The 113579-nt window shown below is 58.2% G+C and carries 105 protein-coding genes and 3 pseudogenes (1 of these 108 running past the window's edge); 57 read left to right on the forward strand and 51 right to left on the reverse strand.

Features of this window, described 5'->3' with window-relative positions; all coding sequences use genetic code 11:
* Positions 1-41 precede the first annotated feature (41 nt).
* The 5 genes from ABJ99_RS08090 to ABJ99_RS08115 form a co-directional block, all read right to left on the reverse strand.
* Positions 42-1189 (reverse strand): IS3 family transposase gene (locus ABJ99_RS08090; RefSeq protein WP_122235173.1). Its coding sequence is split into 2 segments (ribosomal slippage): positions 42-934 and positions 934-1189, totalling 1149 coding nucleotides; the frame shifts between segments, so codons are not numbered across the junction.
* A gap of 177 nt (positions 1190-1366) precedes the next feature.
* Complete coding sequence (locus ABJ99_RS08100; RefSeq protein WP_054085379.1) at positions 1367-2230, reverse strand: DUF6279 family lipoprotein; 864 nt, start codon at positions 2228-2230, stop codon at positions 1367-1369.
* A 69-nt stretch (positions 2231-2299) separates the two neighbouring features.
* The gene (locus tag ABJ99_RS08105; RefSeq protein WP_054085380.1) at positions 2300-3028 is read right to left on the reverse strand and encodes a TorF family putative porin; all 729 of its coding nucleotides are present in this window, start codon (positions 3026-3028) and stop codon (positions 2300-2302) included.
* Positions 3029-3171: 143 nt separating this feature from the next.
* Positions 3172-3687, reverse strand: coding sequence for a hypothetical protein (locus ABJ99_RS08110; protein WP_054085381.1), 516 nt, complete (start codon positions 3685-3687; stop codon positions 3172-3174).
* 165 nt (positions 3688-3852) lie between these two features.
* Positions 3853-4041 carry a hypothetical protein gene (locus ABJ99_RS08115; RefSeq protein ID WP_002554403.1) on the reverse strand — a complete coding sequence of 63 codons (189 nt, stop codon included), beginning with the start codon at positions 4039-4041 and terminating at the stop codon, positions 3853-3855.
* 305 nt (positions 4042-4346) lie between these two features.
* On the opposite strand from ABJ99_RS08115, the gene ABJ99_RS08120 reads away from it, so the two are divergent.
* Entirely contained in the window at positions 4347-5183 is an 837-nt protein-coding gene (locus tag ABJ99_RS08120) for a CvfB family protein (protein ID WP_054085382.1), read from the forward strand.
* 46 nt (positions 5184-5229) lie between these two features.
* Here ABJ99_RS08120 and ABJ99_RS08125 read toward each other — a convergent pair whose 3' ends face one another.
* Positions 5230-5862, reverse strand: a complete 633-nt coding sequence (locus ABJ99_RS08125) for a DsbA family oxidoreductase (protein WP_054085383.1) — start codon at positions 5860-5862, stop codon at positions 5230-5232.
* 134 nt (positions 5863-5996) lie between these two features.
* On the opposite strand from ABJ99_RS08125, the gene ABJ99_RS08130 reads away from it, so the two are divergent.
* A complete protein-coding gene (locus tag ABJ99_RS08130; protein WP_054085384.1) occupies positions 5997-6398 on the forward strand; it encodes a DUF2177 family protein in 402 nt (133 codons plus the stop codon).
* Between the two features lie 93 nt (positions 6399-6491).
* Here ABJ99_RS08130 and ABJ99_RS08135 read toward each other — a convergent pair whose 3' ends face one another.
* Positions 6492-6872 (reverse strand): hypothetical protein, encoded by a 381-nt coding sequence (locus tag ABJ99_RS08135; protein ID WP_007248623.1) that lies wholly within the window; start codon positions 6870-6872, stop codon positions 6492-6494.
* A 246-nt stretch (positions 6873-7118) separates the two neighbouring features.
* Here ABJ99_RS08135 and ABJ99_RS08140 point away from each other — a divergent pair, with 246 nt between their 5' ends.
* From ABJ99_RS08140 to def, 3 genes are all read left to right on the forward strand, one after another.
* Positions 7119-7310, forward strand: coding sequence for a CsbD family protein (locus ABJ99_RS08140; RefSeq protein WP_054085385.1), 192 nt, complete (start codon positions 7119-7121; stop codon positions 7308-7310).
* Positions 7311-7536: 226 nt separating this feature from the next.
* On the forward strand, positions 7537-8508 hold the full coding sequence (locus ABJ99_RS08145; protein WP_054085386.1) for a YihY/virulence factor BrkB family protein: 972 nt from the start codon (positions 7537-7539) through the stop codon (positions 8506-8508).
* A gap of 46 nt (positions 8509-8554) precedes the next feature.
* Positions 8555-9094 (forward strand): peptide deformylase, encoded by a 540-nt coding sequence (def, locus tag ABJ99_RS08150; protein WP_054085387.1) that lies wholly within the window; start codon positions 8555-8557, stop codon positions 9092-9094.
* A 30-nt stretch (positions 9095-9124) separates the two neighbouring features.
* Here def and ABJ99_RS08155 read toward each other — a convergent pair whose 3' ends face one another.
* Positions 9125-9529 carry a GNAT family N-acetyltransferase gene (locus tag ABJ99_RS08155; RefSeq protein WP_054085388.1) on the reverse strand — a complete coding sequence of 135 codons (405 nt, stop codon included), beginning with the start codon at positions 9527-9529 and terminating at the stop codon, positions 9125-9127.
* A 128-nt stretch (positions 9530-9657) separates the two neighbouring features.
* Here ABJ99_RS08155 and ABJ99_RS08160 point away from each other — a divergent pair, with 128 nt between their 5' ends.
* Both ABJ99_RS08160 and ABJ99_RS08165 read left to right on the forward strand, forming a co-directional pair.
* Positions 9658-10671: an ABC transporter substrate-binding protein gene (locus ABJ99_RS08160; RefSeq protein ID WP_054085778.1), complete on the forward strand. Its 1014-nt coding sequence runs from the start codon at positions 9658-9660 to the stop codon at positions 10669-10671.
* Between the two features lie 124 nt (positions 10672-10795).
* Entirely contained in the window at positions 10796-11233 is a 438-nt protein-coding gene (locus ABJ99_RS08165) for a nucleoside deaminase (protein WP_054085389.1), read from the forward strand.
* Between the two features lie 118 nt (positions 11234-11351).
* On the opposite strand, the gene ABJ99_RS08170 is transcribed toward ABJ99_RS08165, so the two are convergent.
* Both ABJ99_RS08170 and ABJ99_RS29760 read right to left on the reverse strand, forming a co-directional pair.
* Positions 11352-12641: an MFS transporter gene (locus ABJ99_RS08170; RefSeq protein WP_054085390.1), complete on the reverse strand. Its 1290-nt coding sequence runs from the start codon at positions 12639-12641 to the stop codon at positions 11352-11354.
* A 70-nt stretch (positions 12642-12711) separates the two neighbouring features.
* Positions 12712-12900, reverse strand: coding sequence for a hypothetical protein (locus ABJ99_RS29760; RefSeq protein ID WP_054085391.1), 189 nt, complete (start codon positions 12898-12900; stop codon positions 12712-12714).
* 248 nt (positions 12901-13148) lie between these two features.
* Between ABJ99_RS29760 and ABJ99_RS08180 the strand changes: the two genes are divergently transcribed.
* The 5 genes from ABJ99_RS08180 (at position 13149) to ABJ99_RS08200 (ending at position 18295) form a co-directional block, all read left to right on the forward strand.
* Entirely contained in the window at positions 13149-13970 is an 822-nt protein-coding gene (locus tag ABJ99_RS08180) for an alpha/beta fold hydrolase (protein WP_054085392.1), read from the forward strand.
* Positions 13960-15135, forward strand: coding sequence for a PAS domain-containing sensor histidine kinase (locus ABJ99_RS08185; RefSeq protein WP_054085393.1), 1176 nt, complete (start codon positions 13960-13962; stop codon positions 15133-15135). Before ABJ99_RS08180 ends, ABJ99_RS08185 begins: the two co-directional genes overlap by 11 nt.
* Before the next feature lie 186 nt (positions 15136-15321).
* Positions 15322-16518 carry a GAF domain-containing sensor histidine kinase gene (locus ABJ99_RS08190; RefSeq protein WP_054085394.1) on the forward strand — a complete coding sequence of 399 codons (1197 nt, stop codon included), beginning with the start codon at positions 15322-15324 and terminating at the stop codon, positions 16516-16518.
* 218 nt (positions 16519-16736) lie between these two features.
* Positions 16737-17069, forward strand: a complete 333-nt coding sequence (locus ABJ99_RS08195; protein WP_054085395.1) for a hypothetical protein — start codon at positions 16737-16739, stop codon at positions 17067-17069.
* 62 nt (positions 17070-17131) lie between these two features.
* Positions 17132-18295 (forward strand): PQQ-dependent sugar dehydrogenase, encoded by a 1164-nt coding sequence (locus ABJ99_RS08200; protein ID WP_054085396.1) that lies wholly within the window; start codon positions 17132-17134, stop codon positions 18293-18295.
* A gap of 84 nt (positions 18296-18379) precedes the next feature.
* Here ABJ99_RS08200 and ABJ99_RS08205 read toward each other — a convergent pair whose 3' ends face one another.
* Positions 18380-18691 (reverse strand): PepSY domain-containing protein, encoded by a 312-nt coding sequence (locus ABJ99_RS08205; RefSeq protein WP_054085397.1) that lies wholly within the window; start codon positions 18689-18691, stop codon positions 18380-18382.
* A 294-nt stretch (positions 18692-18985) separates the two neighbouring features.
* Here ABJ99_RS08205 and ABJ99_RS08210 point away from each other — a divergent pair, with 294 nt between their 5' ends.
* The 5 genes from ABJ99_RS08210 to ABJ99_RS08230 all read left to right on the forward strand — a co-directional run bounded on the left by ABJ99_RS08210 (position 18986) and on the right by ABJ99_RS08230 (position 25790).
* Entirely contained in the window at positions 18986-21160 is a 2175-nt protein-coding gene (locus ABJ99_RS08210; protein ID WP_054085398.1) for a TonB-dependent siderophore receptor, read from the forward strand.
* 177 nt (positions 21161-21337) lie between these two features.
* Entirely contained in the window at positions 21338-22630 is a 1293-nt protein-coding gene (locus ABJ99_RS08215; protein WP_054085399.1) for an MFS transporter, read from the forward strand.
* Positions 22631-23028: 398 nt separating this feature from the next.
* On the forward strand, positions 23029-23298 hold the full coding sequence (locus ABJ99_RS08220) for a helix-turn-helix domain-containing protein (RefSeq protein WP_054085400.1): 270 nt from the start codon (positions 23029-23031) through the stop codon (positions 23296-23298).
* Positions 23299-23460: 162 nt separating this feature from the next.
* On the forward strand, positions 23461-24195 hold the full coding sequence (locus ABJ99_RS08225) for a hypothetical protein (RefSeq protein ID WP_054085401.1): 735 nt from the start codon (positions 23461-23463) through the stop codon (positions 24193-24195).
* 725 nt (positions 24196-24920) lie between these two features.
* Positions 24921-25790 carry a hypothetical protein gene (locus tag ABJ99_RS08230; protein WP_054085402.1) on the forward strand — a complete coding sequence of 290 codons (870 nt, stop codon included), beginning with the start codon at positions 24921-24923 and terminating at the stop codon, positions 25788-25790.
* Between the two features lie 4 nt (positions 25791-25794).
* Here ABJ99_RS08230 and ABJ99_RS08235 read toward each other — a convergent pair whose 3' ends face one another.
* Positions 25795-26871, reverse strand: coding sequence for a diguanylate cyclase (locus ABJ99_RS08235; RefSeq protein WP_054085403.1), 1077 nt, complete (start codon positions 26869-26871; stop codon positions 25795-25797).
* A gap of 295 nt (positions 26872-27166) precedes the next feature.
* A complete protein-coding gene (locus ABJ99_RS08240; protein ID WP_054085404.1) occupies positions 27167-28369 on the reverse strand; it encodes an MFS transporter in 1203 nt (400 codons plus the stop codon).
* Between the two features lie 109 nt (positions 28370-28478).
* Here ABJ99_RS08240 and ABJ99_RS08245 point away from each other — a divergent pair, with 109 nt between their 5' ends.
* Positions 28479-29387 (forward strand): LysR family transcriptional regulator, encoded by a 909-nt coding sequence (locus ABJ99_RS08245; RefSeq protein WP_054085405.1) that lies wholly within the window; start codon positions 28479-28481, stop codon positions 29385-29387.
* A gap of 31 nt (positions 29388-29418) precedes the next feature.
* Here ABJ99_RS08245 and ABJ99_RS08250 read toward each other — a convergent pair whose 3' ends face one another.
* From ABJ99_RS08250 to ABJ99_RS08260, 3 genes are all read right to left on the reverse strand, one after another.
* Positions 29419-30006, reverse strand: a complete 588-nt coding sequence (locus ABJ99_RS08250; protein ID WP_054085406.1) for a DcrB/PsbP domain-containing protein — start codon at positions 30004-30006, stop codon at positions 29419-29421.
* A 163-nt stretch (positions 30007-30169) separates the two neighbouring features.
* Positions 30170-30982, reverse strand: a complete 813-nt coding sequence (locus tag ABJ99_RS08255; protein WP_054085407.1) for an MlaA family lipoprotein — start codon at positions 30980-30982, stop codon at positions 30170-30172.
* Positions 30975-32285: a serine/threonine protein kinase gene (locus ABJ99_RS08260; protein WP_054085408.1), complete on the reverse strand. Its 1311-nt coding sequence runs from the start codon at positions 32283-32285 to the stop codon at positions 30975-30977. Before ABJ99_RS08260 ends, ABJ99_RS08255 begins: the two co-directional genes overlap by 8 nt.
* A gap of 1265 nt (positions 32286-33550) precedes the next feature.
* Here ABJ99_RS08260 and ABJ99_RS08265 point away from each other — a divergent pair.
* The 3 genes from ABJ99_RS08265 to ABJ99_RS08275 all read left to right on the forward strand — a co-directional run bounded on the left by ABJ99_RS08265 (position 33551) and on the right by ABJ99_RS08275 (position 36607).
* Positions 33551-34405: a glycine betaine ABC transporter substrate-binding protein gene (locus tag ABJ99_RS08265; protein WP_054085409.1), complete on the forward strand. Its 855-nt coding sequence runs from the start codon at positions 33551-33553 to the stop codon at positions 34403-34405.
* Positions 34406-34640: 235 nt separating this feature from the next.
* Entirely contained in the window at positions 34641-34952 is a 312-nt protein-coding gene (locus tag ABJ99_RS08270; RefSeq protein WP_002552552.1) for a DUF485 domain-containing protein, read from the forward strand.
* Entirely contained in the window at positions 34949-36607 is a 1659-nt protein-coding gene (locus ABJ99_RS08275) for a cation acetate symporter (protein WP_010202721.1), read from the forward strand. Before ABJ99_RS08270 ends, ABJ99_RS08275 begins: the two co-directional genes overlap by 4 nt.
* Before the next feature lie 140 nt (positions 36608-36747).
* Here ABJ99_RS08275 and ABJ99_RS08280 read toward each other — a convergent pair whose 3' ends face one another.
* On the reverse strand, positions 36748-36906 hold the full coding sequence (locus ABJ99_RS08280; protein ID WP_002552554.1) for a DUF3309 family protein: 159 nt from the start codon (positions 36904-36906) through the stop codon (positions 36748-36750).
* 318 nt (positions 36907-37224) lie between these two features.
* Here ABJ99_RS08280 and ABJ99_RS08285 point away from each other — a divergent pair, with 318 nt between their 5' ends.
* The 4 genes from ABJ99_RS08285 (at position 37225) to csrA (ending at position 39432) form a co-directional block, all read left to right on the forward strand.
* Positions 37225-37602: a DUF2784 domain-containing protein gene (locus ABJ99_RS08285; RefSeq protein ID WP_054085410.1), complete on the forward strand. Its 378-nt coding sequence runs from the start codon at positions 37225-37227 to the stop codon at positions 37600-37602.
* A gap of 104 nt (positions 37603-37706) precedes the next feature.
* On the forward strand, positions 37707-38522 hold the full coding sequence (locus tag ABJ99_RS08290; RefSeq protein WP_054085411.1) for an SDR family oxidoreductase: 816 nt from the start codon (positions 37707-37709) through the stop codon (positions 38520-38522).
* A gap of 212 nt (positions 38523-38734) precedes the next feature.
* Positions 38735-39067, forward strand: coding sequence for a YnfA family protein (locus ABJ99_RS08295; protein ID WP_054085412.1), 333 nt, complete (start codon positions 38735-38737; stop codon positions 39065-39067).
* 170 nt (positions 39068-39237) lie between these two features.
* The gene (gene csrA / locus ABJ99_RS08300; protein WP_054085413.1) at positions 39238-39432 is read left to right on the forward strand and encodes a carbon storage regulator CsrA; all 195 of its coding nucleotides are present in this window, start codon (positions 39238-39240) and stop codon (positions 39430-39432) included.
* A gap of 25 nt (positions 39433-39457) precedes the next feature.
* Here the strand turns inward: csrA and ABJ99_RS08305 are convergent, their stop codons facing one another.
* The 4 genes from ABJ99_RS08305 to ABJ99_RS08320 form a co-directional block, all read right to left on the reverse strand.
* Positions 39458-39685, reverse strand: coding sequence for a YheU family protein (locus tag ABJ99_RS08305; protein WP_003314533.1), 228 nt, complete (start codon positions 39683-39685; stop codon positions 39458-39460).
* 94 nt (positions 39686-39779) lie between these two features.
* Positions 39780-40976, reverse strand: a complete 1197-nt coding sequence (locus tag ABJ99_RS08310) for an osmoprotectant NAGGN system M42 family peptidase (protein ID WP_054085414.1) — start codon at positions 40974-40976, stop codon at positions 39780-39782.
* Positions 40977-41058: 82 nt separating this feature from the next.
* Positions 41059-42807 (reverse strand): N-acetylglutaminylglutamine synthetase, encoded by a 1749-nt coding sequence (gene ngg, locus ABJ99_RS08315; RefSeq protein WP_054085415.1) that lies wholly within the window; start codon positions 42805-42807, stop codon positions 41059-41061.
* A gap of 3 nt (positions 42808-42810) precedes the next feature.
* Entirely contained in the window at positions 42811-44583 is a 1773-nt protein-coding gene (locus tag ABJ99_RS08320; RefSeq protein ID WP_054085416.1) for an N-acetylglutaminylglutamine amidotransferase, read from the reverse strand.
* A gap of 284 nt (positions 44584-44867) precedes the next feature.
* On the opposite strand from ABJ99_RS08320, the gene ABJ99_RS08325 reads away from it, so the two are divergent.
* Positions 44868-45050, forward strand: coding sequence for a type II toxin-antitoxin system HicA family toxin (locus ABJ99_RS08325; protein WP_054085779.1), 183 nt, complete (start codon positions 44868-44870; stop codon positions 45048-45050).
* Between the two features lie 35 nt (positions 45051-45085).
* Positions 45086-45490: a type II toxin-antitoxin system HicB family antitoxin gene (locus tag ABJ99_RS08330; protein ID WP_005767619.1), complete on the forward strand. Its 405-nt coding sequence runs from the start codon at positions 45086-45088 to the stop codon at positions 45488-45490.
* A gap of 15 nt (positions 45491-45505) precedes the next feature.
* On the opposite strand, the gene ABJ99_RS08335 is transcribed toward ABJ99_RS08330, so the two are convergent.
* The 4 genes from ABJ99_RS08335 to mnmC form a co-directional block, all read right to left on the reverse strand.
* Entirely contained in the window at positions 45506-46585 is a 1080-nt protein-coding gene (locus ABJ99_RS08335) for a lipocalin-like domain-containing protein (protein WP_054085417.1), read from the reverse strand.
* A complete protein-coding gene (locus ABJ99_RS08340) occupies positions 46575-49055 on the reverse strand; it encodes an ABC transporter permease (RefSeq protein WP_054085418.1) in 2481 nt (826 codons plus the stop codon). The genes ABJ99_RS08335 and ABJ99_RS08340 overlap by 11 nt, the downstream gene beginning before the upstream one ends.
* Before the next feature lies 1 nt (position 49056).
* Entirely contained in the window at positions 49057-49725 is a 669-nt protein-coding gene (locus ABJ99_RS08345; protein ID WP_054085419.1) for an ABC transporter ATP-binding protein, read from the reverse strand.
* Positions 49726-50203: 478 nt separating this feature from the next.
* The gene (gene mnmC, locus ABJ99_RS08350; protein ID WP_054085420.1) at positions 50204-52186 is read right to left on the reverse strand and encodes a bifunctional tRNA (5-methylaminomethyl-2-thiouridine)(34)-methyltransferase MnmD/FAD-dependent 5-carboxymethylaminomethyl-2-thiouridine(34) oxidoreductase MnmC; all 1983 of its coding nucleotides are present in this window, start codon (positions 52184-52186) and stop codon (positions 50204-50206) included.
* A gap of 148 nt (positions 52187-52334) precedes the next feature.
* Here mnmC and pap point away from each other — a divergent pair, with 148 nt between their 5' ends.
* Entirely contained in the window at positions 52335-53828 is a 1494-nt protein-coding gene (gene pap / locus ABJ99_RS08355; RefSeq protein WP_054085421.1) for a polyphosphate:AMP phosphotransferase, read from the forward strand.
* A 49-nt stretch (positions 53829-53877) separates the two neighbouring features.
* Here the strand turns inward: pap and ABJ99_RS08360 are convergent, their stop codons facing one another.
* From ABJ99_RS08360 to ABJ99_RS08370, 3 genes are all read right to left on the reverse strand, one after another.
* On the reverse strand, positions 53878-54111 hold the full coding sequence (locus tag ABJ99_RS08360; RefSeq protein WP_054085422.1) for a hypothetical protein: 234 nt from the start codon (positions 54109-54111) through the stop codon (positions 53878-53880).
* A gap of 175 nt (positions 54112-54286) precedes the next feature.
* Positions 54287-54688: a YbaN family protein gene (locus ABJ99_RS08365; protein ID WP_054085423.1), complete on the reverse strand. Its 402-nt coding sequence runs from the start codon at positions 54686-54688 to the stop codon at positions 54287-54289.
* Positions 54689-54698: 10 nt separating this feature from the next.
* Entirely contained in the window at positions 54699-55286 is a 588-nt protein-coding gene (locus tag ABJ99_RS08370; RefSeq protein ID WP_054085424.1) for a UPF0149 family protein, read from the reverse strand.
* Between the two features lie 176 nt (positions 55287-55462).
* Between ABJ99_RS08370 and recQ the strand changes: the two genes are divergently transcribed.
* The 6 genes and pseudogenes from recQ (at position 55463) to eprS (ending at position 65548) form a co-directional block, all read left to right on the forward strand.
* Positions 55463-57592 carry a DNA helicase RecQ gene (gene recQ / locus ABJ99_RS08375; RefSeq protein ID WP_054085425.1) on the forward strand — a complete coding sequence of 710 codons (2130 nt, stop codon included), beginning with the start codon at positions 55463-55465 and terminating at the stop codon, positions 57590-57592.
* Between the two features lie 93 nt (positions 57593-57685).
* A complete protein-coding gene (locus ABJ99_RS08380; protein WP_007251539.1) occupies positions 57686-58123 on the forward strand; it encodes a MarR family transcriptional regulator in 438 nt (145 codons plus the stop codon).
* A 95-nt stretch (positions 58124-58218) separates the two neighbouring features.
* Entirely contained in the window at positions 58219-60402 is a 2184-nt protein-coding gene (locus ABJ99_RS08385; protein WP_054085426.1) for a FimV/HubP family polar landmark protein, read from the forward strand.
* 104 nt (positions 60403-60506) lie between these two features.
* A pseudogene (locus tag ABJ99_RS29765) lies at positions 60507-60776 on the forward strand (PAS domain-containing protein); the annotation flags it as partial.
* A gap of 249 nt (positions 60777-61025) precedes the next feature.
* A complete protein-coding gene (locus ABJ99_RS08390; protein WP_375232735.1) occupies positions 61026-62060 on the forward strand; it encodes a methyl-accepting chemotaxis protein in 1035 nt (344 codons plus the stop codon).
* Between the two features lie 476 nt (positions 62061-62536).
* Complete coding sequence (gene eprS / locus ABJ99_RS08395; RefSeq protein WP_054085428.1) at positions 62537-65548, forward strand: autotransporter serine peptidase EprS; 3012 nt, start codon at positions 62537-62539, stop codon at positions 65546-65548.
* A gap of 374 nt (positions 65549-65922) precedes the next feature.
* Here the strand turns inward: eprS and ABJ99_RS28135 are convergent, their stop codons facing one another.
* The 4 genes and pseudogenes from ABJ99_RS28135 to ABJ99_RS08405 all read right to left on the reverse strand — a co-directional run bounded on the left by ABJ99_RS28135 (position 65923) and on the right by ABJ99_RS08405 (position 67909).
* A complete protein-coding gene (locus ABJ99_RS28135; protein ID WP_147461933.1) occupies positions 65923-66219 on the reverse strand; it encodes a hypothetical protein in 297 nt (98 codons plus the stop codon).
* A gap of 159 nt (positions 66220-66378) precedes the next feature.
* Entirely contained in the window at positions 66379-66711 is a 333-nt protein-coding gene (locus ABJ99_RS28140) for a hypothetical protein (protein ID WP_147461934.1), read from the reverse strand.
* Entirely contained in the window at positions 66704-67426 is a 723-nt protein-coding gene (locus ABJ99_RS08400) for a DUF4225 domain-containing protein (protein ID WP_054085429.1), read from the reverse strand. Before ABJ99_RS08400 ends, ABJ99_RS28140 begins: the two co-directional genes overlap by 8 nt.
* Positions 67423-67909 (reverse strand): annotated as a pseudogene (locus tag ABJ99_RS08405) (Hcp family type VI secretion system effector). The gene ABJ99_RS08400 and the pseudogene ABJ99_RS08405 overlap by 4 nt, the downstream one beginning before the upstream one ends.
* A 128-nt stretch (positions 67910-68037) precedes the next feature.
* Between ABJ99_RS08405 and ABJ99_RS08410 the strand changes: the two are divergent.
* From ABJ99_RS08410 to ABJ99_RS08435, 6 genes are all read left to right on the forward strand, one after another.
* A complete protein-coding gene (locus tag ABJ99_RS08410; protein WP_230080997.1) occupies positions 68038-68901 on the forward strand; it encodes a hypothetical protein in 864 nt (287 codons plus the stop codon).
* A 185-nt stretch (positions 68902-69086) separates the two neighbouring features.
* A complete protein-coding gene (locus ABJ99_RS08415) occupies positions 69087-69377 on the forward strand; it encodes a DUF2059 domain-containing protein (protein ID WP_054085431.1) in 291 nt (96 codons plus the stop codon).
* A gap of 107 nt (positions 69378-69484) precedes the next feature.
* Positions 69485-71038: an McrB family protein gene (locus ABJ99_RS08420; RefSeq protein WP_054085432.1), complete on the forward strand. Its 1554-nt coding sequence runs from the start codon at positions 69485-69487 to the stop codon at positions 71036-71038.
* Positions 71035-72303, forward strand: coding sequence for an McrC family protein (locus ABJ99_RS08425; RefSeq protein ID WP_054085433.1), 1269 nt, complete (start codon positions 71035-71037; stop codon positions 72301-72303). The genes ABJ99_RS08420 and ABJ99_RS08425 overlap by 4 nt, the downstream gene beginning before the upstream one ends.
* Before the next feature lie 80 nt (positions 72304-72383).
* A complete protein-coding gene (gene dgt / locus ABJ99_RS08430) occupies positions 72384-73787 on the forward strand; it encodes a dGTP triphosphohydrolase (RefSeq protein WP_054085434.1) in 1404 nt (467 codons plus the stop codon).
* Positions 73788-73998: 211 nt separating this feature from the next.
* Positions 73999-74547, forward strand: coding sequence for a hypothetical protein (locus tag ABJ99_RS08435; RefSeq protein WP_230080998.1), 549 nt, complete (start codon positions 73999-74001; stop codon positions 74545-74547).
* Between the two features lie 131 nt (positions 74548-74678).
* Here ABJ99_RS08435 and ABJ99_RS08440 read toward each other — a convergent pair whose 3' ends face one another.
* The 5 genes from ABJ99_RS08440 to ABJ99_RS08460 form a co-directional block, all read right to left on the reverse strand.
* Positions 74679-75926, reverse strand: coding sequence for a ribonucleotide-diphosphate reductase subunit beta (locus ABJ99_RS08440; protein ID WP_005766612.1), 1248 nt, complete (start codon positions 75924-75926; stop codon positions 74679-74681).
* 665 nt (positions 75927-76591) lie between these two features.
* Positions 76592-77161 (reverse strand): GNAT family N-acetyltransferase, encoded by a 570-nt coding sequence (locus ABJ99_RS08445; RefSeq protein WP_054085436.1) that lies wholly within the window; start codon positions 77159-77161, stop codon positions 76592-76594.
* Positions 77162-77266: 105 nt separating this feature from the next.
* Complete coding sequence (locus tag ABJ99_RS08450; RefSeq protein WP_054085437.1) at positions 77267-77914, reverse strand: BON domain-containing protein; 648 nt, start codon at positions 77912-77914, stop codon at positions 77267-77269.
* A 96-nt stretch (positions 77915-78010) separates the two neighbouring features.
* Positions 78011-78484 carry a potassium channel family protein gene (locus ABJ99_RS08455; protein WP_054085438.1) on the reverse strand — a complete coding sequence of 158 codons (474 nt, stop codon included), beginning with the start codon at positions 78482-78484 and terminating at the stop codon, positions 78011-78013.
* A 25-nt stretch (positions 78485-78509) separates the two neighbouring features.
* A complete protein-coding gene (locus tag ABJ99_RS08460) occupies positions 78510-79262 on the reverse strand; it encodes a helix-turn-helix domain-containing protein (protein ID WP_054085439.1) in 753 nt (250 codons plus the stop codon).
* A gap of 253 nt (positions 79263-79515) precedes the next feature.
* On the opposite strand from ABJ99_RS08460, the gene ABJ99_RS08465 reads away from it, so the two are divergent.
* Positions 79516-80406, forward strand: coding sequence for a universal stress protein (locus ABJ99_RS08465; RefSeq protein ID WP_054085440.1), 891 nt, complete (start codon positions 79516-79518; stop codon positions 80404-80406).
* A 35-nt stretch (positions 80407-80441) separates the two neighbouring features.
* Here the strand turns inward: ABJ99_RS08465 and ABJ99_RS08470 are convergent, their stop codons facing one another.
* Positions 80442-81029, reverse strand: a complete 588-nt coding sequence (locus ABJ99_RS08470; RefSeq protein WP_054085441.1) for a GNAT family N-acetyltransferase — start codon at positions 81027-81029, stop codon at positions 80442-80444.
* Positions 81030-81218: 189 nt separating this feature from the next.
* Here ABJ99_RS08470 and ABJ99_RS08475 point away from each other — a divergent pair, with 189 nt between their 5' ends.
* A complete protein-coding gene (locus tag ABJ99_RS08475) occupies positions 81219-82451 on the forward strand; it encodes an acetate/propionate family kinase (RefSeq protein ID WP_054085442.1) in 1233 nt (410 codons plus the stop codon).
* Positions 82452-82523: 72 nt separating this feature from the next.
* Positions 82524-85031, forward strand: a pseudogene (locus ABJ99_RS08480) (phosphoketolase family protein).
* 119 nt (positions 85032-85150) lie between these two features.
* On the opposite strand, the gene ABJ99_RS08485 reads toward ABJ99_RS08480, so the two are convergent.
* Positions 85151-88063 (reverse strand): ribonucleoside-diphosphate reductase subunit alpha, encoded by a 2913-nt coding sequence (locus ABJ99_RS08485; RefSeq protein WP_054085443.1) that lies wholly within the window; start codon positions 88061-88063, stop codon positions 85151-85153.
* A gap of 702 nt (positions 88064-88765) precedes the next feature.
* Here ABJ99_RS08485 and ABJ99_RS08490 point away from each other — a divergent pair.
* From ABJ99_RS08490 to fhuF, 3 genes are read left to right on the forward strand one after another with little or no spacing between them, the layout of a single operon-like run.
* Positions 88766-89503 carry a response regulator gene (locus tag ABJ99_RS08490; protein WP_054085444.1) on the forward strand — a complete coding sequence of 246 codons (738 nt, stop codon included), beginning with the start codon at positions 88766-88768 and terminating at the stop codon, positions 89501-89503.
* Positions 89504-89507: 4 nt separating this feature from the next.
* A complete protein-coding gene (locus ABJ99_RS08495; RefSeq protein WP_054085445.1) occupies positions 89508-91112 on the forward strand; it encodes an ATP-binding protein in 1605 nt (534 codons plus the stop codon).
* On the forward strand, positions 91070-91816 hold the full coding sequence (gene fhuF / locus ABJ99_RS08500; protein WP_054085446.1) for a siderophore-iron reductase FhuF: 747 nt from the start codon (positions 91070-91072) through the stop codon (positions 91814-91816). Before ABJ99_RS08495 ends, fhuF begins: the two co-directional genes overlap by 43 nt.
* On the opposite strand, the gene ABJ99_RS08505 is transcribed toward fhuF, so the two are convergent.
* A complete protein-coding gene (locus ABJ99_RS08505) occupies positions 91817-92542 on the reverse strand; it encodes a 4'-phosphopantetheinyl transferase family protein (protein WP_217997737.1) in 726 nt (241 codons plus the stop codon).
* 165 nt (positions 92543-92707) lie between these two features.
* A complete protein-coding gene (locus ABJ99_RS08510; protein WP_054085448.1) occupies positions 92708-93496 on the reverse strand; it encodes a dienelactone hydrolase family protein in 789 nt (262 codons plus the stop codon).
* Positions 93497-93673: 177 nt separating this feature from the next.
* Between ABJ99_RS08510 and ABJ99_RS08515 the strand changes: the two genes are divergently transcribed.
* The 4 genes from ABJ99_RS08515 (at position 93674) to ABJ99_RS08530 (ending at position 97860) form a co-directional block, all read left to right on the forward strand.
* A complete protein-coding gene (locus ABJ99_RS08515) occupies positions 93674-94024 on the forward strand; it encodes a hypothetical protein (RefSeq protein WP_054085449.1) in 351 nt (116 codons plus the stop codon).
* 27 nt (positions 94025-94051) lie between these two features.
* A complete protein-coding gene (locus tag ABJ99_RS08520) occupies positions 94052-94729 on the forward strand; it encodes a response regulator (RefSeq protein ID WP_003407750.1) in 678 nt (225 codons plus the stop codon).
* Complete coding sequence (locus tag ABJ99_RS08525) at positions 94726-96072, forward strand: ATP-binding protein (RefSeq protein ID WP_054085450.1); 1347 nt, start codon at positions 94726-94728, stop codon at positions 96070-96072. Before ABJ99_RS08520 ends, ABJ99_RS08525 begins: the two co-directional genes overlap by 4 nt.
* A gap of 435 nt (positions 96073-96507) precedes the next feature.
* Positions 96508-97860 carry a dicarboxylate/amino acid:cation symporter gene (locus ABJ99_RS08530; RefSeq protein ID WP_054085451.1) on the forward strand — a complete coding sequence of 451 codons (1353 nt, stop codon included), beginning with the start codon at positions 96508-96510 and terminating at the stop codon, positions 97858-97860.
* Positions 97861-97913: 53 nt separating this feature from the next.
* Here the strand turns inward: ABJ99_RS08530 and ABJ99_RS08535 are convergent, their stop codons facing one another.
* Entirely contained in the window at positions 97914-98408 is a 495-nt protein-coding gene (locus tag ABJ99_RS08535) for a SprT family zinc-dependent metalloprotease (RefSeq protein ID WP_054085452.1), read from the reverse strand.
* Positions 98409-98600: 192 nt separating this feature from the next.
* Here ABJ99_RS08535 and ttcA point away from each other — a divergent pair, with 192 nt between their 5' ends.
* The gene (gene ttcA / locus ABJ99_RS08540) at positions 98601-99425 is read left to right on the forward strand and encodes a tRNA 2-thiocytidine(32) synthetase TtcA (RefSeq protein WP_054085780.1); all 825 of its coding nucleotides are present in this window, start codon (positions 98601-98603) and stop codon (positions 99423-99425) included.
* A 6-nt stretch (positions 99426-99431) separates the two neighbouring features.
* Here the strand turns inward: ttcA and ABJ99_RS08545 are convergent, their stop codons facing one another.
* The 3 genes from ABJ99_RS08545 to arsC form a co-directional block, all read right to left on the reverse strand.
* Entirely contained in the window at positions 99432-100103 is a 672-nt protein-coding gene (locus tag ABJ99_RS08545; protein ID WP_054085453.1) for a DNA-3-methyladenine glycosylase I, read from the reverse strand.
* Positions 100104-100209: 106 nt separating this feature from the next.
* Entirely contained in the window at positions 100210-100815 is a 606-nt protein-coding gene (gene wrbA, locus ABJ99_RS08550) for an NAD(P)H:quinone oxidoreductase (protein ID WP_054079633.1), read from the reverse strand.
* Positions 100812-101165, reverse strand: coding sequence for an arsenate reductase (glutaredoxin) (arsC, locus tag ABJ99_RS08555; RefSeq protein WP_054085454.1), 354 nt, complete (start codon positions 101163-101165; stop codon positions 100812-100814). The genes wrbA and arsC overlap by 4 nt, the downstream gene beginning before the upstream one ends.
* A gap of 145 nt (positions 101166-101310) precedes the next feature.
* On the opposite strand from arsC, the gene ABJ99_RS08560 reads away from it, so the two are divergent.
* Positions 101311-101778 (forward strand): TlpA disulfide reductase family protein, encoded by a 468-nt coding sequence (locus ABJ99_RS08560; protein WP_054085455.1) that lies wholly within the window; start codon positions 101311-101313, stop codon positions 101776-101778.
* Positions 101779-101886: 108 nt separating this feature from the next.
* Here ABJ99_RS08560 and ABJ99_RS08565 read toward each other — a convergent pair whose 3' ends face one another.
* From ABJ99_RS08565 to ABJ99_RS08575, 3 genes are all read right to left on the reverse strand, one after another.
* Positions 101887-102294, reverse strand: a complete 408-nt coding sequence (locus tag ABJ99_RS08565) for an META domain-containing protein (RefSeq protein WP_054085456.1) — start codon at positions 102292-102294, stop codon at positions 101887-101889.
* A complete protein-coding gene (locus tag ABJ99_RS08570) occupies positions 102291-102728 on the reverse strand; it encodes a hypothetical protein (protein WP_054085457.1) in 438 nt (145 codons plus the stop codon). Before ABJ99_RS08570 ends, ABJ99_RS08565 begins: the two co-directional genes overlap by 4 nt.
* Before the next feature lie 159 nt (positions 102729-102887).
* A complete protein-coding gene (locus ABJ99_RS08575) occupies positions 102888-105641 on the reverse strand; it encodes a response regulator (RefSeq protein ID WP_054085458.1) in 2754 nt (917 codons plus the stop codon).
* A 249-nt stretch (positions 105642-105890) separates the two neighbouring features.
* Here ABJ99_RS08575 and cysM point away from each other — a divergent pair, with 249 nt between their 5' ends.
* The 5 genes from cysM (at position 105891) to ABJ99_RS08600 (ending at position 112065) form a co-directional block, all read left to right on the forward strand.
* The gene (gene cysM / locus ABJ99_RS08580) at positions 105891-106793 is read left to right on the forward strand and encodes a cysteine synthase CysM (RefSeq protein ID WP_007251499.1); all 903 of its coding nucleotides are present in this window, start codon (positions 105891-105893) and stop codon (positions 106791-106793) included.
* Positions 106793-108148 carry a 23S rRNA (uracil(1939)-C(5))-methyltransferase RlmD gene (gene rlmD / locus ABJ99_RS08585; RefSeq protein ID WP_054085459.1) on the forward strand — a complete coding sequence of 452 codons (1356 nt, stop codon included), beginning with the start codon at positions 106793-106795 and terminating at the stop codon, positions 108146-108148. The genes cysM and rlmD overlap by 1 nt, the downstream gene beginning before the upstream one ends.
* A 157-nt stretch (positions 108149-108305) precedes the next feature.
* Positions 108306-110549 (forward strand): GTP diphosphokinase, encoded by a 2244-nt coding sequence (relA, locus tag ABJ99_RS08590; RefSeq protein ID WP_054085460.1) that lies wholly within the window; start codon positions 108306-108308, stop codon positions 110547-110549.
* A 112-nt stretch (positions 110550-110661) separates the two neighbouring features.
* On the forward strand, positions 110662-111495 hold the full coding sequence (gene mazG / locus ABJ99_RS08595; protein ID WP_054085461.1) for a nucleoside triphosphate pyrophosphohydrolase: 834 nt from the start codon (positions 110662-110664) through the stop codon (positions 111493-111495).
* Positions 111496-111525: 30 nt separating this feature from the next.
* Positions 111526-112065 (forward strand): DUF2058 domain-containing protein, encoded by a 540-nt coding sequence (locus tag ABJ99_RS08600; protein WP_054085462.1) that lies wholly within the window; start codon positions 111526-111528, stop codon positions 112063-112065.
* A gap of 94 nt (positions 112066-112159) precedes the next feature.
* On the opposite strand, the gene ABJ99_RS08605 is transcribed toward ABJ99_RS08600, so the two are convergent.
* The 3 genes from ABJ99_RS08605 to purN all read right to left on the reverse strand — a co-directional run.
* Positions 112160-112339, reverse strand: a complete 180-nt coding sequence (locus tag ABJ99_RS08605) for a hypothetical protein (protein WP_007251494.1) — start codon at positions 112337-112339, stop codon at positions 112160-112162.
* Between the two features lie 380 nt (positions 112340-112719).
* Positions 112720-113433 (reverse strand): DUF3108 domain-containing protein, encoded by a 714-nt coding sequence (locus tag ABJ99_RS08610; RefSeq protein WP_024672697.1) that lies wholly within the window; start codon positions 113431-113433, stop codon positions 112720-112722.
* Between the two features lie 8 nt (positions 113434-113441).
* Positions 113442-113579: the final stretch of a phosphoribosylglycinamide formyltransferase gene (gene purN / locus ABJ99_RS08615; protein ID WP_054085463.1), read on the reverse strand. 513 nt of this gene lie beyond the right edge of the window; 138 of the gene's 651 nt are visible here — the last part of the coding sequence; its start codon lies beyond the right edge, outside the window — the gene reads right to left on this strand; it ends in the stop codon at positions 113442-113444.

Below are 113579 nucleotides of genomic sequence, written 5' to 3' on the forward strand. Positions count from 1 at the left end.
TGTAGTGGTCAACTTTTTCCGGACACCTCAATCGGTGATTGTCAGGCCGCTTGCCGCTCATATTGATTGGGCGGCACGTAGCCCAGCGTCGAGTGCAGTCGCCCCTCGTTATAGAACCGCACGATGTAATCCGTAATGTCCTTTATTGCTTCGCCGTGGTTGGCGTAATCCTTTCTCCAGGTGCGTTCCATTTTCAGGTTAAGGAAGAAGCGCTCCATCACTGCATTGTCCCAGCAATTGCCTTTTCGGCTCATGCTGCAACGCATCCCGTTACGAGTCAGCAAGGCCTGATACGCCGCTCCCGCGTACTGACTCCCTCTATCCGAGTGGGCAATCAGACCCGGCTCAGGCCGCCTTTGAGCGATGGCTAACTGCATCGCGCTAGTCACCAACTCAGCCCGCATATGGGGTGCCATGGCCCAGCCCACGATCTTGCGCGAGAACAAGTCCATCACCGCGGCCAGATACACCCAGCCGCTTCGCGTGCGGATATACGTGATATCCGCAACCCATGACTGATTGATAGCCTCAGGGTTGAACTGGCGGTTGAGAAGGTTTTCAGCCACCGGCAAGTTGTGATTACTGTTGGTCGTATGGACAAACTTGCGCTTCCAGATCGGGCGCAAACCCTGTTGTTTCATGAGGCGACGAACCTTGAAGCGACCGATGGACATACCTTCACTGCGCAGCGAGTTCACCAAACGGCGACTACCGTAGCAGTGCTCTGTTGACTCGAATGTCGCCTTGATCATAGCCGCCGCCGGGCAGACGGGCTTGGGCTTCTGGCGACGTTGATGAGCTTCATAGAACCCTGAACGACTGATCCGCAAAACCCGGCAGATATGAGCCACCGGGTAGGCCTTGCGTTGTAATTGGTGAACCAGTTGATGGATCACTTCAATTCGCGGGCAAAGAAGGCCGTAGCTTTTTTTAGGATGTCGTTATCCATTTTCAGCTCACGAATCTGCTGCTCCAACTGGCGAATTCGTTGCTGCTCATTGGTCAGCGGGTTGCCAATTCCCGGCCCACCCAGCAGTTCGGCCTTGTATTGCTCAACCCAGCGCCGCACCGCTGTATCACTCAGATTCATGTCAAGACAGACCGAGTTCACACTCTGGCCCTGATCGACGATGAGCTTGCAGACATCAAGCTTGAAGGCTGCATCGAATTTTCTGTATTTCTTGGTCATGGTGACTCCTCAATGGGTGTAGTTTCACCCATTGAGGTGTCCGGGGTCATTAGACCAGCTCANGGTCTGCTCCTACACAAGCAGGAGATGCAGGTGCTTACAGAGCTGCTTCTGCCCGGAGGGCGTAGGAGCTTCAGGAGGTTACGACGGCGGCATCCAGGGACTTTTGTCTGGCGCTTACTGCTGCGACTTCAAGCAATCCAGATCAGTGAAATCCTTGCGCATGTCAGCGATCCGGCTCAGCAAGCGGGTGCGTTGTTCCGGGGTGCTCATGGCGGTGATGTCGACGATCAGGGAGATTGCAGCTTTTTCGGTCTGGTCGTAGGCCTTGCGGTATTCCGGCGTCCAGAATGTCTCACGGTCCTGCAACAGGGCGGCGATGCGCTGCGGGAAGTCGCTGGACTGTCGCTGCTGCACGGTGGCAAGGAACAGGTTCTGCCAGCGCGTGCGGTTGTCGATCCAGGCCTTGTTCTGTTCGCCGAGCGAGGCGGACCAGCTCTGGATGCGATCCTTCTGTGCCTGATTCAGCTTGCCGATCCACGGCGTCAGGCGCTTTTGCATGCGGTCGGCGCGCTCGGCGATCTGGCGCTCAAGCGGCTGGTCGAGGTATTTGTTCTCGCGTTTGCGCTGATCCTTGGCAAACGACTCCTGCATCTCCTGCACCTGCTTGTCATCAAAGCGCGACAGCAATTCGACGGCAGACGGCGTGATCTCTCGGGAAATCTTCGATATCGCCTCTTTGGCCTCGCGGGTACGGGCCTCAAGACCCTCGTAGGTCACCTGATCGTTCTTGACCATGTCCTCCAGCGTGTCCAGCCAGGCCAGATAGCTCGGCAACTGGGTGCTGCAATGCCAGCTCAGATGCTCTTTGAGGCGCGTATCCAGCCAGCCTTTCTGTTCCGAGTTCATGTCCAGATAATCGCTGAGCGTCCACGGAATGATCACGTCGAGATTGCGATACGCCAAGCCCACCTGATTGCATCCGGCAAGCAGTGAGATGGTCATCAACAGTGTAATGAAGCCTTTGACAAGAGACGGCATGACAACTCCTTGGCGTACTGACCTGCAGTAGAGGAGTGTAGTGGCTGGCAGTTCAACCCGGCTGGTGAGTTAAAAAAACGCTCGCACGGCTTTTAGCGTAAATGTGCCGTCGCACCGCGCGTTGTGGCCGCTGTAAACGCTGCAGTCACCGCCGCTCAGGCTGGAGCCGCTGTAGATCAGGTTCATGTCGATGCCCAGCCAGGGGCGTGACAAGTTCAGTGACCAGTCGTTAAAGCCGCTGATCAGGCTGCCATCGGTAGACGCCTGCGGAAGGTCGAATTGATGATTGGCGTACTGCATGCGCACGCCCACGCCCAATCGCTCGATGGCCCCGAGGTCGACGAATACGGTGCTGTCGCGGCTGCCGACATCGTTACTGAATGCTGCGCCAACCCGACTGTTGAGCATGCGCAACCCGGCGTAAAACTCGTGGCTGTCGACCTGATCGGTATCCGGGTAGCTGTAGCGGATCATTCCCAACTCGTAGCCCAGCGTGTTATCGAAGGGTTTTTTGAAACCCATGTACGAGTCAAGCTCCATCCCCGAGTCGGAGGCGAAGCCCATGTTGGGGGTCCACTGGCCGAAGTAGAAGCCGCTTTGATGGGTCAGGTCCAGCCCGCCATGAAACGAGTCCGAACTGCCACTGGGCGTCACCAGCCCTTGCGCCATGCTGCGTGTGGGTGTGGTGGCAAGTTTCAGGTCGAATTGACCCAGGTCCCGCTCCAGAACCTGGGCAGAAACGGTATGAGAGAAAATCAAAGCGCTGAAAGACAGCACATGTAAGCGATGGCTGAGCATGGCTCACTCCTTGATCTGCGAGGAGTGTGGTCAAAAATGGCGTATCGAAAAATGGCTGGGGAGCCGACACAAGCCGCGTGCTAGAGCGCTGTAAGGATACCGTCGAAATACTGCCCGGAATAACCGTTCGTCGATCCGCCGGTCTAGTGGTCGACTGTTGCCACGTTGGCGGATGGAATGACCAGCCCGCGAATGACCACCAGGGCCTGCTCGAAAGACGGATAACCGCTCTTGGCGACGTCCAGTTCGGCGTACTCGGAGCGATAGTGCTCGGACAATTGCGGGTCGCTGATGCTCAATTGCTGGGAGAGCAGGGCGATGGCCAGCGGGTGCTTGTGTTTTGCAGCGGTTTGCAACAAGTCGACGATCTGCTTCTGATCGGCCTGCTGGCGGATCAGCAATACCGCCTGATAGAACTCCGCTTCGCCCGACGCATCCTCGATGCCGGCACGGCGCAGGATGGCTTCGGCCAGTTCGTAATTCTCGCGGTTATCTTCGCTGATCAACAGTTTGGCCTGGAGCATGTCGTTCTGATACAGCAGATGCTCTGCCCGGCAAGGGCTGTCGGTAAGCTGACTGTCATTGGGGCCATTTTCGCAGTGGTGCGACGCGCAGCCACCGAGATAGACAAGTGCGCCGAAAAGCATCCAGTTCTTCATTCGAGCATTCCGCAAATGAGACAGCGTCCAGAGCGTGGTCCAGCTCGTGGCCATAGTGATATCAGAGAAGAGAGTAGCAGCGAGACCGGAAGAATATCCAGCGAAGGATCGTCAATCTAGCGCCTTGGCGGCAAGACGCATAGAGATCGACTGGCGCAGGCAGTGTTACTTTTTACCCAGATTGATCTGTTTGGACGGTGCGAAAGTCTGGCCACTCACGCCTTTGGCAATTTGCTGAATTTCGCCGCCGGATTTCAGGAAAGCCGCGATTTGCGCATTGATCGAGTCGCTCGTTTCAACGGCTGGGGCGGGTTTGGCTTTCGAGTGGGATGCTTTGATACGCATGGCTGCCATTTACCTTCATAAACGTAATACGGCCAGCCAGAATACAGGAAATGCCGGAATCCTGCTTGGCAAATATGGCAGCTGTCAGGTGACATATAAAGATGGCATCCGCCGTCGGAATGCTCCGTAACCCGCGTAAATAACTGTTTCTAATCAAAAGATCATGGGCGTCTACACAGGGCAGATGTGCCAGGCCCACGTAAGCCTGTCAGGGAAACTGACGAGCGGATGTCTCGTTTGCTCCTGGACTACGCAGCGCGAACCCGGACACAAAGTCGGGTAGAATGCCGCCCACGTAATGAGGGTATCTGGAAATGGCTTTAATCGGGCGCTACAACAGCTTGCAAATCGTCAAGCACACTCACTTCGGTCTGTATCTGGATGGTGCGCAGGACGGCGAAATTCTGCTGCCCAATCGCTACATCCCCAAGGATGTGCCGACCGAAGATGAAGACTGGCTCAACGTCTTCGTCTATCTGGACAGCGAAGACAAGCTGATCGCCACCACTGAAAAACCCAAGGTTCAGGTGGGTGAGTTCGCCAGCCTCAAGGTGGTCGAAGTCAACAGTATCGGGGTGTTCCTCGACTGGGGCCTGCCCAAGGATCTGCTGCTGCCGTATTCTGAAGAGAAGCGCACCTTGCAGGCCGGCGAATATTGCGTGGTGCACGTTTATCTCGACAAGCACACCCGGCGCATCACGGCCACTGCGCGGCTGGATCGCTATCTGGACAAGACCCCGGTCAACTACAGCGTCGGGCAGGAAGTTGACCTGCTGGTGGCGGAAGCGACCGACATGGGCTTCAAGGCCATTATCAACAACAAGCACTGGGGCCTGATTCACAAGAACGAAGTGTTCAAATTCATGCGTGCAGGCAAGCAGGAAAAAGGCTTCATCAAGGAAATTCGCGCCGATGGCAACATCAGCCTGAGCCTGCAACCGGTCGGTGCAGAAGCGGCCAGCAGCCTGAATTCGAAGATTCTTTCCAGGCTGCGCGAAAACAACGGCACGTTGCCGGTCAGCGACAAGAGCGATCCGCAGGTCATCAGCGGTCTGTTCGGCGTCAGCAAGGGCAACTTCAAGAAGGCCATTGGTGCGTTATACAAGCAGGGGCAGATCGTGATTCACGCCGATCGTATCGATCTGGTCTGACCGATCGTTGCCTGCCCGGACACCCTGAGCGTGCGCTCGATGCACCTCAGGCCCAGGCTGCGAGTGCATCGATTTCCCGGCTCAGGCGCTCGAACGGCAGCGTGCCGTTGAACACCCTGGCTTGCTCCAGCGCTTCGTCGCTGTGCCGCAGCAGTATGGCGGGTACGGCCCTGAGCCCCAGTTTCTGCGCCAGTTGCTGGTCTGCCAGCACTTGAGTTTCGTAATGGCTGGCGGTAAGCGCCCGCTCCAGCGCCTGGTGGTCCAGGCCGACGCCGCCGCCCAGTTCCAGCAACGTGTGCACCTCGCCTATGTTCAGGCCCTTCTCGAAAAAAGCCTTGAAGGCTTCCTTGTGAAAAACCTCGAAACGCCCCGTTTCGCGGGCAAATGCTGCGGCTTCCAGGGCCTTGCGGCTGCGCGGCTGGACGGTCGGCATTTTCATCACGATCTGACGCCGGTCAGCCATTGGCAATACTGAGCGTGACCAGGTTTCGCGCAGGTAATCGGCATTCGGATCGAGCGCAGTCAGCGGGTCAGGACGCAATTCGAACGCGTGCCAATTGAATTCGAGCCGCTCGCCGTAAGTCTGGCCAAGCTGCTCCAGGACGGACAACTGCAAGTAGCAGAACGGGCAGACATAGTCGCTCCAGACATCGATTTTCAGCGGGGCAACAGTGTTCATTCGAAAAAAACTCCTCAACGCTAGTTAACACTGACTGCTGTAAGCGCTGAAAAGTTTTGACAATGGAAGGATCAATTTACGTCGCTGACCGGTCATATCGTTATTCAGGCCTTTCATCTTGATCAAGGAGTTCCATGAAAAAATATCTTGCGGCTTACTTCGCCACACTGCTGGCGTTTCTGATCCTTGATGGCCTTTGGCTGGGTGTGATCATGGGACCGACTTACCGCGAATGGCTGGGGCCACTGATGCTGCCCACGCCGGTGATCGGGCCGGCGGTAGCGTTCTATCTGCTTTACGGGGTGGGCGTAGTGGTGTTCGGCGTAATGCCTGCGGTCCGCGAACAGCGCTTGGGGCGGGCGACGCTGTACAGCGGTCTGCTCGGGCTGGTCGCTTACGGCACGTATGATTTGACCAACTGGGCGACGCTGCAGGGCTGGCCCGCGCAACTGGCGCTGGTGGACCTGGCCTGGGGCACGGTGGTTTCGGCGTTGGCCGGGACGGCGGGGTATCTTGCGGTGCGCCGCTTTACTTGAGCTTGCTTCACTTGATGTTGTCGGCTGACAGCAACCCTGTCGACAGCCTGAAAAGTCGCAATCAGGCGACTTTCATTCAGCGCGACAGCGTGCTTACTTTTGCAGAAAGCCGGCAAAGCTCAGGTTGCTGCCCTTGGGGCGCATGTCTTTGAGGAACGAGTCCTTGTCGGCGCTCAACTCCAGGCTGACGGTCGGCTTGCGCTTGTCGGCATTGCGCACCTCAAGGCCTTCCATGTGATCGCGCATGAAGACTGTGGTCACTTTCAGATGCAGCAGTTGATCAGTCTCAGGCGTGTGCATCAGCAGGTGCAGCCACTCGTACTGACCTACTTGCAGGCGCGGGACCGGCAGGTCGAACCACCAGATGTTGCGCTTGGGGTCGAGCACGGCAAAGTGAGTGTTGTTGACGCCAAGCACTGCGCCGCCCAGATCCTGGTTTCTGCGCGCAATGGCCAGCTTTTTATCGAGTTTCATAATGTTCCTGCCAATCGGATTGTTCAGCCTGTCGGCCTTGCCGGCACAACGGTGCCGCGCATTCTCGCACAAAGTTCGTCACAACTCGCCGTGAACGCACGAAATGCAGGCATGCATGGCAGTAGACGAGCGGTACAAACGCACCGAAATATTCTTGCAACTCTTGGCGCGGGGCGCGGGTCAATCATTACGTCGAGTACGACATCCGATTCCAGTGCGGTCCTCAGCAGACCCAGGAGATTTTCGATGAGCAGCACCAGCGATAAAGTCAAAGGCATGGCCAACGAAGCAGTTGGTAACGTCAAGCAGGCTGTTGGCAAGGCTACCGACAATACTAAGCTGCAGGGTGAAGGCAAGGCGCAAGAGCTGAAAGGCGAAGGCCAGCAGGCAAAAGGCGAAGTGAAAGACGCTATCAAGAAAGGCATCGACAAGGTGTAAGCTGACCGTTTCCGGCGTTTGAACACCCGGAACAGGCGACACTGCTAACGGCCATCCGCGGATGGCCGTTATGCTTTCTGCGCTGTGGAAGTGAAACCTTTCATGACCTGTCCAGTCAATGTGCCATCGGTAATCGCAGGACCGTTCCATTGGAAGTACCGGCCGATGCAGGAAATTCCGGTCTTCAGGATGTTAGGTATTCCAGTACGGAGCGAGAGGAAGCGCCATGATTTTTCCCCATTTGCGTCATTTGCGAATCAGTAAAGTGCTGGTGCGCACCGTCAACGAGTTTCTCGATGACGAGATGTCCACCTATGCCTCGGCACTGGCTTACCAGATGCTGTTTTCGTTGTTCCCGTTCCTGTTGTTCCTGATCGCATTGATCGGCTTTTTGCATTTGCCGGACTTTTTCTCCTGGCTGCGGCTGCAATCCGAGTTCCTGTTGCCACCTCAGGCCCTTGAACAGGTCAACCCGGTCATCGATCAGTTGCAGCAATCGAAGGGGGGGCTGCTGTCGATCGGTATCGTGATCGCACTGTGGACAGCTTCTGCTGGCGTGCGCCTGATGATGAGCGCCATGAACGCCGCTTATGATGTGGTCGAAGGCCGGCCGATCTGGAAACGTTTTCCCCTGTCGATCCTGTACACCATCGGGATTGCCGGCATGTTGCTGGCAGCGGCGGCTTTCATGGTGCTCGGGCCGCAGGTCATGAACTGGATCGCCGCCCAGGTCGGCATGGAAGAGTTCATCGTCACGCTGTGGACCATCCTGCGCTGGCCGGCCATCATTCTGCTGCTGATGATCGCTGTCGCGCTGATCTATTACGTGATGCCTGACGTCAAACAGGAATTCCGCTTCATCACGCCGGGTTCGGTCCTGGCGGTCGTGGTGTGGATCGTGGCCTCACTGGCATTCGGTTTCTACGTCAAGACTTTCGCCGACTACAACGCCATGTACGGCAGTATCGGCGCGATCATCGTGTTGCTGCTGTACTTCTATATTTCGGCTGCCGTGCTGTTGCTGGGCGCGGAAATGAATGCGGTGATCGAGCACATGTCGGCCGAAGGCAAGGAAGCCGGCGAAAAAGAGCCGGGCGATGGTCTGGGCGACGAGCAGAACGAGGACGGCGGTAAACAGCATGTGTCCGGTCTGGGTCGCGATCACTCCGTGCCGCTGGCCAAGCCTGATGAAACCTGATCGGTAACTGTGGCAAGATCGCTTTTTACGTGAAGGGCAGGTGGCAATGATCCGTAACATTCTGAAGATGGGCGATGAGCGTCTGCTGCGCATTGCCCCTCCAGTGCCCACGGAAATGTTCGGCAGCAGCGAGCTGAATACACTCATTGCCGACATGTTTGAAACCATGCACAGTGTCAGTGGCGTGGGGTTGGCGGCACCGCAGATCGGTGTCGACCTGCAACTGGTCATCTTCGACTTCGAACGTAACGAGCGTTATCCGCAGGCCGAAGCGGTTCCCCAGACCATTCTGCTCAACCCGCTCATTACGCCCCTGAGCCCCGAGCTCGAAGAGGGTTGGGAAGGGTGCCTGTCGGTGCCCGGCTTGCGTGGCATGGTCGACCGCTACCAGAGCATCCGTTACGAGGGTTTCGATCCCGAAGGCAAGCCGATCGAGCGCATCGCCCGCGGTTTTCACGCGCGGGTTGTCCAGCATGAATGCGATCACCTGATCGGCCGTCTATACCCGTCGCGCATCACCGACTTCAGCAAGTTCGGTTTCATGGACGTCATGTTTCCGGACATGGACCCCAACGCTGACGAATGATCGGCCAGCAACTCAGGCTTCTCCACATCTCTATCGACACAAGGCAATCAGCGGCTTGCTGCGGCTGTAGCGCATCAATCGCTCGCCCAGGGGCTGTGGCAAACGCTGGGCAACGTCAAAACCCATACGTTGATAAAACGCCAGCAGATCAGGATGGCAAAACAACCAGACGGGGCCTTCCAGCGAGCGGGTTGCAGCGCCGATCAGGCCGTGTGCCACGTGCTTGCCGCGCATCGAAGGCGCCACGAACAGAGCGTTCAGCCAATGACCGTCCGCCACCGGGCTGAGGCTCAACGCGCCGATAATGTCCGGTTGTCTGGCCACCCACACCTCGCCCTTGCTGGCGGCGCGCATCGATGACTGATGCTCGCGATAGAACTTGCCCAGCAAGGGGCGGCAATCGTCAGGCAGCGTACAAAAGGTGATGTCGGACATCGCGGGCGGCTCGACAGCTCGGAATGAAGGGCTAGCATCATACCGCGACAACTAATGGTGTCGCGCCGGTGTCGATACTTTCAGGCTTCCCAAGCCAATCCGATCCTGCCATGCCATCCGAGGTGTACATGAGACTCCTGACACGACTGCTGGGCTGTTCACTGCTGGCGCTGGGACTGCTGGGTCAGTCAGTATCTGCGGCTGACAACGCTGCGCCGATCCGCTTTGGCGCGTTGACCTGGGAAAGTGGCAGCCTGATCACCGAAGTGCTGCGCACCCTTGTTGAAAAAGGTTACGGCTACCCGACCGATACCTTGCCCGGCAGCACCGTGAGCCTGGAGACCGCGCTGGCGAAAAACGACATTCAAGTGATCGCCGAGGAGTGGACGGGGCGCAGTCCGGTGTGGATCAAGGCTGAAGCCGAAGGCAAGGTTTTCGGCGTGGGCGATATCGTCAAAGGCGCGACCGAGGGCTGGTGGGTGCCGGAATACGTGATTAAAGGTGATGCGGCCAAGGGCATCAAACCCATGGCACCTGACTTGAAGTCGGTGACCGATCTGGCGCGCTACAAGGACGTCTTCAAAGACCCGGAATCGCCGGACAAGGGGCGATTCCTCAACAGCCCGAGCGGCTGGACCTCGGAGATCGTCAACACCCAGAAGCTCAAGGCTTACGGGTTGAATGACAGCTTCGTCAACTTCCGCACCGGCTCGGGCGCAGCGCTCGACGCAGAAATCGCATCCTCCATTCGGCGCGGCAAGCCGGTGCTGTTCTACTACTGGTCGCCAACGCCACTATTGGGCAGCTACAAGCTGATCAAGCTGGAAGAACCGCCTTTTGACGCCGACGCCTGGAAAACCCTGACCGATGCCAGCAATCCTGCTCCGCGTGGCAGTGCGTCTCTGCCTGCCAATCTGTCTGTCGGCGTTTCTGCCGAGTTCAAGAAGCAGTACCCGGAACTGGTGAGCGTCTTCGAAAAAGTCGATCTGCCGATTGATTTGCTCAACACGACACTGGGTGAAATGAGCGCGAAACATCAGGACCCCAAGGTTGTTGCCCAAGCCTTTCTGAAACAGCATCCGGACATCTGGAAAGCCTGGCTGCCTGTCGAAATCGCGAACAAGGTCAGTGCCGGTCTGTGAGCCTGGCCAGGCGGCTGGCCGGGTGATCGAGCGACCTCGCGCGCCGCCGCTTTTGCCGGTATGGTGCAAGTGAGCGGCCGACACGGCGCTGCAACACTGACAGTCAACGACACGGAGCAAGATCATGGACGCATTCATGCAAGCTGCAATTGATGAAGCACGACTCGGGCTTGATGAGGGTGGCATTCCCATCGGCTCGGTCATCGTGCACGACGGCAAGATCATTGGCCGCGGCCACAACCGTCGCGTTCAGGAAGGCAGTCCGACCCGGCATGGCGAAATGGATGCGCTGGAAAATGCCGGTCGCCAACCGGCCAGCGTCTACCGTGACGCGGTGCTCTACACAACGCTGTCACCCTGCGCCATGTGCAGCGGCGCGATCCTGCTCTACGGCATCCGCACCGTGATCGTGGGCGAGCACCAGTCGTTCATGGGCGAAGAAGAGCTGTTGCGCTCCCGCGGCGTAAGCATTGAGGTGCTGGATAACGCCGAGTGCAAGGACATGATGCAGGGCTTCATCAAAAGCAAGCCTGAACTGTGGAACGAAGACATCGGTGAGTGAGGCGTAAAAGCCTAATGCTCCGTTGCCTGCGCGGAGCATGGGCGCAAGTGTCAGTTGGATGAGGGCGTCGGGGAGGTTTCTTCATATCCAGCGGGACAGGGAGATGGCACACACCGTTCTATAGCGCTACGGCCTCATGTTTGCGGACTCGCTGGCCGGCTAACATAAAAGCGCCGCCTACCAATAGCAGCGCTGCGGCGATGAGGATGTAACCACCATACACACCTGGCCTATAGTCGTTCATCAAGCTCTGCGTCAGCTCAACAGTTTGAGAACACACAAGAGTCCCTGTCAGCGAAGAAATGGACAGCACCGGTGTGATAGTTGCAGACACTCGCCCCATGTAACCGGTAGGCACCGCCTCCTGAAGCATTGGCCCCTGAACAATCGCAAACACTGCGAAGAAGAGCCCGCAGCACAGCATTAGTATTAGGGCCAGGTAGAACGGGGGGTGAAGTGAGTACCCTATGTAGCTCAATCCCATACATAGCAGCGAGAACGTAAATGCTTGGCCGACGCTGAAAAACGCCAAAACTCGCCGCGCCAGCAAGCTTGCAATCAGTCCTCCTACAGGAAATGCGGCAAGGATCAGTCCATAATCTTCAGCTTTTAGCGCCAAAGTTCTAAACGCATAAAGCGAAAGGGCTACGTTGTTGACGCCTAGAGAAAAGCCATATAAAGCAATACCAATCAGCAGCGTTCGGATTGAAGCGTGCCGCCACGAGAACCGCAAGCCATCCATGAGCCCACTCCAGAATGGCAATCTCTCGTGCTTGCCCGACAATCTATTACGAAGGCCTCGGGTTGAAGCGATGCAGAGCGCCGAACAGACGAGCGCCAGCACGTTAATTACCATTGCCCACACAGGACCTACCCAAACGAATAATGCCGGTCCTACGGATGCTGAAAGGACTGAAATTCCAGTCAGGGAAAACATAGCTTTCGCAGACGCCTCTACCCGTCGCTCAGATGGAATGACTATTTGCATGATGGCTTGACGTGATGGGTTGAAGAACTGTGCTGCGACGCTATTGAAGAACAGCAAGATCAGTATCCCGGCCAGCGTTTGCATTTGTTCGAGATCTGAATGTAAATAAAGAACAAAAAAAACTACAAAATTGAGCGCCCTGATGACGTCAGCACTGATCATCACGAAAAGGGGAGTCAGGCGATCTACCCACACTCCGGCAAGCGGGGCTACGAGTATACGAGGAATAGCAGACGCCGCTATCGCCAGCCCTATGGCGGTAGGCAAGAAGGTACTGCCGTAAAAAAGGTCGGTTGCCAGCCAGACTATTACGGTGGCTTCGAAAACAAATTCTCCAAAGGACGAAAGTGCTTGCCCTAGCCACAAAAGCGAAAAATTTCTGCTGATGAAAAAATCTGTGAAGCGCTTCCTTACTTTCATGGCTCTTGCCTATAGTTCTGCATATGTTCATAAGCGTCGAGGCAGAGTACCCGGAGCACGCCGTTCAGCGTCAAGCGATCATCTGCGCGCGGACGTTCGCCACGGCGGCACCAGTGAAGATATCTGCAGCCAGGTCCCAGGCTACGTCAGGGAGTTCATAACGTTTTGCAATTGTCTTCCTGGCTGTGAAGGCTAGGCTCTGTACGGAAAGTGGCTGCGCTCGGTGATGCTGCGTTAAAAACAGGCGCGGAATGCTCATTTACAACCCGTAGAGTCGAACGCGACCCCGGCCGTTCCTTGCCTGTTTTTGCCTTGCCTGACCTTCGCTCGCCGACTTTTCGTACAGAGCCTGGAGGCTCTACAGAAATCGGTATTTCAAGGGATTTCGTACAGAGCTTAAAATTCCGTTTGTGCCACTAGTGTGCCTTTAACGATGGTAGTCTCTTCTCACCCTCATTAAATGCATGCACCATGGCGGTTGCGTGGCTATCTTTTTTGGAGCCCGACATGTCGGTCCTACAGCGCAACAACGTGAAAATCATGGGCGACGGACTGGCCACCCTGGTTTTTGCCCACGGCTTTGGCTGCGATCAGCACATGTGGCGGTTCATGGCTCCGCACTTTGCAGAGCGTTTCAAGGTCGTGCTGTTCGACTTGGTGGGCAGTGGCAATTCCGACGTTTCGGCTTGGTACCCGCACAAATACGCGTCGCTCAAAGGCTACGCAACTGATCTGCTGGAGCTGGTCGACGAGTTTGCCGGGAGCGGGCCTGTCATTCATGTCGGGCACTCGGTCAGTTGCATGATTGCCGTGCTTGCCGAGCTCCAGTCGCCGGGCCGGTTTGCCGGCCATATCATGATCGGCCCGTCGCCTCATTACCTTAATGACGGCGATTATGTGGGTGGATTCACTCGTGCCGACGTCGACTCGCTGTTGGAAACCCTCGAAAGCAATTATCTGGGCTGGTCGAGCACTATGGCGCCGACCCTGATGGGCGCTTCCGACCGTCCTGAGTTGGGCGAGGAACTTGCCAGCAGCCTGTGCCGCACCAACGCCGATATCGCCAAGCAGTTTGCCCGCGTGACCTTCCTGTCTGATCATCGCGCCGATATCGAAAAGCTCCAGAGCAAAACGTTGATTCTGCAAAGCAGTGATGATCTGGTGGTACCCGTTCAGGTTGGCGAGTACATGCATCGGGTCATCCCAGGCAGCACGCTGCACATGATCGATAACGTCGGGCACTACCCGCACATGAGCGCACCGGAGGCATGCATAACCGCCATGAATCTGTTTCTGGATGCAGACGAGAGCGTTGAACATGGCGGTTGAACAGGTGAGTCTGCCGGTGACGGAAGCACTGTACGAGCACGCCGCCTGCGGACTGCTGGTTACGTTGCCCAATGGCACCATCGAGCGTGCCAACCTGACCTTTTGCCGCTGGCTGGGTCTGGAGCGCGAGGCGGTCCTGGGTCGTCGTTTTCAGGACTTGCTGAACATGGCAGGCAAAGTCTTTCTACAGACGCACTGGGCTCCGATGTTGCAGACTCAGGGGTCGATCGCTGAAGTCAAAGTCGAGTTGGTCCACGCCGACGGTCACTCGGTACCGATGATGCTCAACGCCGTGCGCCGTGAGTACCCGTCCGGTTTTCTGCACGAAGTCGCAGTGTTCCTCGCCGAAGAGCGCAATAAATACGAGCGCGAACTGCTCGCAGCACACCGGCTGGCCGAGGAACTGCTGCAGCATCAGATGACCGTTCAGACCGAGCTGACTTCCGCGCGTAATCGTCTGCGTCTGGCCCACGCCGAAGCAGAGATCCGGGCGATTTTTGCCGAGCAGATGATCGGCATCGTCAGCCATGACCTGCGCAACCCGCTGGCTGCGATAAAAATGGCTGCCGGCCTGCTGGAGCGGACGCAACTGGAATTGCGCCAGGAACGGATTCTGGGCCACATCCACCATTCGACTGACCGTGCCGACCGCATGATCGTCGACCTGCTGGATTTCACCCACGCGCGCGTCGGCAGCGGCATTACCGTTGCCCTGCAGCCAATAGACCTGCACGCCGTTGTCGCCCGTGGTGTCGAAGAATTGCGTCAGGCATTCCCCGAGCGGGTCCTGATTCATCGCAGCGAAGGCGAGGGCGCCTGTACGGCCGACCCGGATCGATTGCTGCAACTGCTTGGCAACCTGGTGAGGAATGCCGTTGCCTACGGTGCTCAGGGCAGCGACATCGTGATCGTCTCGTCATTCGACAGGTATGTGATCAGGCTGTCCGTGCACAACTTCGGTGAGCCGATACCCATGGAGAAAGTCGATGACCTGTATGAGCCGGTAGTGCGCGTGGTCAGCGACAGTGACGAAACCCGTACGGTCGGGCTTGGGCTGTTCATTGTCCGCGAAATCGCCCGGGCGCATCTGGGCGAGGTGACAGTACGCTCCTCGACAGAGGAAGGCACCACCTTCACAGCGACTTTCCCCCGCCCGCCCGCCTGACGCCTGCTGCCCCGGATTGACACTCTGGCTCAGAGGTAAAAGGTCAGTGTGTTCCAATGTATTTCGGACGGTTTCTGCGCAGGTGAGCCGGTCATCCCGGGGCTTTAACTTCTCTGGTGCACAAAAGCCGCGACGGCCTTACCATGGCGGGCTTTAATCCCCCGCAAGCTTGCTGACAGGTCCGAAATGCGGCACTCCGTTGCAAACGATATTGCCACCATCAGCCGAATCAGTGCTGTGCCGGCCATTTTGCAGGTCATCACCGAATCCACTGGCTTGGGGTTCGCCGCCATCGCGCGCGTCACGGAAAGTTCGTGGACCGCCTGTGCCGTGAGAGACAACCTGAATTTTGGTCTGGAGCCCGGCGGCGAGCTGGAGCTGATCAGTACCATCTGTCACGAAATACGCAGTTCTCATCAGCCGGTGGTGATTGATCACGTGGCTCAGGATGCGCTGTTCTGCGAGCATCACACCCCACGGCTGTACAACTTTCAAAGCTATATTTCGGTGCCGGTGTTCCTCACCGATGGCAGCTTCTTCGGCACGATCTGCGCGCTGGACCCCAAGCCCGCGAAACTCGACGGTACGCCAATCGAGGCCATGATGGTGTCGTTCGCGCGTCTGCTGGCCTTGCAGATCGAGGCTGAGGAAAGCATGCAGCAGGTGCAGGCCGACTTGCTGGCAGAGCGCGAATTGGCCGAGCTGCGCGAGCAGTTCATTGCCGTTCTCGGCCATGACCTGCGCAATCCGTTGTTTGCCATCACGGCCAGCGCCGAGCTGTTGCAGCGCCATACGCCGGACGAAAAGACCCTGCAGATCGCCCGGCACATCCTGACGTCAGGCAAGCGCGCATCCCAGTTGGTGGATGACGTGCTCGATTTTGCCCGTGGCCGAATGGGGCATGGCATCCCGCTGAGCATTCAGGATGCCGAAGGCCTGGACAACACGCTTGAGCACGTGGTGTCGGAGATACAGCGGGTCTATCCGTCGCGATTGATCGAGTCCGGCATCGGCAGGCTGGAGCGCATTCGTTGCGACCACGAGCGGATCGCCCAACTGCTCTCGAATCTGGTCTCCAATGCGATCACCCATGGCGATGCCGACAGCCCGGTACAGGTCGCAGCAGAGGTGCAAGGTGAGCTGTTTCTGCTCAGCGTGACCAATCAGGGGGAGCCGATACCCGCGTCGATCCGTTCGCGACTGTTCCAGCCTTACTCGCGGCCGGTGACAGGTGCGCCTCAGGCCGGGCTGGGTCTGGGGCTGTACATCGCCAGCGAGATCGCCTTGGCTCATGGCGGCACGCTGAGCGTGTGCTCAAGCCGGGAGCAGGGCACGATTTTTACATTCAGCATGCCGCTCAATTCAGCGAAAACAGCTTTCTGAACTGACCGATCATTGCTCGCAGCCCCGGACGTTCTGCACGTCAAGCCGCTCCGAATCCGCCTTCTGCCCGATGCTGCGCTGATGGGCGTTGGCAGAAGCTGACCATTCTTGTTACAAACTCTCGCACCGCTTTGCTTGCTCATCGGGATCGCCCGGTCGAACCTGACGGCTCATCTGCCATCCAACACCCGAGTCTTCACCGTTTCGCAGAGGTCATGATGAACAGTTTTGCGCGCAATATCATCTGGATCGTGCTCGGCGTGTCAGCGAGTGTCAGTGTTGCCCAGGCACAAACCCTGCCGAACAGCACGCTGAACAACGGTGCCAGCAGCAACTCCACTGACGGTCCGATCCGTCGGGCCAACCCCAACAGCCGTCAGGGGACCGAATCGAGTACGCCGTCCGGCCGCGCGCCGAACATTGCGCCGCCGGTGCGCAGGCCAACGCTGGAAAACGGCGGCATCGGTAATGGTCAGCCATCCCGCCAGACGACACCGCGTCCTGCCACGCCTTCGATTTCACCTCCACCTTCACTTCAGCGCGACAACTGAATCGTCAAAACCGCGTGCCCCTTTTCAGGCGGTACGCCCATTCAATGCATAAGGAATCGCCCATGTTGAGAAAAACCCTGATCGCGACACTGTGTACGGCGGGCATATTGAGTCTGCCGCTGACTGCCGGCGCCGCTACAGAGAACTACAAAAGCGAGCTGGGCACGGTGACTGTCAGCCAGGTGGCTGGCGGCTTGAATCATCCATGGGCCGTGGCCTTCCTGCCCGATAAGAAAGGCATGCTGGTCACCGAGCGTTCCGGCAATCTGCGGCTGGTGACGGCCGACGGCAAGTTGTCGGCACCTCTCTCAGGCGTGCCGGAAGTCTGGGCACAGAAGCAGGGCGGTCTGCTCGACGTGGTGCTGTCTCCGGACTTCGCCAAAGACCGGATGGTTTACCTGACGTATTCCGAAGGCAACGGCAAAACCGCTGCCGAGGGCGACAAAGCCGGTACAGCGGCAGGACGAGGCCGCCTGTCCGCCGACATGACCAAGCTGGAAGGGTTTGAAAAGATCTTCACTCAGGAACCAAAACTGTCGGTCGGCAACCACTTCGGCGCGCGGCTGGTCTTTGACCGGGACGGTTACCTGTTCATAGCACTGGGCGAGAACAATAATCGCCCGACGGCTCAGGACCTCGACAAACTGCAAGGAAAGGTCGTGCGCCTCAATGCGGACGGCGGTGTACCGAAAGACAACCCGTTCGTTGGGCAAAAAAACGTACGTCCGGAAATCTGGTCTTACGGCCACCGTAACCCGCAAGGTGCGACCCTCAACCCTTGGACGGGTACGTTGTGGCTGGACGAGCACGGCCCCAAGGGCGGCGATGAGGTGAATATCGTCGAGCGTGGGCAAAACTACGGCTGGCCGCTTGCCACGCATGGCATTGACTACTCGGGCGTGCCGATTTCCGAGGCCAAAGGCAAGTTTGTAGAGGGCACCAAAGTACCGTTTCAGGTCTGGGAGCAATCGCCGGGCGTAAGCGGCATGGCGTTTTATGACCACAACCAGTTCAAGGCGTGGGATCACAGCCTGTTCATTGGCGCGCTGGCGACTGAAGAGTTGATTCGCCTGCAGTTCGATGGCGACAAGATCGTCCATGAAGAGCGTCTGCTCAAAGACATGAAGCAGCGTATACGCGATGTGCGTCAGGGGCCTGACGGGTATCTGTACTTGCTGACCGACGATGACAATGGAAGTGTGTTGAAAGTGGGTTTGGCTAAATAACCGGGTTTCATTCGTAATGAATAAGAAAATTCCCACAAGAGTGTGGGAATTTTCTTTATATCGTTAACGAGTTGGGTGACAGGATCAATTGTCCTTGGCGTCACGCACAACTTCACCGGTCTTGGCGTCAACGTCGTAGTTCCACTCGGTTCTGTCTTTGGTGTTTTTCAGTTCGATCTGATAAACGAGACGGCCGGTGCGGTCTTTGTCCAGTTCTGTGTCGTGGACAGTGAAACCAGGGTGCTTGGCCAGCGCCTGCTTGTTGAACTGTTCGAAGTCGCCGACAGTGCCAGCCTTGTGCAGGCGAACGACTTCATCAGGGCCGATATCGGCTTGGGCAACTCCGGCAGCAGCGGTCAGGGTAACGGCAGCGAAGAGGGCAGAGATAAGTTTCATGACATTTCCTTCGGATTGAACTGTTTTAATGGATGCGTGATGCGCTGATGGGTTCAGCGTTTTTGTTGAAGCCAGATTAGCCATGCAGACTTAATCCACGCTTAATTATCCATGTGCGCTTTTCTTTTCGTCCATGAGCTTGTCGCCTGCTTCGTAAGTATAGTTTTCCAGCGCAATGCTTGCTGCCAGGTTTGCACGCCAGGCTTGAAAAAAATCACCGTTGAACGTAAAAGGTGGCCCCCTGCCGGAAGGTGCCTCGCGGCTGTCCAGGCCAGCCCCTCCGGAGTCAGCCCCATGAGTACGCCCTACCGACCTGCCTTGCGATTCGCTCGGCGTCTGTTGCCCTTGAGCATGGCCGTCGCCTCGCCTTTGCTGGCGGCCGAGGCTGTGAATCTGGAAGCGGTCAATGTGACGGGGCGCAGCGATCAGGACAGCGCCACTGACTATCAAGCCAGTCGGGCGTCGATTGCCGGATTTGATCAGGCCTCGTTGCTGGACACCCCCGCGTCGGTATCGGTCTTTACCGAAGCCCTGCTCAAGGATCGCCAGGCCAGGCTGCTGAGTGACGTACTGCGCAACGACGCCTCGGTGGGTGACGGCTACGCGCCGGTGGGCTACTACGAAAATTTTGTGGTGCGCGGGTTTGCCCTGAACGCGGCCAATAGCTACCGCATCAATGGCCGAAGCATCGCCGGTGAGCAGAATGTAGCGCTGGAAAACAAACAGCAGGTCGAATTGCTCAAGGGCCTGTCCGGTCTGCAGAGTGGCGTGTCAGCGCCTGGCGGCGTGATCAACTATCAGACCAAACGGGCGCAGGCTGTGCGGTCGGTCACGGTGTCCACCAATGAACACGGCGAGCGCTATCTGGCGACCGACCTCGGCGGCTGGTTTGGCAGCGAACAACAGTTCGGACTGCGCGCCAACCTCGCCCATGAAGACATCCGCTCCTATGTGCAGCACGCTGACGGCCAGCGCGATTTCGCGTCGCTGGCGTTCGACTGGAACATCAGCGAGCGCGCCTTGCTGCAACTCGACGTCGAATACCAGACCAGGGAGCAGCGCTCGGTGCCGGGCTATCAACTGCTCGGTGGAACGACGCTGCCCCACGATGCGTCGCCGCGCAAGCTGTTGGGTTATCAGCGCTGGTCCAACCCGGTCGGGATCGATTCGCTGAACCTGAACGGTCGCTTCGAATACCGCTTCAGCGATGCCTGGAAGGGCAGCCTCAGCGCCTCGCGCAGCCGGGTGGTGATCGACGACTACAGCGCTTTCGCCTGGGGCTGCTACGGTTCGGCCAGTTGCGCGGCAGAGGCGGTACCCAATCACTTCAGCGCCGAGGGCGGCTACGATATCTATGACTTTCGCAGCCCGGATGACACGCGTCGCAACGACGAAGTCGAGGCCGCGATGTCCGGCACGTTCACGACCGGTTCGCTCGAACATGAGCTGACTGTCGGCACCAGTGCCTATCGGCGCACGGTGGACACGCGTGGCACGTTCAACGAGTTCGTTGGCTCGGGCAACATCAACCAGTCGCCGCAAGCCGTTGCACCGTCGACCAAGGCCCTGCCATCGACCGAACGCCGTCTGGACAGCCGTCAGTACGGGGTGTTCGTCACTGACAGGATCAGCTTCAACGAACACTGGCAGACCGTGCTGGGCGGTCGCCAGGTGCGGCTTGATGAACAGGCGTTCGCCGAGGATGGCAGTGATGCGCGGCATACCGAGCGTTCGGTATTCCTGCCTCAGGCGGCGTTGATCTACAAACCGGTGGACAACCTTTCGCTCTACACCAGCTATAGCAAGGGCCTGACATTGGGCGGAACTGCCGCCTGGTTCACCCGCAATGCCAGCGAAATCCTCGCGCCGACCGTGTCGAGGCAGCTGGAGGCGGGCATCAAGTACGACTGGCAGCGCCTGAGCATGACGGCTGCGCTGTTTCAGGCGCGGCAGGCGTATCAGTATTCCAGGCCCAACGATGACGGCACCTTCACCTATGTTCAGCAGGGCGAGCAGAAGAACACCGGGCTGGAACTCGGTGCCAGCGGTTGGGTGACGGAGCGTCTGCAACTGTCGGCCAGTGCGGCGGCCATCCGCGCACGCGTCGAAGGCAGCGGTACCGAGGCTTATGACGGCCATCAGGCGCTGAATGTGCCCAGATACCGCGCCGCCCTGCAAGCCGATTACAGCCTGCCAATCCGCGGTCTGGCGCTGCTCGGCGGCGTGCAATACAGCGCGAGCAAATATGCCGACCGCGCGGGAACGGTGCAGGTCAACGACTATGCGCTGTTCAACGCAGGCAGTCGTTATAGCACCCGAATCAGCGGCTACGACACCGTCCTGCGCCTGACCGTGGACAACCTGTTCGACAAGCGCTATTGGCGCGATGCTGGTGACTACCTGGGCGACGACTATCTGTTCATAGGGGCACCCAGAACGGCAAGACTGTCGGCTTCGGTCAACTTTTGAGCGGATAGACCGTACTGGTACGCGAAGCGTCCTGAACGGCATGATCGTTATAGACAAGCCTGAACGCCCCATACCCCGAAGCAAAACTCAGTTCCGTATCAGTGGGCCTGCAAGCTTTGCTATTCTTCGCGCCCTGCGAGCGCCGGGCGCTCTTTTCAGCCATGTTTCGGAAGCTTCATGACGGCCATCGTACAGCCCACTCCGCAGCCTTTCAGCAGAGCCGATTACAAGACCTTGAGCCTTGCGGCGTTGGGCGGGGCGCTGGAAATCTACGACTTCATCATTTTCGTGTTTTTCGCGCTGACCCTCAGCCAGCTGTTCTTTCCGCCGGACATGCCTGAGTGGCTGCGCCTGCTGCAAAGCTTCGGCATCTTTGTTACGGGCTACCTGGCGCGCCCATTGGGCGGAATGCTGATGGCGCACTTTGCCGACCGACTGGGACGCAAGCGGGTGTTCAGTCTCAGTATTCTGATGATGGCACTGCCTTGTCTGCTGATTGGTGTCATGCCCACCTACGCACAGATCGGTTACTGGGCACCGCTGGTGCTACTGACGCTGCGCATTCTGCAAGGTGCCGCGGTGGGGGGCGAAGTGCCAAGCGCATGGGTGTTCGTCGCCGAGCATGCGCCCGAGGGCCGTCGCGGCTACGCACTGGGCGTGCTGCAAGCGGGCCTGACGTTCGGTTATCTGTTGGGCGCGCTTACTGCCGCCTGGCTGGCGCGGGTCTTCAGCCCCGCAGAGATCCTCGACTGGGCATGGCGCATACCGTTCCTGCTCGGCGGTCTGTTCGGTGTAGTGGGTGTGTGGCTGCGCCGCTGGCTGAACGAAACGCCAGTATTCATCGCGATGCACGCCCAGCGCGAGCATCAGGCAGGGCTGCCGCTGGGCCATGTGCTGCGTGATCACCGGCAATCCCTGCTGCCTGCGGCATTGCTCACATTCGTACTGACCTCCGCGGTGGTCGTGCTGGTGGTGATTACCCCGACCGTCATGCAACAGCGTTTCGGTATCAGCGCCGGCGACACCTTCGCGCTGAGTGCCATCGGCATCGTGTTTCTCAACCTAGGCTGCGTGCTGGCAGGCAGACTGGTCGACCGAATCGGTGCTTGGCGTGCGGCCAGGATCTACAGCCTGTTGATGCCGATGGGTATCTGCGTGCTGTACGCCAGCCTCATCGAGCAGTGGCTGCCCCTCGGCATTGCCTACGCGATTGCCGGGATGGCGTGCGGTATTGTCGGCGTGGTGCCTTCGGTGATGATCGGGCTGTTCCCTGCGAGCATTCGTGTTTCGGGCATCTCCTTCACCTACAACATCGCCTACGCGCTCTGGGCCAGCACCACGCCACTGATGCTGATCGCGCTGATGCCCTGGAATATCTGGGTCTGCGTGTTGTACAGCCTGATCATGGGCATCACAGGGTTACTCACTGCCACGGTGTACGGCAGACGCCGGAACATAAAGGCCGCGTAGCCAAGAAAAACGAAAAGTTCCGCAAGTTCCTCTGTGTAATTGTAACAACTGATTGTAATTCTCATTGCGCAAGTTTATCTTGCGGCTGTCCGCCTATGCGTTGCTTTTAACTTGGTCTGCTCTAGCTGTGCTATAGCAAGCGGGCCAGCTTGCGCCTTATTGTGGGAGTAGCGAAATAATCGTATGGGGGTTTTCCGTATTTTTTGTAGGAAGTTTCCTTGTGTTGGGATTTAAGAGTGCTTTGATTTTTTGATCAGGGCATTCGTCATAGAGCGTCATGGAGAGGTGTGCGAATAATGGAAGAAACAAGCCTAAATAAAACGAACTCCGTGCCGATTTATTCTTTAAGTCATGGACTGCAAATGTAGGACTGATCTTACAAATTGTCTTTGGGCAAAATGATGGCAAGAGGGAATATCATGTGGGTGACGATGAGAGAACAAGAGGTTCTAGGCCTGTTGCTACAGGGCTTCACGAACAAGGAGATCGCCAAGCAGCTCAGTATCAGTGGCTATACAGTACGCGATCACGTGTCTTCGCTGCTCAGAAAAAATCAGGTCAAAACCCGCGCCGAGCTTATGGCTCGCTGCGTATCGCTATTGATACCGATAAAAAATACGCCACCCCCTACATCTGTCGGATTGTGCAATGAACAGGTTCATACATAATGTGTCTTGAAATAAGCGCTACTTATTAAAGCGCTCAGTATCTCCGGACACTGCCCACTGCATCGATAAAAAGCATGTTGCTTCCTGGCGGTTACAGGGTTGGCCCTCTGGCTGTCTGTACAAAGGGATGAGTACAAAAATCAAATAATAAAGGAGTCATTCATGACTGTTTGTTTGCGTCAAAGCGAGTCAGTATCCGATCAGTCACTGCGATTGGACCCTTACCGATCCGGCCTGAATCTGACAACAGAATTTCAGCAACTGGCGACGCGACAATCCGCGCTTTCGGTCCCTCAACTGGCGGAGCAGCAGGCAGCGTTGTCAGGCCCCGCCGGTCTGTTTGTAAAGCTTTCCCGTCAGCTCCGTATGTATGGCCGTCAGTCACCTTCGCTCGAAGACCTGGAATGGTTGCGCGGGCGTAAACGTCAGGGCCTGGCCGAGCGTGCCGTCCAGTTCGCGCTGGGTCTGCATTGTCGCCGGCCTGAGGCGGAGAACCCCTTCAAAGGCATGTCGCGGGAAGAACTGTGCTGCATCGTGTTCGACGATCGCTCGCTGCATACACTGGTTGAGCGATACGCCGCCCGTGAAGCGCTGCGTCAGCAGGACAGCGAATACTTCGTCAAACTGATCGCCACCACACGGGAAACCGTCGAGCGCCGGATTGTCTTCCATGGTCTGCTGGAACACTTCGACAGGCTGTTGCCCATCGAAAAAAGTATCTACCCGCTCCACTATCGGACTGTCCAGCAGGCGCACCTTGATCATGAAGAAACCCTTTACGGCAAGCTGATACTGGATCAGCCCATCAGTGCACTGCTGAATATGCACTCGCCTGAATGGTTGTTGAATAACCTGTCTTCTTTTGAGCTGTCCATTGATTGGGAGCGTGTGGGGTAGGTGATGACACGGAATGTCAGATATTTGCCGGAAGTGAACGTCATTCAATCTGATGCTGGCAGAAGTCAGCTGGCAAAATTTTTATAAGTGGATGTTGATTTTTTAATAACTAATTTCAAATGCTGATGAGCGCTAGACCCTTCGGTAACACATTGCTGATTTTGCGAAAATTTGCCGGCGTCAGTGCCTTCACGCGTCAAAAAATATTTTGTTTTTAACTATTGGAGTAACAATGATGAAAAAATATAGTGCCTTTGGTTCTATTGTTGGTATCCGCTGCCAGTCAGGCAGCCGATTATTCGGTGACTACAACAAGGACGCCAACAACAATCAATGGACCAAACCATAATGCTTTTTCCCGGCATCAATTGAGGTTGGCTGATTATCCCCAAGGCGCGGCTAATAAATCTCGGTTACGAAAGCTTTCCTGGACAGCGACAACTTTTCCACACAGTACGGGGGAGGAAGCAAAAATATGTTTTCGCAGTGAGGGTGTGCACGAGTCGGGCTGTATTCAGATTGATTCAGGTATGTCAGGAGATACTAATTACTTCAATAGCTTGGGGTTCAGCTATGCATCGGATGTTTTGATAAAGCACAAAGCTAAAGATGGGCCTTGGCAAAGTAAGCCTGCCGGGCCGGAAACCGTTACCTTTCATTTGACGTATTGATTGTTAATCCCTGGCGATAACCGCCAGGAATCTTACAGGGCAGGAGCCGACATCATGCGAGTCATAAGTTCTGGAGCAGAAGCACTGATAATCGCGCAACAACTCGACGATAAAAGGGCAGTGAAGAATGTGTCTACGTCTGCCAGCACACCCCTCCGATCAACTCCCCCTGATTCTGCAGTGAGCATCAGCGGTCAGGCTCTTCTTAAGCAACGGGTATTTGGACTTGCTGATCCCCATCGTTCTGCACCTTTGCTCGGAAAAGCCGAATGCGGAACGTCCATGCCCGAAGCTTCTTTTTTAACCCGGGATGACCGAAGGCTACTTTGCGACATTTATGAGTGGGCGGGTGCTCAGGGCGCAGATCTGGACTATGTCGACGATCTGGCGTTTGAGTTGGCATCCTACAGAGAAAGTGATAATGGAAGAATAATGGCTCGCCATAACCAAGGCAACGTATATGACATGGAGGGGCACAAGGTTTTCTACAGTTTTACCGATCAGCACGCGGTCACGGCCAGGCGTATTGTCGAGGACGAGGGGTTAAAAACGACGCGGCTGGATCAGGGGTTTATTCGTTTTATTACTGACAAGGATTACGGCTCTCTTGGCCACAACAATTTTGAATTCATGGAGAAAGTGATCAACAGGTTTTCAACGGCGGGGGAACGTGATCAACCATTGGGCGCAGATTTCGCTACGTATAAAAGCCAGAAAAACGACTACATCAGAACCTTGTCCAAGGAAAAATACACCCCCGGCGAAGGTGACACTCGCGAAACACTATCGGCAAAGAAAACCAGCAAACCCAAGGAATTAACCCTGGAAAGCCTGCGGTCCGACATGCGCGAAACTTTCCTGAAAGCAATGGGCTTCAAGAGTTTCTCGTCCCTGTTCGATAGGCTGCTCAAGGGCAAGCGTTGAACGATCAGGCCTTGGCCCCCAGCCTCTGGCGTTCCGATGGCGCATCCTGAGCATTGACCACCCGGTTACGGCCGGTACTTTTGGCGAAGTACAGCGCTTTGTCTGCTTCATGCAACCAGGTCGAGGCGTCGGTCAGTTCAGGGGTATAAACGGCGATGCCGATGCTCAGGCTGACCCTGAGTTCGCAGTGCAGGGCGTAGGTGAACTCGTCGATTGCCTGACGCAGGCGTTCGAGGATTTCCTCCGCCTGCCGCGAACTGGTGTCCGGCAGAATGACGCAAAACTCGTCGCCGCCACAGCGTCCGATCAGGTCGGTATCGCGCAGATTCTCGACCAGCGCTTCGCTGATATTCTGCAACACCGTGTCGCCCACAAGGTGGCCGTAGGTGTCGTTGATGATCTTGAAGTGATCGATGTCGATCAAGGCGATAACGCACTGGCGATGCAGGCTGCGGCTTTTCGCGAACTCCAGATCGAGCAGGTCTTTCCATGCGCCGTGATTGAGCAGGCCGGTCAGGCTGTCGGTGCGGCTGAGTTTGCGCAGGATGTTCCGGTGCTCCCAGAGCTTGAGCGTGACCTGATGGCTCAGCCAGCCCACGAAGACCGGATAGACGACCAGTACCGGGAGGCAGGCGTAGATCTGCGTCATATTGCTCTGCGGGTTGACGACCGGATTGAGCAGCGCCAGGCCGATCAACACGCCCAGTGCCTGGGCACAAAGCCCCTGAAGCATCAAGCGTGGTCCGGCAGCCGCCATGTTATGCATGGCCATCATCGCGAGCACCGTCACGCCGGGGAGCACACTGAACCCCATCGCGGCTACCCAGAACCCGCCGGTACACGAGTCGAGCAGCAGATTGCGCCATTCGGCCTGATAAGGTTGGCGTGAGCGTTTGGCAAGTTGATAGGCCAGATGCGGCCATATCAGTGTATTGAACACTGCCAGCAGCCAGACCCAGTGTGCAGCATTCACGTAGTACAACGACACGGCGACGGTAATAAAGCCAGCGCTGACACCGAGTATTCTCGGGGCATAAATCCGCTTGGCGAAGGCCAGTCCCCTGCGGTGATATGTGCTCATAGTTTCTTACCGGACATTACTTTTGAATCGGTCAGAAACCCTTACCCCTCGACCGAGATGCTGGAGTTTGAGCGTTCAGTAATGGCATGGGAAGATTATTTTGCGAATAAGCGTCAAATATCGACGTAGTAAGGCGGGGTGTTTGTTTTGGAGTCAAATAACTGACATTTCAGGCGTAAAAGCAGGTTCAAAATTATGACGACGTATATAAGTCGGATATAAAACCGGGCAGTCGGACAGTGTGCCTGCGGTGGAGCAAACACGCTGTCCGGCAAATAAAAGTATCGAGAAAGAGTTACATCGTTGCTGTGGGTTGCTGAAGTTTCGTCACCCAGGCAACTGCGATGGCCAGCACCGCAACCACCGCTGCGACGTAGCCCACGGCATTCAGCCCGAGGTGTTCAATCGTCAAGCCTCCGATGATCGATCCCAGACCGATCCCGGCATTGGCTGCCGACACATTCAGCGTCCCGGCCAGGGCTTGTGCATGAGGAGCGGCTTTCATGACCCGGATCTGACAGATAGGGAACAACGCCGTGTGCGCAATCCCCCAGACCACCAGCACCACTGCCAACAGCGGCAGCGAGCCGGCTGCCGGAACGCTGGCCGTCATGCCCAGCGCCAGCAATAGGGCGAAAGCGACAGTCGAGCCCAGCGGGCTGCGGTCTACGAAGCGGCCGCCCAATGCGTTGCCGATCAGACCGACTGCGCCGAAGCCCATCAACCACCAGCCCACTTGAGCCGATTCGACACCGGCGATGCGCTCCAGCGTATCGGCCAGATAGGTGTAGGCGCCGAACATCGCAGTGAACAGCAGAATGGACAGCAGCAGATTGGCGAGAAAATGCGGATCACGCAGAATTTTCGCCTGTTCGGCCAGACCGACCTTTGCGGTAGGTTCCAGGCGCGGCATCGACAGCGCCAGCAATAAGGCCATCAGGGCGGACAACAGGGTCAGCGCCCAGAACGCACCGCGCCAGCCGACCATGTCAGCGAACACAGTGCCGAGCGGTATGCCGAACAGCATGGCGGCCGAGATCCCCAGGTAAACCTGCGCCACGGCCTTGCCGGCACGTTTCGGTCCGGCCAGCAGACTGGCGGTTTCGCTCGCGGTGCCCCAGAACACCGGTAAGGCCAGTGCCGGGATGAATCGCGCCAGCGCCAGCACCCAGATATTGCTCGATACCGCCGCAAGGGCGTTGGACGCAGCAAAAATCAGCAGGATGACGATGAACGTCCGTTTCCGGTCCAGATGCGAAAGCATAGCGGTCAGCGGCGGACCAAAGAGCATCACCGTGAAGGCGAACAGCGTGACCAGCAGGCCTGCAGCGGAGATTGAGATTCCCAGATCACGGGCCAGTGACGGCAACAGGCCGATGATCAGAAATTCAGTGGTGACAATCACGAAGCCCGCCAGCGCGAGAATCGCAATGGACAAACCTGCACCGCTGGAGCTTTCGCTTGCAGTGCTGGCGGCAGTTGTTTCTATCGACGGCATGACACACACCCATTAGAAAGTAAGTCCGCCAGCTTATTGCAGAAATGGTTTCCTATCTTTGGCAAATATTCCGTACATTATGGATTTTAATTCAAGAGTAGGGGGTCACGTGCTGTCCACAGATCGCCTCAAGGGCATCGAAACCTTCGTCGCCGTTGCCAATGCAGGCAGTTTTACCGCAGCGGCATCGCGCTTGAACCTGACCAACTCCGCCCTCAGCAAAAGCGTGGCACGTCTGGAAAGTCGTCTTGGCATGCGGCTGTTCGAGCGCACTACCCGCAGTCTGGCACTCACCGAAGAGGGAGCGGCCTATTACGTGGTGTGCACGCGGATGCTCACCGAACTGGAAGACGCCGAAACCGCATTGGCGGCGCAGCGCTCCGAGCCCGCCGGGCAATTGCGTATCGATTTGCCAGCCACCTTCGGCCGCCTGCACGTATTGCCGCTTATTCTCGAGTTTGCAGGCCAGCACCCGAAGCTGCGCCCGCGCGTCACCTTCACCGACCGCTTCGTCGACCTGCTTGAAGACGGCATTGATCTGGCGGTACGCATCGGCGGGTCGCATGTCTGGCCACCCGGCATCGCGCATCGCTACTTGGGTACTGAGCGGGTGGTCTTCTGCGCGGCGCCGGCGTATCTGCATCGACACGGGACGCCAGAGACGTTCGAGGACCTCGCCGATCATGCCTGTATTCTGTTCGGCAGGGGCGATGGCAGCACCAGTCCATGGTTGTTTGTCGACGATCAGGGCCAGGCCGAAGCCCGCGCTGTAGACGCGCGGCTGGTGATCGGCAATGGTGAAGCGCAGGTTGCGGCGGTCAAGTCAGCCTGGGGTATCGCGCAACTGGCGACCTGGCTGATCAAGGATCAATTGCAGCGCGGCGAACTGGTGGAAATCCTTCCGCAACTGGCTACCGAAGGTCTGGCCCTGCATCTGGCCTGGCCGCGCAGCCGCGAATCATTGCCCAAGGTGCAGGCGCTGGTTGAACGGCTGTCCGGCGTATTGCGGATGGATTGAGGGGCTGTGAAACGCTACGGATGCCCGCGCATCATTGACCGATGACGGTCTTCACCAGTGCCGCGTGCTCTTTTGCATTCTTCGCGTTGGAGACCACGTTCAGCACTGCGGCCCGTGAGCCGGATGCGGTGACGATCGAGGTGCTCAACACTGGTGTGTCACTCATGGTGGCCGAGGTGTCCACCTGACGCACGCCCAGGCCGTTTTTCTTGACGATCTTGCGGTCGCCCAGCTTTTTGAAGTCCTTGTAGCCCGTGCTCTGCTGGGCGAGGATCCCGGTTACCAGGCCATCCAGTACCACGCCGTCGTTGTCGCTGGCCTGAACACCCATCGGAATCGGCGTCTCGGTAACGATCAGCACGCGTTTTTCAGTGGCATTGGTGTACAGCGCGCCTGATACGCCTTGCGCCTTGGCTTTCGCGTCAATTTCTGGCATTTCGCCCTGTACGAAACCGGCAGGCACCGTAAACGCCAGTTTGCCGCCCAGCAGCGAAACTTTTTGCGCCGCAGCGGCGGGGGCAGCAGCCTGCGGTTTGGTGGCGGCCTGGACGCTGATCATGCTCTGGCAGGCAGCCAGCACGATGCAGACAACAATGGCCTTGAAACCGAAAGAACGCATGAAAATTCCTTTTTGTCGGGGAATGGACTGAGGCATAAGGTGCCTGCCGTATGGGAGTGGTCAGGCGCCAGGAAAGTGCCTGTAAAGGGCTTATAAAAAAGCGCCCATAAAAAAAACGGCCAGCCCGATCACCCCGGCTGGCCGTTTTGCTGCGGCGTATTACTTACTCGGCGACCTGCAATTTGCGCGACGCGGTGTAGACATAGCGCACCTTCTCGTATTCGAACGGCGAGTTCAACTGACCGTAGCGAAAGCTGGTGACGTAACGACGATCAATCGCCCGCAGCACAGTGATTTCCGGGTGGTCGTTGCTGACTTCGGCAACGTTCAGGAAGTTGATCTGGTTTTCAGCCGTGTAGTCGACCAGCATGCCGCCAGTGTCACGCAGGTTCGACGGTCCGAACAGCGGCAACACCAGATAAGGGCCGGCAGGAACACCGTAGAAACCCAGCGTCTGGCCGAAGTCTTCGCTCTGACGTGGCAGGCCCATCATGGTGGCCGGGTCCCACAGACCGGCGATACCGAGGGTGGTGTTGAGCAGCAGGCGACCGGTGATGTCCAGCGAGCGCTCGCCCTTGAACTGCAGCAGGCTGTTCAACAGGTTAGGTACATCGCCCAGGTTGTTGAAGAAGTTGCTTACACCGCTGCGCACAAAGCCCGGGGTCACATAGCGATAGCCATTCACGACCGGCAGAAATACCCACTCGTCAAAGCGATAGTTGAAGTGGTAAACCCGGCGATTCCATGACTCCAGCGGGTCGTAGACTTCCAGTGCGTTGATGGAGGCGCGTTCGAACTCGCGCTGGTCCAGCCCTGGGTTGAACTGCAGCGACTTCAGTGGCTGAGTGAAACCATCCGCGTCAGTCTGGCGCGCCACGGTGGCTGGGTGCTGAGCCTTGTTGCCGGTGTCCGCGTCAGCGGCCTGAGCGGTGCCTGCGCAGAGCAGGGCGGCAAGGAGTAAAAGACGTTTAGCCACGGAAAAACTCCAGCATGGCGTCGGTGTTGACGCGGTAATTAAGGTTGCCGCAATGACCACCGTACGGATAAACGGTCAGGCGATCGCCAAAGGTCTTGCGCAGAAAGCCCAGATCACCGGAACCCAGAATCACATCATCAGCGTTGTGCATGACGGAGATCTTGGTGTTGTTGTGCAGGTAATCCTTGAGTGCATACAGGCTGACCTGATCCACCATCTGTAGCAAGCTGCCACCGTCAGTGCGCGCACGCCACATCGGAATGACCTGCTCGGTCAGGTAGCAATCGAAGTCGCATTGCAGGGCACGTTTGAGGAATGGCGTCAGGTTGGTGCCTTCGGAAATCGGAAATTTTGGTGGCGTGATCAAACCGCGACGGTTGATCAGGTCGGAGGTGAACGCGATATCGGCCGACGCGAAACGGAACGTCGTACCAATCAGCATGGCCATCTGCTCATTGGTCAGGTGCTGCTTGGACTGCTGAAAGTCGAACAGCAGTGCATCGTTAAGATCGATATAACCTTTTTTCTGGAAGTAGCTCGTCAGCTTGGCCAGTACCAGCTCATAGAACGTGGTGGTGTTGTTGATGCCCTTGACGTTGGTCTGCACCAGTTTGTCGAGGTTAGTGATCGACGTATAGAGGTTGACCGGCGGATTGAGCAGCAGCACTTTCTTGAAGTTGAAGTTGAAGTTGAAGCTGCGGCGAGTCTCGTCGAGCTTGCTGACGAAGGCCGCATTCAGCGCCCCGAGGCTGTAACCGGTCAGGTAATAATCGGTCACCGGCAGTTGTGCGTGCTGGGCACGAATGGCCTGCATGACCCGGTAGATGTCCTCAGCGTCTTCCGTGGACACGCCCGGTGTCGCAAAGCGCGAAGCCGAGCTCATGAAGTCGTAGCTGGTCGGCGAAGACAACTGCACGACGTGGTAACCCGCACCGTAATACAGTTTTTTCAGGAACTCGTTGATGGTGCTGTTGTACGGTGCACCTGTACCGGCAATCAGGAAAATAAGCGGTGCAGCATGATCCTGTTCGGCCAGGAGGTAGTGCAGCTTCTTAACGGCCCAGAAGTTGTCGGGCAGGGTGAACTCGCGCTCTGGGTGCAGGTTCAGGGTATAGACGTCCTGATCGATGTCTTCATCGTCAGGCAGATCGGGACGCAGATCGGGCGGCGTACTGGCAATGGTCGCTTCAAACGGATTAGTCAGCGGGTAGCCATAGGTGGCTGGGTCGACATTGGTCGCCAGAGCGGACGCACTTAAACACAAGCCACCTATAACGGTAGCGAAGCGCAGAAAACGGAGCATGACTAAATCCCTTGGGAAAGAAGTGCTGATGAGATACGCAGGCTATGACCAAGGTGTAGTGCCAAAGTGCCGCATCCACCGGTTAACCGTGTAAATATGACGGAACAATACACGCTCCGGGGAATTTTCAATGCAGATATGCGGTTTATTTTTCGCGCGCAGCGTAGATTGGCCACTTTGCTTACGCGGGCCGGGGCTCAACACCACTACATCCAGCAACGCTGCCGAGTTTCCGGGGCGGGCTTTCAGATGGCGGAAAGCACGAAGGAGAGCCGTGGCTCTCCTTCAATGTGTTTTACCTGCTCTTTTTATTGTTATAGGGCGGCCTGTTATTGTTGTTGGCGACCAGTCCCGTTACAGCGTTCTTGTGCGACCCCCAATCAGGGTCAAGAGCAAACGTATTTTTTTGAGCGCTGATTCACTTTAATCATCTGTCTGCACAACAGCTTGATCCCACCGGTTCTGGAGCTACCTGACGGTAGTTTTATTGTTCTCTGTCCGGTCGCGAGGCCTTTCACTGAAAGGTCCCTGTAAAGCGGGTCCACTCCAAAAAAATCTGTTAGCTGCGCCTCTGTCCGTGTTGTTCTTGTAGTGTCAGAGCCGTTACGTCTTGTTTTTATGGGTTGCTACGTCGTTTTTGTTTTTGTTGTACAAGAGAGATAGCAGAAGCTGTGCCAACTTTTTCAAATCCTTTTAAAACAATGGCTTAGCTGTGCTGAGGATGGCAGTGAGCGGGCTGCGCTGGAAAAACTGTTCCCGTGTTACCCGTTCGGGTCGGTGGATGTGAGTCGGCGGTAACACATCCTGTTTCCTTTTTATAAAACCAGCCAGGCTCAGACGTTTTTATGCAGGTATTGTCGCTGATGACTGCTTGTTGTCGTTTCCCGTTGCCCGAGTGTCGTAGCCAGAGCATGCCCGCTTGCCCGGCAGGTTGATGATGACGGTGGCAATTTGCTGCGTGTCACTGCGCGTGGCGGCAATCAAAGCGCAGCGTGCCCCGAAACTGGGCGCTCAGCGTTATACATCAGCCCCGGAGAGCCCGGGAAGGCTTCTGCCCGCAGGGCGTGNTGTTCGCGAAAGGGCCGGTACAGTCTCTGAAAATGCATCGTCTGAAATACAGCCTTCGCGAACAAGTTCTCCCACGGCCTTCAGCCAGAATCACAAGCAAACGTGTGTATGACGACGAGAGCCAAGCGTGGGTGCGGTCTTGAAAACAACGTTGACCATGTCCGACAACCGTCGGCGCAGACTCCGGGGAAGTGACGATGATGATGCGAAAAATACTGGGGGCGGGTGCCGCTCTGGTACTTGCTGTCAGCTCCACGCTGGCGTTGGCTGAAACCAAAAGCCTGACCATTGGCTACGTAGAAGGCTGGTCCGACAGTGTCGCCACTACCCACGTGGCCTCGGAAGTGATCAAACAAAAGCTCGGCTATGACGTCAAGTTGCAGTCTGTCGCGGCCGGGATCATGTGGCAGGCGGTGGCCACCGACAAGCTGGACTTGATGCTGTCTGCGTGGCTTCCAGGCACCCACGGCGAATATTACGCCAAGTACAAGGATCAGGTCGTCAACTACGGGCCCAACTTCAAGGACGCCAGGATTGGTCTGATCGTGCCTGAATACGTGAAAGCCAAAAGTATCGAAGACCTCAAGACCGATACCTCCTTCAATAAAAAGATTACCGGTATCGATGCCGGCTCGGGTGTGATGCTCAAGACCGATCAGGCGATCAAGGACTACGGGCTGGACGGTTACAAACTGCAGGCCAGTTCCGGTGCGGGCATGATTGCCGAGCTGACGCGTGCCGAGAAAGCGCAGAAAGCCATCGTTGTCACCGGCTGGGTGCCGCACTGGATGTTCGCCAAGTGGAAGTTGCGTTTTCTGGACGATCCCAAAGGGGTCTATGGCGCTGCTGAAACGGTCGATAACGTCGGCAGCCTGAATCTGGAGAAAAAAGCCCCGGACGTCGTAGCCTTCCTGAAAAAATTCCAGTGGGCCTCCAAGGATGAAATTGGCGAGGTGATGCTGGCCATCCAGGACGGCGCAAAGCCTGAAGCCGCCGCCAGGGATTGGGTCGCCAAACACCCGGATCGGGTCGCTGAATGGACTGCTAAATAATTTCGAAACGCTCTGCAACGAGCTTCCCAAGGCCGTCTGGTGTTATCGCCAGACGGCCTTTTGCGGTTCTGGGACAGCCGGTTTTGCGTGCGACCGACTGGCGGTGCGTTGTAGCCGTGCGTGGAGTGGGATCGCAGGCTAATGTCGTTCTAATACTAAGGTCGTCTGGAGTGCGCGCCGGACCCGACTAAAGTGCGTTACGTGACATCTCATCTGTGCTGCGAGGACAAAAACAATGAACGACAGCATTTACCTCTCGATTCAAAACAGCCCCCGTTTCAAGGAGCTGGTATCCAAAAGAGAGCGTTTCGCCTGGATTCTCTCGGCGATCATGCTTGGGCTGTATGCAGCCTTTATTCTTTTGATTGCTTACGGGCCCCATATTCTGGGTGCCAAACTGAGCCCCACATCGACCATTACCTGGGGGATGCCGATAGGCGTAGGGCTGATCCTTTCAGCGTTCGTGCTCACCGCCATCTATGTTCGCCGCGCAAACGGCGAATTCGATGACCTGAACAACGCGATCCTGAAGGAGGCTCAGCAATGATCCGGCGCCTATCCGCAGCACTTGGCCTGGCCGCATTCGCTCCGACCCTCTGGGCGGCAGATGCATTGACGGGAGCAGTACAGAAACAACCCCTCAACGTTGCTGCGATCGTCATGTTCGTGATCTTCGTCGCTTTCACGCTGTACATCACTTACTGGGCCTCGAAGAAGAACAAGACCGCATCGGACTATTACTCGGCGGGTGGCAAGATCACCGGCTTTCAGAATGGTCTGGCGATTGCTGGCGACTACATGTCGGCGGCGTCGTTTCTGGGGATCTCCGCGCTGGTCTACACCTCCGGGTACGACGGCCTGATCTATTCGATCGGCTTCCTGGTGGGCTGGCCGATCATTCTGTTCCTGATCGCCGAACGCCTGCGTAATCTGGGTAAGTACACCTTTGCCGACGTGGCGTCGTACCGCCTCAAGCAAAAAGAGATTCGCACACTGTCTGCCTGCGGTTCGCTGGTGGTAGTAGCGTTTTATCTGATTGCGCAAATGGTTGGCGCGGGCAAGCTGATCCAGTTGCTGTTTGGTCTGGACTACACCGTTGCAGTGGTGCTGGTCGGTATCCTGATGTGCCTTTACGTGCTGTTCGGCGGCATGCTGGCGACCACCTGGGTGCAGATCATCAAGGCGGTGATGCTGCTGTCCGGCGCGTCGTTCATGGCGCTGATGGTCATGAAGCACGTCAACTTCGACTTCAACATGCTGTTCTCCGAGGCGATCAAGGTTCACCCTAAAGGTGAGGCGATCATGAGCCCGGGCGGTCTGGTGAAAGACCCGATTTCGGCGTTCTCGCTGGGCCTGGCGTTGATGTTCGGTACTGCGGGTCTGCCGCACATCCTGATGCGCTTCTTCACCGTGAGCGATGCCAAGGAAGCGCGTAAATCAGTGCTGTATGCCACTGGTTTCATCGGCTACTTCTATATCCTGACCTTCATCATCGGTTTTGGCGCGATCCTGCTGGTCAGCACCAACCCGGCGTTCAAGGATGCAGCAGGTGCCTTGCTGGGCGGTAATAACATGGCGGCGATTCACCTTGCCGATGCGGTGGGTGGCAGCTTGTTCCTGGGCTTCATTTCGGCGGTGGCCTTCGCCACTATCCTCGCGGTAGTTGCCGGTTTGACCCTGGCAGGCGCGTCGGCGGTTTCCCATGACCTTTATGCCAGCGTGATCAAGGCGGGCAAGGCCAATGAGAAAGACGAGATTCGCATCTCGAAAATGACCACCATTGCGCTGGCCGTCGTGGCGATCCTGTTGGGTATCGCGTTCGAAAGCCAGAACATCGCCTTCATGGTCGGTCTGGCGTTCTCGGTTGCGGCCAGCTGCAACTTCCCGATCCTGCTGCTTTCCATGTACTGGAAAAACCTGACCACTCGCGGTGCCATGATTGGAGGCTGGATGGGCCTGATCAGCGCCGTGGTTCTGATGGTGCTGGGGCCGACCATCTGGGTGCAGATCCTGCACAACCCTAAAGCCATCTTCCCTTACGAATACCCGGCGCTGTTCTCTATCGCCATCGCATTCGTGGGTATCTGGTTCTTCTCCATCACCGACAAGTCGAAAGCGGCGGAAGGCGAGCGCGCCTTGTTCTACCCGCAGTTCGTCCGGTCACAGACGGGGCTGGGTGCCAGCGGTGCAGTTTCGCACTAAGCAGCAGGTGTCATGAACGAAGCAGCCTGCGGGCTGCTTTTTTATGAGTGCGATTTTGCCGGGCACTGCTTTTTCATGACACTAAAAAACCCCGCTTGGGAAAGCGGGGTTTCTGTGACGACTGCGTTGAAGTCGGCAGGTTATATCTTGCCGAGCAACACCAGAATCAGCAGGATCACCAGGATCGTACCGATGATACCCGACGGACCGTAGCCCCAGCTGCGCGAGTGCGGGAATACTGGCAGACCGCCGACCAGCAGCAGAATCAGAACGATGATAAGAATAGTGCCGATGCCCATGGTGAGTTCCCTCTTTAAAGTCCAGTTAAATAACGAATGCTTTTCAGCTTTTCACACCACTGAGTGTGTAATTGATCAGCTTGACGTATCCGACTGTTGAGGCGGGAAAAAGGTTCGACGTGATTTTTAATAAACGCTTACAAATATTAAAATTCTTTTGAATCAGTGGCTTAGTGTCAGTTTGTCCTACAATAATCAGCGCGAAGAGTGGCGTTCAGGGAACTAAATGGTCTTAAAAGGCGTTGAACTAACAGTCTTTTTCAACGTCGGCATTGCGCACAACCCGCGCATTAACATGAGCCGCTAAAGGGTGGGCAGATGGTGTATCGAGTGGCAGCGGACGCGGTAGTCGTGTTCCATCTGGTGTTTATCCTGTTCGTGCTGTTTGGCGGCCTTCTGGTGCTGAGAAAGCCCTGGTTGGCGTTGCTGCATATTCCGGCCATTGTCTGGGGCTCGGCGGTCGAGTTTCTGCACCTGTACTGCCCGCTGACGCCACTTGAGAACGCACTGCGCAGCCAGGCTGGCGAGCAGGGCTATGACGGCGGTTTCGTGGAGCACTATCTGATTCCGCTGATTTATCCCGCAGGGCTGACGCCGGACATACAGCTCTGGCTGGGCGCTGTCGTTGTGGTGCTCAACGTGGCGGCGTATGGCGTACTGCTGGTGCGCTATGGGGCTTGGGTCCGGCGCTCATGAGGCTGCGGGTTTGCTCTAGGCATTCAGCACTCTGATGGTGGGGTTTTCAGGCCGCGACTGTGATTACACTCAGGCGATTCCTGCACATCACAAGGCACTCGGCTATGCAAAACCGCATCATGATTACTGGCGCCGGCTCAGGTCTGGGCCGTGAAATCGCCCTGCGCTGGGCACGCGAAGGATGGCGGCTGGCCTTGTCAGACGTCAACGATGTCGGTCTGCAGGAAACCATCCGGCTGGTGCGCGAGGCGTGCGGTGACGGTTTTGTTCTGCGCTGTGATGTTCGCGATTACAGCCAGCTCACCGCGTTCGCCCAGGCCTGCGACGAGCGCTTCGGCGGCATCGACGTTATCGTCAACAATGCCGGTGTGGCGTCGGGTGGTTTCTTCAACGAGCTGTCACTGGAAGACTGGGACTGGCAGATCGCGATCAACCTGATGGGCGTGGTCAAAGGCTGCAAAGCGTTTTTGCCGATGCTGCTGGCCAGCAAGGGCAAGATCATCAACATCGCTTCGATGGCCGCGCTGATGCAGGCGCCTGCCATGAGCAATTACAACGTTGCCAAGGCCGGGGTTGTGGCGCTTTCGGAGAGCTTGCTGGTGGAGTTGAGCGATCAGGAGGTAAGCGTGCATGTGGTCTGCCCGTCGTTCTTTCAAACCAATCTGCTGGACTCCTTCCGCGGTCCGACCCCGGCGATGAAAGCGCAGATCGGCAGACTGCTGGAGAAATCGCCGATCAGCGCCGCAGATATCGCCGACCATATCTTCAGGCAGGTTGCCGAAGGCGAGTTCATGATCCTGCCCCACGAAGAAGGCCGGATGGCCTGGGACATGAAGCGTAAACAGCCGCAGGCGATGTACGACGAGATGACCGTCATGTGCGCAAAGATGCGCGCCAAGGCGCAGAAAGGGCATGCCTGACGCAGGGCGCCAGCACCGAATGCAGAGTGTGGGCACGATTGCAATGGCCTTTTCGTGAGCAGGCTCAATCCCACAAGTGGGAATGCAGTTCGCGACGCTCTGCGTCGCACGATAGTGGCCTTGGTTGAGATGCCCGGAGCCATCTCGGTCATGACCGCACGGTTTTCTGATAGGGTTGCGCGCACCGTTCAGCTCTGCCCCGAGAACCTTTCATGCTCAATTACCTGTGGTTTTTCCTCGCCGCCCTGTTCGAGATAGCTGGCTGCTACGCCTTCTGGCTGTGGCTGCGTCAGGGTAAAAGTGCGCTGTGGGTCATTCCGGCGCTGATCAGCCTGACTGTGTTCGCCTTGCTGTTGACGCGTGTGGAGGCGGCGTATGCCGGGCGTGCCTACGCGGCGTATGGCGGAATCTACATCGTGGCGTCGATCGCCTGGCTGGGGCTGGTCGAGAGGGTCCGGCCGCTCGGCAGCGACTGGCTGGGTCTGGCTTTCTGCATTATTGGCGCGACCATCATTCTGCTGGGGCCACGCTGGTCGGCTTCCTGAGAAAAAGCGCAGCCGCGCAGAGTTTTCCTACAGATCTGGCTATAAAGTCAGATCTTTCCTTCGGTCTTTTCCGATGACCTTGAAGGACGTTACTGATTTGCCATCACCACATTGAAGCCCCCGCATGTGCCGTGCACCCTGCCTCTTTTGCGCAACGAGAGAGTAGGACAATGCTGGTACTGATACGGGAAATTGGCGAGACGTTTTCGATCGGTGACAACATCACCGTGCAGATTCTGGGGATAAACGGCAATCAGGTCAGGCTCGGGATCAGTGCGCCCAAAGACATCAAGGTTCATCGTGCCGAGGTCTACAAGCGAATTGCCAACAAGCTGTCACAGCAAGAGCCGATGCCACCGCAATAGGCTGCACGCCGGTTTCAGTCTGGGCTTATTCAAAGAATTCCTTGGGCACATCATGCTTGAGCATCAACTGGCATTGCTGGCTTTCAAGGTCGAAAAAGATGACCGCCTGGCCTTTGGTCAGCGCATGCCTGACGCGCAGCACGCGGGTTTGCAGTGGCGTTTCATCGCCATTGTCAGTGCCCTCGCGGGTGACAAAGTCCTCGATCAGGCGGGTGAGAGTGTCAGGTTCCAGTTGATCGTAGGGGATGAGCATGGCGGTTCTCTTGTCGATGAGCGGCGATGATAGAACTGCGGTGCCAGGCACCGCAATTCAATTCACCCAAGGTCTTTGGGAACAGACCCTGGCCTCAACTCTCCTCGCGATTCTGCCCGATCAGGCTGTCGACCGGCGGCACGCGGGTATCGGATTCCATCTGCGCGTCGTGTTCGAGCTGATGGCTGAACCGCTCCAGTGACGTTTGCGCCGGCTTGGCATCGCTGGCGAACACGGGCGGGCTGAGTATGTAGGCCCCCAGCAGCTTGCTGAGCGCCGCCAGGCTGTCGATGTGAGTGCGCTCGTAACCGTGCGTTGCGTCGCAGCCGAAGGCCAGCAGGGCGGTACGAATATCGTGCCCTGACGTTACCGCAGAATGCGCATCGCTGTAGTAATAGCGGAACAGGTCGCGGCGCACCGGCAACTCGTTTTCCACGCCCAGACGCAACAAATGACGGGACAAGTGATAGTCGTAAGGACCGCCCGAATCCTGCATGGCCACACTGACCGCATGTTCGCTGGAGTGCTGGCCCGGCGCGACTGGCGCGATGTCGATGCCGACGAATTCGCTGACGTCCCATGGCAGCACGCCCGCAGCACCCGTGCCGGTTTCTTCGGTGATGGTGAACAGCGGATGGCAGTCGATCAACGGCTCGGCGCCGCTTTCGACAATCGACTTGAGCGCCGCCAGCAGCGCTGCGACACCGGCTTTGTCGTCCAGGTGGCGAGCGCTGATATGGCCGCTTTCGGTGAACTCCGGCAACGGGTCGAAGGCTACGAAGTCGCCAATGCCGATGCCCAGCGATTCACAGTCGGCACGGGTGGTGCAATAAGCATCCAGACGCAGCTCCACGTGGTCCCAGCTGATCGGCATTTCATCCACAGCGGTGTTGAACGCGTGGCCGGACGCCATCAGCGGCAGCACGCTGCCACGGATCACCCCTGTGTCAGTGAACACGCTGACCCGGCTGCCTTCGGCAAAGCGGCTCGACCAGCAGCCGACCGGCGCAAGTGCCAGTTGGCCATTGTCTTTGACTTCACGAACACTGGCGCCAATGGTGTCCAGATGTGCTGAGACGGCGCGGTCCGGACTGTTCTGTTTGCCCTTGAGCGTTGCGCGAATTGTACCGCGGCGTGTCAATTCGAAAGGGATGCCCAGTTCTTCCAGACGTTCGGCCACGTAACGCACGATAGTGTCGGTGAAGCCCGTGGGGCTAGGGATCGCGAGCATTTCCAACAGAACTTTCTGCAGATACTTCAGATCCGGATCGGGAATGGTTGCAGGGGTCATGAATGCTCCTTATGGAGCAGTTGCAAGCCACAGGCTGCAAGCGTTGAAACACCCGCTTGCAGCCTGATACTTGCAGCTGCGATCAGATATGCACAGGCAGGCTGTGCGGAAACAGCAGATCGACGAAGCGTTCGGCAGTGGGTTGCGGTTCATGGTTGGCCAGCCCGACGCGCTCATTGGCTTCAATGAACACATACTCGGGCTGATCGGCGGCAGGCACCATCAGGTCCAGGCCGACCACCGGGATATCCAGTGCTCGGGCGGCGCGTACCGCTGCATCACTGAGCACCGGATGCAGGATCGCGGTGACGTCTTCCAGGCAACCACCGGTGTGTAGATTGGCCGCGCGACGTACGGCGAGACGCTGGTCCATCGGCAGAATGTCGGCAAAGTCGTAACCCGCTTCACGTACCGTGCGCTCGGTTTCCTGATCCATCGGGATACGGCTTTCGCCATCGGTTGCAGCGGCACGACGACGGCTCTGCGCTTCGATCAATTGCTTGATGGTGTGACGGCCATCGCCAATGATTTCTGCCGGGCGACGTATCGCGGCGGCCACCACCTGAAAACCGATCACCACGATGCGCAGGTCCAGGCCTTCATGGAAGCTTTCCAGAATCACCCGGCTGTCGAACTGTCGCGCCTGCTCGATGGCTGTTTGCACATCTTCCGGCGTGCGCAGGTCAACTGCGACGCCCTGGCCTTGCTCGCCGTCCAGCGGCTTGACCACCACGCGTTGGTGTTCTTCGAGAAACGCACGATTGTCCGCTTCGTCAGCCGCTCGCTGTTGCGCAGGCAGACGCAGCCCGGCCGCTTTCAACGCGCGATGAGTCAGGCTTTTGTCCTGGCACAGGGTCATGCTGACCGCGCTGGTCAGGTCACTCAGCGATTCCCGGCAACGAATGCGGCGGCCGCCATAGCAGAGTGTGAATAGCCCGGCATCTGCATCGTCTACCTGCACGTCGATACCGCGACGATGCGCTTCTTCGACGATGATGCGCGCATAGGGATTGAAGTCCGCCTGCGGGCCCGGGCCGAGAAACAGTGATTCGTTGATGCCGTTCTTGCGCTTGATGGCGAAGGTCGGCAAGTTGCGAAAATTCAGTTTGGCGTACAGCGCCTTGGCCTGCTCGTTGTCATGCAGCACCGACAGATCGAGGTAACTCAGACCGCGACTCATGAAATGCTCGATCAAATGACGCACCAGCACTTCGCCGACACCAGGCCGGGTGCATTGCGGGTCCACCGCGAGGCACCACAGGCTGCTGCCTTTTTCCGGGTCGTTGAAGGCTTTTTGATGGTTCAGCCCCATGACGCTGCCGATGATCGTATTGCTGCCTTCGTCCTCGGCCACCCAGTACACCGGGCCACCCTGATGACGCGGGGTCAACAAGGCAGGGTCGATAGGCAGCATGCCGCGCGCCAGGTACAGGTTGTTGATGGCCTGCCAGTCGGTTTCGGTGTGCGCCCGACGGATGCGATAGCCACGGAACACGCGTTGCGCCGGGCGGTAGTCGCTGAACCACAAACGCAACGTGTCCGACGGGTCGAGAAACAACTGTTGCGGCGCTTGCGCCAGCACCTGCTGTGGCGCGGCCACGTACAAGGCAATGTCGCGTTCGCCAGCTTTCTCGTTGAGCAGGTCCTGCGCCAGTGCTGCCGGATCAGGATAGGTGTGACCGATCAGCAGGCGCCCCCAGCCACAATGCAGGGCCAGAGGCTCTGCATCGATCTGGCTGCCATCTTCGGCGAGGCGCGCTTGCAGACGTTCATACGAGGGCGACTGTCCGCGCAACAGGCGTTGGCTATAAGTCGTCGCGTTCTGTTTCATCAATCACAGTCCTTGTTCGCTGAGCCACAGGTTCAGCGCTGCCAACTGCCACAACTTGGAGCCACGCAGTGGCGTAAGCTGGCCCTCGGGGTTGGTCAGCAGTTTGTCGACCATGGTCGGGTTGAACAGACCACGGTCCTGGCTCGGATCGGTCAGCAGCTCGCGTACCCAGTTAAGGGTGTCGCCCTGCAAGTGCTTGAGGCCGGGCACCGGGAAGTAGCCTTTTTTGCGGTCGATCACTTCTGACGGGATGACCAGACGCGCCGCTTCTTTCAATACCTGCTTGCCGCCATCGGGCAGTTTGAACTTGCCGGGAATCCGCGCAGACAGCTCGACCAGACGATAGTCGAGAAACGGCGTGCGCGCTTCCAGCCCCCAGGCCATGGTCATGTTGTCGACACGTTTGACCGGGTCATCGACCAGCATCACCGTGCTGTCCAGACGCAAGGCTTTGTCGACCGCTGCGCTGGCACCCGGCTGGGCGAAATGATCGCGAACGAAGTCACCGGCGGCGTCATTGGCAGTGCGCCATTTAGGCTGAACGGTGTCGGCGTATTCGGCGTAGCTGCGGTCCACGAAGGCATCGCGATAAGCGGCAACCGGGTCGCTGGCGCCATCGACTTGCGGGTACCAGTGATAACCGGCAAACAGCTCGTCAGCGCCCTGGCCGCTCTGCACGACCTTGCAGTGCTTGGCCACTTCGCGCGACAACAGATAGAAGGCGATGCAGTCATGGCTGACCATCGGTTCGCTCATGGCGCGGAACGCCGCAGGCAACTGCTCGATGATCTCGTTTTCTTGAATGCGCAACTGATGGTGACGCGTGCCGTAATGCTTGGCGATCAGGTCCGAGTACTGGAATTCGTCGCCACGCTCGCCGCCAGCATCCTGGAAGCCGATGGAGAAGGTTGACAGGTCCTCGACACCCACTTCGCGTAGCAGGCCGACCAGCATGCTCGAATCGACACCGCCGGAAAGCAGCACGCCGACGTCCACGGCGGCACGCTGACGGATCGCCACCGCTTCGCGGGTGCTGTCCAGCACGCGGTCGCGCCAGTCTTCGAGGGTCAGGTTTTTCTCGTCTTCATGCGGGCCATAAGGCAGGGTCCACCAGACTTTCTGCTCGACCTTGCCGCTGCCGTCGATACGCATCCAGCTGGCAGGCGGCAGCTTCTCGACACCGGCCAGCAGTGTGCGCGGTGCTGGCACCACGGCATGGAAGTTGAGGTAATGATTGAGCGCCACCGGATCGAGCATCCCGCTGATATCACCACCCTTGAGCAGGGCAGGCAGCGAAGACGCGAAGCGCAGGCGTTTGTCGGTCTTCGACAGGTACAGCGGCTTGACGCCAAGGCGATCACGGGCAATGAACAGCTGCTTGCTGTCGCGCTCCCAGATGGCAAAAGCGAACATGCCATTGAGCTTGGGCAGCATGTCCGCGCCCCACGCGTGATAGCCCTTGAGCAACACTTCAGTGTCGCCGCCGGAGTGGAACTGATAGCCAAGGCTTTCCAACTCGGCACGCAATTCCGGAAAGTTATAAATAGCACCGTTGAAGGCCAGAGACAGGCCGAGGTTGCTGTCGATCATCGGCTGCGCCGAGCCATCCGACAGGTCCATGATTTTCAGGCGGCGATGCCCAAGGGCAATCGGCCCCTGGCTGTGAAACCCCCACGCATCCGGGCCGCGAGGCGCCAGCTCATGGGTAATACGCTCAACCGCGGCAAGGTCCGCTGGTTGATGGTCGAAACGAAGTTCACCTGCTAATCCGCACATAAGTCCTTACCGGGTTTCCGTTGGGGAGGTGACTGAGAAAGTGCAGTCACCCAGAAACTGACCCAGTGAGGGCGGGGTAGTTTTAGATCAAAAAGTTATAAGCAAGCAAATACAGTTGTCGAGTTTGCATCAGCTGGCCCGACACCTAGCGGGAAGGAACACGCATGGGTTTTCGTGAAGCGTGGTGTAACGGAATAAAAAACATAACCCTGGGAACACTTTTCTGCATTGTTTTAATATGCGCCCAGGGTTATATTTTTGTATCGATTGGCAAGGAGGTGGAGGTGCAAAGCAGGCAATTGATAAAGGAGCTTGAAGCAGATGGTTGGGTTCTTGATCGTGTCACCGGCAGTCACCATATGTTCAAACACCCAGAAAAGTCTCAAACAGTTCCGGTGCCGCACCCCAAGAAAGACTTGCCGCTTGGAACAGTGAAGGCCATCAGAAAGCTTGCCGGAATGGCTTAGTTCAGCCTTTATCTTGCAACCTTTTCGGAGAAAAAATGAAATATCCAATATGCATAGAGTGGGGCGATGAGACCACAGCGTTCGGAATTCAGATACCGGACATACCTGGTGCTATCACCGCAGGCGATACCTTTGAGGAGGCTCATGCGGCAGCCGTTGAGATCGCTCATATCATGCTGCAGGAGATTGCAGCCAGTGGCGGGTCTATTCCGAAAGTCGGGACCGTTGCCGAGCATGCCAAAAACCCTGATTTTTCTGGAATGGGCTGGGGCATGCTGGAAATCGATGTAACGCCTTATCTAGGTAAGACGGAAAAGGTCAACGTCACCTTGCCTGGCTTTGTGATCAGACAGATCGACCGCTACGTAAGGGATCACAGCATCAAAAGTCGCTCGACCTTCCTGGCTGATGCTGCGCTGGAAAAGCTCGGTCGAGCGTGACGGCAGTTGAGGTAATCAATACCCCGTCATCTCCAGATACCCGACCCCCTCCTGGCTCCCGCTGAACCTCACCGGGCCTTCCCAGTAGGGAATACTCATGCTCATCCAGGCTTTCGGGTTCAGCGCTTCAGTTGTAATGTCGAGTTTCCTGCCGGGAACTCTGATCGCCCAGCGGGTGGGGAGCTTATGGTCGCCGATCGAGGTTTCGTTCAACGGTTCCAGGCTGATCTCGCTGGCGTGCAGCAATGTGGTCTTACCATCGGCGCTGATCCAGTTGCCGGTCAGGTAGGGCGCGCCGTTCTTGTAGCGGATGCGGTAGAGCATCAGGCGCTCGCCGTTTGCCAGTTGCAGGGAGAACCAGTCCCAGCCGCTCTGGTTGGCGGTCAGTGGCTGACTGCTCCACTCCCGGTCCAGCCACGCTTTGCCGGTGACCTGATGGGTTTTGCCCTCGATGACGACACTGCCTTTGGCGTCGAAGAACGGCTGGCTGTAGTAATAGGAGGCCTGGCCCGCCTCGGATTTCTGGCTGTAGCCCTGTTCGCCTTGCAGCACCAGCGGTTTAGTGGAGGTGAGGTGCAGGTCGTAACGGAAATCCTTGCCGCTGGCTTGCAACTGCATGCTGGCAAGCGGGTCACTGTTTTGCGCGTCACTGGTGAATGCCCAATCGTCGATCCAGGCCGAGAAGGGGGCCAGTGTGACGTTCGCCTGGCCGATTCCCCCCCGAGCATAACGCTCGGCCACGTAGTGCCCGCTGCTGGACGTGGCTGCCGCATGGCCCAGCCAGATCGTGCCTTCGTTCCAGCCGCTGCCTGGCTGTGGGCCAGGTCGCAGGGCGCTGCGGAACAGGGTCCATTGCACACCGAAGGGCTGGCCGGTGTCATCTTTCAAGGTGGCGGTGATGTACCACCATTCGATGCGAAAGCCGGGGTGCTGGCCGTGATCCTCGGGAAATGAAAAGACCTTGCCTGGCGTGACCTGCGTGTAGGCGTCGGCGGCATTGCCCAGCCCGGCGAAACCGCTTTCGGGCTGCGGTTTGTCATCGCAGGCCGCGAGCAGCAATGCGATAGCCAACGGCATCAGCCACTTAATGTTCACTGGCGAAGGTCCTCAGTAAATCCGCTGGGCGGCTGCGGTAAAGCTTCAGCAGCGGCCAGGCCGAGGCCAGCAGGGTCGCCAGTATTGCCAGCGACATGAGTTGCAGCAATTGCAACGGAAACACCTGTAACGGCAGCCGCCAGCCGAAGGCCCGAACGTTGATCACCGCATTGAGACACCACGCCAGTATCACGCCCAGCGGCAGCGCGAGGACCAGCGTCAGCACCGCCAGCAGCCAGGTCTGTCCCAGATTCAACAGCATCAGTTGCCGTCGCGTCACACCGAGCGCCCACAACGGGGCCAGTTGTCCGAGCCGGCTCTGGCTTTGGGTCAGCAGGCTGATGAACAGTGCCACACCGGCCACGCCCAGGGTCAGGCTGTTGAGTGCCGCGGTGGCGGCAAACGTGCGCTCGAAGACCTGGCTTGACCAGCGCTTGAGTTGGCTCTGATCGATGATGTGATTGTCGTCCAGCTTGAAGCGGTCTTGCAGTCCGGCTGCCAAGGGTGTGGTTGCCGCCTGATCCATTCTCAGGTTGAAACGGACCGGCGTCAGATGCGGCCAGTGGGCCAGCAGGTGATTCGAGTTGACCAACAGATGGCCTTTGGGATTGCCATAATCAGCATAGATCCCGACGATACGCACCACCCACGTGCCGTTGGGCACCGGAATGTTCAGCATATCGTCCAGCCCCAGAACAAGGCGGCGCGCCAGTTGTTCGCTAAGCATCACGGTGTCTTCATCGCGCAACAGATTCCACGGATCGCCGGCGACCGATTCAAGTAGTTCCCAGTGCTGGCGATAGGTGCTGTGATCTATCACGCCATACAGATCGGCAGGCCAGCCCTGAATTTGCACCGGCACCTGCCAGTTGGGCAGCACTGCGCTGACCTCCGGTTGCTGGTTCAGCCAGGTTTGCAATGGCTCGGCCTGCGCCGGGTCTTGCGGGCTGACATACAGTTCGGCGGTCAGGCGTTGCTCCAGCCAACTGTTGAAGGTTTCACGAAATCCCGAGGTCATACTGCCTGCGCCAATATTGGCAGTCATCGCCAGTAGCAATGCCATAAGCGCCAGGCTCAAGGCTGGCAACTGTTGACGGCAATCGGCGAAAAACCACTGGCCCAGCACCGAACGACTGCGCTTGAGCAGGCCGCCGAGCATGGCATCCAGCAATACCGGAAGGCCCAGCGCTGCACTGAGCAACAGAGCAGACATCATCACAAAACCCAGCATCAGCGTGTTGCCGAACAGCAAGGCCGCCGCGGCAACCAGCGCACCGGTCGCGGCCACCCAGGCCTGCCGTCGCAGCCAGCGCGCATGGGCCTGTTGCCACGCTTGCGCATCGGCCAACGCCAGCAAGGGCAAGCGTGCCGCACGCAACAGGCTGTTCGCACCCGCCAGTAGTGCGCCAAACAGACTCAGGCCAATCCCGCTCAACCACCACCACAGACTCAGATTCAGCTGGCCGGCGACCTCGGCGCCATACAGTCCTCGCAGACTGGCCGCGATGTCTGGCAGCAGCAGGCTGGCCAGAAAGTAGCCGCTGACCACGCCGAAAACACCGCCCAACAGTGCGAGTGCGCCCAGCTCTACGCTCAGCGCTGTTATCAGCAAACGGGCGCTGACCCCGCAGGCGCGAAGATTGCGCAGCAAGCCGCGGCGCTGCTCCAGTGCCAGACCAATGGCCGCGTGGACGATGAACAGCCCGACGATAAATGACAGCACCCCGAGCGCATTCAGATTCAGGTGAAAGCTTTCGGTCAGGCGTTCCAGGTTGTTCTCTTCGCCACTTTTCTTGATGACCAGCAGGTTATTCAGCGCTGGTGGCAATGCCGGGCTCTGCTGCGCGAAATCCTTGGGCACCAGCATTCGGGACAACTGACCCGGCTGGTCGAGCAGCGCTTGCGCGAAGCCAATGTCGGTCAGTAGTACGCCGGGCGCCATGTCGGGTTTGGCGTACAAGGGGGGCAGCGGGGCACCGGTTTCGGTCAGCGGTTGCTGGCCTTCCTCGAGCCCCAGCGCTTGCAGGGTCTGCGGCGCGATCCAGGTCATGCCCGGCGGTGTGAGGAAGTCAACAACCTGATCGGAGTCCAGGGTTTGTCCGGCCAGTGCCGAGCCTGTCGGCAACGTTACCGGCTCGATGCCCATCAGTTGCAGGCGACGATCTTCCAGCCCTTTGAGCACGATGCGCCCTTGCAACATGGGCGACACAGGCCAGCCGTTGCGGCGCAGTTCGATGAACAGGTCCTGAGAAAACAGCCCGCCGCTGTTGGCCGAAATGCTGGTCTGCGGCTCGCCGCCAATCAACTGGCTGGCACGCTGGTAGCTTTCTCGCGCCTGACTGTTGAGCGCCTGCACGCCGGTCAGCAGCGCAGTGGCCAGCCACAGACCGGTCAGCACGCTGAAAAACTGCACGGGATGACGTCGCCAGTGGCTCAGCAATGCGCGCAAGGTCCAGTAAAAGACGCGCATATCAGCGCTCGCCTTCGCTGGCCAGTCGCCCATGTTGCAGTATCACCTGGCGCGACAAGCGTTCGGCAACCCTCGGGCTGTGGGTGACCATCAGCAGGCTCGTGGTGCTGTCGCCAAGCAGGTCCAGCAACAGCTGCAACACTTCGCCACTAGTGGCTTCGTCAAGATTGCCGGTAGGCTCGTCGGTCAGCAACAGACCGGGACGTGAGGCCAGGGCGCGACCTATCGCAACGCGCTGCTGCTGACCGCCGGACAGTTGCTCGGGGTAGCGATCCAGCAAAGCCCCCAGGCCCAGCCGCTCGATCAAGTGTGCCTGCCAGGCGGCGTCGAATCGCCCGGCCAGTCGTGCCTGGAACGCCAGATTGTCAGCTATTTTCAGACTGCCGATCAGGTTGAACTGCTGAAACACCAGACCGATTTCGGTGCGCCGCCAGTTAGCCAGCTGGCTTTCATTCATAAGGTCCAGACGCTGGCCCGCGACCTCGATACTGCCTTCATCAACCTGATCAAGGCCCGCGATCAGGTGCAACAACGTACTCTTGCCGCTGCCTGATTCCCCCATCAGCGCCAGGCTCTCACCCTGCGCCAATTGCAGATCGACACCGCTCAGAACAGTCAGCGGACCCTGGACCGTGGTGTAGCGCTTGAATACGTTTCGCACTTGCAGCATGAGCGGCTCTACATTCCTGACTGAGTTCAAAGAGTAGCGCCTGAGCGCGTGCGCGTCGCGGGTAGATGCCCGCTATCGTACGACGCTCCCCGTCGTCATGCCATCTCGTGACGCCCTGCGTCACATCTGTGCCGCAAACACAACGTCAAGCCTTGCCCGTAGTCACTGCACATAGGCGAAAGCGCTTTTTTGTCGCGATGGCACTGACAACGCCGATTGCGACGTAAGTGACGGCTGAGTCCTGGCGCTGATCCGGGGCGAGGCAGGACGCCGAGCNAAAGTCACTCGCCGAGGGGCGAAAAGGTGCCTTGAGCCATAAACAAACATCACTGACATCGCAGAGCCGCTGTGTGACACGGAGCGTCACGAAATGCATGTCACGCGGAGCGTGGGGACGATAACTATCATGGTTTGAGCCCCGTTTTTGGGCTCTTCAGAGCTTGTCTGTAAAGATTCGCATTGGCACGAGACCCAGACGCTACTTCCCGCCACCCCGAATCAGCCCGCGCAGGGCAAAGCGATTGGGATGACACGCCTCGGCGACGCTGCGTGGCAAGGGCAGCGGTTCGTTGTCGAGCCAGGCGGCGATCAGCTCTGCGGACAGCGGGGCGGTGATCAGACCGCGTGAGCCATGACCGCTGTTGACGTACAGGCCATCCAGCCACGGGCAGGCAATGTCCGGCACCTGACGCGCATCCTTGCCCAGCGCGGCATAGGCCTGAACGAACGCCTCGCGGTCTGCCAACGGGCCAACGATAGGCAAATAATCCGGGCTGGTGCAGCGAAACGCCGCACGCCCTTTTAACTGCTCGGGCGGCAGGACGGCGGCCTCCAGGCGTGCGGTGAGGTCTTGCGAAATCTCTCGCAACAATCCCAGGTTGTCCAGGTGATCGGCCAGGTTCGGGGTCAGATCAGTGCTGTTGAAATCAAAGCTGGCGCCCAGCGTATGCTCGCCCAGACGCGCCGGTGCGACATAGCCTTCAGCGCACACCACGGTGCGCAACGCGGTACTGGCCTGAGTCTGCGCCAAGCGCGTGATCTGTCCGCGAATGCGCTTGAGCGGCAAGTCTGCGCTCTGCGAAAACTGCTTGATATCCGCCGCCCCGGCCAGCACCACAACAGGCGCGCTGTCGATCAGTTGCGCGTCACCCCAAACCTGCCACTGATCATCGATACGCCGCAGCTCAAGCGCCTGGTGACGGGTGATCAGGCGGATATTCGGATGCTCGATCTGCGCGTGACACAAGGCGGGCGGATGCACCCAGCCGCCTTCGGGGTAAAACAGCCCGCCGCTGCTCAGCGCGATGCCGCTCTGCAACTCGGCTGCAGGTTGGTCCAACAGGTGCAGCAGCGATTCAGGGAAAGCCTCGGCCAGTTGCTGCTGACGCAGCGCTTCCTTGTCGTCGAAGGTCAGTTGCAGCACGCCGCAAGCGTCCCAGTCGACGCCACGCTGCAAGCGTTCAAGCAGCCTGCGTGTGTGACCAAACCCACTGAGGATCAACTGCGACAACGCGGTGCCATGCGCCGACAGCTTCAGGTACAGCACGCCCTGCGGATTGCCCGACGCCTCCTGCGCCGGTGCCGCATGACGCTCCAGCAGGCTGACGTGCCAGCCCCGCTGCGCGAGACTCTGCGCCGTCGCGCATCCTGCCAGCCCGGCGCCAATCACCAGCGCTTTGCGCTCGCCTGCACGCGGGGTCGGGCGGGCGAACCAGGGTTTGGCCGCAGGTGCCGATGCGACGCCCTCTGGCCACCCGATAAAAGCACCGCGCAGCACCTCCCATTTATGGCCGATGCCCGGCACCCGCTTCATCTTGAAACCTGCTGCATTCAGCGAACGCCTTACCCAGCCGGTGCTGGTGAAGGTGCCAATCGTGGTGCTCGGTGTGGACAGCCGCGCCAGTTCGGCAAACAGTTCCGGGGTCCACATTTCCGGGTTTTTCGCCGGAGCGAAGCCGTCGAGAAACCATGCATCAATCGGTCCGTCGAGCTGCGGCAGCAGCTGCAAGGCATCGCCGACCAACAGCGTCAGGCTGACCCGGCCGTCATCGAACAGCAGACGCTGAAAGCCTTCATGTATCGCCACGTACTGATCGAGCAGTTGTCGGGCGAACGTCGACAGCTCCGGCCACAGGCCAAGGGCTCGTTGCAGATCGGCGCGGCTCAACGGGTATTTTTCGACGCTGACGAAATGCAGGCGCGCACCTGCCGGGGCGCACTCATCGAACAACTGCCAGGCACACAGAAAATTCAGCCCGGTGCCAAACCCCGTCTCGCCAATGATCAGTCGCCCGCCGACCGGCAGTTCGGTGAAGCGCCGACGCAAGTCGTTCTGCACCAGAAACACATGGCGCGTCTCATCCAGACCGGACTCGGTGGAAAAGTACACGTCGGAAAAGTCGCGGGAACGCGGATTGCCTTGTTCGTCCCAGTCGATCCGGGCGTGGCGGGTCATAGTCATGTCAGGCTCAGCAAAGGCAGTGGGCGCATTTTAGCCGTCTGCGCAGATAAAAGTGCTATCAAGGATGTGCGGATTGACCGATGCCCGTCATCAATGGTCACACTCTGCATCAGGCGTTCTCCGAGCCCACATCAATCAGGAGCTGTGCATGTTTGAATCTGCTGAAATCGGTCATGCCATTGACGATGACACTTACGAGGCAGCCTTGCCCGACCTGCGTGAAGCGCTGCTGGAGGCACAGATCGACCTGCACGAGCAGGCGGGGCGACAGATCATCGTGCTGATCAACGGCATCGAAGGTGCGGGCAAGGGCGAGACGGTCAAACTGCTCAGCGAATGGATGGACCCGCGCCTGATAGAAGTGCGCACCTTCGACCAGCAAACCGACGAAGAGCTGGCGCACCCGCCGGCCTGGCGTTACTGGCGACAACTGCCTGCCAAGGGGCGCATGGGGATTTTCTTCGGTAACTGGTATAGCCAGATGCTTCAGGATCGCGTGCACGGTCGTTACAAGGATGCGGTGCTCGATCAGGCCATCAGCGGCGCGGAGCGTCTGGAAAAAATGCTTTGTGACGAAGGCGCGCTGATCTTCAAATTCTGGTTCCACCTGTCCAAAAAACAGATGAAGCTGCGCCTCAAGACCCTCAAGGATGACCCGCTGCACAGCTGGCGGATCAGCCCGCTGGACTGGCAGCAATCCAAGACCTACGACAAGTTCGTGCGCTTCGGCGAGCGGGTGCTGCGTCGCACCAGCCGCGAGTACGCGCCTTGGCATGTGATCGAAGGCGTGGACGCCAACTATCGCAGCCTGACAGTCGGTCGCCTGTTGCTGGAGGGCATGCAGGCCGCGCTTGACAAGGCTGAACCCGAGCCCAGCGCGCTGACCGTCGGGCCGCTGGCAATCCACAGCGATGAACGCACGTTGCTGGACAGTCTCGACCTGAGCCTGCAATTGAGCAAGGATGACTACCAGCAGCAACTGATTACCGAGCAGGCGCGGCTGGCGGGCAACATGCGTGACAAGCGCATGAAGCATCATGCGCTGCTGGCGGTGTTCGAAGGCAATGACGCGGCCGGCAAAGGCGGGGCGATCCGTCGGGTTGCAGCGGCGCTGGACCCGCGACAATACGCCATCGTGCCGATTGCTGCGCCAACCCAGGACGAGCGCGCGCAGCCTTATCTGTGGCGCTTCTGGCGACAGATACCGGCACGCGGCAAATTCACCATCTTCGACCGCTCGTGGTACGGCCGGGTGCTGGTCGAGCGGGTCGAGGGCTTTTGTTGCGAGTCCGACTGGAAGCGCGCCTACGCTGAAATCAACGATTTCGAAGAGCAGCTCACGGAGGCGGGCGTGGTGGTCGTCAAGTTCTGGCTGGCGATTGATCAGCAGACCCAACTGGAGCGTTTTCAAGAGCGCGAGAAGATCCCGTTCAAACGCTACAAGATCACCGAGGATGACTGGCGCAACCGCAAGAAATGGCCCGACTATCGTCAGGCCGTCGGCGACATGGTGGATCGCACCAGCACCGAGATTGCGCCGTGGACCCTGATCGAAGCCAATGACAAGCGCTGGGCGAGGGTCAAGGTGTTGCGCACGATCAATGAAGCACTGGAAAAGGCTTTTTACAGGGACAAGAAGTGATCGCCTTCAAAGCCCCTCGCCATGCTTTGAGTGCGCGCAGAGTGAACGGTCATTGCCGTTCACTTGCAGGCTGCGCAATCGGGTCGGTGTCTGCCCGTTCAGCTGTTGGCTGAAAGTCGCCGTTCAGCAATCGATGCAGGCGCAATTGGGACTCAGTGTAGTGCTGCGTTTGGGGTGCGTGCTCGTCCGGCGTCATGTCTTCGGGCATTGGCGGTTGTTCGGAAGGAGCCATCGCCTCCACCGCTTGCAGGACGGCGCTGTAAAGAGGGTTCAGATCTCGCATGTTTTTTCTCCCTGAGAACAGGTCAGACGGCCTGTCGCTGGCGAATCACCCGCCTCAATCCATTCGAGGCGTGTCACTGAAGCCTAAGCGAGTTTCAGCGCGACCTCAGACGGGTTTCGCATAGGCGCTATGCCGGAAAACATGCTGTTTCATGGGAGATACACGGCAGTCGTGCTCAACGCTTTTGCAGCGTCTTCTGCCTGAGAATATAGAGCGTCACCAGCACAGCACTGGTCAGCATGAACCCGCGAGCCCAGTTCGAGGGCACCAGGTAACACGACAGGCTGATGCTCGCCCACATCATGCCGATCGCGTAGACCTTGCCCTTGAGCGGAATGCCGTTGCCTTCGAGATAATCCCGAATCCACGGACCGAGCTGCGGATGGTTGATCAGCCAGTGATAGAAGCGTGGAGAACTGCGCGCGAAACAGGCAGCGGCCAGCAGCAGAAAGGGCGTGGTGGGCAGCACCGGCAGGAAGATACCGATGACGCCCAGCGCAACGCTCAGCCAGCCGACCGCTGCAAGCAGATAGCGCACCCACCAATAGCGGCTGGTGCGCGGTGCATCTTGCGCCATAGGCGCCGACTCAGTGGTGACGGGGTTTGAGAATCGCCGGCTTTTCGTCCGGCGCCTGGCACAGCAGGTACAGCGCGGTCAGCGCTTCAGGGATCTGCACGATCATGTCGTCCATCAGGTTGGCGTCCTGAGCGATGTCAGCAAATTCCGGCTGCTCGTCGAACAGGCCCGAACCGACCATGATCGGCAGCAGCATTTCGCTGACTTCTTCCTCGGCACTTTCGAACCAGGCGTTTTCACGCAGGAACACGCCTTCCATGAAACCGATACACCAGCCACGCAGGTCCGAGTCATCCGGGTCGTCGCCCAGGTCAAGGTCGCAAGGCAGGTCGAACTCCTCGTCCGACGCCAGTTGGCGGGCAATGTGCGCTTTCAGTGCAACCAGTGTCGCTTCGACCTCTATCTGCTGCTCTTCGCTGGCGTAATGCGGCGGCTCGGAGAACAGAGCGTCGATCCATTCACGCTCCGGTACTTCTTCGGAGCAGATGGACAGGGCGGTCAGGTAGCCATGCGCGGCCACGTAGTCCAGTGCTTCATCGTGCAGTTCATCTGCATCGAGGAAGACTTGCAGGCGGGTCAATTGCTCAGCGAAGGACATGGAGGCACTACCTTGGAAATAAACGATGCTGAATTCTAGGCCCTGCGCGTCCGAGGCGCCAGCGCGCAGGTCAATTGCAGTTAATTTCGACCACTCATGTCTCCTTCATCCATTGCCCCCGAGCGCTCGGGTATACTCCTGCGTTTTGCAGTGCAGCAGGATATTCCGGGGTTTTTATGCTTGAGCAGGCACAACGCGTACTTAAAGACATCTTCGGCTACGACAGCTTTCGTGGTCGCCAGGGTGCCATTATTGAGCGTGTAGCCAACGGCGGCGATGCACTGGTGCTGATGCCCACCGGCGGTGGCAAATCGTTGTGTTTCCAGGTGCCGGGTCTGTTGCGTGACGGCCTGTGCGTGGTCGTGTCGCCGCTCATCGCGCTGATGGACGATCAGGTCGCTACGCTGGACGAGCTGGGCGTCTCTGCGGCGGCCCTCAACTCGACCCTCAACGCCGAACAGCAGCGCGAGCTGGCTAACCGGATTCGTCTGGGCGAAGTGAAAATGCTTTACCTTGCCCCCGAGCGGCTGGTCCAGCCGCGCATGTTGTCATTTCTGCAGAACCTGAAAATAGCCCTGTTCGCCATCGACGAAGCGCACTGCGTGTCGCAATGGGGGCATGACTTCCGCCCGGAATACCTGCAACTGGGGCAACTGGCTGAACTGTTTCCGGATGTGCCGCGCATCGCGCTGACCGCCACCGCCGACAAGCGCACCCGGGAAGAAATCGTCACCCGCCTGCATCTGCAAAACGCCGAGCGCTTTCTGTCCAGCTTCGACCGGCCGAACATCTTCTACCGCATCGTGCCCAAGGAGCAGCCGCGCAAACAGTTGCTGGCGTTCCTCTCCGAGCGGCGCAGCGACGCCGGTATCGTCTACTGCCTGTCACGCAAGAAAGTCGACGAAGTGGCGGTGTTTCTCAGCGACAACGGTTACCCGGCGTTGCCGTACCATGCTGGCTTGCCATCGGAAACCCGCGCCGCCAACCAGAAGCGCTTCCTTAATGAGGAAGGCCTGATCATGGTGGCGACCATTGCGTTCGGCATGGGCATCGACAAACCCAACGTGCGCTTCGTTGCGCACATGGACCTGCCCAAATCCCTGGAAGCCTACTATCAGGAAACCGGGCGGGCAGGGCGCGACGGTCTGCCGGCCGATGCGTGGATGGCCTACGGCCTGCAAGATGTGCTGATGCTCAAACAGATGTTGCAGAACTCCGAAGGCGACGAGCGCCACAAGCGGCTGGAGCAGCACAAGCTCGATGCCATGCTGGCACTGTGTGAAGAAACCCGCTGTCGGCGTCAGACCTTACTGGCCTATTTCGACGAAGACATGCCCAACCCGTGCGGCCATTGTGACAACTGCGTCGATGGCGTGCAGACCTGGGACGCCACCGAACCTGCGCGTCAGGCGCTCTCGGCCATCTACCGTACCGGCCAGCGCTACGGCGTCGGGCATCTGGTGGATGTGCTGCTCGGCAAGTCCAACGATAAAGTAGAAAGCTTCGGTCATCAGCACTTGTCCGTGTTCGGCGTCGGCAAGGCGCGCAGCGAAGCCGAATGGCGCTCGCTGTTCCGCCAGCTGGTGGCGCGCGGCCTGGCAGACATCGATCTTGAAGGCTACGGCGGCCTGCGTCTGAGCGACACCTGTCGGCCGTTGCTGCGCGGTGAGGTTTCTCTGGAACTGCGCCGTGATCTCAAGCCACAAACCACCTCGCGAAGCAGCTCCGGCAGCCCGGCCAGTCAACTGGTGCGTGGCGAAGAGCGCGAGCAATGGGAAGCGCTGCGCACCCTGCGGCGTAAACTGGCCGAAGAACATGGCGTTCCGCCGTATGTCATTTTCCCGGACTCGACCTTGCTGGAAATGCTGCGCAGCAAACCCGGTTCGATGGCCGAGATGGCCAAAGTCAGTGGTGTCGGCGCACGTAAGCTGGAGCGTTACGGCGAGGCTTTCCTCGAAGTGCTCAGCGGCAAGGCCGAGGCGCCGCGAGTGGTTGCCGACATTCGCCACGAACTGATCAGCCTGGCGCGTGCGGGCATGACCCCGACGCAGATCGCCGGGCAATTGCAGTGCTCGGAGAAAAATGTCTACACCCTGCTGGCCGAGGCCATCGGCAAGCAGCAATTGTCCATCGAGCAGGCGCTCGATCTGCCGGAAGACCTGCTGGGCGAGGTGCAGGATGCCTTTCTCGACGGCGAAGGCGAGTTGCCGCCGGTCTCGGCGATTGCCGAGCAGTTCGCCGGACGGGTCCCGGAAGGCGTGCTGTATTGCGTGCGTGCGGCGCTGCAATCGGAATTTGAGGTATAACGGCGTGCGACGAATCGTCACCGCCTCCTGCTTGCCTGATCATAAGGACCATGCTTAGCTCGCTAATAATTAGTTTTTATCATGAGTTTCCTTATGCCATTGACTGAAGACCATCGTTTCGGGATGCAACTCGGACACCTGACCCGCGGCTGGCGCGCCGAGCTGGACCGTCGACTGGCCGGCCTGGGTCTATCGCAGGCTCGCTGGCTGGTTCTTTTGCACCTTGCACGCTTCTTCAGCGAACCGCCTACACAGCGCGAACTGGCGCAAAGCGTCGGCGTTGAAGGGCCGACCCTGGCCCGGCTGCTCGACAGCCTCGAAGCTCAAGGGCTGGTGCAGCGGGTGGCGGTGGCCGAAGATCGGCGCGCCAAGAAAATTCTGTTGTGCGACACGGCGCTGCCCCTGATCGAAAAGATCGAAACCATCGCCAATGTGTTGCGCAAAGAGTTGTTCGAGGGGGTGAGCGAGGAAGACCTGCTTGTCAGCATGCGTGTGCATTCACAGATTCTGGCCAATCTGGAAAGATCCTGAGACGAAGCAGCGAGTTCTCAACCATACTCTGGCGACGGATACTGAAGTCCATCTGATTACGTGAGAAGCCTGCAGTGGTTTCCATAAGGGTTCGCATGCTCAAGAATTCCCTGGCTGCTGTCGAAGGTGCAGGCCGCACGGCGCGCAACGTAGTGCGCAAAAGCGTGCTGGCGATCTCGCTGCTGAGCTGTTCCACCTTGGCGTCTGCGTTGGGGCTGGGTGAAATCAGCCTGCATTCGGCACTCAACCAGCCGCTCAACGCCGAGATCGAGCTGCTGGAGACCGGTGGCCTGAGCAGCGAAGACATCGTCGCCAGGCTCGCTTCGCCCGAGGCCTTCGCCAAAGCCGGCATCGAGCGGGTGTTCTTCCTCAACGATCTGCGCTTCACGCCAGTGCTGCGTGGTGACCGCGGTGTCATACGGGTGGTTTCCAGCAAGCCGGTCACCGAACCCTATCTGAGCTTCCTCGTGCAACTGGCGCGTCCAAATGGCGACTTGCTGCACGAATACACTTTGCTGCTCGATCCTGCCACTTCGCCCCAAGGCCTGGCCGCCACGCGCAGCCGCAATCAGCTGCGTTCGGCCAGCTCGGCACCGGAAAGCCGCATGCCGGTGGCGCCGCCCGCAGCGGTGCAAGGCAAGCATTACACAGTGGTCAGCGGCGACACGCTGAATGGTATCGCCAGCCGGCTGCAAGGCCCGGGCAACAAGGTCTCGGCGAGTCAGTTGGCCGAGGGTATCCGCTTGCTCAACCCGCAGGTGTTCGCCAGTGGTGCGAGCAGCGGGCTTAAAGTGGGCCAAGACCTGCTGCTGCCCGACTCGGCGGTCATGCCCACGGCCAGCAATGCCGTTGCGCCTGCTGCCGCGCCAACGCCGCCTGCGGAATTGCAACGCACGGCCGACCAGCTATCGACCGCTGCGATTGAACACCAGCAGTTGACCCAGTCGCTGGAAGCCCTCAAAGCCCAGACTCAGGACCTGCAAGAGCAGATGAGCGGCAAGGACAAGCAGATCATCGCTCTGCGCAGCGACCTGGCGCTGGCGCAGTCCGCCGCGCGACCTGCTGCCACCCCGGTCAATCCGCCCGCCGTGCCTGTTGCACCCGTGCAGACGCCGGTCGCTACGGCACCGAGCGAACCGTTTATCAGCGTGCCGATCCTGCTCGCGGCTTTATTGATTGTGGGGCTGCTGCTGGCGCTGGTCTATTCGAAGCGTCGTCAACGCAAACTGACTGCGACCCCGGCGACGACGCCGGACGAGCCGTTGATCAAACCTGCGCAGGCCGCCATGCTCCCGGTTTTCGAAGTGCCTGCCGTCGCGCCGCCGCAACCGTCATCTCCGCCCGCAGCGGCAAGAACCGCAACGCCGCAACGTGCGGCCAGTGCGGTTCCGGATGCGCTGGACGGCGTCAGCATCTACATCGCCTACGGGCGTTTCAGCGAGGCGATGGGCATTTTGCGCAGCGCGCTCGAGAAGCAGCCGGAGCGGGACGATATTCGTGTCAGGCTGCTGGAATTGCTGGCAGAGCAGGGTGATGGCGTCGGGTTTGTCCGTGAGGAGCGTTCGGCGTTGGAACACGGTGTCGATCCGCAGACTATTCAGGACATCCGCGATCGCTTCCCGCAACTCAAGGCTGCCGACGTCGTGCCTTCACCCGTGCCTGCTGCGAGCATTCCGCTAGCGGCGGCCGCTGCTGCCAGCGCGCTGTCTATCGATAAAGCCGACGATGTCTTGCAGGCCGACCTTCAGCCCGAGCCGGTCGCGCAGCTCGACGAGACCACCGCCGCCGCCCTGAACCCGCAGCACGCCGATGAGTTCCAGTTGAACCTCGATGACCTGTCGATGGATGCTGACTGGGACCTGGTCGATCCGTTCGACAGCCCGCCGCCGCGCAGCAAACCTGTAGTCGAGACCCCGCCCGCTGAAGTGGACCCCGGTTTCTCTTCGGACCTGACCCGGCTACCGGAGGTTTTTGAGCTGTCTGACGAGCAGTTCCTCAGCGATTTCGCCGAGCCCGATGCCGTTGAGCCCATTGAAGTCGTCGCCCCTTCGGCGGTCGACGACCTGAGCGACGAGTTCCTCGACAGCTTCATGAACGATGATTCGGATTTCGACCTGCTCGATCTCGAAGAGCCGCCCTTGAGTCAGATCAATCAGGCTCAGGTACTGATTGAAGACGGGCAGGTCGAGTCGGCCCGAGAACTTCTGCAACAGGTCATTGACGAGTCCGACGAAGAACATCGGCGCATGGCCCGGGAATTGTTGGCGCGCATCAGTTGAACGCAAAAGTTCTGCTAAGAATGTGTTGAAACCGGTCCTGCATTTCGCGCAAGACCGGCACGGAATATCGAGTATTTCAAGGAGTGGATTTAATGCGCGTCAATATGCCCATCACCCAGACTGAACGAACGTTTCCGGCATCTGAACGCCTGATTTCCACCACCGACCTCAACAGTCACATTACCTATTGCAACGACGCCTTCGTCACCCTGAGCGGCTTTACCCGTGAAGAACTGGTCGGGCAGCCGCATAACCTGGTGCGCCACCCGGACATGCCCGTTTCGGTGTTTGCGCACATGTGGGAAACCATCAAACAGGGCAAACCCTGGATGGGCGTGGTCAAGAACCGCTCCAAACAGGGCGATTATTACTGGGTCAGCGCTTACGTTACGGCCGTGTACGAAAATGGCCGCATCGTCGGTTACGAGTCCGTGCGTTCGCTGCCGACCCGCGATCAGGTACGTCGCGCCGAAGCCTTGTATGCGCGACTGCGTGCGGGCAAACCGGCCGTGTCCGCGACCAGCACGGCGGCTTACTACCTGGTTCGCCAGCTGCCGATGATCCTCTGCGCCCTGGCGCTCGCTGCCGGCGTCTACCTGCTGGACGATCTGCCTTCGATCATCATGATTCCGATCGTGATGGTTGCCTTGGGCAGTTATCTGGAAATGCGTCAACGCAGCAGTATCAGCAAGACGCTTGCAGAACATCCCAAAGCATTCACCAGTGCGCTGGTCGCGCTGACTTACAGCGACAACCGTGGCCCGCAGGCGCAACTCGATCTGGCCATGCTCAGTGAAGAAGCGCGCTTGCAGACCGCATTGACGCGACTGGCCGATACCGGTGAAAGCGTTCGTCAGCATGCCGGGCGATCGGCGCAACTGTCGCTGCGTCAGGCAGAGTCGCTGGATCAGCAGCGCAGCGAAGCCGATCAATCGGCGACGGCGATCAACCAGATGGCCGCGACCATTCAGGAAGTCACCCACAACGTACAGAACACCGCCCATGCTGCCGAGGAAGCCGACAAGCTGGCGCAACAGGGGCGCGGCCTGGCCGATGAGAGCCTGCTGGCGATTCGTCACATGGCCAACTCGGTCACCGACATCGGCAGCGCCGTGGGCGAGCTGGCTGATGCGACACAGTCGATTGTCAGCGTGGTGGACGTGATCAACGCCATCGCTCAGCAAACCAACCTGCTGGCGCTCAATGCGGCCATTGAAGCGGCGCGCGCGGGTGAGCAGGGACGTGGTTTCGCGGTGGTGGCCGATGAGGTGCGCTCGCTGGCGTCACGCACGCAGTCCTCGACCGAGCAGATTCAGCAGATCATCACCTCACTGCGCGACAACGCCAACCGGGCAGTGCTGACGGCCAACAAAGGCGAGCAGATTTCGCTGGAAAGCGTCGCCAGCGTCGAGGCAGTGCAGAAGGCGCTGGACGGGATCAGCCAGGCCGTGAGCCGCATCACCGGCATGAGTCAGCAAATGGCTTCAGCGTCCGAAGAACAAAGCCACGTCGCGGAAAACATCAGCCAGCAAATCACCCGCATTGCCCAACTCTGCGACCAAAGCGCCGCCCAGGCGCAACAAGGCTCACAGATCAGCACCGAACTGGAAGAAATGGCGCAGTACCTGCACAGCCTGGCGGAGCGATTCAGCCGATAGACTCGGGGGAGAGGCTTTTGCCCGCAGAGCGCGACAGAGAGCGGACCGGACCGGGTGTGGGAGCGGACTTGTCCGCGAACTGCCGGGAACCGGCAGCAAAACCGGTACACACGGTATATCAGAGGTAATTAATTTCAGGGCCGCTTCGCAACCCATCGCAGTCGGACAACTTTCTCTTCTCTGAATAATTAACAAACTTAACGAGCTGTTACTGGAAATACGCCGTGCGAAACTGCAAAAGTACAAGTGCGTGCAATTAGATAGCCACTACTAAAGCCGAGTAAACCATCCGTCAGTCACTCAAATAAACCCAATAAATTCAAATGGATATCACTGATAAATATAACCAGTAATGCGTTATCCATATAATTGAAAGTCTGTATCAAAATTGAAATAAATCTGTTGCCAAGTGTTTAACTGCGGATTATGTTCGGGTCCTGCTCAATGAAGAGCCGACCATTAACAGGTGTGCAAGGATGCAAAAGTTCAAGTGCGTTAGTGCTGTGCGTTATTCGTTCAAGCCTGTAGCAACGGGCGCACTTTTCGCCCTGTCTTTCTCGTTTGTCGGCTCGGCCCAAGCAGATTACATCGAGCAGGGTAAGCCGGGTGATGCCGCCAGTTGGCGCTCGGCAGAATTTCAGAGTGACTGGGGCCTGGGCCGCATTCAGGCGGATCAAGCCTACGCTGCGGGCATCACCGGAGCAGGCATCAAAATCGGTGCGCTGGACTCGGGTTTCGATCCGTCCCACCCGGAAGCCACACCGTCGCGCTATCACGCAGTCACCGCCAGCGGCACCTACGTCGATGGTTCGCCATTCAGCGTCACCGGCGCGATCAACCCGAACAACGACACCCACGGCACACACGTCACCGGCACCATGGGCGCCGCGCGTGATGGCGAGGGTATGCACGGCGTGGCGTACAACGCGCAAATCTACGTCGGCAACACCAATCAGAACGACAGTTTCCTGTTCGGCCCCAACCCCGATCCGCAGTATTTCAAAGCGGTGTACGGCGCACTGGCGGATGCCGGCGTGCGCGCGATCAACAACAGTTGGGGCAGCCAGCCGTCCGACGTGACCTACGCCACCGAAGCCGGCATGCGCGCGGCCTACGCTCAGCATTACAACAGGGGCACCTGGCTGGACGAAGCGGCCGATGTGTCGCGCAAGGGCGTGATCAACGTGTTCAGCGCCGGCAACTCCGGTTACGCCAACGCCAGCGTGCGCGCTTCACTGCCCTATTTCGAGCCTGACCTCGAAGGCCACTGGCTGGCCGTGTCAGGCCTCGATGGCAGCAACGGTCAGCGCTACAACCAGTGCGGCCTGGCCAAATACTGGTGCATCACCACGCCCGGTCGGCTGATCAACGGCACCGTGCCGGGTGGCGGTTACGGCATCAAGTCCGGCACCTCGATGTCGGCACCGCATGCCACCGGCGCGCTGGCGCTGGTGATGGAACGCTTCCCCTACCTGAACAACGAGCAGGCGCTGCAAGTACTGCTGACCACCGCCACCCAGCTCGACGGCTCAGTCACTCAGGCACCGACCAGCAGCGTCGGCTGGGGCGTGGCCGATCTGCAGCGGGCGATGCGTGGTCCCGGTCAATTGCTCGGTACTTTCGACACCAATCTGGGCGCAGGCCTGACCGACATCTGGAGCAATGACATCTCCGATCAGGCGCTGCTTCAGCGTCAGGCCGAAGACGCCGCCGAACAAGCTGCATGGCAGCAAACCTTGATCAACAAAGGCTGGCAAAACGGCGTCGCCAGTACCGCCAGCCAGCAGGATCAAGCCGATTACGCAACAGGCACCGCCCGCGCGGCCGCCGCTGCACAGCGCAATTACCAAGGCAGCCTGATCAAATCCGGCGCGGGCCGACTGATTCTGGAGGGTGCCAACACCTATCGCGGTGACACACTGGTCAACGGCGGTGTGCTGTCGGTCAACGGTTCGCTGGTCTCGGCTGTGCAAGTCAACGCGGGCGGCACGCTGGGCGGTAACGGCCAGATCGGCGGGCTGACGGCGCGCAACGGTGGCGTGGTTGCACCGGGCAATTCCATCGGCACTTTGCAGGTCAACGGCGATGTCACGCTTGAACCAGGTTCGACCTACGCCGTCGAGCTGTCGCCCACCGCCAGCGACCGCATCGTCGCCACCGGCAGCGCCACCGTGAGCGGCGCCAACATGGCCCTGACGCTGGAAAACGACACCACCTCATTGCTCAGCAGCAACCAGACCAGCAGCGTCATCGGCCGCCAATACAACGTGCTGCAAGCGGCGGGCGGCATTCAGGGCCAGTTCGGTTCGGTCACCGACGACTATGCGTTCCTGGCTGGCAACCTGGCCTACACCGGCACCGGCGTAACCCTCGCGCTGGCGCGTAACGGCGACAGCTTCGCCAGCGCCGCGCAAACCGACAACCAGCGCAGCGTGGCCCAGGCCATCGAGCAACTGAGTGCAGGCAACTCGGTGTACGAAAGCGTCATCCTCAGCCCGGACACCGCCACCGCACGTCGCGCATTCACTCAACTGTCCGGCGAAGTGCATCCGGCTATCGCCACACAACTGATCAACGACAGCCGCCAATTGCGCGACGCCGTAGGTGACCGCCTGCGCGTCGAAGGCCTGTACGACCAGCCGGCAGCGGGTCGCGAAGACAACTCGGTATGGGTCAAGGCACTCGGCGCGTGGGGCAAAAACGCCGACAGCAGCGACAGCGCCAGCTCGACCTCATCGCTGGGCGGCCTGCTCGCCGGTGTCGACGGCCTGATCAGCGACCACACCCGTCTGGGCGCAATGGCAGGCTACAGCGACACCTCGCTCAGCCTGGGCGACGACACCCATTCGCGCGCATCGGCAGACAGCTACCACCTGGGCGCGTACATCGGCCACGAACAGGGCGCCTTACGCCTGACCGCAGGCGCGTCGCACAGCTGGCACCGCATCGACGTGAAACGCGACCTGCAATTCGGGCAGTTCTCCGACCGCCAGAAGGTCAAGCGTGATGCCCGGTCGAGCCAGGTCTTCACAGAAGCCGCCTACCGCCTGAACCTGCAACCGCTGGCACTGGAACCGTTCGCCAACCTCGCTTACGTGCACTTCGACAGCGACAGCTTCACCGAAAAAGGCGGCGCCACGGCTCTTAAAGGCAGCGACGACACCCGCGACACCGTGCTCTCAACCTTGGGCATGCGCGCCGGCAACCGCTTCAACCTCAACGACACCCAAAAACTCGACGTCTCCGCCACCCTCGGCTGGCAACACAACCTGAGCGACACCTCGGCCGAGCAACACCTGGCCTTCGCCAGCGCAGGCAACAGCTTCAACACCCAAAGTGTCTCAATGGACCGCGACGCCGCCGCAGTCGGCACCCGCGCCAGCCTCACGCTGGGCAAGGACGCACGCATCAACCTGGACTACAACGGCTTGCTGGGTGCACGGGATAAAACCCATGGCGTAGGTCTTTCGTTGGATTGGCAGTTCTGATGGAGGATGCCTGCGGGGTCTAGTAGCCCCGCAGGCTCCTGTGGTGCCCATCGCCCTCACGACGCTCAACGTCAAATCTTGGTCATCACGTAAATGCTGGATCACTCACAGCCCCTGGCTTCTGGCCAAAGGCCGTGGGAGCGGACTCGTCCGCGAACTGCCGGGAACCGGCAGCAAAATCAGTGCATGCGGTACATCAGGTATAACCGAGGTGACCTGTTCCAGGGCTGCTTCGCCGCAGTAATAACCTCCTGAAACGGCCACTGCCTCAAAGTACAAGCACGCCCTCCAGACTCGTCAGGAAGACCATATTGTCTGTCAGTAAATCGTTGGCCCTTTTCAGATTACTGTCTGATTGACTCGCTACTCATAACTCATGGAGTTTCTTTTTGTTTTATATTTTGTGATGGCAGTGACAGTGCGTAGATAACGGGCATGCATAAAGATATCCAGCCAAGCGTAGGGTTTTCAGCTTCTCCTATGATAGGCAGGGTTCCATAGGCGACAAATTTTAAATGAAAATACCCGCAGCCTATGTTGTAGCTCATGACACTCCATGATTTTAGTGAGGTGAAGGCAGCTCCTGAAAATCTGTACCTGGCCCACAACGTCGGGAAATAAAAAACGGCAGTAAAAAATATATAAAACACATAAAAACTGATATCACTCATATAGGCACGCCCATTGGTTTTTTACAGAGTGCGTAGTGAAGACGTCCGATGTGCGATCAACTCCAAAAACTACGATTGGAGTGGTCTTGTACGCGTTGAAATCGCCTTCACGGACGCGGTGCGCAAACCAGCTTCCAAGCTGATATTTCATTCTGATCTCTACTTCTTGATATCAAATTTCATCCGGTCTTTTTTTCTTGGGTACCCATTTTTTTGGTTAGGGGGAGATGGAAAAGAAAATGCATGGGCGAAAATGAAAAAATACGACACCCAGCCCATAATTGAGTTATCCATATGCCCCAAGAATGGCAGTTTTCCATTTCTTGCAAAATCCAAATGAATATAAGTAAATGAGAAATTGTAGGCCAGTAGTGACCAAAAAACAGTGGAGGACAGTTTTTTACCTGAAAGCAAATATCTTGCATACAGCGATGGTGAATAAAAAATAACGCTTGCTACTAATAGTGCGAGTAAACACAGCGCTTCATTCATTGTTCAACTTCCATTCGCTGTGCATTCCTTTTAAGGTCATTGAATTGGATGTGCCTTCGAGTGTCAGGATTCCGATAGGTGCTATCTTGTAGGCTCTTATATAATCAGTATTTGTATAGCGAAAAAGTCTCCATGCGTCGGGCCTTAGAATCATTCTGCCCATGCCATATCCAGACAGAAGCAAGTCCATAGCACCATAAGTCATATTGCCTTCAAACTTACTTCCACCAGCAAATTTAGAAACGGCTTGGTAAGCTTTTCTTGTTGGACCTTCTGTATCAGATCTGCCTTCAATAATATTTCGCCCATTCTCATAAACGTTATTTGCACCGTGCGCGATCAATGGCATTCCAAATAAGACGCATAGCGTACCGGCGGATGCATAGCATATGCCTAAGCCGCTCGTGATCTGAAGTGCACCAGCGGCAGCGCCTATGCCTTTTTGAGTCATCTCTGTTGACTGGCTAATCAGGCTATTCTGCTCACGCTTGATTGCCCTCAGCCCCTCATCAACACTCTTCGCACCACTCTCAACATCCCTGACAATTCCCCGAGCGTAATAAGCCACTTCCCGATTGAATTGCAGCCTGAGCGCGCCGTCGTGTATATGCCTTGCTGATAGCGTGCAGGCTTGTCCTGACAGAAACGTTGCTGCCTGTCTGACTTGCCACAAGTCATGAGTGCCAGCCGCATCCCGTCTAGCCGTGGTGCTCACTGTTCATTGCCCCACGAAGCTCCTCCGGTGGTGTCTCCAAGATGGTGGATCCAGTCTATGTCGCGGTAGAGAATCGCCATGTGCTCTTGCGGCTCTGCATCATTTTGAAAAATGGCGTGAGGCACATCGAGGGTCAGGTCGACAATAAGGCCTCCGCTTATCTTGATCGTGTAGAACTTCTCTTGGGCACCGGCAGGCGAAGTACGGTAGAAGTCAATCTTGCAATTTATGGGTTCTCGGTTGGCCAGCGCTTTATTTAGCAGAGGAGAGGCCTTGTCGACGTTCTTGGTGATCACTATTGGTCGATGAGTAGTCTGGTTAAGATTGCCAATGTTGGCCATATTGTGCGTCAACGATAGCACCATGATTTTCATCCAGATGCTCAGTCTGGCACTTGCTGCCCAGTGAACCCTTGCTGGAACAGCCTTTCGAAATCAAGCCTTGAGTTTGGCCCTTAATAGTCATGTAGCTGTAATTAGCCATAGATGATCGTCCTGCTGAGTAAGCGATCAGTCTAAGGACGTTTTTCCGCCTCGGATGTAGGAAACTTCTGAAGTTAAGAGTGGTTATGGCGTCTGTTTGAGCCGCTCGAAGACAGCTGCACGTAGTTGTTGATCAGTTCCGTAAGATTACCCCTGCATCAAGATCGGACGGCCCTGACCACCCAAAGGGTCAATACACTGCTTGCGGCAGCCCACAGTGCCTTCCAATGCCCAACCCATTGCTGTTCCGCTCAACCAAGGATTCTCATGACCCAAGAGATCGATCAATACCTGCAAATCGTCGCCGACATCGAGCAGGCATACAAAACCGCCGTCAAAGAAAATCGTGAGCAGCACCAATCAAGCAAAGCGTACAAAATCGACACCAGAGTGTTCTGGTTTGGCATGATCGCGCCTTCGATAGTGGCGGTCCTGATCGCCCCGTTCAGCCTGATCGCGTCTCTGAGCTGGACCGCTTACGTCAGTTGGGGACTCATCGGCGTGTCCTACCTGGTATTGCTCATTTATCCATTGCTTGGCATGTGGCTTTATCGCGACTCGATAAGAAAAGTGTTGACCGCACCCTTTGCCAGCCTCATGCAAGCCAACGTCAAGACCATCATGCAGATCGACGCGCAGTACCTGCCGAAACTGGTCAGCTTGCCCTGCGACACGCTGAAGCTCGGCATAGTGGAATTGAAAAACGAGCGAAGTGCCCTCGAAAAGCGCACGCACCTCGTGACCGGCGCCATAGAAAAGATCGGCATATTCCCCGGATTACTGGCCTTGGCCGTCGGACTGACGGCCCTCAGCAAAACATTGTCCAGCGCCGGGATAATGACCGCACGCCTGGACTGGGTTTTTGCACTGGCGGGCGCAAACATCATTTTCTACTTCATGTGCGCCTACTCGCAGATCATGATGTCGCGATACGAGCGCATGGTCGCCCTGACAGAACTGGCGATAGAACGCAAAAACAGCCAGAGCTCATAGCGCCAATCGTGGTCCCGCAGGCCTTGATAACCTGGCTTCTGCTCGAAAGAGTAGAAGCCTCAAGGCGTTACGGCTGCGGCTATAGCCACTAGACGATCCGTGCTCGCAATGGGAGATTGATGGCTTATTGATGTCATGGTAAAACCTTGCAACAGACGTCCGTCTGCACTCGCTAAGGAATAGCCATGAAAAAAACAGGGACAGTTCTCGTCGCCGTACTGGCGCTACTGTGCGCCTTCTCCGCACACGCCAGAGAAACCCCGGCATCAGACGCCTCACTCGTCAAAGCCATCATTCAAGAATCCATCGACAACTACTCCGGCAACTGCCCATGCCCCTACAACTCCGCGCGCAACGGCAGCCGATGCGGCAAGCGCAGCGCGTACAGCCGTGAAGGCGGGGAGGCACCTGTCTGCTTCAAGGAAGACGTTAGCAAAGAGATGATCAGTGAGTACCGGAGGCGTTTGGGAGGGTGAGGGTGTGATGGTGGTTGCTGGGTCTGCAGCAAACATTGACGCTCTTCTTTACCCATGCTGGCAATCTAGATACTGTTGTCGGACTTTTCCTACAAGGACGTTCGGCAATGCCTTCGCTTAATCAGATTTTCTTCGGTCCGCCCGGTACGGGGAAAACCTACGCCACAGTCGAAGCGACGTTGCAGATCCTTGATCAGCCTTTTCTTGCTAAAAATGCTGGTAGCCGATCAGCGCTGAAGGCTCGTTTCGACGAACTGCTCGCAGCAGGCGACGTGCGCTTTGTGACCTTTCATCAGAGCTTCAGCTATGAAGATTTTGTCGAAGGGCTACGCGCTACAACTGACGAGCAAGGTCAGATCCGTTATGAAGTGGTATCTGGTGTCTTCAAGAGCCTTTGCGAGTCAGTCGCGACTGAACTGAGCGGAAAGTATCGTGCATTCAAGGTAGGTGATCGCTACGGCACAGGCTACAAAGTGACCCGCGCCACGCCTGACGTGGTTGAGATGGAGAAGCCCCAAGGTAAACACCTTCCCATCGGCATGAGTCTGCTGAATACGCTCGCTTCTTATGTGGACGCTGGCACCTTCACTATCGAAGAACTGGGCAATGGTCGCTGGGACAAGAAAGTGCCGGGCTCCGTCCTAGATCCATTTTTGGTGAACGGCTACAAGAACTTCTTGCCATCAATGGTCGAGCACATGTTGGGCAAAAACGAGGAAGGCTTATTTGAGCCTGCCCCCGTTCAACATAGCGACGCCAAGGTGCTGATCATTGATGAGATCAATCGTGGCAATGTCTCGCGCATCTTTGGCGAGCTGATTACGCTCATTGAGCCTTCCAAGCGAGCAGGCGCAGACGAGGCTTTAGAAGTCACGCTGCCCTACTCAAAAGAGCGTTTTAGCATCCCCGGCAACATCCATCTGATCGGCACCATGAACACCGCTGACCGATCATTGGCTGCGCTGGATATCGCCCTGCGTCGTCGCTTCACGTTTGTTGAGGTTCCGCCCAATCCAGAGTTGCTTGATGAAGTAGAAGTTGATGGTATCGCTATCGACGAATTGCTCAGCGTGATGAACCAACGTATAGCGGCCCTGCTTGATCGAGACCACTGCCTTGGCCATGCGTACTTTATGCCTCTCAGGACCGAGCCTACGTTGGAGCGCTTGGAAGGCATTTTCCGCGAGCAAATTCTACCGCTGCTTCAAGAATACTTCTTTGAGGATTGGCAGCGTATCCAGTGGGTTCTCAACGACCAACGTAAGGCTCCAGAGAATAGTTTTCTGATTCAGCCGGGCCAAGACCTCACTGCGTTGTTTGGGGATGCGGTCACAGTGGGTCAGAGCAATGAGCGTTGGGAGTTGAATCTGCCAGCGTTCCAGAAGATTGAATCGTACCTGGGTGTGATTGATCACAACCTGGAAGTCGGTGCGCTGCTGGAAGCAAAAAACGTCAGAACAGACGGGATAGATATAAGGCAGTCTGCCGATGGTCGTATCGATGTGTATCGCGGAGGTCAGCACATTAAGCCCGCAAAGCCGCTGTTGCGCGAACTTGCGAGCAAGCAAGGCATCTCCATTACGTCCGCGTCGGGTAGCGAGCTGAATACGCGGAGCCTCGGACGCAAGATCATTAAGTTTCTGAGCGAGCAGCAGGGGTGAAAACCACTGTTACGGTCCGAGAATATGCTCGGCTAACCACCGGCAATATTCCCAACCCGACACTCGATGTAGCCCAAGTGTCGGCCACAGCCTTCGACTGGCTCTGCGAAACCAGCTCACGCTTTAGCAAAGCCGGCGCAGCGCTGGTGCAAGTTGAAGGCCGCCGCTGGCTTAAGCTCGACAACTATGTTGGCGCGCTGGAAACACCCTGCGGCACACGAATCGAAATCCTGCCCAAGCATTTTGAACAAGGTGATTGCATCCAGCAGAGCCGTGTCTTGCTCAGGCGTATGATTCAGAAGTCACTCGACCTGCCAACCCGCAAGGTTGGTGCAACCGCGTTGCAGCGCTTCGACGCACCTTTGACTGAATGGGTAATGAGCAGCTTTCTAGAAGCGTTCGACCACCTTATCAAGCGCGGCCTTCGCTTCGACTACCAGCGCTTGGAAGAAGAACAGCGGTATCTACGCGGCCAACTCAACACTGCCCGCCAGATGCGCCAACCCCCAGGACGGCAGCACCAATTCCAAATCCGCCACGACATATTCCTACCTGATCGCCCCGAGAACCGCCTACTCAAAACAGCGTTAGATATCGTCTGCAAAACCACCGAAGATCCCAGCAACTGGCGCCTGTCCCACGAACTACGCTCAATGCTGCAAGAGATTCCAACCAGCCGAGACACGACTCAAGATTTTAAACAGTGGCGTCACGACCGGCTAATGGCTCACTACCAACCGGTAAAACCGTGGTGTGAACTCATCATCCAACAGCAAACGCCACTGGCGATTGCGGGCGAATGGCAGGGCATGAGCCTGCTGTTCCCAATGGAAAAACTGTTTGAACGCTACGTGGCTGCATGCCTGAAGGATTCACTGCCGCCAGATGCGACACTGCATACCCAGCGCAGCAGCGAGTATCTGTGTACTCATCAGGGCAAGAAGGTTTTTCAGCTGCGGCCTGACTTGATGATTACGCAGGGAGAGAAAAGCTGGGTTCTGGACACCAAATGGAAGCGGCTGGACAGCGAGCTTGGCAGCAAAAATTATGGCCTGAGCCAGAGTGATTTTTATCAGATGTTTGCGTATGGGCAGAAATATCTGGGCGGGCAGGGGGATCTGGTGCTGATTTATCCGAAGCGAGGGGCGTTTCAGGAGGCGTTGCCGGTTTTTGAGTTTTCGGAGGGGTTGAGGTTGTGGGTGGTGCCGTTTGATTTGGAGTTGCGGCGGATACTCGCTATAGTGGGTGTTGGTGGACATCTGTAAGTATAAAATTTTTTTGAGATTTTTGCAGGCGCTTATCTTTTGGTAAGTAAAGCCGAAGCTGTAAGTGAAGGGAGTCTTGTATGTTAAATTGGAATTTGCTTTTAAATGAAGGTCGTAGGAAAGATAGATTAAAATCTAAAGATGTCTCGGCGACGGCCAATGGGCGGTTTGAGATAGAGCGAGATTATGATCGAATTCTTTTTTCAGCTCCTACAAGGCGGCTCGCAGATAAAACTCAAGTTTTTCCACTAGATAAAAACGACAGCGTTCGTACTAGGCTTACCCACTCTCATGAGGTGGCTACACTAGCTAGAAGTATAGGGCTTCGTCTGGTTTATGAAAATATTGCGATATTTAATTCAGATAGAAGTACGGAGTTTTTACAGCGTAGTATACCCGCTCTGCTAGCTGCAATTGGCTTGGTCCATGATTTAGGTAACCCTCCCTTCGGGCATCAGGGTGAATATGCAATAAGAAATTGGTTTAAAAAATATGAGGATGAAGTCTTTTCTGGGGATAGTGAGGCAGCTTACGACTTCCTGAACTTCGATGGTAATGCTCAAACAGTTCGGCTTGTGACTAAGCTTCAAATTCTTAATGACCAATTTGGCTTGAATCTAACGTACGCTACTATTGCAGCTTTAATTAAATACCCTGTCTCTACTAAAAACATCCGTGCTGAACATTGGAAAAAGCAGGGTTTTTTTAAGTCCGAAGAAAAGATAGTCAATGAAGTCTGGAGCGAAACTGGACTTTCAGAAGGCGTTAGGCACCCCTTGACGTATATCATGGAGGCCTGCGATGATATCGCCTACTCAGTTCTTGATGCTGAAGATACTGTAAAGAAAGGATTGGCATCTTATTATGATCTTATAAGGTATCTTGAAAAAAACTGTGTTGATGATGAAGTTGCTATTAGTGTGATCGCTTCCGCGAGAGCTCATAGTACTGAGTTTGAGAAAGGCAGTTTAAGTCCTCAAGAGTTAAATGATTGTTCTATGCAGATGTTTAGAGTTCACGCAATCACTGCGATGGTACAGGCGGTAGTCGAAAAATTCTCAATGGTTGCAGATTCTTTCTTGAAAGGGGATCAAATCTACAAAGGTGTCATGAGCGTTTCTAAGGCTGCAAAATTTTGTAGTGTGTTAAAGAACTTCGATATGGCCTATGGATTTAAGCATAAGAGTGTTCTAGAGTTGGAGTTAAGGGGTAATAATTATATTGAGGAAACGATGGATATGCTGTGGGTTGGAGTACATGGCAGGTTGAATAAGAAATTCAAATCTGAGACGCCATTCGGGAAATATGTATACTCTAGGATTTCCGAAAGCTATCGTCGTATTTTTGACGATCCTAAGAACGATTTGTCAGTAGGTTATAAAGAAGCTCAGCTTCTTGCTGATGCTATCTCCGGGATGACAGATAGTTACCTAATAGCACTGCACGCAGAGTTAAAGCCTCTTTATGATAGACATTGCGCCTAGTAACCAAGCCTTCAAGAAGAGGGTTATAAGGTTTTTTAGTTCGGTCAGGCGGGCTAGTGTTACTAATTTTATTAGTGACCTTTCTAGCGCTGGAGAAGTACTTGTATTTGGTGGGCTGTTAAGGGATATCGCTCTGTTTGGTACGAGGAATTTTAACTCTGATATTGATCTCGTAGTTGATTGTTCAAGTGAGCGTTTGAGAAGTTTCTTCATGAGCTGTAAGTATGCCTTTAATCAAAATAAGTTTGGAGGCTATAGGTTAGAGGTTGGTGGGTGGTCCGTTGATGTATGGCCTATTCGTGAGACCTGGGCATTTAATCATGCAGGTATCGCTTATCGCGGCCACGATAGCTTGCTTTTGACCACAATTACAAATTGGGATGCTGTTGTTTTTTCATTTAAGGAAAAAAAAATAATATCAGGAGAGTATTATCTCGATTCTCTAAGGTTGGGTGAGTTGGATATTGTTCTTTCGGATAATCCTAATAGTGCTAGCGTCCTGATGCGTGTTATCAAGGCTGTATGTGATAAGCGCGCGAAAATATTAATGCCTAGAATGCTTGGCTATTTAAAAACGGAATTGCCGAAGTGGACTGCTAGTCAGGTGTTGGATGCCCAAGAAGAACTCTTAGGAAGGGTGTATCTTTCTGCTACTGAATTTTATAATTTTAGAGATGAGGTTTTTTCTCTAGAGGAAGATCTGTTTGGGAGTGATGTCTTAGTGAAAGGGCGTAACTTTTCTTTTGTGTTTTATGAGTAGTTTTACTGGATTTTTCAGTCGCTGCGCTTTCTTAAAAGCAGGTGGCCAGGGCTTAGTTTATTTCTAACACATTTTTATAGGGTTAACGGCTATAAAGGCCAGCAACTTTCGTTGCTGGCCTTTATTTAAGCTCAATCCCAGCTCAAAGCCCCACCCGTCTGATACTCAATAACCCGAGTCTCAAAGAAATTCTTCTCTTTCTTCAAGTCCATGATCTCGCTCATCCAGGGAAACGGATTCGTTGTCCCTGGGTACTCTTCCTTCAAGCCAATCTGGCTCAAACGACGGTTAGCGATGAATTTAAGGTAATCCTCCATCATTGCCGCATTCATCCCCAGCACGCCGCGGGGCATGGTGTCGCGGGCGTATTCGATTTCCAGCTGGGTGCCTTGCAGGATCATCTGCGTGGCTTCTTCTTTCATCTCGGCATCCCACAGGTGCGGGTTTTCGATTTTGATCTGGTTGATCACGTCGATGCCGAAGTTCAGGTGCATGGACTCGTCGCGCAGGATGTACTGGAACTGCTCGGCGACGCCGGTCATTTTGTTGCGGCGGCCCATGGAGAGGATCTGGGTGAAGCCGCAATAGAAGAAGATGCCTTCCAGTACGCAGTAGTAGGCGATCAGGTTGCGCAGCAGCTCTTTGTCGGTGTCGACGGTGCCGGTTTCGAACTTCGGATCGGAGATCGAACGGGTGTATTTCAGGCCCCAGGCTGCCTTTTTGGCGACCGACGGGATCTCGTGGTACATGTTGAAGATCTCGCCTTCATCCATGGCCAGCGATTCGATGCAGTACTGGTAGGCGTGGGTGTGGATCGCTTCTTCGAAGGCCTGGCGCAGGATGTACTGGCGGCACTCCGGGTTGGTGATCAGGCGGTACACGGCCAGCACCAGATTGTTGGCAACCAGTGAGTCGGCGGTGGAGAAGAAGCCGAGGTTGCGCATGACGATGCGGCGCTCGTCGTCGGTCAGGCCTTCCGGGTCTTTCCAGAGGGCGATGTCGGCGGTCATGTTGACTTCTTGCGGCATCCAGTGGTTTGCGCAACCGTCCAGGTATTTCTGCCAGGCCCAGTCGTACTTGAAAGGCACGAGCTGGTTGAGGTCGGCGCGGCAGTTGATCATCATTTTTTCATCAACGGCAACGCGGGCGCTGGCGCCTTCGAGTTCGGCCAGGCCTTCAGCGACGTCCAGTGCGTCCAGCGCTTTCTTGGCGCGAATCAGGGCCGCGGAGTCGGCGGCGGTAACGGCGCGGGCTTCCTGTGCAGCCAGGCCACCGGCGCTGTCGAGGCGGTCCATGTTGGCTTCGTTGGCATGACCGGCATTGGTCGCTTTGGCGACTACTTCGCCGTCTTCCTTATCGAATTCGTCCCAGCTCAGCATGGTGTACGTCTCCTGCCTGAGGGGTTGCCTGTGGCACCCCTGTTGGATTTTCAAAGTATGGGCTGCCAGCGTCGCGCTGAACGTGCGCTGGCAATGGAATTTTTTACTCGGGGTCTGTCGCGATCGGCCGGCTTATGAGTGTGCCGGTCGCTCTTTGAATGTGCTGCCGAGGCTGTGCCTCATAGGCGAGCAGATCGAAAACTCGAGGTTGCTTTCAGACAAGCCAGGTTTGCTTTTGCAAATGGTCATTTGAGTACCCTTGAGCGAGCGCGGGATTATACAGATTTTGTCCGACCCCTGCGCATGCATGACTGACTTTGATATGGACGTTGCGCCTGTTTTTCGATGATGTTCGTATTCAGTGAGATGGCTCGTGAATGCGTGATATCGAGGCGTAAATCCCTTATGTAGTGTTTCTTTCGGATCAGGGGCGCAGCATATAGTGATGCGAGGATTGCTGCAATCGGCTGCGCAAGCGGATTTTCAGCCAGCCTTCAGGATGTGATGCGGGTCAATTCTTCTCTGCTACATGCAGATCGGGGGCTGCGACGTACAAGGGCTGATCGCAGGCATGGAATCGGCCAGAATGACAGGCGACGAATGGTTATGAGCGATGCGGTCAGGCATCGCTGTTACCTGTGAAGGGGGATGCCGGACGGGGCCGTTCACATCACCAGAACATACTCATGAAAAACTCGCGGTCCGTGTTCTTCGTCCACATGGCACGTGAAACCCATTTTCTTCGCCAGTTCGTCCATCGCCTCATTTCTGGCAGCGTCCATCGACGATATCTTGCGGAAGCCCTTTTTCGTGGCTGTTTCCATGAGGCGCGTCAACAACGCGGTTGCGACGCCTCGACGTTGCCAGCGTTCGGAAACTGCAACGGCGAACTCGCAATGAACGTCGCCTTCAAAGGCGCCGTAACGGGCAACGCCGATTTCTGTCAGTTCATCGTTTTCGAAGGCCAGTGCCAGGAAGGCGTTACGATTTTTCGAGTCGATGTCCATGAGCTGGTCGTGCACCTCTGCCTGATCGCTGAAGGAGCCCAGAAAGCGGAAATGCGCCATGTCCTCGCCCAGGTCTTTGAGAAAAGCGAATTCCCTGGCACGGTCTTTAACTGCCAGCTGACGAATCAGCATCGGGGTTCCATCGGCTAACTTCTCGATCCAGTAACCGCCGATCAGATCGTGAGTGTCTTCGTCGAAACGTTTGAGGATGTCTGCTGTGTGAGGCATGCGAGTAGCTCCGAATGTACGAAATGAATGTCCTTTTGCAGGCTAGTCCGGTCAATGTGCGACACCGCTGTTATCGGCTCGCTGACCGGGTCGGCAGACGGTCGGTCAGTTGATGAGCAGATGGTTGTCCACGTTTTTAACCCCCGGCACTGCCCAGGCGGCATGCTCGACGGCTTTGCGTTCACGCCATCGATGAACGTAGCCTTCAAGCTTCACTTGATTGCCTTCGGCGGTGACGCAAATTTTGCTGGCGTCCAGCTCCGAGCTTCGCGCCAAGGCTTGGTCGATCAATGTCTTGATGTCCAGGCCAGCGCTTTCAGGTTTGACGATCAGCAGGTTGTCGATGCCAGCGATGCCGGCGAGGGTGTTGATGGCTTTTTGGGCGGCTTCTTTCTGGTACTGCCACTCCACATCGCCTTCAAGCGTTACCCATCCCCGCTGCACCTTGATCTGAATGGCCTGCTCGGGTGATGCGCTGTTCCAGTGAATCAGGTCCAGACAACGCGAGGCGATCACGCTGTCGTCGATATAGAGTTCGCTCGGCACCCGCACGTCGAGTTCCTCAGCCACGGCTCTGACGCCTTTGACGCTCTTGACTGCGCGTTCGGCCGCGATTTTTTCGGCGAAGGTTTTCACATGCCCGCTGAGCACCACCACGCTGTTTTCAATCGTGACACCAATCGCGGCTGCGTCGATGTGGGGCAAAAACTCAAGTTCGTCCAGAATCGTTCTGCGTAACGTCAGGTCGCTCATGCTGAGTCCTCTTGATGATTGGGCGCGGCAGTTCATGGCGTGCCGCCGCCACACCATTGAATACCCTCCAACACATCAAACCTTGAGTTTTGTCAGTTAAAGCCCTTTGCTTGATACCCGCCGGTCTGCGCCCGCTGAACGGTCGGCGTGTGTGCCCCAGTATTTCTGCATCTCGATAAACAGAAATGAAGCCGTCCAGGTGATGAGCACCAGCCCCGTCAGGGCTTCGAGTCCTGTCAGGTATTTGAGCGGGCCACTGGGCGTGATGTCACCGAAACCGATGGTGGTGAACGTTGTGAACGAGAAGTACACGGAATCCATGAAGCTGCCGTCGAAGTCGCCGGTGAGACGACCCAGCGACTCCGAGCGATTCATCAGGTAATAGCCCAGCGCGAATATCCAGACTTCGATGGCATGAGCGATCAACGCGCCCAATACGCCGAAGACCATCCTGAACCGATGCCAGAGAGTGAGTCTGGGCATCAGCCCGTTCAGGCGCAGCAGGCATTCGTAATGAACGATAACAACTGTGGTGATGATCAGAATATTGATCAGTGTGATCGCGATCATTGGAGGGTTTCCCGTCCAGATGGATTCACAGGGTTTTTGCGCGGTAGCTGCATCCGTGAATCAACGCTTGCAGGCGGTCCAGGTCGAGGATCTCTACCTGGCGTCCGGAAATGCTGACGATGCGCAGATTGCGCAAGTAGGCGATGGCACGGCAGATGGTTTCAAGTCGTAACCCGAGGTAGGAGGCAATGTCTTCGCGGGTCATGCGCAACACAAACGCTGTCGCCGAATAGCCGCGGCTGCTCATTCGGCCGGACAGGTTAAGCAGGAAGGCGGCCATGCGCTCCTCTGCATTGAGATTGCCCAACAGCAGCAACATCTGATGGTCGCGGACGATCTCTTTGCTCAGCACGCGATTGAGGTTGTGCTGCAGTGAGGGCATTTCTCGCGACAGGTGTTCCAGATGGGTGAAACGAATAGGACACACTTCGCTGTCTTCCAGGGCGATGGCGTCGCAGACATGGCGGTTGTTGCTGATTGCGTCACAGCCCAGCAATTCTCCCGACATCTGAAAGCCGGTCAGTTGGTCGCGCCCGTCCTGCGAAGAAATCGTCGTTTTGAAAAAACCGAAACGCACCGCGTACAGGGACCGCAACGGATCGCCAGCGCGATAAAGCGCTGCGCCTTTTTTCACCTTGACGGGCTGAGGAATGATCGCGGACAAGCGATCGGTGTCGTTGACGCTCATGCCGACGCAGAGACACAGCTCTCGAACACTGCAACTTGAGCACTCTGCCTTGAGATACGAACCGTTGATGGCTGCCAAATGGGCGGTCATGGCGTGCTCCCTGTTCAACTCAGCATAGGCGCGTCGAGCGTGCAGTGATAGCAGGCATTTGAAATGTGGATGAGCGGGCTGTGGGGCGGGTTTTGTGTGGGTGAGCTCCTTGCCGGTGTTGATTTATATCAAGCCGCTTTATGCCGGGCCATCGAGAATGAATGAACAGGCAGTAACCCCTCGATCGCTTTTTTCAGCCGTGTGATCGTCACCCGTGTCAGTGAGGTGCTCCGTGTTCGAGTCAGAGCGTTTAATGTTGATTGCGTCGCCATTGATGAGCAGGACCCCGGCTTTTGAACGTGCCGGGGCGCTGGCTCGGGCTAAAAGTGCGGCGTTGCATATTGTCGCTTTCGATTACGTCGAGGGCCTGGCCGCCGCCGGACTGCTTAACGAAAGGGCATTGAACGAGATGCGCGATGGCTATCTGGCCAGCCACCGACAATGGTTGGAGCAGCAGGCACTACTGATACGACAATCCGGTGTGGAGGTGACCACCGAAGTGATCTGGGTCATGCGCCCGCTGGATGAAATCATGGCGCATGTGCATGAGATCAAGCCCTCGATGGTGATCAAGGACATCGGAAACGAATCCTGGCTGACGCGCGCCATGTTCACGTCGCTGGATATCCGGCTGCTGCATGACTGTCCGGTGCCGTTGCACCTGGTATCGAGCGTGGACCACGCGCTACCGCGCAAGATATTGGCGGCCGTCGATCCGTATCGGACCGAGGAGCAGTTCGGCAACGTCAACGAAGTCATCATCAAGAGCGCCGAGAAGCTGGCCGCGCAGTGCAACGCTCAATTGCATCTGCTTTACGCCCATGACATGGCCTACATCTTTGCTTCGGCGGGTGATCTGGGTTTCTCAACGAGCCTGGAGCACACGTTGTATGAGACCGATCAAGAAGCCTTTGATCAGTTGGCAGACCGGTTTGGAGTGCCCGATGAATGCAGGCACGTGATCACGGGCAGCCCGGCGAAGGTGATCAGCGCGTTTGTTCTGGCCGAGGGCATTGATGTGATTGTCATGGGCACGCTGCACCGTAATCGTGTCGATACGTTGCTGGGCAGCACCACCGAGCAGGTCGCTCACCATCTGTCAGGCAGCCTGCTGGCGCTGAACCCGCGCCGGTCTGCGCTTTGAGTTGTGTGTCGACACGGGAGTAGCGGTTGCCGGTATCAGTTGAGCTTCAACCGGTACACCACTTGAGTGGCGTCCAGCGGGTCACCGCCGGACGTGAAACCCAACGCCTTGGCCAGGTGGCGCATGGGAGAATTGCTGGCGGAGTCCATGGACGTCATGTGCTGAAAACCATTGAGGCGCGCAGCGTTGATCAAATGCCCCATCAGTTGCCTGCCGAGGCCCTTGCGCTGCCAGGCGTCGTCAACGGCTATCGCTGATTCGCACTGTGTGCTGTCGTCTGCGGCGTAGCGCGCCACGCCAATTTCCGTCAACAGGCCGTCATCCATATGCAGGGCGACATACGCCATCCGTTGCTGGTAGTCGATGTCCATCAGTTGATCGAGCAATGGTTCGCCCGGCTCTTTCATCGTGACCAGAAAGCGAAAATGCCGCGACTCCGGCGACAGGTTCTTGATGAACGCAAACTCACGCGCTCTGTCTTCGGCCTTCAGCGGGCGAATCAGTACGTGGCTGCCGTCATTCAGAGGCGTGACCCAGTGATCGATGCCGAGCCTGGACACGGCAGACTTTTTTCGTGCGCTGTTGCTTTCGGCAGCATAGGGTTGAAGGGGTAGCACGCTCATGGGCGGGTTCCTGAGAAGGGCGATACGCGAGTGAAAACAGCTCGTCCTCCCTACATCTACGCCCAGTCTGTCGTGGCTTTCTGATCCATATCAATACCGCCGTGATTGCGACGCTCAGACTGACCCCCGGTTACCTGCATTGAGCCAGGTTTCGCCAGTGCGAACCCCGAGCCATCGAAGGAGTGCTCCATGACGGATCAATCGCAGCCCGTGCTGCTGGTGCTCAATACCGGTTCCTCCAGCATCAAGTTCTCGTTGTACAGCGCTGCTGCGCTGACCGCGTCCGGGCCGCAGTGCCTGGGTAACGGCAGTTTCGAGGTGCGGCAAAACACAGAACACCTGTTCTTCCAGAGCGCCGGCAATGCTGCGCAAACGCACGAGGAGTGGCCACGTGACCATGCTTCTTCAGGCAGCGGCACGCTGGCCAATCTGATGGGCTGGATCGAACGCCGCACGGACGGGCAAATCTGCGCCGCCGCGCATCGTGTCGTTCATGGCGGCAGCCGCACGCAAGTTGCAGCGCGAGTCGATGCTGCGCTCATGGCTGAAATGCAGGCGCTGGTTCCGCTGGCGCCTTTGCATCAGCCATTGTGCCTGGCGCCCATGACCTACCTGAGCCGCGAGCACGGCGGGCTTATGCAATTCGCCTGTTTCGATACCGCGTTTCACCACACCCTGGACGTGCTCGAAACCCGATTCGGCCTGCCTGCATCACTCACTGCGCAGGGCCTTCGGCGCTATGGCTTTCACGGCTTGTCGTATGAATACATCGCCAGCGTGCTCCCGCATTACGATCAGCGTGCGGCAGAAGGGCGCACGATCGTTGCTCATCTGGGCAATGGCGCAAGTTTGTGCGCCATGCACAACCGGATCAGTCGTGGCACAACCATGGGCTTCAGTACCCTGGACGGTGTGCTGATGGGAACGCGCCCCGGTCGCCTGGACCCCGGCGTGCACCTGTACCTGCTGCGCGAGCATGGCATGAGTGTGCAGGCGCTGGAGCATTTGCTGTATCACGAATGCGGGCTGTTGGGCGTTTCCGGCGGTATATCGAGCGACATGCGCGAGCTGTCTGCCAGCCAGGCTCCTGAGGCGCGAGACGCCATCGCGTTGTTCGTACGCAGCGTGGTGCGCGAGATAGGCAGCCTGGCCGCGATTCTGGGCGGTATCGATGCGCTGGTCTTTACCGGCGGCATCGGTGAGCACGCTACCGACGTGCGCGACGCGATTCTTGACGGTTGCGCCTGGCTGGGTCTGAAGCGCGACGGGGCGGCAGCGACCCACCCGGCAACCAAGCCTGCGACTCAACCTGCCGCTCGACTGTCGCACCCCGACAGCGCTGTTTCGGCCTGGACGATTGCCACTGACGAAAACGCCATCATCGCCCGCCATGCGCTCGGGTTGCTGTACGAGCGCACCTGAACCCTTTCACGCCTTCCACACATCGAAACCTGCGAGTCGCAAGGCTTGTACATCGCACCCTATGGAGTCGCCATGTATCACTTCAACTCAACGCTTTCCAGCGCCGAACAATCGGACACTGAATCGGCCAGGCAAGCGGAACTGGAAGCCAGCCAGACCGGACCGCTGGACGCCGATCTGCTCTCGCGCCTGCATCGTTACTGGAATGCCGCCAATTACCTGTGCGTCGGCCAGATCTACCTGAAGGCCAATGCACTGCTGCGCGAGCCATTGCTGGCCGAGCACATCAAGCCTCGACTGCTGGGGCACTGGGGCACGTCGGTCGGGCAGAACTTTATCTACGTGCACCTCAATCGCCTGATTGGTGAGCGGCGGATCGAGACGATTTTCATCTCCGGCCCAGGTCATGGCGGCCCGACCATGAACGCCTGCGCCTGGCTTGAAGGCACTTACAGTGAAGTGCATCCCGACATCCCGCCTGATGAAGAGGGCATGCTGGGTTTCTTTCGCAGCTTCTCCACCCCCGGTGGCATCCCCAGCCATTGCGGCCCGCACACACCCAACTCTTTGCATGAAGGCGGAGAGCTGGGCTATTCGTTGATGCACGCCTTTGGCGCTGTTTTTGATAATCCCCACTTGCTGGTCGCCTGCGTCATCGGCGATGGCGAAGCCGAGACCTGCCCGCTGGAAGGCAGCTGGAAAAGTGTTCACTTTCTCGACCCTCGTCGGGACGGTGCGGTGCTGCCGATCCTGCACCTCAATGGCTACAAGATTTCCGGGCCGACGGTCGAAGCGCGCTTGCCGGACGAGCAGTTGCTCGAGCTGTACCGGGGGCGGGGTTATCAGCCGATGATCGTCGCGGGCGATGATCTGCCAGGCATGCATCAGCGCTTCGCGGCCGCGCTCAATACCTGTCACGACGCGATCCGCGAACAACAGGCGCGCTCCAGAAAGGACGGTGGCGCTGCGCGTGCACGCTGGCCAATGATTATCCTGCGCAGCCCGAAAGGCTGGACCGGGCCGAAAGTCGTGGATGGCGTGCCAGTAGAAGGTACTTTTCGCGCTCATCAGGTGCCGCTGGCCAACGTCATCGGCAACCCGCAACACCTCCAGCAACTGGAGAGCTGGATGCGCAGTTACTCGCCCGAGACCTTGTTCGATCAGAGCGGCCGGTTGCTGCCTGAGCTTCAGGCGCTGACCCCGCCATCGGCGTTGCGCATGGGCGCTGTCCCGAGTGTGAACGGCGGCCGCGTACTGGTGGCGCTGGATTTGCCGAACTTCGCTGACTATGGCCTGGAAGTGCCGGGCCCCGGTCAGGTCATCGCCGAAGCACCGCGCCGATTGGGGGAATACCTGCGTGACGTGATGCGCAACAACCCGCATAACTTCCGTGTCTTCGGGCCTGACGAGACCAACTCCAATCGCCTCAACGCTGTGTTCGAGGCCAGCAACCGCACTGCGTCAGGGCCATGCCTGGAGATTGACGATCACCTGGCCGCAGAGGGCAGGGTGATGGAAGTGCTGAGCGAGCACCTGTGTGAAGGCTGGCTGGAGGGGTATCTGCTGACCGGCCGACACGGCATGTGGTCAACCTACGAAGCGTTCGCCCAAGTGGTCGATTCCATGGTCACCCAGCATGCCAAGTGGTTGCAGCAGAGCCGCGAGTTTGCCTGGCGGCGCCCGCTGGCCTCGCTCAACATTCTGATCAGCAGCCACGCCTGGCGTAACGACCACAATGGTTTCAGCCATTAGTCCACCGGGTTCGTCGACAACGTGTTGCAGCGCCGGGCTGACGTGGTGAGGGTGTATTACCCGCCGGACTCCAACTGCCTGGTCAACGTCTTCGACCATTGTCTGCGCAGCCGCAACTACATAAACGTGGTGACCTGCGGCAAGCAACCGGATTTTCAATGGCTGGATTTCGACGCAGCGCTCAAGCATTGCTCTCAAGGTGCGTCGATCTGGGACTTCGCAGGCAGTGACGACGGTGAGCAGCCGGACGTGGTGCTGGGCTGTGCGGGCGATGTACCGACCACCGAGGCGGTGGCGGCAGCCTGGTTGCTGCAAAAACATGTGCCGGGTATTCGCGTGAGGCTGGTCAATGTCGTCGACCTCGGCATTTTAAGCGCGCCTGAAGATCGGCCTCACGGTATGGACCATGTGTCGTTCGAGGCATTGTTCACCCGTGATGCGCCGGTGATGTTCGCCTTTCACGGCTCGACCTGGGTGATCCACTCCATGGTGCATGGCCGCGCCAACGAGGCACGCTTTCATGTGCGCGGGTTCAGTGATCGCGGTACCACGACGACGCCATTCGACATGGTGGTGCTCAATCGCCTCAGCCGTTATCACTTGGCCATCGACGCGTTGAGTCATGTACCCCGTTTGCGCGCGCAGAGTCTGGATGCCGTGCATTTTTTCGAAAGTCAGTTACGCAAGCATCACACCTGGATCCGCGAACACTTTGAAGACCTGCCGGAGATTCGCAACTGGTGCTGGACGGCCGATTTCAGCGAGTCGCAGACACCTCCGCCATTGGCCAAGGGGCATAGCCGAGGGCAGACGTTTACCGATGCGTGAGGGGTTGCGTTAGCGAATGGAGTTGTTGCGCAACGGCAGGGAGCCGTTTACAGGCGGGGGAGGGGGGGTTTGCCCCCACGCTGGTGTTGCCAACGTGGGGGCAAGTCAGGCTTTGACGGTTACTGGCAAGCCTCGCAATCCGGCTCGTCAATCGCGCAAGCCTTTGGCACCGGGGCCGGGCCTGCCGGAGCGGCTTCGGTTGGGCGAGGGGCGGTGATTGCCGACTCGTCCGGGCCGTGGCCGCCGCTCGATACGGCATTGAGCTTGCCGGTGTTGACGGTGGATTTCTCGGTGCTGGTCGCGGCCAGGGCGCGGAGGTAGTAAGTGGTTTTCAGACCACGGTACCAGGCCATGCGGTAGGTCACGTCCAGCTTCTTGCCCGACGCGCCAGCGATGTACAGGTTCAGCGACTGAGCCTGGTCGATCCACTTCTGACGACGGCTTGCTGCGTCGACGATCCATTTGGTGTCCACTTCGAAGGCGGTCGCGTAAAGCTCTTTGAGCTCCTGCGGAATGCGCTCGATCTGTTGCACCGAACCGTCGTAGTACTTCAGGTCGTTGATCATGACCGAGTCCCACAGGTCGCGAGCCTTGAGGTCGCGAACCAGGTACGGGTTGATCACGGTGAATTCGCCGGACAGGTTCGACTTCACATACAGGTTCTGGTAAGTCGGTTCGATCGACTGCGACACGCCCGTGATGTTGGCGATGGTGGCGGTCGGTGCGATGGCCATGATGTTCGAGTTACGAATGCCTTTCTGCACGCGGGCACGAACCGGCGCCCAGTCCAGGGTCTCTTTCAGGTCGACGCTGATGTACTTCTCGCCACGCTGCTCGATCAGGATCTGTTGCGAGTCCAGCGGCAGGATACCTTTGGACCACAGCGAACCCTGGAACGTCTCGTAGGCACCACGCTCGTCAGCCAGGTCGCAGGACGCCTGAATCGCGTAGTAGCTGACCGCTTCCATCGACGTGTCGGCAAACTGCACGGCAGCATCGGAACCATAAGGAATGTGTTGCAGGTACAGCGCGTCCTGGAAGCCCATGATGCCCAGGCCGACCGGGCGGTGGCGCAGGTTGGAGTTGCGGGCTTGCGGCACCGAGTAGTAGTTGATGTCGATCACGTTATCGAGCATGCGCACGGCGACGTCGACGGTGCGCTTGAGCTTGTCGGTGTCCAGCTTGCCGTCGACGATGTGGTTCGGCAGGTTGATCGAGCCCAGGTTGCAGACTGCGATCTCGTCCTTGTTGGTGTTCAGGGTGATCTCGGTGCACAGGTTCGAGCTGTGAACCACGCCCACGTGCTGCTGCGGGCTGCGCAGGTTGCACGGGTCTTTGAAGGTCAACCAAGGGTGGCCGGTTTCGAACAGCATCGAGAGCATCTTGCGCCACAGATCCTTGGCCTGGATGGTCTTGAACAGCTTGATCTTGCCCGGGTATTCGGTCAGCGCTTCGTAGTACTCGTAACGCTCCTGGAAGGCCTTGCCGGTCAGGTCGTGCAGGTCTGGCACTTCGGAGGGCGAGAACAGGGTCCACGGGCCGTCGTCAAAGACGCGCTTCATGAACAGGTCAGGGATCCAGTTGGCGGTGTTCATGTCGTGGGTACGACGGCGGTCATCACCGGTGTTCTTGCGCAGCTCGATGAACTCTTCGATGTCCATGTGCCAGGTTTCCAGGTAGGCACAGACAGCGCCTTTGCGCTTGCCGCCCTGGTTGACCGCAACGGCGGTGTCGTTGACCACTTTCAGGAACGGCACGACGCCTTGCGATTTGCCGTTGGTGCCCTTGATGTACGAGCCCAGCGCGCGAACCGGTGTCCAGTCGTTGCCCAGACCGCCTGCGAATTTGGACAGCATGGCGTTGTCGTGGATCGCGTGATAGATGCCTGACAGGTCATCCGGCACGGTGGTCAGGTAGCAGCTGGACAGCTGTGGACGCAGGGTGCCGGCGTTGAACAGCGTCGGGGTTGACGACATGTAGTCGAACGACGACAGCAGGTTGTAGAACTCGATGGCGCGGTCTTCGCGGGCTTTCTCTTCGATTGCCAGGCCCATGGCCACACGCATGAAGAAGATCTGCGGCAGTTCGAAACGCACGCCATCCTTGTGGATGAAGTAACGGTCGTACAGGGTTTGCAGGCCCAGATAAGTGAACTGCTGGTCGCGCTCGTGGTTGATTGCCTTGCCGAGTTTTTCGAGGTCGAAGTCCGCCAGCACAGGGTTGAGCAGTTCGAACTTGATGCCGGTGGCGACGTAGGCCGGCAGCGCCTTGGCGTACAGATCGGCCATTTCGTGGTGGGTGGCGCTTTCGGCGACACCGAGGAAACCCAGGCCTTCGGCGCGCAGGGTGTCCATCAGCAGGCGGGCGGTGACGAACGAGTAGTTCGGCTCGCGCTCGACCAAGGTACGGGCGGTCATGACCAGTGCGGTGTTGACGTCTTTCAGCGCCACGCCGTCGTACAGGTTTTTCAGGGTTTCGGTCTGGATCAGGTTGGCGTCGACTTCAGCCAGGCCTTCGCACGCTTCGGTGACGATGGTGTTCAGGCGACCCATGTCCAGCGGCGCGAAGCTGCCGTCGGCGCGGGTGATGCGAATCGACGGATGGGCCTGGACCTGCTCTTCGGTGGCGCGACCGGCACGCTCCTTGGCGCGCGAATCACGGTAGATGACGTAGTCGCGAGCCACTTTCTGCTCGCCAGCGCGCATCAGGGCCAGTTCGACCTGATCCTGGATTTCTTCGATGTGGATGGTGCCGCCCGAAGGCATGCGCCGTTTGAACGTGGCGCTGACCTGCTCGGTCAGGCGCGCAACGGTGTCGTGGATGCGCGACGAGGCAGCAGCATTGCCGCCTTCAACTGCAAGAAACGCCTTGGTGATGGCTACGGTGATCTTGTCATCGGTGTAAGGGACGACGGTACCGTTACGCTTGATCACACGCAGTTGACCGGGAGCCGTGGCAGACAGATCCTGTTGGCTCTGGCTTGCCTGCGGCGCGCCGGTCGGCGAGTTCTCGCGAGTTGTGTCTGTTTGCATGTGTGACTCCACGTTCCTTTAAGTTTGTTCGGGCACTGCTGCCCACCGTTTCGTTTCGAGCAGTGAGTCGCAAAAGGCGACTCAAGGGCTCCAAAACGAAGGTGGCAGCGGAGGTGTGTTTCCGCTGCCAGGTTTTGAAGCCAAAAAGGACCGGGCCAGGCCCGATCCTTTGAAAACTGATGAAGAGTGCGTGTTCGATGTTGCAAACCGTGTACTGCGCGGCTCTGACTCGCGCGCGAGCAATCTGGTATCGAAAGCGACTCTAAATTCAACCCCGCAAACGCAAGAAAAGTGCTTGAGTTTGTCGATTGAGTTGTGCTGGGTTTTTGGTGGGAAACCCTACATGTAGGGTGTCCCTCGCCGTCGGGCTACAAGATAATGCGTTTTGGACATGAATTGCAACGCACCGCCTGTGGATAAAGTGTGTGTAGTTTGTGTATGAAACGCACACCATGCGTGTAGGCCGCATAACTACTGGATCGTGACCGTTTGTCAGCGATTTTTGTAGGCACCGTCGTCACGTTACTGATTTTTGAGGGCGCGAACCCTATCACAAAAAAACGGCGTTGAAAGGTCGATCTGGCATGCCCTGTGCTATGCCGCCCGATGCATATCGCGCTTGCTACACTGTTCTGCGACGAAGCGCCGCAACCTCCGCTTTGCAAAATCGCAACGGGCTGATAACCACAACGGGAGAGTCTTTTGGAGCCACACACCTGGCATGTGCTCATCGTCGAAGACGATCAGCGGCTGGCCGAATTGACCAGCGATTACCTGCAGAACAACGGCCTGAGCGTGGCGATAGAAGGAAACGGCGCACGGGCGGCGGCGCGAATCATCGACGAGCAGCCCGATCTGGTGATCCTCGACCTGATGCTGCCGGGCGAAGACGGCTTCAGTATCTGCCGCAGCGTGCGCGGCCGTTACGATGGGCCGATCCTGATGCTCACTGCGCGCACCGATGACACTGACCATATTCAAGGCCTGGACACTGGCGCGGATGATTTCGTCTGCAAACCGGTGCATCCCCGTGTCTTGCTGGCGCGCATCAAGGCCCTGCTGCGCCGCAGCGAAGCGCCGCAGGTGCCAGCCGCCGAGCTGCGGCGGCTGGTGTTCGGTCCGTTGGTGGTGGACAACGCCCTGCGCGAGGCCTGGTTGCGCGAGCAAAGCATCGAACTGACCGGCGCCGAGTTCGATCTGTTGTGGCTGCTGGTCGCCAATGCCGGGCGCACATTGTCCCGCGAAGAGATTTTCACGGCGCTGCGCGGCATCGGCTACGACGGACAGGATCGCTCGATCGATGTACGTATCTCGCGCATCCGCCCCAAGATCGGCGACGATCCCATTCATCCACGCCTGATCAAGACCGTGCGCAGCAAGGGCTACCTGTTCGTGCCTGAAGCGGCGCAGGACATGAGCGGCCACGGGTTTAGCGGCTGACCTGATGAATTCGATCTTTCTGCGCATTTACGGTGGCGTGCTGGGCGTACTGGTACTGGTCGCGTTACTGGGCGTGTTGGCGCTGCATGTGCTCAATCAGGCGCGTGGCGAGCAATACCGCGAGCGTCTGGCCCACGGTACGTTTACGGTGATGGCCGACAATCTGATTGCCCTCAACGACATCGAGCGTCGTCGCGCCCTGGCGATCTGGGAGCGGCTGCTGGGTATTCCGCTGAGCCTGCAAAGCCTCGACGAGGCCCACCTCGACAGCAGCGCGTTGGGCCAGTTGGCGCGCGGCCAAGTGGTGGTCGAGCAGATCGGTCCGCACGCCGCCAGGGTCTATCGCCAGTTGAGCGACAAGGAGCCGCTGCTGTTGACCGGCGAAGTGCAGCAGATCACCGAGCAACTGGCGCGCGCGACGCTGTATTTATTGATCGATGAACTGGTGCGTTTTCCGGTCGATGAGCAACCGGCGCGCCTGCACGCCCTGCGCATCGACAAAGGCTTCGGTTTCGACCTGCATCTGCTGGCGCTGGATCAGGCCGACCTGGATGACGATCAGCGCCGCCGCATCTATGAAGGCGACACAGTGATGGCGCTGGGCAAGGGCGGCGACTCGATCCGCGTGCTGGCCGGGATTGTCGACACCAACTGGGTGCTGGAAATCGGCCCGCTGTACCAGATGAACCCCTATCCGCTGCACTGGCTGCTGCTGATTGCGCTGTTGGGGCTGTGTTTCATCGGGCTGGTGGTTTATCTGCTGGTGCGGCGCCTGGAGCGACGCGTGCTGGAACTGGAAGCCGCTGCCACGCAGATCGCTCAGGGCAGCCTGCAAACCCGTGTGCCCACCGAGGGTTCCGATTCGGTGGGGCGGGTGGCGGCTGCGTTCAACAGCATGGCCGAGAACCTGCAACGCTCGCTGATGATCCAGCGCGAGCTGGTGCGCGCCGTATCTCACGAGCTGCGCACGCCGGTGGCGCGGCTGCGTTTTGGTCTGGAGATGGTCAGCGACGCCGCCACCCCAGAGGCGCGGCTCAAGTACATGCGCGGCATGGACAGCGATATTCAGGACCTCGACAAGCTGGTGGATGAAATGCTGACCTACGCGCGCCTGGAGCAGGGCGCGCCGACCTTGAATTTCCAGCGGGTCGACCTGGATGCGCTGATTGATCAGGTCATCGCCGAACTGGCGCCGTTGCGTGCTGATGTCAGGGTGTCGCGGGGTGAGTGTTTTACGCCTGACGACACCGCCTGGGTCGAGGCCGAACCGCGCTACCTGCATCGGGCGCTACAGAATCTGGTCAGCAATGCGCTGCGTCATGCTGAAACCGAAGTGCGCATCAGCTACCGGCTGGGCGCGCAGCAGTGCCGTATCGACGTAGACGACGACGGGCCCGGCGTACCGGAAGAGGCCTGGGAGCAGATTTTCACGCCCTTCATGCGCATCGATGACAGCCGTACCCGGGCGTCAGGCGGGCATGGGCTGGGCCTGTCGATTGTGCGGCGAATCATCAACTGGCACGGAGGCCGCGCCTCGGTCGGGCGCAGTGGGGGCCTGGGCGGTGCGTGTTTCAGTCTGGCTTGGCCGCGCACGCAGGTGCCGCGTTGAGTGCGGACCTGTTCAGCGGGTCGCTGGAGCGCTTCGGGCGGACGCTGTTGGCGGCGGATGATCCGCAGATCGTTGTGGCGGTGCCTGAAGTGCTGCGGCCTGAGCGCCTTGAGCAACTGCTGCTGAGTGTTTACGGGCCGCAACTGATGCCCGGCCAGTTGCCGGTGCTGGTTTCGCAGTGGGCCAAATATTACTTCATGCAACTGATTCCGCCGGTGCTGGTTGCCAGTCTTGTGCATGGCTGGCACTGGCCGCTGGCGCTTGATCAGGTCGGTTTGGCGCTGGACGAGCGCGGCGTGCCAAGCGGTGTCAGGCTGGCGGGGCGGGGCGACCTTTGTCTGGATATTCCGGCAGATCCGTTTCGGCGATTTTCCGGGTTGCTTGACGATAACCTGCAGCCTTTCATCGCGGCGCTCAGTGCCTATGGCGACTTGCCGGGCATGGTGTTGTGGAGCAGCGCCGGGGATTATCTGGAGAGCTGTCTGACTCGACTGGCCGGGTGCAGTGATGTGTCACTGGAAGCCGGTTTGGCGCTATTGAGTGAGAAACGGCGAGCGGACGGGCGGACCAATCCGTTGTTTCAGGCGGTGCGCTACGTGCCGCAGGTGCAGGGTGCAGAACCACGTCGGCAGCGGCGCGTGTGTTGCTTGAGCCATCGGGTCGAGCGGGTCGGGCGCTGCGAGCATTGCCCGCTGCCCCAGTGATCAACCTTCGACCGCAACCAGACTCAACAGGTGATCGCCCAGCACGCTGAACTGGCCCTCCAGCTCCTTGCCCGCGTGCCATTCGCTGGACAGATCGATCAGCAGTCGCAAGCGGGCACGGCCGTCAGCGGACCACTCCAGCAGTTGGGCGTCTTCGAAATAGAAACGCTTTTGCACCATAGGGTAGAGCGCCTTGAACAGCGCTTCTTTGATCGAAAAGGTCAGCGTTACGCGCAACGCGACCTGATCGTCCGGCCCGGCGGCCATGTCCGCCAGCTCGGCAGCGGTCAGGATTTCCCCGGCCAGGCGTTCAGCGCGTTCGTGGCTCAGCAGGTTTTCCGTGTCCAGCCCCAGCCCGCGCCATTGTTGCCTGGGCGCCACCACCGCAGCGGCCCAGCCGGTACTGTGGGTGATCGAACCACAGACATCACCTGGCCAGACCGGCGCACGGTCTTCGCCCAGCGCGGGGATATGCAGGCGCCCATCAAGCTGACGCATGGCCTCGCGGGCGCAGAGTCGTCCGGCGAGGAATTCGGTCTGCCGCTTGGCGACCGACCGCTGAATGCTCGCCGGCGTCTCGATCGCACAACGCTGGAAATCACCGGCACTCAGCTTGTGCGGATCAAAACGCCCACTGACCAGCAGAGCGCCCGGCAAGGCATGTGGCAAAGGCCAATGCTGGACGAGTTCGGGGCAGCAGGGCGGGAGATTGGATAGTTGAGTCATGCGCGGCATTTTGCCGGGGGAATGGAGTGGAGGGAAGGGCGCTGGGTGTCACATCGTGCGACGCTCCGCGCCGCATGCCGTTCTGGACGCTCTGCATCCTCCTGGCGACGCAGAGCGTCGAGAACTGCATTCCCACGGAGCGTAGGGAACGATACCTCAACTCTCTCAGCCGAAGATCTTCTTGAAAAACACCTGCATGTCCGACCATGAGCTCTGGTCGGCCGCCTTGTCGTAGCCGATGTCCGGGCCGCCGTGTTCGCCGTGGCTCAGGCGGTCGGCGTCGGGGTTGGTGAAGCCGTGTTTGGCGCCGTCAATGCTGACGAATTTATAGTCAGCCCTGGCGTCGTCCATTTCTTTCTTGAAAGCGGCGACGTTCTCCGGGGTCACCATGCTGTCCTTGGCACCATGCTCGACCAGCATCGGCACCTTGATACCCGGTTTGGCCGGGGTGTTGGTGACCAGTGCACCGTGGAAGCTGACCACGCCCAGCAGGGGTTCGCCGCGACGCGCTGCATCCAGAACAATCTTGCCCCCGAAGCAGTAACCCACCGCTGCAATCTTTTTCGGATCGGTCTGCGGTTGTTTCTTCAGTTCCTCAAGCCCGGCATCAAAGCGCTTGTCGGCTGCATCGCTGTCCTTGAGGGCGGCCTGCATGAAGGCCATCGCGTCTTTCGGGTGTTCGGTGTTCTTGCCGTCGCCGTACATGTCGATGGCCATGGCGCTGTAGCCCAGTGCCGCCAGATCACGGGCGCGGCGCTTGGCGTAGTCGTTCAGCCCCCACCATTCGTGAACCACCAGCACACCGGGGCGCGGGCCTTTTACTGCGTCGTCGTAGGCGTAGTAACCGACCAGTTTTGTACCGTCGGCACTTTTGTAATCGATCTGCTCGGTCTTGATCGCCGCCTGGGCGAGCCCGGTCAGGCCCATCATGATCATTGCAATCCACAAACGCATGTTCAGCTCCTTCTTGGGTGGGGTGCAGCATGGATGTCAAAAGATAGCCGATTCTGCCATATGTGGCGCGCCCGACTGTTCAGTGCCGGTTCATGCAGTGTTCAGTTGGGGTTCAGCCCGGCACGATTACTGTTGAGCCGTACCTTGACAGCGTCCCCGAGCGCAAAAGGAGTCGATATGGTGAATCTCAACAAGTTTTTCCTGGCCCTGGCTTTCCTGGGTGGCAGTGCGGCGGTGCAGGCTGGCGACGGCAAACTTGAGGTGGCGCGTATCGAGTTCGCCAAGACCAGCGAAAGGCTCGACGACACGCACGGCTGGGGCCACTCGCTCGGCGGGCGGGGGCAATCCAGTGTGGCGGCGGGGACGCTTTATTCTCCGCCGGTTTACGGCAGTCTGACGGGGACCCACAATGGTCTGCCTGTCAGCCGCGAAATCCTGCTGGGAAGCTATGATGTGACACAGCATGTGCCCGTCAGCGCCCACCTGTTGAGTACTGATGCGACGATGTCGTTTCATTCTTTGTCTTGAGGCTGCAAGTGTGCCTGGGAGAGCTGCATGAAGTTGTTGGTAGTTGAGGATGAAGCGCTGCTGCGCCATCACCTGCGTACCCGTCTGACCGAAGCGGGGCATGTGGTCGAAGCGGTGGCCAACGCTGAAGAGGCGTTGTATCAGGTCGCGCAATTCAATCACGATCTGGCGGTGATCGACCTGGGTTTGCCGGGCATCGGCGGGCTGGACCTGATTCGTCAATTGCGTACGCTGGGCAAGGCGTTTCCGATTCTGATCCTGACCGCGCGCGGCAACTGGCAGGATAAGGTCGAAGGGCTGGCTGCCGGGGCTGATGACTACGTGGTCAAACCGTTCCAGTTCGAAGAGCTCGAAGCGCGGCTCAACGCTTTGCTACGCCGCTCCAGCGGCTTCATTCAGTCGACCATCACCGCTGGCCCGTTGTTGCTCGACCTCAATCGCAAGCACGCCGCACTGGCCGAACAGCCGCTGGCGCTGACCGCCTATGAATACCGCATTCTCGAGTACCTGATGCTCCATCACCAGCAAGTGGTGCCAAAAGAGCGCCTGATGGAGCAGTTGTACCCGGATGACGATGAGCGTGATCCGAACGTGATCGAAGTGCTGGTCGGCCGTCTGCGCCGCAAGCTGGACAGCAGCGTGGCTTTCAAACCTATCGAAACCGTGCGCGGCATGGGCTATCTGTTCAATGAGCGCTGTACGTGATTCGTTCGCTTCGCCTGCGCTTGATGTTGGGCGCCGCCACCCTGGCGGTGATCTTCATGCTGCTGATGCTGCCTGCCTTGCAGGGTGCCTTTAGCCTGGCGCTACGCGGAGCGATTGAGCAACGGCTGGCGTCCGATGTCACCACCATGATTTCGGCCGCACGCGTCGAAGACGGTCATCTTTTGATGCCTTCGGTATTGCCGGGCGAACAGTTCAACCTGCCTGGCAGCCGTCTGCTGGGTTACATCTATAACCGCCAGGGGCAAATGGTCTGGCGTTCGCTGTCCACCGAAGGCGAAAACATCGACTACCACCCGCACTATGACGGGCAGGGCAGCGAGTTCACCAAAATCAAGGAACTCAACGGCGACGAGTATTTCGTCTACGACGTTGAAATCCGTCTGCTGGGTGGCCGCAATGCCGCGTTCAGTATCGTTGCCGTGCAGCCGTTACGCGGCTATCAGGAAACCATCGACGGTTTGCGGCGCAAACTATATCTGGGTTTTGGTGCAGCCTTGCTGGTGCTGCTCGGCCTGCTATGGATGGGCCTGACCTGGGGGCTGCGTGCCTTGCGCAGCCTGAGTCAGGAGCTGGATCAGGTGGAATCGGGGATGCGCGACAGCCTGAGCGAAGAACACCCCAGCGAACTGCTGCGCCTGACTGACTCGCTCAACCGGCTGTTGCGCAGTGAGCGTGAACAGCGGATTCGCTACCGTGATTCGCTGGATGATTTGGCCCACAGCCTGAAAACGCCGTTGGCAGTGTTGCAGGGCGTCAGCGAAAACATCGCCAAGCGCCCCGAGGACATGGAACAGGCGTGGGTGCTGCAATCGCAGATCGAGCGCATGAGCCAGCAGATCGGTTATCAACTGCAGCGCGCCAGCTTGCGCAAAAGCGGTCTGGTGCGCCATCACGTCATGCTGCGGCCAGTGGTTGAAAGCCTGTGCAATACGCTGGACAAGGTGTACCGCGACAAACAGGTCAACGCCACGCTGGACCTGCCGGAACAGTGCCAGGTGCATATGGAGGAGGGCGCGTTGCTGGAGATGCTCGGCAACTTGCTGGAAAATGCCTATCGGCTGTGCCTGAGCGAGGTGCGGGTGAGTTTCAGTCAGTCCGCAACGGGCGACGAGCTGTGCATCGAAGACGACGGCCCCGGCGTTCCGCACAGCCAGCGCGCGCGCATTCTGGAGCGTGGTGAACGGCTGGATCGCCAGAACCCCGGGCAAGGGATCGGTCTGGCGGTAGTCAAGGACATCATCGAGAGCTACGGCGCACAACTGACACTGGACGATTCGCCACTGGGCGGCGCAGCGTTCAGGATTCATTTTCTGGCGCAGTGATGGTGGTTAAAGGCATTGGCACGAGAGCTGGATTCTCGTTACTACGCTCCAGCGTAGGAATGCCTTTCGTGACGCTCCGCGTCACATATCTGCGTCGCACTACGTACTATAGATCGGACGCCGAGTTGCCAAAACTGCGTTCCTCATGCCCCCTCAAAAGGCGGATAACCGCCACTCAACATCTGTTTTTTCCTCGATACGGCGGAAAACCGCCACTTCTACCGTCGAATCCCGGCTACCATTACCCGTCCAGGCCTTGCACAGCGCGGGTTTGATATCAATTTGACTCCATGGCACGCGTATTGCTATCCAGTGGGTAGATGTCTGCCCCGTGCAGCTCGACAAAACAAATCCCTCCAGTGCAGGAGGGTTAGCGCTTTATAGGCTCGCGTGCATCAGGTGAAGATGCCGACGACGCCCTTGAGGAAAACTGCAATGACGACTCGTCAGCCTATCTACAAATCCCTCTATTTTCAGGTAATCGTTGCGATTGTCATCGGTATCCTGATCGGTCACTTCTACCCGGACACCGGCAAGGCGCTAAAGCCGCTGGGTGACGGGTTCATCAAACTGATCAAGATGGTCATCGCTCCGATCATTTTCTGTACAGTCGTCAGCGGTATCGCCGGCATGCAGAACATGAAATCGGTTGGCAAGACCGGTGGTTATGCGCTGCTGTACTTCGAGATCGTTTCGACCATCGCCCTGCTGATCGGTCTGATCGTGGTCAACGTGGTTCAGCCGGGTGTCGGCATGAACATCGACGTCAGCACGCTCGATGCTTCGAAGATCGCCGCCTACGTCACTGCCGGCAAGGATCAGAGCATCATCGGCTTTATCCTTAACGTGATTCCGAACACCATCGTCGGTGCATTTGCCAATGGCGATATCCTGCAAGTCCTGATGTTCTCGGTGATCTTCGGCTTCGCCCTGCATCGCCTGGGTGCCTACGGCAAGCCGGTTCTGGACTTCATCGATCGCTTCGCCCACGTGATGTTTAACATCATCAACATGATCATGAAGCTGGCACCGCTGGGTGCATTCGGTGCCATGGCCTTCACCATCGGTGCCTATGGCGTCAGCTCGCTGGTGCAGTTGGGTCAGTTGATGATCTGTTTCTACATCACTTGCGTTCTGTTCGTCGTGTTCGTGCTGGGCGGGATCGCCCGCGCTCACGGCTTCAGCATCTTCAAGCTGATTCGCTACATCCGTGAAGAGCTGTTGATCGTACTGGGTACTTCTTCTTCGGAATCCGCCCTGCCGCGCATGCTGATCAAGATGGAGCGCCTGGGTGCCAAGAAGTCTGTGGTCGGCCTGGTTATCCCGACGGGCTACTCGTTCAACCTGGACGGTACGTCGATCTACCTGACCATGGCCGCCGTGTTCATCGCTCAGGCGACCAACACGCACATGGACATCACGCACCAGATCACTCTGTTGCTGGTATTGCTGCTGTCGTCCAAAGGTGCTGCTGGTGTAACCGGTAGCGGCTTCATCGTACTGGCGGCGACCCTGTCGGCTGTAGGCCACCTGCCGGTTGCCGGTCTGGCGCTGATTCTGGGTATCGACCGCTTCATGTCCGAAGCCCGCGCCCTGACCAACCTGGTGGGTAACGCTGTTGCCACCGTCGTGGTTGCCAAGTGGGTCGGCGAGCTGGACACCGACAAGCTGCAATCCGAACTGGCTTCCGGTGGCAGCGCCATTCTGGAAACCCGTCCTGAAGACGACCTCGGCGTTGCCGAAGGCCCGACTCCAGCGGCTGCGGTGAGTACCACCAAGACTGTCTGATAACCTCAGGCCATGAAAAAACCCATCTTCGGATGGGTTTTTTTATGGCCGGGTCAATCCGTGCGGATCTCGCCACTGAATACCAGCGGCTCGCGGCAACGGCGGCACAGGTAACGTCGTCCCTTGCGAACCATGCTGTGGCGCTGGGACGTGAACGGGAAGTCGCTGTCCGGGCATGGGCAGCGATAGATGTAACGCGTCACGCTGCGGCGCTGAACGGCATAGGTATGACAGCGATTGGGCGGCAGCTCGTAGACACCGCGCATGATCAGCTGCCACTCTTCGCCATGCGGCTGAATACCGCCACCGAACAGTTGATGGGCAATCAGGTGCGCGACTTCGTGCGGCACGGTCTGGCGCAGGAAGTCTTCGGCGTTCTCTTTATAGAGCTGCGGATTGAAACGCAGCAGGTTTTCGTGCAAGTGCGCGACGCCGGCCTTCTGGCCACGCAACTGAAAACTGACCACTGGCCGTTTGAACGTGCGTTTGAAGAAGGCTTCGGCTTGCTGATAACAGGTTTCGACGCGGGAATTGAGTTGTTCGTGCATGCGTTATGGCTCTCCAGTGCCCCCAGTATGCCGCAAGGTTACGCGCGGCTGAAAATGCCAGCCGCCCGGTGGTCGTTTTCGAGTCAGTGCTGTTGCCAGTTTGAACGGCATGCGCGCAGTCTGTTTAACCCCGTATCGGTTATGCGTAAAATGACCGCCCTTTCTCAAACCACCGGCGGATACCTTCAGCAAATGGGCACCCTTTCAGTCAATCAGAACAAACTGCAGAAACGTCTGCGTCGACTGGCCGGCGAAGCGGTGGCCGACTTCAATATGATCGAGGAGGGTGACAAGGTCATGGTCTGCCTGTCCGGCGGCAAGGACAGCTACACCCTGCTTGATGTACTGATGCACTTTCAGAAAGTGGCGCCGATCAGGTTCGATATCGTGGCGGTCAACATGGACCAGAAGCAGCCGGGTTTTCCCGAGCATGTGCTGCCGGCCTATCTGAAGGCGCTGGGGGTCGAGTACCACATCGTCGAGAAGGACACCTATTCGGTGGTCAAAGAGCTGATCCCCGAAGGCAAGACCACGTGCTCGCTGTGTTCGCGCCTGCGTCGCGGCACGCTGTACACCTTCGCCGACGAGATCGGTGCCACCAAGATGGCGCTGGGGCATCACCGTGATGACATCGTCGAGACGTTCTTCCTGAATATGTTCTTCAATGGCTCGCTAAAAGCCATGCCGCCCAAACTGCGTGCCGATGACGGTCGCAACGTGGTGATTCGCCCGTTGGCTTACTGCCACGAGAAGGACATCCAGGCTTACTCGGACCTCAAGCAGTTTCCGATCATTCCCTGCAACCTGTGCGGCTCGCAGGAAAACCTGCAACGCCAGGTGGTCAAGGACATGCTGCTGGACTGGGAGCGCAAGACGCCGGGCCGCACCGAAAGCATCTTCCGCGCCCTGCAGAATGTGCAGCCTTCGCAACTGGCCGACCGCAAGCTGTTCGACTTCAACAATCTGCGCATCGACGAAACCGCGGCGTCACGGTTCGTCAATGTGGTGAATATCTGAGCCTGATCAGTGGTTGACGGTGAACGACAGCATTGCTGAAAGCTGGCACATCGGTCGGCCGCTTTCGGCGTGCCACTGGTTGAACACATCCTGCACGAGGGCCTGATCGCGTTTGCTGGTTGGCACTTTGTCGACGATGTCTTGCGCGTTCAGCGCGGCGACCACATCCCAGGTCGGAATGAAGGTGTCCTTGCCGACCATGCGCAAAAAGCGCGGCGATGACAGGCCACCCATCTGGTTGCCGTGCTTGGCCAGGTACTGCCACAGGCCGGTAATGTTATCGACCGGCCAGTCGGCGATGAATTTGCCGAAGCTGCCATGCTCCTGTTCGATGTCCAGAATCAGCTGCGCATTGCGTGGCACGCTCTTGAGCTTGCCCAGGTGACGAATGATACGCGCGTCCTGCATCAGCCGCTCCAGATGGTCAGCACCCATCAGCACGACCTTCTCCGGGTCGAAGCGGAAGAACACTTCTTCAAAAGCGGGCCATTTGGAGTCCACCAGACTGTGCTTCAGGCCGGCACGAAACACCCGCAGCGCCATGGTCGACAGGTAACGGTCGGCGCTGATGGCCTGCAGTTGTTTCGGCGTTTTGGGGGAGGGCAGATGAGCTTCCAGAGCTTTGGCAGAGCCGAATCGATTCAGGCAATACTCGTTCAGCCATTTGTAGTCGTGCATCGGTTCTCCAGAAGATTCAACAGGCAGGTCAAGGGTTCAGACCGACCCTTGAGCTGCAAGTTTGCGATTTTAGCGAAAGCGGGTGGTGGCGCTTCTGGCGAACCGGTCAGCCGCGTGGGGCGTCCAGTTGCAGTGCGGTTTTCGCCAGACGCTGGCCCAGTGCGCGGCACAACTCGGTTTCGTGGCGGTCCAGCGCGCGCTTGCCGTCGGCACCGGCATGGTGACTGGCGCCATACGGCGTGCCGCCGCCGGTGGTTTCGAGCAGCGCCGATTCGCTGTAGGGCAGGCCCATCAGCAGCATGCCGTGGTGCAGCAATGGCAGCAGCATCGACATCAACGTGGTTTCCTGACCGCCGTGCAGGCTGGCGGTGGAGGTGAACACGCCCGCAGGCTTGCCAACCAGCGCGCCGGTCAGCCACAGGTTGCTGGTGCCGTCGAGAAAGTATTTCAGCGGCGCGGCCATGTTGCCAAAGCGGGTCGGGCTACCCAGCGCCAGACCCGAGCAGTTTTTCAGGTCGTCGAGGCTGGCGTACAGCGCGCCGCTCTCCGGGATTTCCGGCGCAGTCGCTTCGCAGTCGGCAGAAATGGCGGGTACGGTGCGCAGCCGTGCTTCCATGCCGCCCAGTTCTACACCGCGGGCAATCTGCCGGGCCATTTCGCCGGTCGAGCCGTTGCGGGTGTAATACAGGACCAGAATATAAGGTGTGCTCACGGCAGCAGCTCCAGAATGTTCTCGGGTGGACGGCCAATCACGGCCTTGTCGCCGACGACCAGAATCGGTCGCTCGATCAGTTTGGGGTGGGTAGCCATGGCGGCAATCAGTTGCTCGTCGCTGAGGCTCGGGTCGGCCAGATTGAGTTGCTTGTAGTCGTCTTCACCGGTGCGCAGCAGTTGTCGTGCGCCGAAGCCCAGCTTGCCGAGCAGGTCGCGCAAGGCGGCTGCGTCGGGCGCTGTTTCCAGATACAGAACCACGTCCGGGCTCAGGCCACGAGCCTGAAGCAGTTCCAGCGCGCCGCGGGATTTGGTGCAGCGCGGGTTGTGATACAGCGTCAGATCGGTCATTTGCAGGTCGCATCTTGTATGGGGTGGGGCGTATTCTACCCAGCGATGACACTGTTCGACATATCGGATGGTCAATAGTCGTAACGTGGGTATAAGAAAGCCTGGTCATCGGTAACGCAGGTTGAACGGGCGAGGAAGGAAATTAATGGCAATGCGATTGACTGCAGCGGTGATACTTCTCGGCAGTTTGCTGCTCAGCGGCTGTGGCGTGGACCTGGGCACCGACCAGGATGGTCAGAAGGTCGCCAGCGAGCGGATAAAGGGCCACTGGCTGGTGGTCAACTATTGGGCTGAATGGTGCGGCCCGTGCCGGACCGAGGTGCCGGAATTCAATGCACTGTCCGAGCAGCTCAAGGACAAGAAAGTCACGGTGCTGGGGGTCAACTTTGACAACCTGCAAGGTGACGAACTGAAAAATGCCGCCAACGCGCTCGGCATCAAGTTCACCGTACTGGCCCAGGACCCGGCCGAACAGTACAGCCTGCCGCCGTCGGAAGCGCTGCCAGTGACCTACATCATCGACGACAAAGGCAAGATGCGCGAACAACTGCTCGGCGAGCAATCGGCGGCGACCGTGATCCAGAAGCTCAACGCGCTGCGCGGGGAGGGCTGATCAGATCAGTTGACCACGCTCTGCGTCGCAGCGAGGACGCGGAGCGTCCAGAACGGCATGCGACGCGGAGCGCCGCACGATAGTCACAGGCAGGAGCCCGGGGCACTGTCAGCTATCTTCCAGCCAGAAGCGCAGCGGTTTGCCTTCGGCGGGCCACAGGCGCAGTTGCTCGATGGGCGAGATGTCCCAGCGTTTTACGCTGCCGATGGCTCTGATGAAGCGCTGTTCCTGTTCCATCAGCGCTGGTGCGCACATTTTGCGGGTTTTGCCCACTGCGCCGAAACTGATGGTGTGGTCGTTCAGGGTGTAAGGCGCGAACCAGTGGTTGCAGCCCGCATTACCGTAAGCGCGGCCATCGGCACCCAGGGTCATGGTCAGGTGACTGTTGTCGATCAGCGGCCGTTCGCCGATCCATTCCATGACGTAGCTTTTATCCTGCCGAATCGGCAGCGGATCTGCAGTGCATCCGACCAGCAGCGCGCCGCCGATCAGGCCAACAAGCGCGAGCTGTCTCATGCGGCCTTCTCCTGACACTTCTTGCAGACGTGCTTTTTGCCTTCGGTTTTCCAGCCCAGCTCCGCGATGCGCGCAGTAGCGGCCGGTTTCCGCGCCTTGAGGCTCAGCTTGCTCTCGACCATGAACTCGAAATTCAGTTCGGCGTTGCAGCTGTCGCAATGCACCTGCCAATGATGGATCGCCAGTTCGTCGAACACCGGGCCTTTGGCCACTGCGATCCACTGGCCCGGCGGGTTGATCAGGTGCCGGACCTTCTCGACCGTCAGGCGCATGTGCAGGCTTTTGCTGCCTTTGATGGACACCAGCAACTGGTCATGATCGTGAATCGAGCCGCCGTTGCCGGTGACCTGATAGCGACCGGGTGCCAGAGTGCGGCATTCAGTCAGGGTATGTTGCGGGTTGAGCATGCTGTAGCGGAAATCGTGTTCGACCATGGGTCCTCCAAAATTGCGCGCATCCTACCATGCTCCGTGCTGATCGTTCCTGGCGTATGGCTGCGACTATCGTGCTAATGCTCCGCGTTGGCGCGCCGTTCTGGACGCTCCGCGTCCTGTTAACGACGCAGTCGGAGTGCAGAGGTCGCCAGCGTCAGGTCAAGCAGAAACCCGCGCCTCCGCCCCCAGACGGACAATGGCTTTGTCCAGATCGTCCAGCGCGTCTTCAGTGTGCGGGGCGTCTTGTTTCAGGAGTGTTTCGGCGCGCTGGCAGGCCGTGCGCAGTTGCGGCACGCCGCAGTAGCGCGTTGCACCGTGCAAGCGATGAACGCGTTCGATCAGGGCCTGCACATCGTTGCTGGCACGCGCCGTGCGAATGGCCTCGCGGTCGGCGTCCAGTGATGCCAGGAGCATGGCCAGCATGTCGGCCGCCAGGTCTGGCTTGCCCGCAGCCAGACGCAGCCCTTCTTCGTGATCGAGCACCAGTGGTCCGACGTGAGTCAGCATCGCTTCATGCTGGCGCTCCGGTGCCGGAGCGCGTAGCGCCAGCCCTGTCCATTTGAGCACCACCTGTCCCAATTGCCGTTCGCTGATCGGTTTGGTCAGGTAGTCGTCCATGCCGCTTTGCAGCAACGAGCGTTTTTCGTTGGCCATGGCGTGCGCGGTCAGCGCGACGATGGGCAGCGACGTCTGGTTGCGTTCAGCTTCCCAGGCGCGAATCGCTTCGGTGGCCTGACGCCCGTCCATGCCGGGCATCTGCACGTCCATCAGAACCAGATCGAAGGCCTCCTGACACACGGCGTTGACCGCCGCATAACCGCCTTCGACCGCCACCACTTCGGCACCCATGTCTTCGAGCAGCGTCTGCACCAGCAACAGGTTCGCCGGGTTGTCGTCCACGCACAGCACGCGCGGCGCTCGGCTGGACAACGGCAGGCTGATGTCAGCCCGCACCGCTCTGGGCGCTATCAGCTCCGACAGGGCCTTTTGCAGCTTGCGAGTACAAGCGGGCTTGGCCTGCAACTGGGTGTAAACGTCATGCACCGCCAATTGAAACACCGCATGTTCCGTGGTCGGGCACAGCACCATGACCTTGCAGTTGAGGTTTTCCAGGTCCCAGATGTGCTGGCGCAACCGCTCTGGCGAGATTTCCAGCGCAGTCCCGCCCAGCACCGCCAGATCGATCGCCAACGGCGTTTCGTGCACCGCTGTGACGCCGTTGAGCAGGTTTTCCAGATTATTGAACACCACGGTGTGCAGGCCGCAATCTTCCAGCTGGTGCTCCAACGCCTGGCGCGCCAGATCATGATGCTCAAGCACCGCAGCACGCAGCCCTTCCAGTGGAATATTGAGCGACTCTTCCTTGTCTTCGCGGGCCTTGGGCAGTTTCAGGCTGATCCAGAACTCCGAACCCACGCCCGGCGTGCTGTCGACACCGATTTCGCCGCCCATCTGCTCGATCAGGCGCTTGGAAATCACCAGCCCCAGACCGGTGCCGCCCGGCTGGCGCGACAGCGAATTGTCGGCCTGGCTGAAGGCTTGAAACAACGCCCGCACATCCTGACTGGACAGGCCGATGCCCGTGTCCTGCACGCTAATGCGCAGTTGCGCGTGTTCTTCGGTTTCGTCTTCGAGCATGGCGCGGGCGACGATGGTGCCTTCGCGGGTGAACTTGATCGCGTTGCTGACCAGATTGGTCAGAATCTGCCGCAGGCGCAGCGGGTCGCCGGACAGTGCCAGCGGCGTGTCGCGGTACACCAGACTGACCAGCTCCAGCTGTTTGGCGTGGGCGGCCGGGGCAAGGATGGTCAGCGTGTCCTGCAACAGATCGCGCAGGTTGAACGGAATATTGTCGAGCACCAGCTTGCCGGCTTCGATCTTCGAAAAGTCGAGAATCTCGTTGATGATGCTCAGCAAGTTGTCGGCGGACTTTTCGATGGTTGCCAGATAGTCGAACTGGCGCGGCGTCAGCTCGCTTTTTTGCAGTAAATGGGTGAAGCCCAGAATGCCGTTGAGCGGGGTGCGGATTTCATGGCTCATGTTGGCGAGGAATTCAGACTTGATGCGGCTGGCCTCCAGCGCTTCTTTGCGCGCCAGGTCCAGCTCGATGTTCTGGATTTCAATGGTTTCCAGATTCTGCCGGACGTCCTCGGTGGCCTGGTCGATGCTCAGTTGCAGTTCTTCCTGCGCATTCTGCAATGTGGCTGCCATGCGGTTGATGCCCGAGGCCAGTTCGTCCAGCTCGCGGCTGCCCAGTGGAGGCAGGCGGGTTTCGAGGTTGCCGTCCTTGAGTTGCGACACCGCCTGCTTGATCAGGCTCATCGGCCCGTTGATCGTGCGGCTCAGACGCACGGCAACGATGGCGGTAAAGGCCAGCCCGGTAAAGATCAGCAGCACGCTGGCAAACAGGCTTCTGTAGCCGCGCAGCAAGGTGCCATTGTGGGAAATTTCCAGATCCACCCAGCCTAGCAGCGTGTCGGCCTCGGCGGGAATGATCGGGCTGGTCAGGTGGCGCTGATGACCAAACACCGGCAGCAGATAACGGGTGGCATCGACCCCGGTCGAACTGAGCAGTTGCGAGCTGTTGCCGATGGGCACCGGGCTGATCATGGTCGGCCCGGCGTGGGCCAGCGGCGTGCGATCGACATCCAGAAACGTCACGGCGCGCACGTCGTTCTGTTCCAGCGTCTGCGAGGCGATGCGACTCAACAGCACGTCATCCTTGCGGCCCAGAGCATTGGCCGACAACGGCGCGAGATCCTGCGCGATCATCTCGCCGCGCTGCAGCAACTGCCTTTGCAGTTCACTCAATTGCATCCAGGTGAAATAGCCACCGAGCATCGCGGCCATCAGGCTGGCAGGCAGAATCGTCAGTAGCAGCACACGGCCTTTTATACCCAGCTTGGTCAGCACGCTTTCTCTCCAGCAACAGGTATCAATCCGTCGATAACAGGCATCGGCTGCCTGGCTGTATCGGCACGAGGCAGTGAGTTTAGCTATTTAGCGCCGTCATGGGCACCTAACTCTTTTGCCGGCCTATGAGCGCGGTAAAAAAACAGCTCGTTATGTCTTTTGGGAATAACGACCGCACTTTGCGTGATATGGGCTTTGGGCGTTTGCCGTTATGATAGGCGCCCCCGCAGACTGGACCGCGAATACGCCATGACCCTGCAGTATCCAACCATTGCCGATTGCGTCGGCAACACCCCGCTTGTGCGTCTGCAACGCATGGCGGGCAATACCAGCAATACCCTCCTGTTGAAACTCGAAGGTAACAACCCGGCTGGTTCGGTAAAAGACCGCCCGGCGCTGTCGATGATCACCCGTGCCGAGCTGCGCGGCCAGATTCAGCAGGGTGACACGCTGATCGAGGCCACGTCCGGCAACACCGGCATCGCGTTGGCCATGGCTGCCGCGATCAAGGGTTACCGCATGATTCTGATCATGCCGGACAACTCCAGTGCCGAGCGCAAGGCGGCGATGACGGCCTATGGCGCCGAGCTGATTCTGGTCAGCAAGGAAGAAGGCATGGAGGGCGCTCGTGATCTGGCCGAGCGCATGCAGGCCGAAGGACGCGGAAAAGTGCTCGATCAATTCGCCAATGGCGACAATCCCGAGGCGCATTACACGTCCACTGGTCCGGAAATCTGGCAGCAGACGGCCGGCACCGTCACTCATTTCGTCAGTTCGATGGGCACCACCGGCACCATCATGGGTACCTCACGCTACCTGAAAGAGCAGAATCCCGACGTACAGATCGTCGGTCTGCAACCGATGGAAGGCGCGTCGATCCCTGGCATCCGCCGCTGGCCGACTGAATACCTGCCGAGAATCTACCAGTCGGATCGTGTCGACCGGATCATGGACATGGGCCAGACCGAAGCCGAAGAGACCATGCGCCGCCTGGCCCGCGAAGAAGGCATCTTCTGCGGCGTGTCTTCCGGTGGTTCGGTGGCCGGCGCGCTGCGCATTTCCCAGGAAGTCGAAAACGCCGTGATTGTGGCGATCATCTGTGACCGAGGCGACCGCTACCTGTCGACCGGCGTTTACGATTTGCCCAACTGATGGCCAAGCATGAAAGAGGTTTGCGCTTCCAGCCGACCGGCGGCGTCAAAAGCGTGCAGATTCCTGCCGGTAAAAAGCAGCGGCTGAGCATCGAGCGGCTGTCCGATGACGGACGCGGCATTGCTTTTCTGGATGGCAAGACCTGGTTCGTCGCGGGCAGTCTGGCCGGCGAAGAGATCGAAGCACGGGTGCTCAATGCGCGGGGCAAGGTTGTTGAAGCGCGCACCGAGCGTGTGTTTGTTGCCAGCGACATGCGTCGTGCCCCGGCCTGTGATTATTTCGGGCGTTGTGGCGGGTGCAGTGTTCAGCACGTGCCCCATGAAGAACAGCTTGCCCTGAAACAGCGCATGCTCGCCGAACAATTGTTGCGGGTGGCGAACGTCACTCCGGATCAGTGGGCCGCGCCTTTGAGTGGGGCCGAACTGGCCTATCGCCGACGTGCGCGGGTCGCGGTGCGCTGGGACGCCAAGGCCAAACGGCTGGATGTCGGATTCCGCGCCGCCGCCAGTCAGGATATCGTCAGCATTGAAGAGTGTCCGGTGCTGGTACAGGCCTTGCAACCGATCATGCGTCAGTTGCCAGCGATGCTGAAGAGTTTCAGCAAGCCGCAGGTGCTGGGACATGTCGAATTGTTCAGCGGTTCGTCGAACGCCGTGTTGCTGCGCCATACCGCGCCGTTGGCCGATGCCGACCTGGCAACCTTGCAGGCCTTCTGTTCAACGCATGGCGCGCAGCTCTGGCTGCATGGCGAAGACGAGCCACAGCCGGCCAGCCCCGGCGATACGCTGGGTTACCGGCTGGAGCCGTGGAATCTGCAACTGGCCTGGCGTCCGGGAGATTTCATTCAGGTCAACGCGGCGGTCAATACCGCGATGATCGAGCAGGCCCTGCAATGGCTGGCGCCTGGCCCTGATGAACGTGTGATGGATCTGTTTTGCGGCCTGGGCAACTTCGCCTTGCCGCTGGCGGGTCTGGCAAAAGAAGTGGTGGCGGTCGAAGGTGTTGCGACCATGGTCGAACGTGCAGCCGCCAACGCAATGAGTAATGATCTGCACAATGTGCGGTTTTTTCAGGCGGATCTTTCCCAGCCGCTGACACACGCCGACTGGGCGGCAGAGGGATTTTCTGCGGTACTCTTGGACCCGCCGCGTGACGGGGCTTTTGAAGTGGTGCGCCAGATCCGGAAAACAGGTGCCCGGCGGTTGCTTTATGTTTCATGCAACCCGGCAACTTTGGCTCGTGACACGGTCGAACTGGTTAATCAGGGCTACCGATTAAAACGTGCCGGAATCCTCGATATGTTCCCGCAGACGGCGCATGTCGAGGCGATGGCTTTATTCGAAATGAGTAAGTGAGCAGCTTTCACTGGATAGAGTCTGGCTGCTGACAGGGAATCTCATTCAATCCGACTGGCCCGCGAATGCCGGTCCTTGCTTGCCCGGCAAGTGGCATTCGCTCAGAAGGCTGGCGACTGATGGCGCTATTCATCGCGCCGTAGGGAAGGTAAGCAGCATGGTACAGGTGAGAGCGAACCAGCCGATAAACACAGACGGCAGTATCAATCTCGACGCGTGGCTCGATCATATTGTCAGCGTCGACCTGGTCCTGGACCGGGAAGTCATGAAAACGGCCTGTGAATTTGCCCGACAAGCCGAGCAGAACGATAAGGTCCACAAGAATCACTGGGCAGACGACACCTCCAGTTTCCAGACCGGTCTGGAAATCGCCGAGATCCTTGCGGATCTCAAGCTGGATCAGGATTCGCTGGTTGCTGCAGTGATCTACCGCGGCGTGCGTGAAGGTGTCATTCCGTTGCCGGAAGTCGAGCAGCGTTTCGGCTCGACCGTGGCCAAACTGATCGACGGCGTGCTGCGCATGGCCGCGATCAGTGCCAGCCTCAGCCCGCGACAATCGTTGGTGCTGGGCAGCCAGGCGCAAGTCGAAAACCTGCGCAAGATGCTGGTGGCGATGGTCGACGACGTGCGCGTGGCCTTGATCAAACTGGCCGAGCGGACCTGCGCGATTCGTGCGGTGAAGAACGCCGACGACGAAAAGCGTAACCGGGTGGCGCGGGAAGTCTTCGACATCTATGCGCCGCTGGCTCACCGCCTGGGCATCGGCCACATCAAATGGGAGCTGGAAGACCTGTCTTTCCGCTACCTGGAGCCGGAGCAGTACAAGCAGATCGCCAAGCTGCTGCACGAGCGCAGGCTGGATCGCGAGCGCTTCATCAGCGAGGTCATGTCGCAGCTCGACAACGAACTGCAAGCCACCGGGGTGACCGCTGACATCAGCGGCCGAGCCAAACACATCTATTCCATCTGGCGCAAAATGCAGCGCAAAGGCCTGGCGTTCAGTCAGATCTACGACGTGCGTGCGTTGCGCGTGCTGGTCCCGGAAATGCGCGATTGCTACACCGCGCTGGGCATTGTGCATACCTTGTGGCGGCATATTCCCAAAGAGTTCGACGATTACATCGCCAACCCCAAGGAAAACGGTTATCGCTCGCTGCATACCGCCGTCATCGGGCCGGAAGGCAAGGTGCTGGAAGTGCAGATCCGCACCCATGCCATGCACGAAGAGGCTGAATTGGGCGTTTGCGCGCACTGGCGTTACAAAGGCACCGACGTCAAATCCGGTTCCAATCATTACGAAGAGAAGATTTCCTGGCTGCGTCAGGTCCTCGAATGGCATGAAGAGCTGGGCGATATCGGTGGTCTGGCCGAGCAGTTACGGGTCGATATCGAGCCGGACCGGGTGTATGTCTTCACCCCGGATGGTCACGCCATCGACCTGCCAAAAGGCGCGACGCCACTGGACTTCGCCTATCGGGTGCACACCGAAATCGGCCATAACTGCCGTGGCGCGAAGATCAACGGCCGCATCGTGCCGCTCAACTACAGCCTGCAAACCGGTGAGCAGGTCGAGATCATCACCAGCAAGCACGGTACGCCGAGCCGCGACTGGCTGAACTCGAACCTGGGTTACATCACCACCTCGCGTGCGCGGGCCAAGATCGTTCACTGGTTCAAATTGCAGGCGCGCGACCAGAACGTTGCCGCCGGTCGAACCCTGATCGAGCGCGAACTGGCGAGGCTTGCGCTGCCGCAGGTCGATTTCGAAAAGCTGGCGGATAAAGCCAACCACAAGACTGCCGACGACATGTTCGCGGCCCTGGGCGCGGGCGATCTGCGTCTGGCGCAACTGGTCAACCTGGCTCAGCAGCAGGTCGAGCCGGATCGGGTCAACGAGCAACTGGAGCTGATCCCGCGCAAGGCCACCGGCTACAAGCCGGGCAAGCGCGGCGATATCCAGATTCAGGGTGTCGGCAACCTGATGACCCAAATGGCCGGCTGCTGCCAGCCGCTACCGGGCGATGCGATTGTCGGTTACATCACTCAGGGCCGTGGCGTCAGCATCCACCGCCAGGATTGCGCCTCGGTGCTGCAACTGGGTGGCCGCGAGCCCGAACGGATCATTCAGGTCAGCTGGGGCCCGGTGCCGGTGCTCACCTATCCGGTGGACATCATCATCCGTGCCTACGACCGTTCCGGGCTGCTGCGTGACGTTACCCAGGTGCTGCTCAACGAGCGCATCAACGTACTGGCGGTCAACACCCGTTCGAACAAGGAAGACAACACTGCGCTGATGTCCCTGACCATCGAGATCCCGGGTCTGGACGCGCTGGGCCGGTTGCTGGGGCGGATATCCCAGTTGCCGAACATCATCGAAACACGCCGGAACAGGACGCCTTGAGAGAGGCAGCTGCAAGCTGCAAGTTTTAGGCTGCAAGCTAAAGCGGATTGCGGTTGCTTCTAGCTTGTGGCTTGCAGCTGACAGCTAACCCGCTGCGACCGAAGGAAGCCCCATGTACACAGTAGAAGACCTGCTTCACCTCATGGCCCGGCTGCGTGATCCGCAGTTCGGTTGCCCGTGGGATTTGAAGCAGACGTACGCCAGCATCGTGCCGCATACGCTGGAAGAGGCCTATGAAGTGGCGGACGCCATCGAACAGGGCGATCTTGATCATCTGCAGGGTGAACTGGGCGACCTGCTGTTTCAGGTGGTTTTCTACGCGCAGTTGGCCAAAGAGGAAGGGCGCTTCGAGTTTGACGGCGTGGTGGACGGGATTACCCGCAAGCTGCTGCGTCGCCATCCGCATGTGTTCCCGACCGGTGAACTGTATGCGCCGCCGGAGACGCCGCGTCTGACCGATGAGCAGGTCAATCGGCGCTGGGACGAAATCAAGGCTGAAGAGCGTGCCGAGAAGCCCGGTGGGCCCGAGCAGTTGTCGCTGCTGGACGACGTGCCGGCTGCCTTGCCTGCGCTGAGCCGGGCCAGCAAACTGCAGAAGCGTGCTTCCCGGGTTGGCTTCGACTGGCCTGCGGCATTGCCGGTGGTCGACAAGGTGCGTGAAGAACTCGATGAAATTCTTGAGGCCATGGTCGACAATGACGCCGAGGGCATCGCTGAGGAAGTCGGCGATTTGCTGTTCAGTGTCGTCAATCTGGCCCGGCATCTTAAAGTTGATCCGGAAACTGCGTTACGCTCGGCCAATAACAAGTTTGACAGACGCTTTCGATTCATTGAACAGGCATTGCGCCACCTCCAGCGTCCTATCGAAGAGTGCTCGCTCGAAGACATGGATGCGTTGTGGGGCGAAGCCAAACGTCAGGAAAAGAGCACGCCCGGCTGCGGCTGAGGGTGCGGTAACGGCATAAGTGAGTAGACAATGAGCCTTTCCCTTCGCGACCAGTTGCTCAAGGCAGGTCTGGTCAACCAAAAGCAGGCCAAGCAGGTCGGCAAAGAAAAGCAGAAAGAGCAGCGTCTGGTGCACAAGGGCCAGGCTCAGGCCGACGACTCGCAAAAACGTGCGGCTCAGGAAGCTCAGGCTGAAAAAGCCAGGCGTGATCAGGAGCTCAATCGTCAGCAGCAGGAAAAAGTCGAGCAGAAAGCCCGTGCCGCGCAGGTCAAGCAACTGATCGAAGTGTCGCGTCTGCCCAAGCTGATCACCGAGGATTACTACAACTTCGTTGACGACAAGAAGGTCAAGCGGATCCCGGTCAACGCCATGGTGCGCAACAAGCTCAGCAGCGGCTCGCTGGCGATTGTGCATCACGGCGGCGGTTACGAAATCATCCCGCGTGAGGCGGCGCTGAAGATCCAAGAACGTGACCCGCGCCGCGTTGTATTGCTCAACACCCCGACCGAGGCGCCGGATGCTGATGATCCGTATGCGGCTTATCAGGTGCCTGACGATCTGATGTGGTAATCCGCTGACCCATTGAACCGTTCAACAAGACAAAACCCGCATTCAGCGGGTTTTGTCGTTTCTTGTTCTAGGGTTTCTGGTTCAGGGCAAGTGCTCAGTGGTTGCCTTGGCTTTCCTGCGCTTCCAGCTCTTCCTTGTACCGAAGAGCGTCGGACTTGACGTGGAACATGCCGACGAGTTGGTCCTGTTGATGCACGTCCCAGATCTGAATGCCGTCGGCTACAGCTTCGTGGGAGAGGTGGGCGTCGTCGCGTTCAGTAACTCTGACAGTCATAGTAGTTAGCTCCTGACTTTGATGGCCTGAATGGTTAGGCCTCTGGATACTGCGGCGATGTGTCGCAGGCCTCTTTTATAGAAGTTGTTAGCTCCCTAAGTAAATAGCCCGTTCAGGTTCCTGGATGCTCAGAAAATGATTGAACCCCTGCAGCCCTTGCATGGCGTGGCTTGCAGCGGAGCGCTGGAAAAGTGAAGGATTTTTCATGTGCTTTGAGCATAGGAAACGATAATCCCGACTAACGATAACCTCAACTATCGTGCTGACAGTCCCGCGTTGGTACGCCGATCTAAACTACCGTACGACGCTCTGCCGCCTCGCAGCCAATAAAAAGCCCCGCTAAAAAGCAGGGCTCTGTGTCGCGGGGGCGGTCAGGGCAATCAGCTGCCTTTGACGGCCTTGCCGTTGACGGTGCCGTCGAGCAGCACGATGTTGTATTCTTTACCGTCGGTTTCGACCTGTTGCAGGCGCACCAGCAGGTAATCCCAGTCCTTGGCGAACCACAGCACGGTGGTGCGCTTGCTTTGCGTCGGGTCGCGTACGCGCTCGACCTTGATGGCGTCGACCTGGCCGGTCTTGGTCTCTACTTTTTCAGAGCCCAGCACGCGGAAGTCATAAGTATCCACTTCGTCACCGTCGACGACCTGGTAGCTCATGCTCTTCTTGCCCATGGCAACGTCATGCTGCAACGCCAGCTGGTATGTGGACTTGTCGAGAATGCCTCGGTTGAGCGGCAGCTTGATCGCGTCGCCACGGTCGGTGCCGGTGACGAACTTGGTGTTCCAGTCGAACACCAGATCGACCTTCTTGGACTTGCCCAGACCACTCCGCTCGAAGCTGTAGGTCTGAGGCAGCAGCGCATCCTTGTCGACTTTCAGGGTGCTGACTTCGGTCAGGCTGGCGATCATCATCGAGGCTTTGAAATTCAGCGTCCAGGTGCCATTGGCCCCGGCTTCCAGGCTGCGTTCAGCGGTGCCGCTCATAGGCAGCTGTTTCCAGTCGGCGGTGTAGCTGGCGGAGAAAGGTTGAAGGTCTGCCGCCTGTACAGCAGGCAGTGCGAGCAGAGCGAAAGCGAAGAGCAGAGCGCGACGCATAATATCTCCTAGATTCGAATCAAGTGGCCACTGGCCGGGAGTGGCTGGCCATCCAGTAAGGCGCCTTGTTCGCCAAGCCTCAATCGGCCTTCTGCGAACCAGCGAATTGCCAGCGGATAAATATGATGCTCCTGGACATGGACCCG

It is taken from the genome of Pseudomonas syringae pv. cilantro, assembly GCF_001293775.1.
Classification (GTDB): Bacteria; Pseudomonadota; Gammaproteobacteria; order Pseudomonadales; family Pseudomonadaceae; genus Aquipseudomonas; species Aquipseudomonas syringae_P.

Excerpts from the sequence above, each read along its gene's own strand:
- ABJ99_RS08100 (WP_054085379.1), bottom strand. The coding sequence starts at position 2,230 with ATGCCGTCTCTTGTCAAAGGCTTCATTACACTGTTGATGACCATCTCA.
- ABJ99_RS08105 (WP_054085380.1), bottom strand. The coding sequence starts at position 3,028 with ATGCTCAGCCATCGCTTACATGTGCTGTCTTTCAGCGCTTTGATTTTC.
- ABJ99_RS08110 (WP_054085381.1), bottom strand. The coding sequence starts at position 3,687 with ATGAAGAACTGGATGCTTTTCGGCGCACTTGTCTATCTCGGTGGCTGC.
- ABJ99_RS08115 (WP_002554403.1), bottom strand. The coding sequence starts at position 4,041 with ATGGCAGCCATGCGTATCAAAGCATCCCACTCGAAAGCCAAACCCGCC.
- ABJ99_RS08120 (WP_054085382.1), top strand. The coding sequence starts at position 4,347 with ATGGCTTTAATCGGGCGCTACAACAGCTTGCAAATCGTCAAGCACACT.
- ABJ99_RS08125 (WP_054085383.1), bottom strand. The coding sequence starts at position 5,862 with ATGAACACTGTTGCCCCGCTGAAAATCGATGTCTGGAGCGACTATGTC.
- ABJ99_RS08130 (WP_054085384.1), top strand. The coding sequence starts at position 5,997 with ATGAAAAAATATCTTGCGGCTTACTTCGCCACACTGCTGGCGTTTCTG.
- ABJ99_RS08135 (WP_007248623.1), bottom strand. The coding sequence starts at position 6,872 with ATGAAACTCGATAAAAAGCTGGCCATTGCGCGCAGAAACCAGGATCTG.
- ABJ99_RS08140 (WP_054085385.1), top strand. The coding sequence starts at position 7,119 with ATGAGCAGCACCAGCGATAAAGTCAAAGGCATGGCCAACGAAGCAGTT.
- ABJ99_RS08145 (WP_054085386.1), top strand. The coding sequence starts at position 7,537 with ATGATTTTTCCCCATTTGCGTCATTTGCGAATCAGTAAAGTGCTGGTG.
- def (WP_054085387.1), top strand. The coding sequence starts at position 8,555 with ATGATCCGTAACATTCTGAAGATGGGCGATGAGCGTCTGCTGCGCATT.
- ABJ99_RS08155 (WP_054085388.1), bottom strand. The coding sequence starts at position 9,529 with ATGTCCGACATCACCTTTTGTACGCTGCCTGACGATTGCCGCCCCTTG.
- ABJ99_RS08160 (WP_054085778.1), top strand. The coding sequence starts at position 9,658 with ATGAGACTCCTGACACGACTGCTGGGCTGTTCACTGCTGGCGCTGGGA.
- ABJ99_RS08165 (WP_054085389.1), top strand. The coding sequence starts at position 10,796 with ATGGACGCATTCATGCAAGCTGCAATTGATGAAGCACGACTCGGGCTT.
- ABJ99_RS08170 (WP_054085390.1), bottom strand. The coding sequence starts at position 12,641 with ATGAAAGTAAGGAAGCGCTTCACAGATTTTTTCATCAGCAGAAATTTT.
- ABJ99_RS29760 (WP_054085391.1), bottom strand. The coding sequence starts at position 12,900 with ATGAGCATTCCGCGCCTGTTTTTAACGCAGCATCACCGAGCGCAGCCA.
- ABJ99_RS08180 (WP_054085392.1), top strand. The coding sequence starts at position 13,149 with ATGTCGGTCCTACAGCGCAACAACGTGAAAATCATGGGCGACGGACTG.
- ABJ99_RS08185 (WP_054085393.1), top strand. The coding sequence starts at position 13,960 with ATGGCGGTTGAACAGGTGAGTCTGCCGGTGACGGAAGCACTGTACGAG.
- ABJ99_RS08190 (WP_054085394.1), top strand. The coding sequence starts at position 15,322 with ATGCGGCACTCCGTTGCAAACGATATTGCCACCATCAGCCGAATCAGT.
- ABJ99_RS08195 (WP_054085395.1), top strand. The coding sequence starts at position 16,737 with ATGAACAGTTTTGCGCGCAATATCATCTGGATCGTGCTCGGCGTGTCA.
- ABJ99_RS08200 (WP_054085396.1), top strand. The coding sequence starts at position 17,132 with ATGTTGAGAAAAACCCTGATCGCGACACTGTGTACGGCGGGCATATTG.
- ABJ99_RS08205 (WP_054085397.1), bottom strand. The coding sequence starts at position 18,691 with ATGAAACTTATCTCTGCCCTCTTCGCTGCCGTTACCCTGACCGCTGCT.
- ABJ99_RS08210 (WP_054085398.1), top strand. The coding sequence starts at position 18,986 with ATGAGTACGCCCTACCGACCTGCCTTGCGATTCGCTCGGCGTCTGTTG.
- ABJ99_RS08215 (WP_054085399.1), top strand. The coding sequence starts at position 21,338 with ATGACGGCCATCGTACAGCCCACTCCGCAGCCTTTCAGCAGAGCCGAT.
- ABJ99_RS08220 (WP_054085400.1), top strand. The coding sequence starts at position 23,029 with ATGATGGCAAGAGGGAATATCATGTGGGTGACGATGAGAGAACAAGAG.
- ABJ99_RS08225 (WP_054085401.1), top strand. The coding sequence starts at position 23,461 with ATGACTGTTTGTTTGCGTCAAAGCGAGTCAGTATCCGATCAGTCACTG.
- ABJ99_RS08230 (WP_054085402.1), top strand. The coding sequence starts at position 24,921 with ATGCGAGTCATAAGTTCTGGAGCAGAAGCACTGATAATCGCGCAACAA.
- ABJ99_RS08235 (WP_054085403.1), bottom strand. The coding sequence starts at position 26,871 with ATGAGCACATATCACCGCAGGGGACTGGCCTTCGCCAAGCGGATTTAT.
- ABJ99_RS08240 (WP_054085404.1), bottom strand. The coding sequence starts at position 28,369 with ATGCCGTCGATAGAAACAACTGCCGCCAGCACTGCAAGCGAAAGCTCC.
- ABJ99_RS08250 (WP_054085406.1), bottom strand. The coding sequence starts at position 30,006 with ATGCGTTCTTTCGGTTTCAAGGCCATTGTTGTCTGCATCGTGCTGGCT.
- ABJ99_RS08260 (WP_054085408.1), bottom strand. The coding sequence starts at position 32,285 with ATGCTCCGTTTTCTGCGCTTCGCTACCGTTATAGGTGGCTTGTGTTTA.
- ABJ99_RS08265 (WP_054085409.1), top strand. The coding sequence starts at position 33,551 with ATGATGATGCGAAAAATACTGGGGGCGGGTGCCGCTCTGGTACTTGCT.
- ABJ99_RS08270 (WP_002552552.1), top strand. The coding sequence starts at position 34,641 with ATGAACGACAGCATTTACCTCTCGATTCAAAACAGCCCCCGTTTCAAG.
- ABJ99_RS08275 (WP_010202721.1), top strand. The coding sequence starts at position 34,949 with ATGATCCGGCGCCTATCCGCAGCACTTGGCCTGGCCGCATTCGCTCCG.
- ABJ99_RS08280 (WP_002552554.1), bottom strand. The coding sequence starts at position 36,906 with ATGGGCATCGGCACTATTCTTATCATCGTTCTGATTCTGCTGCTGGTC.
- ABJ99_RS08285 (WP_054085410.1), top strand. The coding sequence starts at position 37,225 with ATGGTGTATCGAGTGGCAGCGGACGCGGTAGTCGTGTTCCATCTGGTG.
- ABJ99_RS08290 (WP_054085411.1), top strand. The coding sequence starts at position 37,707 with ATGCAAAACCGCATCATGATTACTGGCGCCGGCTCAGGTCTGGGCCGT.
- ABJ99_RS08295 (WP_054085412.1), top strand. The coding sequence starts at position 38,735 with ATGCTCAATTACCTGTGGTTTTTCCTCGCCGCCCTGTTCGAGATAGCT.
- csrA (WP_054085413.1), top strand. The coding sequence starts at position 39,238 with ATGCTGGTACTGATACGGGAAATTGGCGAGACGTTTTCGATCGGTGAC.
- ABJ99_RS08305 (WP_003314533.1), bottom strand. The coding sequence starts at position 39,685 with ATGCTCATCCCCTACGATCAACTGGAACCTGACACTCTCACCCGCCTG.
- ABJ99_RS08310 (WP_054085414.1), bottom strand. The coding sequence starts at position 40,976 with ATGACCCCTGCAACCATTCCCGATCCGGATCTGAAGTATCTGCAGAAA.
- ngg (WP_054085415.1), bottom strand. The coding sequence starts at position 42,807 with ATGAAACAGAACGCGACGACTTATAGCCAACGCCTGTTGCGCGGACAG.
- ABJ99_RS08320 (WP_054085416.1), bottom strand. The coding sequence starts at position 44,583 with ATGTGCGGATTAGCAGGTGAACTTCGTTTCGACCATCAACCAGCGGAC.
- ABJ99_RS08330 (WP_005767619.1), top strand. The coding sequence starts at position 45,086 with ATGAAATATCCAATATGCATAGAGTGGGGCGATGAGACCACAGCGTTC.
- ABJ99_RS08340 (WP_054085418.1), bottom strand. The coding sequence starts at position 49,055 with ATGCGCGTCTTTTACTGGACCTTGCGCGCATTGCTGAGCCACTGGCGA.
- ABJ99_RS08345 (WP_054085419.1), bottom strand. The coding sequence starts at position 49,725 with ATGCTGCAAGTGCGAAACGTATTCAAGCGCTACACCACGGTCCAGGGT.
- mnmC (WP_054085420.1), bottom strand. The coding sequence starts at position 52,186 with ATGACTATGACCCGCCACGCCCGGATCGACTGGGACGAACAAGGCAAT.
- pap (WP_054085421.1), top strand. The coding sequence starts at position 52,335 with ATGTTTGAATCTGCTGAAATCGGTCATGCCATTGACGATGACACTTAC.
- ABJ99_RS08360 (WP_054085422.1), bottom strand. The coding sequence starts at position 54,111 with ATGCGAGATCTGAACCCTCTTTACAGCGCCGTCCTGCAAGCGGTGGAG.
- ABJ99_RS08365 (WP_054085423.1), bottom strand. The coding sequence starts at position 54,688 with ATGGCGCAAGATGCACCGCGCACCAGCCGCTATTGGTGGGTGCGCTAT.
- ABJ99_RS08370 (WP_054085424.1), bottom strand. The coding sequence starts at position 55,286 with ATGTCCTTCGCTGAGCAATTGACCCGCCTGCAAGTCTTCCTCGATGCA.
- recQ (WP_054085425.1), top strand. The coding sequence starts at position 55,463 with ATGCTTGAGCAGGCACAACGCGTACTTAAAGACATCTTCGGCTACGAC.
- ABJ99_RS08380 (WP_007251539.1), top strand. The coding sequence starts at position 57,686 with ATGCCATTGACTGAAGACCATCGTTTCGGGATGCAACTCGGACACCTG.
- ABJ99_RS08385 (WP_054085426.1), top strand. The coding sequence starts at position 58,219 with ATGCTCAAGAATTCCCTGGCTGCTGTCGAAGGTGCAGGCCGCACGGCG.
- ABJ99_RS08390 (WP_375232735.1), top strand. The coding sequence starts at position 61,026 with ATGATTCCGATCGTGATGGTTGCCTTGGGCAGTTATCTGGAAATGCGT.
- eprS (WP_054085428.1), top strand. The coding sequence starts at position 62,537 with ATGCAAAAGTTCAAGTGCGTTAGTGCTGTGCGTTATTCGTTCAAGCCT.
- ABJ99_RS28135 (WP_147461933.1), bottom strand. The coding sequence starts at position 66,219 with ATGAGTGATATCAGTTTTTATGTGTTTTATATATTTTTTACTGCCGTT.
- ABJ99_RS28140 (WP_147461934.1), bottom strand. The coding sequence starts at position 66,711 with ATGAATGAAGCGCTGTGTTTACTCGCACTATTAGTAGCAAGCGTTATT.
- ABJ99_RS08415 (WP_054085431.1), top strand. The coding sequence starts at position 69,087 with ATGAAAAAAACAGGGACAGTTCTCGTCGCCGTACTGGCGCTACTGTGC.
- ABJ99_RS08420 (WP_054085432.1), top strand. The coding sequence starts at position 69,485 with ATGCCTTCGCTTAATCAGATTTTCTTCGGTCCGCCCGGTACGGGGAAA.
- dgt (WP_054085434.1), top strand. The coding sequence starts at position 72,384 with ATGTTAAATTGGAATTTGCTTTTAAATGAAGGTCGTAGGAAAGATAGA.
- ABJ99_RS08435 (WP_230080998.1), top strand. The coding sequence starts at position 73,999 with ATGAGCTGTAAGTATGCCTTTAATCAAAATAAGTTTGGAGGCTATAGG.
- ABJ99_RS08440 (WP_005766612.1), bottom strand. The coding sequence starts at position 75,926 with ATGCTGAGCTGGGACGAATTCGATAAGGAAGACGGCGAAGTAGTCGCC.
- ABJ99_RS08445 (WP_054085436.1), bottom strand. The coding sequence starts at position 77,161 with ATGCCTCACACAGCAGACATCCTCAAACGTTTCGACGAAGACACTCAC.
- ABJ99_RS08450 (WP_054085437.1), bottom strand. The coding sequence starts at position 77,914 with ATGAGCGACCTGACGTTACGCAGAACGATTCTGGACGAACTTGAGTTT.
- ABJ99_RS08455 (WP_054085438.1), bottom strand. The coding sequence starts at position 78,484 with ATGATCGCGATCACACTGATCAATATTCTGATCATCACCACAGTTGTT.
- ABJ99_RS08460 (WP_054085439.1), bottom strand. The coding sequence starts at position 79,262 with ATGACCGCCCATTTGGCAGCCATCAACGGTTCGTATCTCAAGGCAGAG.
- ABJ99_RS08465 (WP_054085440.1), top strand. The coding sequence starts at position 79,516 with ATGTTGATTGCGTCGCCATTGATGAGCAGGACCCCGGCTTTTGAACGT.
- ABJ99_RS08470 (WP_054085441.1), bottom strand. The coding sequence starts at position 81,029 with ATGAGCGTGCTACCCCTTCAACCCTATGCTGCCGAAAGCAACAGCGCA.
- ABJ99_RS08475 (WP_054085442.1), top strand. The coding sequence starts at position 81,219 with ATGACGGATCAATCGCAGCCCGTGCTGCTGGTGCTCAATACCGGTTCC.
- ABJ99_RS08485 (WP_054085443.1), bottom strand. The coding sequence starts at position 88,063 with ATGCAAACAGACACAACTCGCGAGAACTCGCCGACCGGCGCGCCGCAG.
- ABJ99_RS08495 (WP_054085445.1), top strand. The coding sequence starts at position 89,508 with ATGAATTCGATCTTTCTGCGCATTTACGGTGGCGTGCTGGGCGTACTG.
- ABJ99_RS08505 (WP_217997737.1), bottom strand. The coding sequence starts at position 92,542 with ATGACTCAACTATCCAATCTCCCGCCCTGCTGCCCCGAACTCGTCCAG.
- ABJ99_RS08510 (WP_054085448.1), bottom strand. The coding sequence starts at position 93,496 with ATGCGTTTGTGGATTGCAATGATCATGATGGGCCTGACCGGGCTCGCC.
- ABJ99_RS08515 (WP_054085449.1), top strand. The coding sequence starts at position 93,674 with ATGGTGAATCTCAACAAGTTTTTCCTGGCCCTGGCTTTCCTGGGTGGC.
- ABJ99_RS08520 (WP_003407750.1), top strand. The coding sequence starts at position 94,052 with ATGAAGTTGTTGGTAGTTGAGGATGAAGCGCTGCTGCGCCATCACCTG.
- ABJ99_RS08530 (WP_054085451.1), top strand. The coding sequence starts at position 96,508 with ATGACGACTCGTCAGCCTATCTACAAATCCCTCTATTTTCAGGTAATC.
- ABJ99_RS08535 (WP_054085452.1), bottom strand. The coding sequence starts at position 98,408 with ATGCACGAACAACTCAATTCCCGCGTCGAAACCTGTTATCAGCAAGCC.
- ttcA (WP_054085780.1), top strand. The coding sequence starts at position 98,601 with ATGGGCACCCTTTCAGTCAATCAGAACAAACTGCAGAAACGTCTGCGT.
- ABJ99_RS08545 (WP_054085453.1), bottom strand. The coding sequence starts at position 100,103 with ATGCACGACTACAAATGGCTGAACGAGTATTGCCTGAATCGATTCGGC.
- arsC (WP_054085454.1), bottom strand. The coding sequence starts at position 101,165 with ATGACCGATCTGACGCTGTATCACAACCCGCGCTGCACCAAATCCCGC.
- ABJ99_RS08560 (WP_054085455.1), top strand. The coding sequence starts at position 101,311 with ATGGCAATGCGATTGACTGCAGCGGTGATACTTCTCGGCAGTTTGCTG.
- ABJ99_RS08565 (WP_054085456.1), bottom strand. The coding sequence starts at position 102,294 with ATGAGACAGCTCGCGCTTGTTGGCCTGATCGGCGGCGCGCTGCTGGTC.
- ABJ99_RS08570 (WP_054085457.1), bottom strand. The coding sequence starts at position 102,728 with ATGGTCGAACACGATTTCCGCTACAGCATGCTCAACCCGCAACATACC.
- cysM (WP_007251499.1), top strand. The coding sequence starts at position 105,891 with ATGACCCTGCAGTATCCAACCATTGCCGATTGCGTCGGCAACACCCCG.
- rlmD (WP_054085459.1), top strand. The coding sequence starts at position 106,793 with ATGGCCAAGCATGAAAGAGGTTTGCGCTTCCAGCCGACCGGCGGCGTC.
- relA (WP_054085460.1), top strand. The coding sequence starts at position 108,306 with ATGGTACAGGTGAGAGCGAACCAGCCGATAAACACAGACGGCAGTATC.
- mazG (WP_054085461.1), top strand. The coding sequence starts at position 110,662 with ATGTACACAGTAGAAGACCTGCTTCACCTCATGGCCCGGCTGCGTGAT.
- ABJ99_RS08600 (WP_054085462.1), top strand. The coding sequence starts at position 111,526 with ATGAGCCTTTCCCTTCGCGACCAGTTGCTCAAGGCAGGTCTGGTCAAC.
- ABJ99_RS08605 (WP_007251494.1), bottom strand. The coding sequence starts at position 112,339 with ATGACTGTCAGAGTTACTGAACGCGACGACGCCCACCTCTCCCACGAA.
- ABJ99_RS08610 (WP_024672697.1), bottom strand. The coding sequence starts at position 113,433 with ATGCGTCGCGCTCTGCTCTTCGCTTTCGCTCTGCTCGCACTGCCTGCT.